Below are 115,343 nucleotides of genomic sequence, written 5' to 3' on the forward strand. Positions count from 1 at the left end.
TGAAGCTTTTGATATTATCTCCATTGAAGATAACTGTTGTTGGCTTGAAGCTGAAATTTCCTCTGAACTTGCTGCCGATTCCTCCGCTAAAGTTGCCAGATCATGTGTATGACTCGAAATCTCTCTGGATGCTTTATCAATTGTAGCTAACATTTCAGATACTTCTTTAGTTTTGTCTGCAATAGCTTCTACTGATATTCTTATTTTATCAAAAGCATGTTTGGTAGTTTCCACAGCAAAGGACTGCTCAGCTTCCAGTTCTTTTGCTCGTTCCATGTTATGTGCTGTCATTGCATTATTAGCTATTATTGCTTGAATTATGGCATTAATCTCTTTTGCAGCAGAGGAGGATTCCTCAGCCAGTTTTCGCACTTCATCTGCGACTACTGCAAAGCCCTTACCTGCTGTTCCCGCTCTGGCAGCTTCTATAGCGGCATTTAATGCCAAAAGATTTGTTTGAGCTGCTAAAGAGTTTATTACATCGGTTATACTACCTACCTTAATAACAGATTTGCTTAAGTCTGACAATGACCTATTTACCTCCTCAGAAACAGAAATATTCTCCTGTACCTTTTCTGATGTTAGAACTACGGCATTATAGCCTTCTGAGACGGCTTCCAATGAAAGTATTACCGCCTTCTCATTTTCTGTTGTGGCATAATTGGCTTTTGATATGTGTCCTGCAATTTCAGTAATATGTTCACTGGTTTTGCTTACGACCTCAGACTGGTTGGCATTTCCCTTTGCAATTTCATCAAGTGATGCGGTTACCTGAGTAATACTCTTTGTACTTTCAGCAGTAGAGGTTGTCAATTCCTCAGAATTTGCAGCCATAGTACCTGAAATATTATGTAGTTTGGTAATAGTATTGTGCAAGGAGTGCCTCATATCTGATACGGAATTAATTATTATTCCGATTTCATCCCTACGCTTTATTAATGAATTATGGGTCTCATCAAAAACCAAATCAAAACCTGCTATTTTTTTGATGATGCCTACAATAGTTGTTATAGGTCTTGTTATTGATCTGGCAATTACAATTCCTACCAGTACGCACACTAGGGAAACGGCTATTATTAAAATAATCAAAAAAAGGGATGCTTGCTTTGCTGATTTAAGACTTTCCTTATAAACATCCGAGGCTTCCTTTATGTTGGCATTTATAAGACCGGTTACATTGGATTCTAGTTTTCGAAATATGGTATCGCCTTTATCACTGTAGAGGGCAGATGCCTCCGGGGTTTTACCTGAAGTGGATAATTCTATAATTTTATTCTTGATTTCTTTCCATGCTGTTAAGTTTCCATTTATGGAAGTATGTATCTTTGCTCCCTCAGAACCTAAATTTTTAGTAGAAATTTTTTTAATGCTATTATCTAGGTTCTTCTCTTTTTCTATAATATCACTTAGAACAGCCATTTGGTAACTTGTATTATCAGATGCAATAAGCCTTAAAATATTAGCAAAATCAGCCATTATAGCAGTTCCGGCATTACTTAGACTTGCAACCTGACTAAGATTATCATTATACATAGTGTCAAGCGCACTTTGTGCCTTTCGGGTCTGAAGCCAGCCTATACTTCCGACAAGAACCATTCCAACAATCATAGCAAATATCAATACTACAAGTTTTACCCTTATTTTGGCATTATCCATTAGCTTAAACATGGTACAAATCTCCCTTATAATTTTTTAAATTAACCAATAGGAAAGTACATTAAAGAAAACTAAAAAGAAAACTAAATGCCAAAAGTAAAACTTTAGAATAACTTAAGTTGATCGTACCATTTGTTTACTGAATGGCCATTAACACTTAAATTACAAGTAAAAAATTTAGATATTTAACTCACGTAAATAGTATACTATTTTATATGGAATAATGTCAAATATTTGACATAATAATTATATTTTACAAATTAAATGTTAAAAACTGACAATAAGCGACGGCGATTCAAGAATAAAAAAATCAGAGGCTATAAGCTTTGAAAGCTTACAGCCTCTGATTAATAATCTGGCGCGCCCGGCAGAGATCGAATCCACAACCTTCTGGTCCGTAGCCAGACGCTCTATCCAATTGAGCTACGGGCGCATTTATTTTGCGTCTAAAACACGACGCACATAATATGATAATACATATCACTATAAAAAGCAACCATTTAAAGAAAAATAATTTTTCTATCTCATGCATAGCCAACGCTGGAAACTTCTATATTTTATTAAGGACCTTAAATTATGTTAAAATATAATTGCTAAAAAATCGCTACCTTTTATGCTGATAATAACCCCATACAGGAGGTATAAATGTGAAACACGTATTTATAATAAATCCCGCTGCCGGGAAGGGAAAGGCATTAGAAATTATACCGGTAATCCGGGATTATTTTAAGGGTAAACCCGATAAATATGTAATAAAAATAACTGAGTACCCGGGACATGCAACAAAAATAGCTCATGAATACGCAGTTAATGAGAAATGCAGGATATACTCAATTGGTGGGGATGGGACTGTAAATGAAATAGTAAACGGCATAGCAGGAACAAAAGCCTCTTTAGGAATTATACCGGCAGGGTCGGGTAATGATTTTATAAGAAGCATACACGGAGAATATCAGGTCAGGGAAATAGTAGCTGATACTATACTGGGACAGGAAAGAAGTATAGATTTGGCCAGGGCAAACGGGAAGTACTTTATAAATATTTCCTCCATAGGGTTTGATGCGGATGTTGTTTATAATGCCAAGAAGTTTAAAAGGCTGCCTTGTATTCCGGGAAATATGGCATACCTTTTTTCATTAATATATACAATTTTTAAAAACAAAATAAATGAGGTAAAAGTTACTGTAGACAATGAAGAGATTAGTTTAAAAATACTTCTTGCCGCAGTTGCAAATGGCAGGTTTTACGGCGGAGGGATGTTGCCTGCCCCCGATGCGGCGTTAGATGACGGCTTGTTGGATATATGTCTGGTGAGAGAGGTCAACAGACTTAAAATATTAACACTTTTTCCAAAGTATATGAAGGGTGAACACGGCGAAATAGAATATGTCAGCTTTAAAAAAGCTAAGAGAATAAAAATTGAGAGCAAAGACACTATTGCACTGAATATAGACGGGGAAATTCATACAGGAAAAGAAATTGAGTTTGAAATACTAAAAGGCGCTATTAATGTTATCTATCCTGCGGGCATTACAACCGAAAGTACAACAGATGAAAGAGCAGTTAATATTTAACCGGGGAGGGGTAAAATGAAAATAATTCACACAGGAGACTGGCATATTGGGAAAGTTGTAAATGAGTTCAGTATGCTGGAGGATCAGGAATATATACTCAATCAACTAATATCTGTTATATCAGTTGAGAAACCCGATGCTTTGGTAATTGCAGGAGACATATTTGACAGGAGTATACCGCCGGTAGATGCAATTGAACTGGTGGACAGGATTTTCAATACAGTTCTTCTTGAGCTTAGAGTTCCCATTCTTGCAATTGCCGGAAACCATGACAGTGCTGAGCGTTTATCTTTTGCCAGCAGAATATTAACAAATAACGGACTGCATATTGCCGGAAGCTTTGACGGCAATGTGCGCAAAGTGGTTTTAGAAGATGGCTTTGGGCCGGTGAGCTTCTATCTTTTACCTTATTCAGACCCACGTAATGTAAAACATATTTTACAGGATGATGAAATATCCACCCATGACGATGCCATGAAAAAGCTTGTTGAAAAAGTGGGACAAGCAATGTATGAAAACGAAAGAAGTGTAATGATTACACATGGCTACATAACTAATCTTGGAGAACAAGCGGAAATCACCAGTGAATCGGAGAGACCCCTTAGTATAGGGGGAACGGATATAGTTAATTCCGGCTACTTTAACTCCTTTAGCTACACTGCACTTGGACATCTACATGCGCCTCAGCGGGCAGGTGCGGATAACATAAGATATTCAGGCTCTTTACTGAAATACTCTTTTTCAGAGGTTAATCAGAAGAAGGGCATTAATATAGTAGAAATTGATGGCGACGGTAATTCAAGTGTAAGGTTAACAGAGCTAAAACCTAAAAGGGATATGCGTATTATAAAAGGCCCCATTGGAGAGCTTTTAAAACCTGAGGTATACACAGCTGCAAGTACTGATGACTATATATATGCAATATTAACAGACAAGGGTGAACTCATTGACCCTATATCAAAGCTAAGAAGCGTTTATCCTAATGTAATGGGACTTACCAAGGAAAGTGTAATGATTAGGGATGATAACAAAACTTCAGCCTCCGAGGGCTATAAATCCAAGGCCAAAATCGAGCTGTTTCAGGAATTTTACAGCTCAATTCAGGGAGAACCTTTGACACAGGAAGAAATGAAAATAGTGGAGAAGGTAATAGGTGAGGTAGAAACAGGAGGGTGTAAATGAAACCGTTAAAGCTTAAAATTAGTGCCTTTGGGCCGTATGCAAAAGAACAGTTTATAGATTTTACTACCCTTAATGAACAGATATTCGTGATATCCGGGCCAACAGGTGCTGGAAAGACTACCGTTTTTGACGCCATCAGTTTTGCCCTTTTTGGTGAAGCTTCAGGAAGCAGCAGAGATAGAGATAGCCTGCGAAGTGACTTTGCAGAAGCCGGAACGGAGACATTTGTTGAGCTGGAATTTGAACTAAGGGGTAAAGTATACAAAATACGTCGAGCCCCACAACAGGAACAAAAGAAGCTAAGGGGAGAGGGATATACTTTAAGAAATGCTGATGCGGAGCTACTGATGCCGGATGGTACGCTGATTACCAAAATAATAAATGTAGATGAGAGTATAAATCAGCTTCTTGGTATTAATAAATCACAATTTAAGCAAATTGTAATGCTTCCTCAGGGAGAGTTCAGAAAACTTCTGGAATCGGACAGCAGTGATAGGGAAGTTATATTCAGAAAAATATTTGGAACCGAGGATTTTGCAGAAATTCAAAAAAGATTGGATGAAGACAGAGCCGGGCTGGAGAAATCGGGGCACGATTTGAAAACGCAGATAGCCACTCATATAAACCATCTTGATGTGGGCGAAGACAAAACACTGTCTGAATTTAGGAATAACCAAAATGTTAATATAGCTCAATTCATCACCTGTACTGAACAGCTGATGCAAAAGGACAGGTCTATAATAGAGAAAATAAAAGCTGAACTGCATGAAATGACAAAGGAACAGGGGCTGCTTCAGAAAGAGATTACGAGATGCACAGAAGTAAACAAAAAGCTATCTGACAAGGAAAAAACGAAACAACAGTGTGAGGCTCTTAAGTCGAGAGAGGATGAGTTCCTTGAAAAGGAGAAAATTCTTGAATATGCAAGAAAAACTTTGCCAATAAGTGAAGTTGACGAGCAGTGCAGAAAAGTTGAAAAGGCACTGAAAATAAAGGCTGGAGAATTGGAACTGGCAAAACAGGAACTGGAGAAAAGGAAATCAGAGTTCAAAAATACACAGGAGAGCTTAAATACACATATAAGTTTTGAGCCTGAAATTAAGAAACATGAAACTGAGCTTGCTTTATTAGAAAAAATGCTTCCAAAGGTTATTCAATATGATAAGGGATTAAAGCAATTGGAGGCTGTCAGGGAGCAATACAATAAATTGTCGGGAGAACAAGAAAAGGCTCTGAAGGAGCTGGAGACAAACAAAGCTTTGGAAGTTATGCATACAGAAAAGCTGAAACTGATTTATTCAACCGAAACTGAATGCATAAGCCTTGAAAGACAAATATCAGAAAACACAAAGCTACTTAAGGAACTGGATGGAATCAGAAAGCTCATAGGGGTATGTCAGGAGGAAATAAGCAGTCTGGAGAATGAGAAGGCGAGATTTACCTCATTTGAAAAGGATTTTTGTGAAATCAGAAACAGACTTGAATTGATGGAGGATAATTATATACGAGGGCAGGCAGGAATACTTGCAAAAACCCTGATAGAAAAATCCCCTTGTCCTGTATGCGGAGCACTTGACCATCCAAAGCCTGCTGAAATGCCATCTTATATTCCCACGGAGGAGCAGATTAGGGACAAAAAATCTGAATTTTCCAAGCTGGCAGAGCTGAGGACAGAAAAGTCCAAAAGTATTTCCCAATTAAATGGAAGTACAGAAAGTAAACGGCAAGAGATACTCAGCAGACTTAATGCTCTTGACGATAGCGCAATAAATTACGATAATATCGAAATAGTTGAAAAGGGACGATTTGAGACCGTATTGGTACATATAAATACTACAGGGAGTAAACTAAAGGAAAAAACTGTTGAATTAAAAGCTCAGTATAAATCAAAAAAAGAATTTACAGACAAAAAAAGTACATTAGAAAAAGAACATACAGAAATCAAGGATAGATTAAAAATACTGGAAGAGTCCGTTCAAAGACTGACTGAACAAAAGTCCGGCTTAGTTGAAGAGATTACAAGACTGCAAACTGAAGCACAAGCTATTGAGAATGAGCTTTCAGAAGATATACGCTCGGCATCAAAGCTAAAAGCCCGCATTGAAGAGCAAAGGGCAAAAACAAATAAATACCGGGAACAATACGAGCAGTTTAAAAAGCTCCATGAAGCCTCCCGAGAAGCCGTAAGTAATGCTGAAAAGGAGGTAGCTGTTAAGGTATCCTCAATAGAGGATGGACGGAAAGAATATGTCACGCTGGAAAAGCTTTTAAAGGAAAAGCTTGAGTATTCCAATTTTTTAGATTATGAGCAATTTTTGAGTATGAAAAAAACTCAGGAGGAAATTGACATACTTCAGCAGGACATAAATACCTACTACCAAAACCTAAAATCAATAAACGATTTGTATAGGCGTATTGATGAGGAGACAAAAGGCCTTGAAGCACAGGATATAGTAATGCTGAATGCACACTATGCAGAACTTGAAAAAAAGCAGCAGGTGCTTCAGGAACAGCATAATATAGTATTTTCCAGATTTGATAATAACACTAAAACAATAAAACAGCTTACTGCTACTATTGAAAAATTAAAACAGCTTGAGGAAAAATATGCAATAATCGGTAAGCTTGCTAAAGTCGCAAAGGGAGATAATCCTCAAAGAATAACCTTTGAGAGGTATGTGCTGGCAGCGTACTTTGATGAAATTATAATTGCAGCAAACCATAGACTGACCAGGATGACCGGTTCGAGATACTATTTAAAGAGAAAAGAGGAAAAGGGAAAGGGACGGGCTCAGCAAGGGTTGGAACTGGAGGTTTTTGATAATTACACAGGAAAGGCACGTCATGTTAAGACTCTTTCAGGGGGAGAGGGTTTTAAAGCTTCTCTAGCTCTCGCTCTGGGTTTAGCGGACGTGGTACAGTCCTATTCCGGAGGAATTAGCTTGGACACCCTGTTTGTCGATGAGGGCTTTGGCTCCCTTGACCCTGAATCACTGGACGGTGCTATCGAATGTCTTACAGAGATTCAAAAAACAGGCCGTTTGGTAGGGGTAATTTCACATGTACCGGAAATAAAAGAAAGAATACAATCAGTGCTTGAAGTAATTCCAAACAAAGAAGGAAGCTATGTTAGCTTCAATATATAATATATTTAAAGAATCCTGAGTTATACTCAGGATTCTTTAAATATCGGCCTGAAAACAAGTACTCCAAACGAAGGTATTGTAAGACATAGCTTAAAAGGTCTTCCGTGCAGAGATTCATTAATCACCGTATATATTTTATTTGAATCATCCGGCTCATATCCGCCATATTTTTCATAGTTACTGTTCATAACAAGCTCATAATCTAGTTCGAAGGGCACACCGATGCAATAATTATAATTAACAGCAGGTGTAAAATTACAAACAAAAATCAGCATATCGTGGTAGTCCCGTCCCTTTCTTATGAAGGAAACTATACTGTGCTCATTATCGTTGCAGTCTATCCACTCAAACCCGTCATAGCTTAAATCTACCTCATATAAAGCCTTGCTTTCTCTATACAAAGTATTCAAATCCCTGACATAGGTTTGCAGCTTTTTATGCATATCATAATCCAAGAGGTGCCAATCCAAGCCTTTTTTATCGTTCCACTCAATGAATTGTCCGTACTCGCCTCCCATAAAAAGAAGCTTTTTGCCCGGGTGTCCATAGGTGTAGCCATAAGTGGCCCGAAGACCTGCAAACTTCTGCCAGTAATCTCCCGGCTGTTTGTTTAACAGGGAGCACTTGCCGTGTACGACTTCGTCGTGAGACAGGACAAGAATATAATTTTCACTGAAAGCGTACATTAACGAAAAAGTTATAAGATTGTGGTGGTATTTCCTGTAGATGGGGTCCATTTTTATATATTTAAGGAAATCATTCATCCAGCCCATATTCCATTTAAAGGTAAAACCAAGACCGCCCATATAAGGAGGTTTGGTAATCATAGGCCATGAGGAGGATTCCTCTGCTGTCATAATTATGCCCTTGAAGTATCCGAATACTGTTGTATTAAGCTGTTTAAGAAAATCAGCGGCTTCAAGGTTGAGATTTCCCCCGTATTTGTTTGGAGTCCACTCACCGGGTTTTTTAACATAGTCCAAATAAATCATAGATGCAACGGCATCCACTCTCAAACCGTCTATATGGTACTTTTCAAACCAGAAGACAGCATTTGATATCAGGAAATTTCGTACTTCATTCCTGCCGTGGTTAAAAACAAGAGTACCCCATTCGGGATGTTCTCCCAGACGTGGATCTGAGTGCTCGTATAAAGCTGTTCCGTCAAACCGGGCCAAACCATGAGCATCTTTAGGGAAATGAGCCGGAACCCAGTCCAGAAAGACACCTATATCATTCTGATGGCACATGTCTACGAAATACATAAAATCTTCAGGTTTTCCATAACGACTTGTAACAGCATAATAACCCGTAACCTGATATCCCCAGGAACCGTCAAAGGGATGCTCGGCAACAGGCAATAGTTCAATGTGTGTATATCCCATATACTTAATATACGGAATCAGTCTCTCGGCAATAACTCTGTAATTGATGTATATGTCCCCGTTTTCATCAGGTTCTGCGTCAGTTGACCAAGTTCCCAGATGAAGTTCATATATTGACATTTGGCTATTGAAAACATCTTTTTCTTCTCTGTCACTCATCCATTGGTCATCACACCAGGAGTAATTATCTATGTCCATTACTATTGAGGCTGTTTCAGGCCTCTTTTCAGCGTAAAAAGCATAAGGATCAGCTTTAAAAATCAAATTGTCATCAGGTGTCTTAATTTCATATTTATACAAATCGCCGCAAGATACTAATGGAATAAATAACTCCCATATACCTGATGAACCCAGTTCACGCATTTGGTGTCTGCGACCGTCCCATTGATTGAAATCGCCAACAACACTAACACGTTTAGCACACGGAGCCCACACCGCAAAAAGGGTTCCTTTTACATTATTATGTGTAATTACATGGGCACCAAGTTTCTCGTAAATCCTGTGGTGATTTCCCTGATTGAAGAGATGTGTATCGAATTCTGAGATAAAAGGCCAGAAGCTATAAGGGTCGTGGGTTGTGAAGCTATTTCCCGAAAGGTCTGTAATCTTGAGCTGATACTCAAAAATATCACTTCTGTCGGGAAATATTATTTCATATATTCCATCAATGCACAGTTTTTTCATTGGAAACGAGGTGCCTGTGGAAATATCCAAAAACTCAACCATTTTAGCTGTTGGCTGATATACTCTGACAACGGTTTGAAGATTTTTACCTTCTACACCCAACAGGTGCATCCCAAGGTATGAATGCGGATCTTTACATTCACCATTTATAATTTTTGTAGCTGCAAGAACCAAATTTTTTCTCATGTAACACCTCTGAATTAAACATATGGGCAAAATTTTATATCTCTATTATAACATAATAAGGAAATTAATAATGCCCAATAAGTTTGCTATAAGTAGTATTTACATAAGTATTATTTTTTGCCGGGCCATTGGTTTTTCGGGATATGCCTGTATACATCTTCAAGACGGTGGAACCCTGAACGTATAACGGTGTCAACAAGAGAATCCTTTGTGACTACCACAGGTTCTACCATTTCATAGGGAATATCATATTCACCATCATTAATAAATTTATTACTGGAATAGTAATCATTTTTTAGAAGACCCATTGCGACATTAATTGCTCTTTGCGCTAATTGGTCTATTGGCTTGTAAACAGTCAATAGCTGAGTACCCTCTGCAACCCGCTGGCAGCCGGATATATCTGCATCGTGTCCTGCCACAAAAACTTTTCCTGCCAGGCGTTTTTTAGAAAGGGCTTCAATTGCGGAACCTGCAAGACCGTCATTTGCCGCAATAACAGCATCAATCTTTTTGCCGGCACGAAGAGCCTTACTCACACACTTAAAGGCATCTTCAGTATTCCAGTCATCTGCCCATACTTCATCGACTATTTTTATAGTGCCTTCGTAAAGATACTTATCCAATATATTTTTAAAACCTTTATTATACATAAAGCTGTTATTATCGGTTTTACTGCCGTTTATTATTATGTAATTGCCTTTGGGTACTTTTGATACCATGAGTGAGGCCATATATTCACCAACTTTTATGTTATCGAAAGACACATAAAAATCAGTATTTCCATCCTTAATTAGTCTGTCATAGCAGATTACTCTTATTCCTTTGCTTCTGGCAAGTTGTACAGCCTGCAATGATTTTTCGTAGTCTTGGGCTACTATTATAAGAATATCTATACCCTGTGACAGGAGATTTTTAACTTGGGTAATTTGAGTGTCTATGTTATTGTTTGCATTACGGAAAAGAATCTCTGCTCCTTGGGCTTGAGCTTTTGCCCGGAGAGCAGCTACGTCTCTTTGCCAACGTTCCTCGTGAAGGGTAGCCATGGATAAGCCAATGGTGATTTTGTCTGAATTCTCGGCTGGGTTTTTGTAAGAGCAACCGGTTGAAAAAACTATAATAATTAGACTTGTAAGTATAAGGAGTATTACTAGTTGCTTAATCCTCATCTAAACTAAACACCGCCTTTGAAAAAGTATGAAAGTTTACTATATATTAAGTAGGAAGCTATCACAGTATTATCTATATATTTTTTTGATTTAAAAGCGCTAATTTTATTGGTTCAGATTATGAATACCATATAAGATTATCAAAAAAAACCAAAAAAGACAATATTTATTTGTGAAAATTAACCAATTTAAATTATAGTGAGATAAGTAAACTTTTCACACATTCTCTGGCTTTGTCGTAGCTGTCAAAAAGAAGGCGTGCATTCTCAGGGTTATGATAAACCTTCCAGTACTTGCATATTATACTGTTTTCCCCGTTGTTTATAATAAATCCGATTACATCTTCAACAGGAATACCTAAAAAAATTCCTATTTCATGAGGACAAATGTATTCAAACCTATTCTTTAATTTTGCTATGCATTCCTCCAAGGTTGTTTCAGAGTCATATCCCATGGAATTCAAAAAATCTCTGCACTCCTTCTTGAAAAGACATTTTTCCATGAGTTCTCTTTTATAAAACAAAACCCTGACGCTGTTGTGTCTTTCCCTAAGCTGTACGTATTCCATATCAAGTCGATTGCATATAAATTCTTTGTGAGTATTCCATAAATCGTATAAGTTTCTTTTATTTTTAGTAAAGGTTACAAGGGTAGAAGGTTTATTTCCTTTTATAGTTGGAGCTGCTGAAAAGTAAATCATTGAAAGCAGGTAGTCCCGGTCGGGAAGAGCATTTATTTTATTTATAAAATCAACAGAATTTATTTTCATTGGGACTACCTCCTTTCATTTGATTTTTATTAAGCCTCAAGCAATTTTTTGCCTAATTCTTTGCACTCTAGAATACCATTATCATCAGGTTCATTATGTATTATTAGTCCTTCCGTAAGAAGAATGGCACCAAGACCTGACATTCTTTCAGACCAGTCCTCCATCCATTGCCCGGTACCCCAGTCATATGAGCCGAAAAGCACCATTTTCTTGCCTTTGAGGTCGGCTTTTTCCAGTGATTCTACAAAGGGCTCCATTTCTGTTTCCTCAAGGACTTCACAGCCCATTGAGGGACATCCTAATGCGACAACATCTGCGTTTATCACATCATTAACAGTTGCATCCGAGACTTGCTTGACAATTACCTCTGCGTCATTGCAGCTAGCGCCTTCTGCTACCGCCATAGCCATCTTCTGGGTATTGCCGGTACCACTCCAGAATATAACACTGATTTTTTTCATAATACACTCTCCTATCTTTTTATTTTCCTCTGATATTTAAGAGGGACAGACTACACCATCTGTACTTTCCATTTTTGCTAAAAGCTCTTCAAGAGAGCTGGCACTACTTGTATGACTTCTAAAAACACTGATTTTCTTTTTCTTTGCCTCCCTAAGGGCAGTAAGAATCATTTTATGGGAAACTGTACCTGTAAATAAGACTATTCCGTCAGGGGTTCCTATTACCTTATCAAATCTTGCAGGCATTTGAGTATAAATCTTTACACGGTGTCCCCGTTTACAACATATTTGTTTATATTCATCATGCATTCTGTCATGGCCGCCTACTAATACTATACTCATAAGTAATTCCTCCAAACATCATTTATGATAATGATAATCATTATCAATAAGCTATATGTTATCAAAATTTAACAAAATAGTCAATAATAAAGTTAATGGATTTTTGAAACATAAAGTTTGTAGAAAATAAGACTTGCTTATTTTAGAACACTGTGATAAAATATAAAATTGTATGTTACAAATAAATTAGATAACATCCTTGCCCTGTACTCATGATACAGGGCCGCTAAAGTCCGAGGGGAGGTGACCAATAATGTTAAAGAAGTATGAAACTATCTTTATTATCAATTCAGAAGTTGGCGAGGAAGCTACAAAGGCTCTCGTAGAAAAGTTCAAAACTTTACTAGAAACTTCAGCTCAGCTGGAAAACATAGATGAATGGGGTAAGAGAAAGTTGGCTTACGAAATCGATGATAAGATTGACGGGTATTATGTGCTTGCGAACTTTTCATCAAGCCCGGATTTCCCTGCTGAATTAGAAAGAATCTACAAAATCACTGAAGGAATTCTCAAGTATATCATAATAAAGAAGGATTAGTAGGTGGGAGTATGAACAAAGTTGTATTAATGGGTAGACTTACAAAAGATCCGGACCTAAGATACACCAGTGGAAACAATACGGCAGTTGCGAGTTTTTCACTTGCCGTAAACAGACGTTTTGCCAGAGAAGGACAGCCACAGGCTGATTTCATCAATATTGTTGCATGGGACAAGAGCGCAGAGTTTTGTGGAAAGTATTTCACAAAGGGATTGCAGGTTGTTGTTGTTGGTAGGATTCAGACCAGAACATGGGACGATAATGAGGGGAAGCGTCATTACGTTACAGAAGTTGTTGCAGAGGAAACTTACTTTGCAGACAGTAAACGTAGTGGTGAAACTGGTAATGGCGGCTCCACGCAGAAAACTTATTCTGAAACACCTGCCGCATCCGGTGATGGATTTTATCCAATGGATGAGGATGACGAACTGCCTTTTTAGCATGGTATTTTGAAAACCGAAATTAACAGAATTTTTTATAAATGATAATAAGCACTGATAAGAGTGCTTGAAAGGAGGAGTTAGACATGCCAGGACCAAAGAGAGATAACAGAAGAAACGACAGAGATTCTTATGATAAGGGCGAAGGTAAGGGCGGCATGAGAATGAGAAGAGTTAAGAAGAAGGTTTGCTCATTCTGTGTTGACAAAGCTACTGATATAGATTACAAGGATGTTGCTAAAATCAGAAAGTATGTTTCTGAAAGAGGTAAGATTCTTCCTAGAAGAATATCAGGAAACTGCGCTAAGCACCAACGTCAGTTAACAGTTGCGGTTAAGAGAGCAAGACATATTGCTTTACTTCCATACACTGCTGAATAAAGATAAAAAAAGAGAGAAAAATATAATTTTCCATAGAAAACCCGCTGGATTTTTGGTTCAGCGGGTTTTGTTAACTTTAGGTATGCTGTATAAGTTCGAATACCGGAATAAATTCCAATGGTGCATTTGCACGAATTATTCGTTTGCCTTCATAAACAACATTATCATTTATATTTCTCCATTTTCCTTCCGGAAGATAAACCTCCCTGCTTGTGATACCCTGATATAAAACTGGTGCCACAAGGTACTTGGCTCCAAACATATACTGATCTTTAATGGTCCAACAATACTCATCCTCAGGGAATTCATAAAACATTGTTCTTAGTATAGGTGAACCTGTCTTATGAGCATCCGTCATTAAATCCTTAATATAGGATTTTAATCCAAGCCTTATATCAAGATATTTTTTCATTATACAATATGCTTTATCTCCAAAACTCCATAATTCATTTGGCTGTCCGGTAAAGCAAAAGCCGCCACCAATGGTATTTTCTTCAAGAGGTTCAATTGTATGAGGTCCACGGTCGCCATGCATACGCAGAACAGGGCAAAATGCCGCGTATTGAAACCATCTTATAAGCAATTCAGTAAAATGCTCGTCTTCAATATTAGAAATAAAACCACCTGTATCAGAAACCCACCAGGGAATTCCTGCAATCCCCATGTTCAAACCTGCAGCAAATTGATCCCGCAATGACTCAAAGGTAGAGTTGATATCTCCGGACCAAACAAGAGCAGCGTACTTCTGACTGCCAACCCAAGCACAGCGAACCAGATTAATAATATCATCCCTGCCTTCAGATGTCATACCATCATAAAATGCTTTTGAATGTAGCTTTGGGTATATATTTCCAACCTTGATATTTGGCCCAAGATAATACCTGTAATGATCAAAGTCATATGCTGTATACTCTGGTTCAGCTTCATCAAGCCAAAATAAATCGATTCCATAGTCATAGTAATTCTGCTTTGCCTTATTCCAGATAAATTCTCTTGCTTCCGGATTGGTTGCATCGTAAATCTGGGTATCTCCCAAAAAGTCAAATGTCTGACGGGAGCCTGCTTCGGTTCTAATCAGCAATCCCTTCTCTCGCATCTCCTGATAATTAACACTGTTTTTGTCTACTGTTGGCCAGATAGATACCATACATCTGGTCCCCATCTTGTGGAGTTCCTCAACCATACCCTTTGGATCTGGCCAATATTTTGGGTCAAAACTCCAATCACCCTGACGGATCCAGTGAAAAAAATCAATAACAATAACATCCAGAGGTATTCCACGTTTGTGATACTCCCTTGCCACATCCAGAACCTCTTGTTGAGTTCGGTAACGAAGTTTGCACTGCCATAGTCCCATTACGTTATCCGGCATAATAGGTGCTCTGCCGGTTACTTCCGTATAGTTTTCAATTATTTTTTTAGGAGTTTCATCTGCAGTTATCCAATAATCCATCTGGTCGGTAACTTCAGCTTTCCACTCGGTATAATTGGCACCGAAGGTAGTATTTCCGATAGCCGGATTATTCCATAAAAATCCGTAACCTAAGCTGGAAAGTGCAAAAGGAATACTTGCTTGAGAATTTCGCTGGGCCAGTTCAAGGATGCATCCTTTAAGATCAAGATTGGGATGTTGATATTGCCCCATTCCGAAGAACTTTTCATGTTCATTGCTTTCAAATCTAAGTGTAAGGCTGTAGTCACCCCCAACAATCGGTTTAAATTCTCTTGCCTTGATTTTCATACAAGGGCTATGTTTACTGGTACTGCCAAAAGCTCTGTAATATTCATTTAGAATCATGCACCCATCTTTGAAAAAAGTAATCTGCCCAAATTTAGTGATTACTGCTTTAATTCTTCCGTTTGTTATCTCAGCTTGATCTTCACCAATGGATATATTTACATTTGTTGGCTCAATGTACGACAATGCCCAATCTTCCGGGTTTAATTTAGGATACATTGTTGATTGAACTCTTAATGCATTGTTACCCCAAGCTTCAACTCTAAGCGTCTCATTTTCATTTCGTCCGATAATCGCATTATCATTTTCATAAAAAATCAATGTTTATTCCTCCTACGTTACGTTATAATATAATTATATTGATATAATTGCTTATTTTCTTTAATAATATTGACATATTATAGAACAATATTGATATATGTAGTATTAATTCTAAACTAAAGAGTAAAGAGTAGGTTAATATATTATGGATAAAGAAATGTTAAAAGAAAAAGTAATGCACGGAGATGATAATTTCCCCATCGGAATTCATAAAACAGACATTGATAAAGGCAGAGATAATATCCTTTACTTGCATTGGCATGAAGGCTTCGAATACTTAACGGTAACTAAAGGAAGGGCTGTTTTTAAGGTTGATGATTTAGAGATAGAAGTTTCTAAAGGAGAGGGTATTTTTATTAATTCAAATGTCTTACATTCTGCTCATTCTATAAATGAAGAGGAATGTTCTTTTTTTGCTGTTGTATGTCATCCAGCCTTCCTTTCCAGCTATATAAATGACTGTATCAACCAAAGATTTATAAATCCGATTTTGAATCATTCGCTTTATTTTCCAATACATTTAAAAAAGGATGTGGACTGGCAAAGAAATATTTTGCTATTGTTGACACAAGTATATGATATCAATAAGGAAAAAGAGTTTGGATATGAACTCCTCCTTAAAAGTAAGATATATGAAATATGGTTTGAATGTATAAAAAATGCTAAAAAATCTATTAATAAGGGTTCCAATACGAGTTACAAAACTGAACGGATGAAAGTAGTGTTAAATTATATACATGAAAATTACTTTAATAAAATAGTTGTATCCGAATTTGCAAGCTTAGTGCATATGAGCGATGAACATTTTTGTAGATTTTTTAAGGCAATGACACACTTTACACTGGTTTCATATGTTAACCGTTATCGGATAGAAAGAAGCTGTGTGTTCCTAAGCCAAACAAATAAGAAAATATCAGAAATTGCTGGTGATGTGGGCTTTGGAGATATAAGTTATTTTAATAAGGTTTTTCGAAAAATAATGGGATGCACTCCGGTTGACTATCGCTTATCTCAATAGTAGAAGTTAGTATTTAAAAGGATTTTATCCATGAAGACAGGGTATTCCTATCTTCACGGATTATACGTGTCGCTCGTGACATATAGCGGTCTGCATGTACGTGCCATGTGGAATAATTAAAATTGAGCCTCAACCATGCATAGAAAATCGTATATCGGCTTTAGCTGGAGAAAGCCTTTCTTTAACACCTCAGGCAATTCTTTTGAAAACGCAAGCTGGAAGTTATCCTGCACACTTTCAAAGAAAATATTTTTTCTGTCCAGCCATAATTTCAGATTATCAGGTTGGTCAGGGAATTTGCTTCGCTTATACAAATCGCCGCCAATAACAAATTCATTTTGAGATTCGTAGCAAGTAAGGGCATTTAAGAACAGAGGATGTTTGCTTACTATCATTTCCCTCATATTAGCCATTGACTTAGTTTCTGCACCGTAATATCCTACCCCGTAACTTGAACCCTTTTGGCTTATTTCAAACCAGAAACATGGGGAGGTTGAAATGGTACTTTTATCCCTGAGAAAAACAAGCCATACATTATCTCTGTAAAGTGTTTTATCTTTGGTAAAGCGAGTATCTCTGCGAACTCTGGAAATTAATTTGGAAGGAATAGTTATAATTTGGCTGTCTATTTCCATTATGGTAGGTACCAACTCTCCGATTAGTTCTACAAAAGGGTTATACACGTATTTCTTATAATCGGGTTTATGGCTGTCGTACCATTCTTTACTGTTGTTCATTCTATTCTCAAAAAGAAATCTTAAGGCTTCACCGGTAAATCCATCAAAACTCATTGTAAGGTCAACTCCTGTTAAATATTCGTTTTTTTAATTCTGACAGATAGAAGAAGTAAAATCAACGGAAGCTTATAGAAAATTTATTAAATGTATGGTCGTAAACTGTTAACAATTCTATATTAATAGTATAATATACTAAAAGGTGGAACGGGAAAACATATATGGGAATATTAAGATAAGTGGATTGGAGGGTATATATGGATAACCAACAGGAGCAATATAACTGGAAGTATCTTAAAACAGCGGATAATGAGTTTGAGTTTAATATAATTAAAGGAAAGCTCGAGGAAAATGGGATTGCATGTGTAGGACAAGGAAAGGATTTGGGCCTTATTGACAGTACTCTGTTAAATGTTATACTGGGGCCTTGTGTTCCTATAGATATAAAAGTACCGGAGGACAGGTACCAAGAAGCACTTGAGATAATTAATACAGAAGTAAGTGATGAAGAACTGGAAAAGCAGGCACTGGATTTCGGCAAAACAGATGACGAAACTGAAAATGAAGATGATAAATAGCCGGTGTTCCACCTTTTTGTATTATTCGGTTGGAAATATGGGTAATAAATGATATTATATATTATTGTCGGAAAAGAATTTAATTATGAAACGGATAGGGAGTATTAATGGTAAAAAGTATTGGTTATCTTGGGCCTTGCGGAACTTTTTCACATGAAGCGGCCGAACTGTATGCGCAGGGGCAGTCCTGTACTCTAATGGAGTTTGTGTCTATTCAGGACGTTCTTTACGCAGTTAAAGACAATGTTATAAGTGAAGCAATAGTTCCAATTGAGAACTCCCTTGAAGGTGCTGTTAATGTTACGCTGGATGTATTAGCTAAAGAAGAAGGCTTATATATAAAAGGAGAACTTATACTGCCCGTTAGTCTCAATCTGGTTGTAAGAAAGGGAACTTTACCCGGGGATATAACTGCAATTATGTCACATCCTCAGCCTTTAGGGCAGGCAAGGGAATACCTGAACAGATGCTATCCTAAGGCCGATCAGATTGAGGAAAACAGTACCTCGAAAGCTGCTCAAAGGGTTTCTGAAGGTGATGGTACTTATGCGGCAATTACAAGCCGTACAGCTGCTAAAATAAACGGGCTTGACGTACTGGCAGCAGATATACAGGATGTTGCCAACAATCATACCAGATTTGTAATAATATCAAAAGAATACTCCAAAAGGACGGGCTGTGATAAGACCTCCATTGTATTTTCAACGGATAACAAGCCCGGGAGCTTGTACAGAGTATTGGATATATTCAGTCTGTGGGATATTAATATGACGAGGATTGAGTCAAGACCATCCAAAAATGCACTTGGACAATATATATTTTTTATTGATATTGATGGTCATATAGAGGATCAGGATGTTTATGATGCTATGACAATGATAAAAAGAAAAACATCATTTTACAGATTTATCGGTTCATATCCCATGATTAAGGGAAAAATATAGAATATACACCGAAAATAACGGGAAATGAAAGGCCATAACCCCATAATAGTGGTATAATTTACATTACAAAAAATGTAAGATTATAAGTGGGGGGAATATATGGCACAGTTTGACAATCAAATTGATATAACAAGAAATGTTAAGATTATTGAATGGCTTAAAAGCGAACTGCTTACTGATGTAGCAAATTTGTTTAAAGCACTTGTAAACGGCTTTAGGGAAGAGGTTTCGGAAACACTTGCTGATACCATTGCAAATATTATTTTAATATGTTACCTTCTTGGAAAGCGGTTTGGTATTAATTATAAGACTATTGAAATGAAAATAGACAGTAAGATTAGGCTCGGTCTTGTGGAGAATCACGATGTTGAGAAATATTACGGAGATTTGTCAGAGCTGGCAAAACACCTTAATGTATCAAGATCCGGAAGGCAGGGGACTTAATTCGGGAGAATTCAGATGGATAGCAGAAAACTATCACGGATATTTATTCCAAAGGCGGGTTTTTACCTTTGGGTAATTTTCTTTCTCATAATAGTAATAACGGTCTTAAACCCTTTGGTTTCTATACCGGGGTATATTTTGCTTGTGTTTCTGGTGATTTATAACTATAAGTCCACTCATATCAGAAACCGGGAAATAACCAAGTACATAGAGACACTTACCTTTAATATAGACTGTGCTACAAAGGACACCCTATTAAACTTTCCCATGCCTTTGGTACTAGCAGAATTAGACGGTACGACCGTGTGGTATAATTCCTCCTTCAAGGGCATATTCCAGAATGATACTATTCAGGAGGAAACAGTAGCAGGACTTGTTTCTGACTTAAAACCTCAGATGACGGAAGGGGACAGTATAAACATATCCTCTGAAATCACTATAAATAACAGACATTATTCGGTGTTGGGCAATTTGGTGAAGCTTGATGACAGTAATAACGAGGAAAGCGTTATTGTTATGCTCTATCTTGTTGACAACACTGAATTGATAGACGAAAAAAAGAAGTTTGAAGACAATAAAAATACCGTAGGACTTGTAGTAATTGATAATTATGATGATTTGATGCAAAGCATGGAGGACGCTGTCAGGCAGCAATTACTTGCGGAAATAGATAAAAAAGTTACCAGTTGGATAAGTCATACCGGAGGAGTTCTGAAGAAATTTGAAAGGGACAAATATCTTTGCATATTTGCATTCAAGTATCTGCAAGAACTGGAAGAAAAACGGTTTGAAATACTTGAAACGGTTAAGGAAATAAATCTCGGGAACAAGATTCCTGTTACGCTCAGTATCGGTTTGGGCATAAATGCTCCCACTATTGTTGAAAACCTGCAAAATGCAAATGCATGTATTGACATAGCACTGGGCAGAGGCGGGGACCATGTTGTAATAAAAGACGGCGATAATTTCCGGTTCTTCGGTGGACGTACCAGAGAACTTGAAAAAAGGACAAGGGTTAAAGCCAGAGTTATTGCATATGCCCTAAGAGGATTGATAGATCAGGCACCCTCTGTTCTTATTATGGGTCATGAAAATGCAGATATTGACTGCCTTGGAGCAGCGCTGGGCATTCATCGGATTGTAAAGAACAGGGACAAAAGAGTAAATATTGTACTGAATCATTCAAATGCAAATATAGATGCAATACTTAACAAGATGTCAAAAGAACCTGAGTATACTAATGTTTTCGTTGGTACAAATGAGGCGTTGGACCTTATAACCAAGAAAACACTTCTTATAGTAGTTGATACACATAAGCCCGGATTTACTGAGGCTCCGGAACTGTTGAAAATGACAGATCAGGTAGTAATCATAGACCATCACAGGAGAGGGGCTGACTTTATTCAAGATGCCGTACTTTCCTATCAGGAGACCTATGCATCATCAACTTGTGAGTTGGTAACAGAGCTTCTGCAATACGTTGAAGACAGGATAAGGCTTACCAACATTGAGACGGAAGCTCTATACGCAGGAATCGTTGTAGATACAAAGAATTTTATATTTAAAACAGGTGTAAGAACCTTTGAAGCAGCGTCATACCTGAGAAGACAGGGAGCAGATACGGTATCGGTTAAACAGTTATTCCAGAATGATTTGAAAACTTACATTACTATCTCAAATATAGTAAAAGACGCAGAAGTAGTGTATGATAATATTGCAATATCCATTTGTCCCAACAATATCAAGGGTGCGCAGCTTATAGCAGCTCAGGCTGCAGATCAGTTGTTGAGTCTTTCGGGACTTGTAGCTGCATTCGTTTTGAGTTACCATAATGGAGAGGTTGTTATAAGCGGAAGATCCCTTGGTGATATAAATGTACAGATGATCTTGGAAAAGCTTGGTGGAGGCGGACATCTGACAGTGGCAGGTGCTCAGATTGAGGATGTAACCATACAGGATGCAAAGAAAATGCTTAAAGATGCTATTTACGAATATATAGACAGCCTTGCAAAGGAATAAATTAAAAACCGCAAACAGGAGGGTCAATCTATGAAGGTTATATTAAAACAGGATGTTAAAGGTTTGGGGAAAAAAGAACAAATGGTTGAAGCAAGTGACGGATATGCAAGAAATTTTCTTCTTCCGAGAGGACTTGCAGTTGAGGCTACTTCATCAAATGTAAACATAATGAAGACAAAGAAAGAAGCAGAAGCTCAGAAGAAAGACCGTGAAGTTGCGCAGGCAAAGGAACTTGCAAAGAAGATAAAGGATATAACAGTTACTTTAAAAGTAAAAGCAGGTGAGAACGGAAAGCTTTTTGGCTCTATAACAAGCAAGGACGTTGCGGAAGCGTTAAAATCTCAGCAGAAGCTTGACATAGACAAAAAGAAATTGGTTATGCCGGATTCACTTAAAGCTGTGGGGACTTTTGAAGTTGAAGTTAAGCTTTACCCCGAAATCAACTCAAAGTTTACAGTAAAGATAGAAAGTCTTTAAGATTTACAGGGAACAACAACTAAAAACAAGGTGGAATATATAATGGATATAGGAACTCTTGGCCGAATTCCTCCTCAAAGCCTGGAAGCGGAACAATCTGTTCTTGGATCTATGCTCATAGACAAGGAAGTTGTTCCTGTTGTTATGGAGATATTGAAACCCGAGGATTTCTACAGGCCGGACCATAAAGAAATATATGACGTAATTATTGAGCTATTTGACAGAGCCCAGCCAATTGACTTGATTACTGTATCCGAACGCCTGAAACTTCACGGGAAGCTTGAGCTTGTAGGCGGACTTGAGTACTTGACTAACATTGCAACTGAAGTACCAACAACGGCAAATGTAAAGCATTATGCAAAGATAGTTGAAGAAAAGGCACTTTTGAGGAAGCTAATAAAGGCTTCAACCGATATAGTTGATTTAGGCTATAATGCATCTGAGGAAGTATCCTATATACTGGACAAGGCAGAGCAAAACATATTTGATATACTTCAAAAGCGTAGCTCACAAGGCTTTGTGCCAATAAAGGATGTTTTGGTAGATACATTTAATAAATTAGAAGAATTGTATAATAATAGTGGAAACATAACCGGTATTCCTACAGGGTTTGCGGACCTTGATTTTAAAACATCAGGGCTGCATAATTCGGATCTTATATTAATAGCTGCCCGTCCTGCAATGGGCAAAACCGCTTTTGCACTGAACCTTGCACAAAATGCAGCTGTTCACAGTAATGTACCCGTTGCAGTATTTAGTCTGGAAATGTCCAGAGAGCAGCTTGTAAACAGAATGCTTTGCAGTGAAGCAATGGTTGACAGTAATAGGATGAAAACAGGAAAACTTGAGGACAACGACTGGCAAAAGGTTGCCAAGGCATTGGGTCCGCTTTCGGAAGCGCCAATATTCATAGATGATACACCGGGTGTATCAATTACTGAAATAAGGGCAAAATGCAGAAGGTTAAAACTTGAACATAATCTTGGACTTGTAATAATAGATTACCTGCAGTTGATGCAGGGAAGCAGGTCAAAAAGTGAGAACAGACAACAGGAAATCTCTGAAATATCCCGTTCTCTCAAGATTCTTGCAAAAGAAATAAATGTTCCGGTAATTACATTGTCACAGCTTAGCCGTGCTCCGGAAGCAAGAACCGACCACAGACCGATACTGAGCGATTTGAGAGAATCCGGAGCAATAGAGCAGGATGCTGATATTGTAATGTTTCTTTACAGAGATGATTATTATAATCCTGAAACAGAAAAGAAGAACATAGCAGAGCTAATACTTGCAAAGCACAGAAACGGTTCTACTGGAACCGTAGAGCTTGTGTGGTTGGGACAATACACAAAGTTTGCAAATCTGGAAAAGTTCAGGCAATAAAAACAGGTAAAGGGAATTGTCATGCTCAAACAACTGGTTTTTGAAACCATTAAAAATAAAGGGCTTATTAATTATGGAGAAGGCGTAATTGTAGGAATATCCGGAGGGTATGACTCGGTGTGCCTCCTCCATGTCTTGTATTCTATTTCAAATGAATTGGGAATAAAAATATATCCTGTACACGTAAATCACATGTTAAGGGGTGAAGAAGCCCTTAGGGATGAGAATTTCGTGAGAAGCTTTTGCGCTTCTTTAGGTCTTGAGGTTTACGTAAAGCATGTTGATGTTTCAAAAAAAGCAAAGATTGAAAAAACATCTCTGGAGGAAGCCGGTAGAAATGCCAGATACGAGGTGTTTAGCACTGTTGCGGAAGAGCAGGGAGCTTCAAAAATTGCTGTTGCTCATTCAAGAAATGATCAGGCAGAAACTATTTTAATGAGAATTTGCAGAGGAACTGGCTTGGAAGGACTAAGGGGAATGGAGTATAAAAGAGATAATATAATACGCCCCCTGTTAGATGTTGACAGATACCAGATAGAGGAGTATGTAAACAAAATTGGGATAGAGGCTGTTACTGACAGTTCCAATCTTCATACCGATTATTTCAGAAATAGAATAAGGCTTAACGTGATTCCGGCAATTAATGAGGCGTCCGGCTCAGATATTACTGAAAATTTACTAAGATTATCTAAAATAGTTGTAGCAGAGGATGATTATTTAAGATATAATTCTGAATTATACTATCAAAAAGCAGTTCTTTCTGAAAAGAGAATGTATACAGAACTGGATTTGAAGGTATTAACGGAAGTACAGCAGGCTGTCAGACTACGTGTGTTGAGGATAGCTGTGGGGAATACCTGCGGAACACTTAACGGGTTTGAGTACATCCATATGGATAAGCTTAACAACCTTATTGAAAACGGTAGAACCGGTGCTCAGATTGATTTACCCCATTCAATGGCAGCGGTGAGGACTTATAATTCTCTGACTTTAAAGGAACAGGGAAAAGTAATTCGGGAACATTTTGAAAAAATTCTTCAAATTCCCGGAGAGACTGAAATACCAAATAAGGGTATAGTTGTTAAAACTGAAATTTTAAAAATTGAATCCGTTAAAAGCTGTCGGGAATTTATAAATTATAACGAAAAAGCTCATACTAAATTTATTGATTTAGATAAATTGACTTCATCGGGGGTAAATATTCTGTTGAGAAACAGAAGAGACGGGGATGTTTTCAAGCCACTAAAATCAAATGGTACTAAGAAGCTAAAGGAATACTTTATTGATAATAAGGTTCCGAGAGAGAGCAGGGATACGATTCCGCTTATAGCTTTGGAAAAAGAAATAGTATGGATAATAGGAAATAAAATAAGTGATAATTATAAAGTAACTGACAATACTAAAACTGTATTGAAGATTTCTTGTATTCGATAAGAAATAATAAAAAGATTTGTTTATATCAAGGGGGATTAGCATTAAATGGACGTAGTAGAGAGAGTATTGGTTTCAAAGGAACAGTTGGACAAGCAGGTTGAAGAACTTGGCGCTAGAATTTCAAAAGACTATCAAGGACAGGAGTTAGTTATTATTGGAGTTCTTAAAGGAGGATTTATATTTCTTGCGGACTTAGCCAGAAAGATAACAATTCCTGTTGACCTGGATTTTATGTCAGTATCAAGTTACGGTAATTCTTCAAAATCATCGGGAGTTGTAAAAATAATAAAAGACGTTGATACAAATATTACCGGTAAGCATGTACTGATAGTTGAGGACATTATAGATACAGGTCTAACACTCAACCACTTGGTAGAACTCCTTAAAACAAGGGGGCCTTTAAGTGTAAAGGTTTGCGCTGCACTTGATAAGCCATCCAGAAGAAAGGTTGATCTGAAGGTTGACTATAAAGGAATTGAAATACCAGATGAGTTTGTAATTGGTTACGGACTTGACTATGCGGGTAAATACAGAAATATAGCTGAAGTGTGCGTATTGAAAAGGGAAGTGTACACAAAAAAATAAAATTTGTTACTGATTATGGTGTTTGTTGTGTTTTATATTTGTATATGCTAATATAATATATACTGTACAAATTGGAATAATAAGCTAATATAATAAAGCAATAGTGTTGTTTCTGCAATATATCCAGGAATGGCAGCCGTGTTTTTTCGGGTGTTTGGATTAAAATTTGAATAATAACTCAGTGCGCATAATGAAGCAAAAAAGCCGGTTGAGTTATATTTGATACCTGGGTCTAATTAAGGAGGGAGATATTTGAAATATTTTAAGGGTATCAGTTTTTATATAATTGTTTTTATACTTATTTTGGTTGTAATAACATTCTTTACACAAAGCGACAATCCGCCAAAAATGAGTTATTCTCAATTGTTAACGGAAATGAAGGCAGGAAATGTAAAGAGCATAGGTTTACAAACAGACACGGCTACGATTGAACTGAAGAAGCCGAAGGAAAATAACAAGACTAAATATGTAGTTATTGTCCCTCCGGATGTAACTTCTGCATCTGATAGATTTACAGCGGCATTGGATAGTAACCTTATTGAAGATTTTCATGTAACACAGCCTCCTCAACCACCATGGTGGGTGTCGATGCTGCCAACTGTAGGTCTTGTAATAATATTAATTCTGATATGGTTCTTTTTCATACAGCAGTCCCAAGGCGGAGGCGGGGGCAACAGGGTTATGTCCTTTGGAAAGAGCCGAGCAAAAATGACTGTTGATGATAAGAAAAAAATTACATTCGAGAATGTAGCAGGAGCAGATGAAGAAAAAGAGGAACTGGCTGAAATAGTTGAGTTCTTGAAAGCACCAAAGAAGTTTGTCGAATTGGGTGCCAGAATACCAAAGGGTGTACTCTTAGTAGGACCTCCCGGAACAGGTAAAACACTCTTGGCTAAAGCTGTATCAGGTGAAGCAGGAGTACCGTTTTTCAGCATCAGTGGTTCTGACTTCGTTGAAATGTTTGTAGGTGTTGGTGCGTCCCGTGTACGTGATCTTTTTGAACAGGCAAAAAAGAATGCACCATGTATTGTATTCATAGATGAAATAGATGCCGTGGGACGTCATAGAGGAGCCGGATTAGGCGGAGGCCATGATGAAAGAGAACAGACCTTAAACCAATTGCTGGTAGAAATGGATGGTTTTGGGATAAATGAAGGAGTAATCATACTTGCCGCAACAAACAGACCTGACATATTAGACCCTGCTTTACTTAGACCGGGTCGTTTTGACAGACGTGTTGTTGTTGGTTTGCCGGATATAAAGGGTAGAGAGCAGATATTAAAGGTTCATTCCAGAGGTAAGCCATTAGCAGATGATGTAAAGCTGGACGATCTTGCAAGAATAACCCCGGGCTTTACCGGAGCAGATATTGAGAACCTTTTGAATGAAGCTGCTTTGCTTACTGCCAGAGCAAATAAGAAAAAAATAGGCAACGAAGAGATAAAAGAAGCCGCATTTAAAGTAATGATGGGACCTGAAAAGAAGAGCCGTGTTATGAGCGAGCATGACAAGAAGGTCACCGCATTCCACGAAGCGGGCCATGCAATTGCAATAAAGCTTGTATCCACAAGCCAGAAGGTAGATAGGGTGTCAATCATACCTGCAGGTATGGCAGGCGGATATACCGCAAGCAGACCTCAGGAAGATAAGAGCTATCATACCAAGTCTCAGCTGATTGAAGAAATAATTATTGCACTTGGAGGAAGAGCTGCTGAGGACATTATAATGGATGAAGTCAGTACAGGAGCATCAAGTGACCTTAAAAAGGTTAATCAGATTGCAAGAAACATGGTTACAAAGTACGGTATGAGTGAGAAACTTGGCAATATGATTTTCGGAAATGAGAATGATGAAGTTTTCATTGGAAGAGATCTAGCTCAGGCCAGAAACTACAGTGATGAAGTTGCAGCAATGATTGACAATGAAGTTAAAAGTATCATTGATAGCGCATATGAAAGAACTGTGACCTTGTTAAGAGAAAATATCGCCAGACTCAATAAGCTTGCTGAAGTACTTCTTGAGAAGGAAAAAGTCGAGGGTACAGAGTTTGAAGAAATTTTTGAAAGTGTGGCATTGGGGGCTTCTTCTCAAACACCACAGTTGGAAGGTTAACTTTAACAGATTTAAATATTTAGGGGGTTGCTTTTACAAGGAGCAAGCCCCTTAATTATACTTAATTTGACGCGGAGGATATTATTCACATGGACTTAAAGGTTGGTATAACAGGAAGCACAGAAGTACTTGTTTCAGAGGCTAATACAGCAAAAACTATGGGGAGCGGCAGTCTTGATGTATTTGCAACACCTGCTATGATTGCATTGATGGAAAAGGCGGCTTCAATGACTGTACAGAATTATATTGATGAAGACAGCTCAACAGTGGGAACTATGATAAATATAAAGCATATTGCTGCAACTCCTATAGGAATGAATGTAACCGCAAAGGCAGAGCTTGTTGAAATTGAGGGTAAAAGACTTGTATTTTCAGTGGAGGCTTTTGACGGGAAGGATAAAATAGGGGAGGGACAGCACGAGAGATTTATTATTAAAGCTGAAAAGTTTATAGCAAAGGCAAATAGTAAATTAAATGAATAATAGTAATTAACTTCTATTGACTAATAGACCAATTTATGGTTAAATAAACATAAAAGTTAATATTGTATCCTTATCAAGAGAGGTGGAGGGAATGGGCCCGATGAAACCCGGCAACCAGCATAATTTTGCATGGTGCCAATTCCTCCGGGTTTAGCCTGGAAGATGAGGGGTGTTATTGAAATAAACATGACAAACCTCGTAAGAGGTTTTTTTATTTTATAAAAAAATCTCTAATTAATTAATTTTTTATTAAATAGGGGAGGTAGTATTTGTATGACAAAAAGGCTTTTTACATCTGAATCAGTAACAGAGGGGCATCCTGATAAAATTTGTGATCAGGTATCTGACGCAGTATTGGATGCAATTTATGAAAAGGACCCACAGGCAAGAGTTGCATGTGAGACAGCAGTTACAACCGGTATGGTAATGGTAATGGGAGAAATCACAACCAACTGTTATGTTGATATCCCTAAAGTAGTAAGAAATACTATAAGAGATATAGGATATGACAGAGCTAAATATGGGTTTGATTGTGATACATGTTCAGTATTAACTTCTATAGATGAACAGTCATCAGATATTGCTATGGGTGTTGATAAGGCGCTCGAAGCAAAAGTAGGTGAAATGAGTGAAGAGCAGATTCAGGCTATCGGAGCCGGAGACCAAGGAATGATGTTTGGTTTCGCATGTGATGAAACACCTGAGTTGATGCCAATGCCTATAATGTTGGCTCACAAGCTTACACTAAAACTAACTGAAGTAAGAAAGAATGGATTAGTAAAGTATTTGAGACCTGATGGTAAATCACAGGTTACTATTGAGTATGATGGGGACAAGCCTGTTAGGGTTGATACTGTAGTTATATCTACTCAACATGGAGCGGACGTCAGCCATGAAACAATAGAACAGGATATAATGGAACATGTAATTCTTCCGGTAATTCCTAAAGAGTTATTGGATGAGGGAACAAAATATTTCATTAATCCTACAGGAAGGTTTGTAGTTGGAGGACCTCAGGGAGACTCCGGACTTACAGGAAGAAAGATTATAGTTGATACTTACGGCGGCTACGCAAGACACGGAGGCGGTGCTTTTTCAGGAAAAGACCCCACAAAGGTTGACCGTTCAGCTGCATATGCTGCCAGATATGTTGCAAAAAATATAGTAGCAGCAGGGATAGCACGCAAATGTGAAGTCCAGCTGGCATATGCCATAGGTGTTGCAAAGCCTGTATCAATACTTGTTGATACTTTTGGAACAGCTGCTATATCTGAGGATAAGATTTCAGAATTGGTGAATAAGCACTTTGACTTAAGGCCGGCTGCTATCATAAGCAAACTGAATTTAAGAAGACCAATTTACAGAAAGACAGCGGCATATGGTCATTTCGGAAGAGAAGATGCAGATTTTTCATGGGAAAAGACAGATGTTGCTGATGCATTGAGAAAAGATGCAGGATTATAAGAACTATATTGTTTAAATAACATAAGAGAGGTACAATTTCACGGCTATAGTAAAAGGGGCTGAGAAATTGTACCTCTTTTTAGGTTGCCTCTTGTAACAAAACATACCTGTGAATCATAAAATATGGTACGAGGAATGTTAAAGGAGGAGTTTTATGACAGATATTAGCTACATAATTTTGGGGTTATTCTCCATATACGGTGTTTTCAGTTTGTTTAGAAGTATATTCAGATTATTAGAAAACAAAAAGTATTATGTTGAAAAAGCAAATCTTGTTCTCTTGGTTAATGACCAGGAAGAAAATATTGAAAAAATAATACGTGAAGCCATGATGAGCAAATTTGTAAGAAATATAGCCATAAATGGAAGTTTTATAGTTATTGATATGAATTCAAAGGATCAAACCTATAAAATACTTAAAAGGCTTGAGAAACAGTACCCTCTGGTTGAGGTTTGCAGTTTTGATGAGAGAGAAAGCATCTTTTATAAATAAATATAAATATACGGCCATGGTATCCTTCTTGTAGCAGTATATAAAATAGGTTAAGATATATATGTTACAAATAAAAGTAATAGGGACAAGCACTTATTACACAGTTTTGGAGGTTACCGTGGCGACAGGACAATTTCAACAGCAAAGATGGTCATTCGACAGTTACCCTGTGGGGACAGCGTTAAGCATTATTGGCCGTTTTGACTATAAAATATATGAAAATGCAGATAATGGATATAAAATCTATACTTTTGAAATAGAAAGAATTATTGATGAGGATGGATTTGAACATGAGGCTCAGGATCTTATAAGTGTAACCGGATATTATGAGGTGAATGACCATTGTGCGGTTTTGCCATGTAAAATTGTCGGTACCGTGGGAGTATACAAAGGTGAAAAGCAACTTAAGGCTGATACTGTAGAATTTATTGAACCTGCTACCGATGAAGGAATAATAACCTTTCTGTCATGCGGAATAATTAAGGGCGTGGGAGAAAAAACAGCAAGAAATATTGTTGTAGGCTACAAAAGTGGTTCGAGCTTTGTTGAGGGCTTTGGTAGCAATACCTTGGAGATTATAAAAAACGAACCCCTGTCTCTGGTAAAGATAAAAGGCATTTCTGCTGATAAGGCTAGGCTTATCCACGATTCTTATATGGAAAACATGGAATACCAGAACGTCATGATTTTCTTTCAAAAATTTGGGGTATCATCAGCTAAGGCCATGAAGATATATAATACTTTTAAAGGAACAGCTATAGCCATTGCCGAGCAGAACCCATATATGTTTACCAATATAAAGGGCTTTGGATTTAGAACCTGTGACGAAATAGCAAAAAAACTGGGAATAGATTCCCATTCCATATTCAGAATGGAAGCCGCCTTGAAAAGTGTACTGGAAACAGCTGAAACAGAAGGGCATTGTTACTTATACAGACAACAGCTTTTACAGGCAACTTCAAAAGCTTTAAGTGATAATGCAGATAAAATCAGCGAGGATGAACTGGACGAAGCCTACAAGAGAATGATAAAAACAGGACTTCTTGTGAATATAACATATACAGAAAATGAAGACAGATATGAGGCTGTTTATACAAGGGATATGCACAAGCTTGAATACGAAACTGCACTTGCCATAAAAAATATAGTGAGGTGCCAGCCTGATATTAGCGTAGCACATGTTGATAAGTTGATAGCTGAATTTGAAGAGTTAAAGGGCTTTGAACTTGAAGACATGCAAAAGGAATCTGTCAGAGCAGTTTTTGAAACAAATATGCTGATTCTCACGGGTTCTGCGGGAAGTGGAAAAACCACTACTGTAGAATGTATGATATATGTGCTGCAAAGAGTTTTTGAAAATCGTCAGGAAATGAGTTTTATGCTGGCAGCACCTACAGGAAAGGCTGCTAAAAGACTTACGGAAATAACTGGTTTTGAAGCAATGACTATACACCGGCTTCTGCAATTTTCCTATGAAAATAAAGGATTTTTTTACAGACAGGGTAACGAACTGCCTTACGACCTTATAGTAATTGATGAAAGCAGTATGCTTAGCATAGATTTGGCTCATGCGTTGTTTACTGCCATTTCACCGGGAACAACAGTAGTTATGATTGGTGATACTCAGCAGCTACCTTCTGTAGGTGCCGGAAATGTACTGGATGATATGATAAAAAGCGGAGTAATACCTACAGTCAAGTTAAATGTTATAAAACGACAGGCAGACGGGTCCGGCATTATTTCAAATGCAAACAGGATTATAAACGGTGAAATGCCTGAAATAATAAATCAAAACAAGGATTTCTTTGTAATTGAAGAAGATGACAAATACAGGGTTGTCAAAAAGACTCAGGAGGCATTAAACAGGCTTATGACAGCCTATAACCATACAATAGATGACATTCAGATAATTTGTCCCCAAAAATCTTCTGAAATCGGGACGTACGAATTAAATAAAGCCATACAGGAGATGGTTAATCCTGCTGCAGAAAATAAACAGGAAATAAAAAGAGGAAATAGTGTTTTCAGAGAAGGAGACAAAGTTATTCACCTAAGCAATAATTACGAGACTCCACATTATCGTAGAGAACCTGATACCGGAAGATATTTTGCGCAAGAGAGTTGTGGAATTTTTAACGGAGATATCGGCAGGATTATTGAAATATCCAATATAAAGGAAGTTGAAGCTGAGGATGAGGATGCAAACACCCCTGAAAAGAAAGTTGCGGTTCAGTATGATGATTTTATTATAATTTATCATATAAATGAACTTGAGGAGATAGATTTGGCATATTGCCTGACCGTTCACAAAATGCAGGGGTCTCAATGCGAAGCTGCTATTATACTATGTCATATGAGAAACTATGTCATGCTTAACAGAAACCTTGGATATACAGCCGTTACGAGAGCAAAAAAAATGGCGTGTATTATAGGGCAAAAGAAGGCAATAAAATTAATGGTTTCAAATGTTAAAATTAATGAAAGAAATTCAATGCTGTGTGACCTTTTAAAGATAGGATAGCCCAATGTGACATAATAAATTGCTTTGTTGCACAAAAATGAAAAATGATGTAATATTAAGATATACTGTAATTTTCTAAGGAAAATAGGAGGAGGAAAGTATTATAGAATTTATCGAATACATCTTTCCTCCCAGGTGTGCACTCTGCAACACGATTTTGAAGGCAGGAGTGCCTATATATATTTGTGAGAAATGTGTCGGGGAGATAGACTATTATGAAAATTCAGTCCTATCATTAAATCTTCCCTTGGGAATACAAAACTATTGTGATGGCTTGCTCTGTGTGGGCAGATATTCCGGTTCTTTGAAAGAGACCTTGAGAAGGTTTAAATTCAGTAATAAGTCATCATATTACCGGGCGTTGGGAAAGTTATTAGCATTAAAAATACAAAACACAAAGCAATTAGACAGTTTTGACGTTATTGTTCCCGTTCCATTACATAAAAGCAGACAGAAACACAGAGGCTACAATCAGGCAGAACTGATGGCAGAGCAGATTGCTAAAATATTAAAGATACCTTGCGAGAAAAATCTATTAATCAAGAGCGTTGCTACAAATAGCCAAAGTATGTTGAAAAGAACCGAACGGTTATTAAATCTCGAAGATGCATTTATGGCTGTCAATGATGGATTAATAGCCGACAAAAACATATTATTAATTGATGATATTGTAACTACAGGAAGTACTGTTAATCAATGTTGTAAGGCACTAAAGCAGGCCGGTGCCGAAAAGGTTATAGCGGGAGTTATTGCAACTACCAGAAATTATTGATACTGGGTTTTTCAGCTTCAATTTGAGTATAATTGTTTGGGGAGGGATAGACATGCCAGATTTAAGGAACTGCAGAAGATGTGGCAGAATGTATAATTATATTGGCGGGGCTCCTATTTGTCAGGACTGTAAGAATGCCGATGAAGAAGTTTTTAAAAGGGTAAAGGATTATTTGTATGATAATCCCGGTGCAACACTATCACAGGTAGCCATAGAGGTTGATGTGAGTGTGGAAAAGATAAAGCTGTTTTTGAAAGAAGGCCGTCTGGAAATTACGGATGCTTCCAACATAATTCTTGAGTGTGAAAGATGCGGAAAATCTATAAAAACAGGTAGATTTTGCAGGGAGTGTCAGAATGAAGTCAGCATTGATCTTGAAAAGACAACCAGAACAATTCAGCCGGATACATCGGAGCAACTGAGGGCCAACGGCATTGGCATGAGATATTTGAACAAAAAGATATAAAACTAACTTACTGCGAGGGTATATTAATACCCTCGTTTTTTAATGCGTGAAATTACTATAAATTTATTTATTATTTAAAATTATATTTACAAATAAAAAGCAATACTAAATAAATTCAATAATCTGTCGATAATATTTATAGGTAGGATTTTATTGTGCACTTTAGAAAGTAGGTGTTTTAGATGAAGATTTCAGGTGACGTTTACAATGTTTCAAAGGTATACAACACTCAGAACCACGTTGGATCTGTTAATCAGGTGAACTCTGTCAAAGCCAAAAAAGATGTTATATCTATTTCGGATAATGCAAAGGATCATCAGGTTGTATTCAGGGCTCTCAAAGACATTCCTGATGTAAGGCAGAAAAAAATAGATGAGTTTAAAGAGGTGTATAGTTCCGGAACATACAATGTAAGCGGACAAGAAATTGTAGAGAAGCTTGGAAAAGCGATGATAGACGAGAAGGCATAAAAGAGAGTCTATCTTATGGGAATGCTAAAGTTCGGAGGTACTGAAAATGGATACAGGATTATTAAAAAAGCTAACGGACATTCTTAACAAGGAAAACGATATATACGATACATTCTTAAAGCTATCAAACAATAAGACGGATTTAATTGTAAGCGGTAATGTAAGTGAGCTTGAAAATATTGTTAAGGTTGAGCAATCACTGATTATTAAGATAGCGAAATTAGAAGACCAAAGAGAAAAAATTGTTGAATCCTTGTCCACAGTCCTTGGTAAAAACCCGGAGGAAATAACAATATCGGAGTTGACTTCGCGTTTAGGACAGAAAGAAGCTGCAGAGCTTAAAGAATGTCAGGAAAAAATACTTAATAGTATCAATGGTTTGAAAGTTAATAATGAGCTTAATTCGAAGCTTATAAAAAATTCTTTAGAGTATATTGATTTTTCTATAAATATGATGACGAGTGTGGGGACTGTTACAAATAGTTACGGCAGTTCAGGAAATGCAGACGAGGTAAAAAAGAGAAACTTGTTTGACGTAAAGCTTTAATCATACAGAACAATGTTTTAGGGGGACAGCAAAATGGCTGTAGGATTTTCCAGTTATGAAATAGCGCGATCCGGATTGAAGGTTAGTGAGAGAGGATTGTTTGTTACGGGGCACAACCTGTCTAACATTCAAACACCCGGCTTTACCCGGCAGCAGGCAATTATCGAGACAAATCCTTATATTACCGAGTACGGTAAAAATGGTAAATTATTTCAATATGGGTTAGGTGCGGATATTCAGGAAACAAGGCAGATTCGCCACACTTTTCTGGATATAGTGTACAGACAGGAAAATACTATTCAGGGGTATTGGGATACCAGAAGCAAAGCATTTCATGATGTAGAAGCTATTCTGAATGACCCTATGGGAGATGGTCTGCAGGGAGTTATGAATAAATTCTGGGACTCTTGGCAGGAACTGAGTAAGGAACCTGAGAGCCTCACTGCCAGAGCTATGGTAAGGCAGAGAGGACAGGAACTGGTATACTATTATAACCATATAGGCAATCAGTTGGATAAACAGCAAAATGACCTTAATTCAGAGATTCAGGTTCGTATTAATGAGGTCAATAGTATAACAAGTCAGATAGCAAAGCTGAATACACAAATAGCATCACAGGAAATAAACGGTGACAAGGCCAACGACTATAGAGACCAAAGGAACCTTTTGCTGGACAGACTCTCAATTCTGTGTGACGCAGAAATAAATGAGATGCAGGACGGTCAGATGGATGTGACTCTGGGGGGGTATTATCTGGTTACCCGCGGACAATCAAAGAATCTGTATGTTCATGCAAATGCGGAGGACGGAGAGTTTTTCTATCCCAAACTTGAAGGAACTGATATAAAGATAAATGTAAAGAGCGGAATTTTGAAGGGCTTAATGGAAGCCAGAGGAGAGGTTCCCGGAATTAAGGGAAGTACTGAAAACGGAACTCCGAATTATAGGGCTGATATAACCTTTGCAATTGATGTGTCAGCAGGGAATGATTTTACAACCCTAAAGAATTCATTATCAAAATATATAGATCAACTGAAAAAGTCCGGTCTTGACTATAATGTAAGATTTATAACCATGGGAGCTACCTCAGATGTTTATAATAAGACATATGACAAAAACAATATTGACAGCATGTTAACAGATTTGACGGCCAGTGCTTTATTAGAAGAAGGGTCAGCAACTGACGGCAGCTTTAAAGATTTAGTTGATAAATTGACTGCTTTGAATAATGCTCCTGCAGGGTTCAGAGAGGATGCTGAAAAGTATACCTACGTATTTACAAATAAGAGTATAAATGGGGACAGCCCAGCAGCGGATGCATTTATCGGGGATGCTGTAAACTATGTGAACAGCTTGAAAGCCATGAATATGAAGGTTAACGTAATAACAAACCCAGCTTATTATACAAATGGAAAACCCGATGCTTCAAGTAATCCTGAGGCCGGATGGTCAATCATTGCCTCGGGAACAGGAGGAAGTCTGGCTAATATAAATGGTAGTTTAGCAGGCTATGAGAGTATGTTTAAAGGATGGAATGATAATTTGGTACAGACAGTAAAAGATGCTCTGGGAAATATCCCTCCATCATTAAATATAGTGTCGGATATAAAAACTAAGCTAAATGCAATGCTGAATAGAATGGTTAATGAAATAAATGCTCTTCAGATGTCAGGTACGACTTTGGATGGTAAAACGGGTGTAGCATTCTTTGAAGTAATAGACAGTAACTATCCATTTGAGATGGGAAACCTGAAGTTAAGCGATGCATTATTAAGCGATAGCGGATTAAATAATATAACAGCATCAAAGACAGGTGCAAAAGGTGATAATACAGTAGCAAAACAGATTTCAAACCTGAGAGATGTTGACATTCTGGTAAACAGCACAGGAAATGTAAGCATTGACGAGTATTATAGAAATCTTATTCTTGAACTTGGAAATGGCGGCATGGAGGCCGACAGGATTGCCACAAGTCAGGCAACAGTTGTAAATGCCGTTGACGCTCAGCGTGATGCAATTTCGGGAGTATCTATGGATGAAGAGATGTCAAATATGATGAAGTATAAGTTTGCATACGATGCTTCTTCCAGAGTTCTTAATGTAATGGATTCAATGATGGAAACTATTATAACCTCTTTAGGTAAGGTCGGAAGATAAGTATACTAAACAAGGAAATGGGTGAAAAGAAATGCAGCAAAGCTTTTTTGGTTTGAATATCGCGTTAAGCGGACTTTACACCGCACAAAGAAATCTGGACACAGTTGGGCATAACCTTTCAAATGCAACAACACCCGGATACTCCAGGCAACAGACCATACAAAGTGCATCCAATCCTTTGGCGGTTTTGGATGGAACTGGTATGGTAGGCACTGGCTCCCAGGCAACCGGCGTACAGAGAATCAGAGATTCGTATCTGGATTTCAAGTATTGGAGCGAAAATGTAGCCAGCGGTGAATGGAGTAAGAAGGCTGAACTTATGGGTGAAATTCAAGTTACTTTTAACGAACCCTCCAAAAGCGGATTTGTTAAAATAATGGAAGGCTTTTTTGATTCGTTACAGGAACTGTCAAAGGACCCTTCAAGTGGAGCTGCACGTGCTTTAGTCGTTCAGAAAGCTACCACATTGACTAAATACTTCAACAATACAGCCACTCATTTTGAGCAGTTTCAAAATGATTTAAATGACCAGGTTAAAACTGATGTCGACCAGATTAATATAATTGCATCCCAAATTCAGCTTTTGAACAAGCAGATTTATAACTATGAGCTTACAAGCGGTACGGCAAATGATTTAAGGGATTCCAGAACCAAGTTGGTTGACCAGCTTTCAAAGCTTGCAAATATACAGGCAAAAGAGATTTCTTATGGCAAACTTCCAAACGGAGAAGATGATGTACATTTTCAGATTACGTTGGGAGGAAAAACACTGGTAGACCACTTCAGTTCAACTAAACTTAATGTAGTCCAGAGAACTACCAAACTCAATGCTGAGGACATTGGAAATCTTTATGATATAAAATGGGAAGACGGCAACAGCGTAAACATTTCAGGAGGAGAACTCCGGGGATTACTGGATGTAAGAGACGGAAAGGATGGCATAGACGGTACTCCCATATACAAAGGAGTTCCTTACTATCAGAAAAAGCTGAATGAATTTGTTCAAACATTTGCTATAGCCTTTAATGAAGGATATACAAAAACAAATTCGGGATATGCCCATACTGATGTAGGACATATTGACGGATATGGTTATGACCCCGACTTAACAGATGCTAATACTGCACCTACAGGTATAAGGTTTTTCACAATGTTAGGAGTAGGGAATACACCTATAAGCAGTGCGGATTTAATAGCGGGGGTTACTGTAGGCAAATCAGACCCTGATTATATAAATCAAGTTGCCCAACAGTATAAACAAATAACTGCAAAGAACTTTAGTGTAAGCAGTGACATAATAGATAATCCCAATAATATTGCTGCATCAGAGACAACTGGTCAAAATGGGAATACAGGTGTTCTGAAAAAATTAATGGGTATCAGAACAAACCAGAGCCTCTTCAAAGAGGGTGCACCGGAAGATTTTATGAAATCACTGGTTGCGGGTATGGGTATAGATGCACAGCAGGCAGAGACCTTTGCCATAACTCAGGATACTTTAGTCAGGCAGGTTGATAACAGAAGAATGTCAGTTTCAGGGGTAAACTTAAACGAAGAAATGACAAATATGATTAAATTCCAGCAGTCATATAATGCAGCTGCCAGAATGATAGTAACTATGGGTCAAATATACGATACACTTATTAACAAGTTAGGGGTGGGCTAAGAATGAGAATAACTAATAATATGTTGATTTCAAATATGTTAACGGCCTTGGGGAATAACGAAAGCCGTATGAGTAAGTATCAAAATCAATTATATACCGGAAAGAAAATCCAGCTACCTTCTGATGACCCTATCGTTGCGGCCAGAGCATTGAAATTGAGAACAGATGTTTCAAAGATAGAGCAGTACCAGAAAAATCTGGGGGATGCGCAATCCTGGGTAGATGCTACGGATGCAGCACTGGCGCAAATCGGAAATATACTAAAACGTGCAAAGGAACTTTCTACTCAAGCTGCAAACGGCACTAATTCCTCATCAGAGACAGGTGATATAGGTCAGGAAATGAAACAATTAAAAGTTCAGTTGGTGCATATTGCCAACTCCACGTATAGCGGAAGATATATGTTTTCAGGATTTCAAACTGATCAAAAATTAATAGAAGATGATGAAACCAGCACTGATTTTGGAAAATTTAAAATTGGTGTTAATATAGTACCGGAAAAAATTCAGTTTGAAATTGGTGAAGGTGATAATATAAATATCAATGTGACCGGAGGAGATGTTTTTAACAGCGGGTCGAATGCTGTTTATGGGAATGAGCCGTCAATGATTGCTCTTTTTACCAATGTTATAGCTGATTTGGACTCAGGTAATAATACAGGTGTAAGAAATCAACTGGACAAGTTTGATGAACAGGTTGATAATCTGCTCAGAGTCAGGGCAGATATTGGTGCAAGGCAGAACAGAATTGATTTGTCAGCAGATAGGATGAGCAATGATTTGGTTAATATGACAGATTTGATGAGCAAGAATGAGGATGCTGACCCTGCAGAGACAATTATGAATCTTAAAATGGAAGAAAATGTTTATCAGGCTTCATTGGCAGGAGGAGCTAGAATTATTCAACAAACATTGGTGGATTTTTTAAGATAATTTAAAAGAGTGTGATATAAGGATGTGAGATGTATGGGACTTTCTATCCAGACAACACCCGCAAAAATCTCTATTGAGACAATTGATTGCAGAATAGAGCGTAAAAGTGAGATGGCAAGATTAGAGTTGAAACAAAAGTCGCCTGTAGTTAATATTAAAACTGAATTGCCAAAAGTTTTAATTGACCAATATGAATGTTTCGCCGAAGAGGGCCTGAAAAATAATTATGATTTGCTTAAAGAACAGGCAGATTTAGCATACCAACATGTTATGGAGTACATTGGTAGAGTGGCAGAGGACGGAGATGCCATGGCCAAAATCGGGAATAAGGCAAATATAATGATTGATATTGCCCAAAGGAACTCCGTTACTACCCATGAATTCGGTATGGCTACAATGCCCATGTCAAGGCCTAAAATTGATGCTGTTGGCGGAACCGTTGAATTTGAGCCGGAGCCAATAAATGATATTGGCATGAGAAACGGGGTAATAGGAACATACATTCCGGCTCAAACGGATTTCAACTACATCCCCGGAAAAGTCAATACAAACGTGGTATCATACGGCTCCATAGAAATTAAATATACAGGCAATAATGTAGATAGTTATATTTAGGCATTATTGCCTTTTTACTTATCCACAAAAGCTCGTCCGAGCGGTATAATAAGCTAAAAAAGAAAAAAATTTTGGAGGAGTAAATATGTTATTAAAAACAACACATTTTGGTGAAATAGATATAAAAGATGAAGATATAATTGAATTTAGTAAAGGTATTGTTGGATTTGAGGATATACACAGGTATGGGATTATCAGAAATGAGGATTCTGACTCGCCTTTTAGCTGGATTCAGGCCATAGAGAAACCTGAGCTTGCATTTGCAGTGATTGATCCTTTTGCCATAAAGAGGGACTACGATTTTATATTGAATGATGAATATGTTAAAGCATTGGAAATAGAAGACCCCTCACAGGTTAATGTATTTGCAATTGTAGTAGTTCCTGAGGACTTAAAAAAAATAAGTATGAACCTTAAAGCTCCTGTGATTATAAATACAAATAACAGAAAAGCAGCGCAGGTGATTTTGGATACAGATGAGTATACGGTAAGACATTATATAATGGATGAACTCCAGAAACAGGAGGTGTAGCATGCTTGTATTATCTAGGAAAAAAGACCAGTCACTAATGATAGGCAATGATATTGAGCTTACAATCATAGATATACAGGGAGATCAGGTTAAAATCGGCCTGAAGGCCCCCAAAAACGTGTCAATATACCGTAAGGAGTTATATCTTGAAATACAGGAAGAAAACAAAAAGGCCGCTGCAACAGATATTATAGAACTTGATTCTATACTAAAAAAATAGTTCAAAGCATAAAAAGTTTAAAGATTTTTTCATTTTAACTATAAAGTATTTTTAAAAAAGTACGATATATTAATTAAGCAGGAAGGTCGTACGCTATATACCGGCCGGATAGGCGGAAGGCAAGCCTGCATACCATTCGGGAAAGGACTCCCGGAAATATTAAAAATCATGGAGGATTTATATTATGAGAATTAATCACAATATTGCTGCAATGAATACTTACCGTCAGTTGACAAACAATACAAGTTCAACCAGTAAGTCATTAGAAAAGTTATCATCAGGTCTTCGCATCAACCGTGCAGGTGATGATGCTGCAGGCTTGGCAATCAGTGAAAAGATGAGAGGCCAGATCAGAGGTTTGGATCAGGCATCAAGAAACTCACAGGATGGTATCTCAATGATACAAACCGGTGAAGGTGCGCTGGCTACAGTTAGTAACATACTTGTTCGTGTTAAGGAGCTTGCTACACAGGCTGCAAATGGAACCTATGATGCAACAAATGACTTAGCTAGAATAACAGAAGAAATAACAGAACTTGGATCGCAGGTAGAAGATATACAGAAAAATACAAAGTTCAATGGCATCGCGTTACTTGATGGCTCAGGTGACAATATTGTTCTTCAGGTTGGACAGGAATCATCACAGACTTTGACAATTAAAAAGACAGATACAAATCTTTCTGATGTTGTTACTGCAGTTAAGGGCTATGCTAGTTGGGCTAAGGCAGATGATGCAAGCCAAAAAATTGATGATGTTGAGACACAAATAAATGCTGTAAGTAAGATGCGTTCATACTTTGGAGCAAATCAGAACAGATTGGAATACAATATAAACAATTTGGATACTTATTCCGAAAATCTTTCTGCTTCTGAATCACGTATTCGTGACGTAGATATGGCCAAGGAAATGATGGAATTCACAAAGCAGAATATTCTGTCACAGGCAGCTCAGTCAATGCTTGCTCAGGCAAATCAACAGCCACAGGGTGTTCTTCAATTACTCAGGTAATAAATTTTTTGAAACTGACGAAGAGCCGGGGGATATATGCCTCTGGCTTTTTATTTTAACAATTATTTGGAATTTCTTTTTCCCTTTACGGAGGTAGCTATGACAGAAAGAAAGAAGGTATTTCTCGCTCCCCAGTATTTCAGAAAATTCAGGTGTATAGGCTCTGACTGCGAGGATTCTTGTTGCGTAGGTTGGACGGTTAATATTGACAAGGAAACCTATAAAAAGTATAGAAGTGCGCAGAATAAAGAGTTAAGACCTCTGTTTGATAAGTATGTAACTCGTGATAGAAGTAATGATGCGGGGCCTGAAAATTATGCAAAAATAAAAATGCTTGATAAAGAAGCTAAGTGTCCGTTCCTAAGTGATAAAATGCTTTGCAGGATACAACTGGAATATGGTGAAGGCTACCTGTCAAAGGTTTGCACAACTTACCCTAGGTCTGCAAATAGAGTGGACAATGCAATTGAAATGGTTACTTCTCTTTCCTGTCCGGCAGCGGCAAAATTGGCTCTTTTAAATACCGAAATCATGGAGTTTGATGAGTATGAAGATATTCAAAATGCTAGTTTAATAGGTTCTTGTGCATTTAATACGCAGGATAAACAGTTTATAAATAAGCCTCAGAGATATTTTTGGGACATAAGAGTATTTACCATAGATATTTTACAGAACAGAAAATATTTTATGTGGGAAAGGCTTATTATTCTAGGCCTATTTATAGAAAAACTAAATAAATGTGTGCATGAGAATAAAATAAGTGACATACCTAATATAATACAATCCTATAATATTATGATAGAAGAAGGGTCATTTAAAGGAGCGCTTGATTCTATTCCGGCTGATTGCACAGTACAATTACAGCTTATTAAGGATATTATTGATATTCGTGTGAACAGAGGAGTTCTTAATAAAATATATATGGAATGTTATGAAGAATTTTTAAAAGGAATCAATTATACTGAAGAAGCAACGAGGGAAGAAATTAGTATTAATTACCATAAGGCCTTTGAAGAATATTACAAACCATACATGGATAACCACGAATATATATTGGAAAATTATCTTGTCAATTATGTATTTGCAAGATTGTTTCCGTTTACCGATGAATCAATTTTTGATGCATATATCATGTTAGTTTTACATTATGCCATTATAAAGGTTCATCTGATTGGAATGGCAGGGTATAATAAGGGACTTAATGAAGATATTGTAATAAAGCTTATATCTACATTTACTAAAGTCGTTGATCATAATATCGTTTTTCTCAAAGATATTGCAAAGCAATTAAAGGAAAAGAACTATAATACTCTGGCATATATGACTATTATGATTAAAAATTAATATTTATATAGAAAAATATAGCTCACACCAAAAACTGCTAAATACATGGCTGAATTTTTCCGATAGAATAAGCAGAAGAGTTTTGGGGGTGCAGGTATGAAAATAGATGGAAATGAATTAATGAGTAATAGTATCAGTTCAAAAAGCAGCAATACTGATATTCAAAAAGCAATAAGTACAATAGGCAAACCTGAGAGGGTGTTGACAACTACAAAGTCAATTTCCCAAATTAACAATTATGATAAAGACAACATGCCTGTCTCTGAGAGAGTAGTTATAGAAGCAATACAAAAAGCAAATAAGGCTATTTCCGGAGGGAACAGAAGGTTTGAATTCTCCATTCATGAAAAGACAAATGAGATAGTTGTAAAGGTATTTGACTCGGAAACGAATGAGCTGATTCGTGAGATTCCTAACGAAAAGGTTTTAGATATGGTGGCAAAAATATGTGAAATGGCCGGCATATTAGTTGATGAAAGAAGGTAGAGATATGAATATTAACTCAAACACAAACGGAGTGCAGGGCAATACAAATTACAAAAGGGTTACCGGAATGGTATCGGGTTTTGATACCGATGCTTTAGTAAAGGCTGCACTGGCAAAGGATCAGGCGAGAATTGATAAGATAAAGCAAAGCAGAGAGCTGAATATGTGGATGATTGATGCTTATAGAGACGTCACATCATCACTGCAGAGCTTTTATAATCAATTTTTTGATAGTGTTTCTTCCACCACCAATTTGAAATTGACATCTACGTTCTCCAGCTATACCGCTGCAATGGCTGCCGGAAGTTCTTCTGACGTTATCAGTGTAGTTGCAGGTGGCGGGGCTAAAGCCGGAGTATATTCGTTATCAGATATTGTTGCAGCAACTTATGCTCGGATATCCATGGGGGCGAATGTAACTAATACTGTTGAGACAGGTGTGATTTCTCAGGCAGCTTTAGATACAATGAAAAGCTCCAGCTATAATAATATATTTAGAATAACCCTGAATGGCAAAACAGTTGATATTACCTTGGACAATGACTCAGGGCAGCTTTCCAGTGTAGATGCATTGGTTTCACAACTCCAAAGTAAATTAAACAATGCATTTGGAGCAGATTCATCAGGCAATGGAAAAATAAAGGTTGAGAATGACGGTGGGAAGCTTAAATTTACTACTCTTAGAAACACGGATACATTCAATATAGGTACCGTCAATAATGAAGGAGCAGGAAAATTGTTCAGTGCAGTACCATCGGCTACTTCCCCTTTTGTGTTAAATGGCGGCAATAATCAATTTGAGCTTACTATAGGAAATACTGCAAAAACTGTTACAGTACAGCCACTAGCCGGAAACTCCACTTTTGAAAAAGCAGAGGATTTAAAAACTGCTATTCAGAATGGAATTGATGCAGCTTTTGGAGCAGGTGCAGGTGTAACAGCAGACATAAAAGATGGGAAGGTTATACTTAAGGCCGATGCAGGTGTGAAGTTTTCTACCGGGTATACAGTTAATAAAGCAACTAATGAAATTCTTCAGATTGACTACTCCAATACATCAAATAAGGTTGATTTAAAAGCGGTGCTTTCAGATATAGGTGCAGGCTTTACAATTGACCCATTTAAAAATTCCGATGGGACATCAATTAAAAACCCGGATGGCACTTTTTCAAAAAACATAGAATTTACAATAACAAGCTCCAAGGGGACTGCGGCATTTTCCTTTGACCCTGCAACAACATCAATAAGTGATATAATGAGAAGAGTCAATATGGATACTACTGCTAATGCAACCATGAGCTATGATGTTACATCAAATAGCTTTACAATACAGGCTAAGGACTCAGGAGCCACCTCTAAGCTTGATATAGTGGATACCTCAGGAGGTCTCATGTCGTCACTGGGAATAGCCGGAACAGGTGCTGTAGGAAGTGATGCAAGTGTTACGGTTACAGGTGCGGACGGAACGTCCATGACTATAGTAAGACCCAATAATTCATTTACTTATGCAGGACTTACCTTTAATATTTCAAAGGATTTGCCTGCCGGTGCAGATCCTGTAAAAGTAACAGTGACAAGTGATACAAGTAAGACCTTCGATACTATTAAAAGTTTTGTTGATCAATATAATGCTTTAATTGATAAGCTGAATTCAAAAATAAGCGAGAAAAAAGATCGTGGTTATACACCTTTAACAGAGTCACAAAAGGCATCCATGACAGCTGATCAGATTCAAAAGTGGGAGACAAAAGCTAAATCGGGATTGCTTCGCGGCAACACTGACATACAGAATACGTTGGACAGATTGAGATCTGCTTTATATGGCTCGGTAGAGGGCGTGGGCTTAAGTTTGTATTCTATAGGCATAACTACATCCACAGATTTTCGTCAAAAGGGTAAACTTGTAATAGATGAATCAAAGCTAAAGGAAGCACTGGCTAATAACCCTGACGAGGTTACTAATCTTTTTACAGCCACTTCGGATAAGTCGTATTATAAGGCATCCGGTGATTCTGAAATCAAAAAGGAAAGATTTAAAGAATCAGGGCTTGCGGACAGATTTTCTGATATTATACAGGATGCAATCAGAACTACCCCTGATGCTAAGAGCAATGTTGGTACCTTGATAATGAAAGCCGGTCAGGTAGGGGATGTATCCGAATATACTAATTCCTTAATTAAGGAGGTCTTGGGCTTTGATAGAACAATAGCTGATTTAAATTCAAAGCTCACTTCCAAGGAAAATACACTATATGCAAAGTATGCAAACATGGAAAAAATGCTGAGCCGTATGAGTTCACAATCAAACTGGCTTTCATCCCAATTCAGTTCCGGACAATAAATAAAGGCTAGAGAACAGCAGGAGGTTGCTAATGATGGTCAACAACGGTTATAATCAATATAAAGAAAATTCAGTATACACGGCTACTCCGGAGGAGCTTACTCTGATGCTGTATAATGGTTTAGTTAAATTTATTATGCTGGCCCAGAGTGCTATTGACCAAAGGAAAATAGAAAGAGCCAATAACTCAATTATTCGTGCACAGGATATAGTGAGAGAATTTCAAGTGACCTTGGATATGAAGTACGAGGTATCCAAACATTTGGATAGTATATATGATTACATGTATAGAAGATTAATTCAGGCAAATATAAAAAAGGATAAAGCTATTCTGGAAGAAATGTTGGAAATGGCAAAAGATTTAAGAGATACATGGACTCAGGCTATGAAGCTTGCAAAACGACAGGTTTCATCTAAAGATCAGATTGCAAGGTAAGTATTGTAATAGCAAAAGGCACCTCGCACACAGTCAAGTAATTTAGTGCGAGGTGTATTTATTAATTAAGAGGCTTTGGAGGGAGAAGTAATGACACCTGAACAATATATTCAAAAGCTTACTGATTTGTCCTTGAAAAAGTCAGATAGTATGAAAAAAATATTAATTCTTACAAAAAAGCAGGCAGAAGTAATAACTGAAGACAGTATAGAGGAACTGCAAAATCTAATTGACATAAAGCAAAAACTAATAGATGATATAAATGAGTTGGATGACGCCTTTGAAGTGTATTTTTCAAGGCTGAAATCTATTCTGGGAATAGAGAGTATGGAAGAAGTACGCATATCGGATTATGGAGAAATGGTGCAATTACAACAGACTATTAAGACAATATTTCAGACCATAAAAGAAATTCAAAACGTTGAAAATCAAAATAACATGAAAGCCAGAGATGTTCTGGAAAGTTTAGGTGGACAAATAAGGCAGGTAAAACAAGGTAAAATAGCAAACAACGGTTATAATATCGGAGGAAAACTGCCTCAACAGTCATACTATTTTGACACAAAAAAATAAGCTATACTTAAAATTAAGTACACCATGATTTTTACATGGTGTACTTTTTACATATTTGGGAATCAACACTTAATTATAGCCTTTGTTAACATAAATTACAAGACTGCACATACTGTGGAGAATGGTGTATAATAATGCAAAAATATACATATGGGTGAAAGGATGATTTTAAAAATGAGATTAAAGAACAAGGTAAAATCTGTTAGCGCAATAATTCTTATGTTAATCATGGTAATTTCAAGCAGTATGGTATTTGCGGCAGACCCCAATACCTGGACAACAAAGGCACCTATGGCGAATGCTAGGTATAGTCATGAAGCGGTAGTTTTCAATGGACAGATATATGTTATTGGTGGGAAAACTACGAAGGCTGCTAACTTAAACTCAGTGGAGCAATATAATCCTGCAACCGATACATGGACAACAAAAGCACCTATGACCTATACAAAATATGCTCATCAAGTGGCTGTAGTAGGTGGTAACATTTACACAATAGGAGGTCTGGGCGACGTTAGCGGATGTATGAAATCATTGGAGGAATACAATCCTGCAACTGATACTTGGGCCACAAAGGCTTCTATGAACACAGCAAGGGGAAATTTTGGAGCAGCTGTAGTAAATGGAAAAATATATGCTATGGGAGGAAATGCAGTTAAATCGTTAGAGGAATATGACCCTGCTAACAATATATGGATAACAAAGGCGCCAATGTTAACAGATAGAATGAGCTTTAAAGTAGCAGTTGTAAACGAAAAAATATATGCAATAGGAGGGTCTAATAGCACCGGGTCTCTCAAATCTGTAGAACAATATGACCCTTCCACTGATACATGGACATCAAAAGCACCTATGAACATCGGAAGAGCAAACTACCAAATGGTTGTATTAAGCGGTAAAATATATGTTTTGGCTGGTGCTAATACTAGTAGCACTGTGGTTTCCGGTTCCGTAGAAGTATATGACCCTGCCATTGACACATGGACAACAAAGGCATCTATGCCGACTCCAATTGCAGGTACAGCAGTGGCATTAAACGGTAAAATATATATGGTTGGTGCTGGAGGTAACCACAATATAGTTGAAGAATATGACCCTGCAACTGATAAATGGACTTACGATGCACCTCTGACTACAGGAAGAGTTTCCGACCTATCTGTTGCAGTAAATGGAAAGATATATCATATAGGAGGTGCTACTACAAACTCCGTAGAAGAATATACACCTACCAGTACAGGCGGCTCCGATAATGGCGGCAATGAGAATCCCCCTGTTATTACAGGAAACAGTGCAATACTTGAAATAACAATGGTTAATGGAGTGATAAAGGAATACGATTTAAATGCTGCTGAACTTGACAGTTTTTTAACTTGGTATGATAAAAGCTCAAATGGCAGTGCTCCGGCGTACTACACAATTACTAAAAAGAACAATATCAAACCCTTCCTAAGCAGAAAGGAATATATTGCATATAGCAAGATAGCAAGCTTTGAAATTAAGGAATATGCGGGATAATTCATAATGTAAGTAAGGTTATGTGATATTAAACAAAAAGTGCAATTGTTAAATCGCCATAAATGGGTTTAACAGTTGCACTTTAACTTTTTCGCTATTTTTTAACTGCCTTGGCAGCTTCCTCAACACATTCATTTGAAAAATTCACTACCTCATCAATATACTTATCCTGAGCTGATAAATAGCTTTCACCATAATTGGCAGCACCTGAGTTCCAATAATGTGCCTGTACGGGACTTTTTCTTTTATACATCTCATAAATCAACCTTGTATTATCATCGGTATGTGGATTATCCTGTGCCCCATCAATCAAAAGTACCGGAGTTGGAATAATAGAAGACATCTTTGATATTACGTCCAGTGAGTTATCAATCTTTGATATCTTTTTAACAGCAAATTTCACAGCCGGTTTAAAGGGGATGTCAGGCAGCCACATTGACGATTCCACTATATAATCAACATAATTATCAATATTTGAGTAAGGACTGTCTGCAATTACTCCAATAATGCTGTCCTTATAGGGAGTCTGTGTCAGTGCGGACAGACATGAAGATGCTCCCGTAGAGAAACCCATAAGAATAATCTGCTCAGTAGTCCGTTGTTTAAGATATTTTACAGCACCTAAAATATCAACAGTCTCATTTTTACCAAAGGTTGAAGTTGAACCCGATGAGTTGCCGGAACCTCTTAAGTCAAAGGTCATTACGTTGAAACCTTCTCTATTCAGCCTTGCAATAAGTGGAAAGGTTTGCTCCTCAAATTGAAGTCTGTTTTTTCCATAGCCGTGAACCATAACAACAGTTTTTTTAGAGCCACTATAGGGGAAAAACCAACCGTTTATTTTTTCTTTGCCTTCACCAACCGTAAAGCTTATATTTTTATAGTCAGGCGCTATATTTGAGGATATCTGAGGAGTAGTAACCTTTGCGGGATGAGTAATTCTCCACGCAGAAAAAAAAGAGATTGCAGCTACAGCGGCTAACACTAAAACCAATATATAAATTACTGCCAAAAAAATATTCTTAGGTAAAACACTTTTGCGCTCGGCATAAGCAACAGGAAAAAGCCGCATATAAACTGTCCTCCATTATAATATATTATATCAAATCCCAAGGGATGCTTGCAGACTTACAGAAATACCATATTGACTTATGAATTCCCAAGCTTTATTATATTTTTATTTACAGGGATTGTAAATACAATATCGATAATTGTTAAAACATGTCTAAAGTGAGGGAATTGTGTTATGAGTGAGATTTGCAGCTGCTGTCCCAGACATTGCGGAATAGACAGAAATAATACTACGGGTTTTTGTGGGGTGCCGCAACTCCCAAAGGTTGCCAAGGCTTTTTTGCATATGTGGGAGGAACCTTGTATTAGTGGCACCAATGGTTCCGGAACAGTATTTTTCAGTGGGTGCAACTTAAAGTGTGTATTTTGTCAGAACTATGAAATCAGTCAGGAAGGGTATGGAAAGGTAATAACCGTAAGCAGACTACAGGAGATTTTTTTGGATTTGATTAAAAAAGGTGCTCATAATATTAATCTTGTAAATCCTTCTCACTATACAAAAGCTATTAAGGAAGCAATTCTGCCGTTGAAACAGCAGGGTAGGATTAATGTTCCCATAGTTTATAATACAAATGGATATGATTCGCCGGAAAATTTACAGGATATGAAGGGAATCACAGATGTGTATCTCCCTGATTTTAAGTACCTTTCAGAGAAAACAGCTGTAAAGTATGCGGCGGCACCGGACTATCCTCAAGTTTGCAGAAATGCAATTATTGAAATGCATAAACAGGTGGGTTCGGCGGTACTGGACTCTTCAGGTATTATACAAAAAGGACTTATTATCAGACATCTGATTTTGCCCGGTCATGTTAAAGAGAGTATAGGTATTCTGAACTGGATATCCGAGAATCTGCCCGGAGATGTTTATGTATCCCTTATGAGCCAGTACACGCCTTATTACAATGCAAAGAATTTTTCTGAGATAAACAGGCCTATTACAAGAAATGAGTACCAAAGGGCCGTTAACCATCTTTACAAACTTGGACTGGAAGAGGGTTATGTTCAGGAAAGGGAATCTTCGGACACACAGTATATTCCCGACTTTAATCAGGACGGGGTTTAAAATTTTGTAAAAAAAGATTGCAATTAGGAAGAATGTGTTTTATAATTTTAATTGTCATTTCTATATTTTTCTATTTTATCTAAAAATATTTCAATTACAATTTACGTTATTGGGCATAGGTGTTTTCAAAATGCAGGATAATTATTTTCATTTTAAGTACAAATATATAAAGTTACTGGGGCGAGGTGGCTGCGGAGATGTGTATCTGGCGGAAAATACCAAGTTGGGGAATCTCTGGGCTGTAAAGGAAATTCCAAAGGGCAGGGCTTCAACCATAAGCGGTTACTTGGAACCCGAGATATTAAAGAGATTAAATCATCCCGCACTTCCAAGAATATGTGATGTTTATGAGGATGAACGATGTATATATATCGTTGAGGACTATATAGAAGGAACCTGCCTTAAAAGGATACTTGATGAAAAAGGAAGTGTTGAAGAGAAAAGGGCAGCAGAATGGGGTATACAGCTGTGCAGCGTGCTGGATTATCTTCACAGTCAGAAGGCTGGCCCTGTCGTATATGGAGATATGAAGCCACATAACATTATTTTGACAAAGGGAGAGACCATCAAACTCATTGATTTTGGAGTATCCTCCAGACTAAACGAATCAAGGGATAAACCTCCCGGTGTCACAGGAACCGCCTTTATAGGTACAAAAGGCTATGCGGCTCCCGAACAGTTTATGGGAGGCAATTTATACCCCGCATCGGATATTTATTCTTTAGGAATTACTTTAATTCATCTTATCACGGGAGTTGACCCCGTAAAGAATTATTCTTTTTATCATAATAATATTTTCTCAGATTATCTTTCACCAATAATGTACCAAATACTTAAAAAATGTATAGACCCAAAGCCTGATTTCAGATACAGGACAGCAGAAGAACTCATGGAAGCCCTTAGACACTATATTTTGGTAAGTTCGGATGTCCTGATTCAAAACTCCCTTCATGGAACATCCCCATCCTACCTGTTTTCAAAAATAACCGCATTAACGGGAGTTGGCGGCACAGGTGTTTCTACTCTCACAGGGGCAATGGCCGAACAAGCTTCGAAATCTGGTAATTCCGTATGTATAGTTGATTTAAGTAAGTCAGGAGATCTAGCTAAAATTTTTGCCCGGGAGGGTGAAAATTTTCCTTCAACTCTTCCACAAAAAATAAAAGCTAACATGTACTATCTGAAACCGTCAATCCTATTGAACGGTGATTCGCAGGAGAATTTGACCTTGAACAAGCTGCTGGGACAACTTCAAGAGAAATACAGATACATATTTATCGATGGGCCACCCACTATTCTTAACTCAATAGCAATATATCTGGACAATATTTTTATCATTTCTGACATGAATCCTTTTAGTATATCCAAAACAATAAACGTTCTTGATTGGGAGGGTTTGGGGGAGAAAATTGTATCCAGAACATCTTTTATAATCAATAAATTTTATAAAGGTGAATTAAGTTCAGCTATCCTTTTAAATAGTGTTATTAATAATTTTGTATCCGAGAATGTAAAAGAACTGTTTACAAAGACAGAATTTTTTGAGGTGACCTATAGCGATAATGTATATCTAAAATGGATGTACGGCTATTTTGAAGAGTTTACCGGATTCAATAGTCTATTATCTGATAATTTCAAAAAATCTATATCAAATATAATTTTACATAAAATCATTCCAAAGAAAAAGAAAAGTTAAAAAGGAGTAAAGTCTATGAGTAAAAGGCTTATTATAAAGACGATTCTTATCTGTTTAGGTTTATTTCTGATTTTGGATTCTGCAATATTTGCATATATCTTTACGAAATATCCCATTAATACGGAAAAGACAGTAGCTGTTGTTGTAGCGACGGAAAATATAAAAGAAGGCACAGTAATAGAAGAAGGTTTTCTTAGGAAAAAGCAGGTATATGCATCGGGGGTGAATTCCGGTGTTGAAACGGAAATTGGCAATGTTGCAGGGAAAAAGGCACTTACAAATATACACAGGGATGATTACATCAGGGCACACGACCTTCTGGAGAGGAAGGATTGGTATAGGGATGATGAAAGAATTATTATACTTCCGGTTAGTATGGAGGAAAGACTGGCTAATCTCATAAGAAAAGGTTCATATGTTGACATAAGACTTCAAAGAGACACTAGTGAGGTTACAGAGGATATTTTGTACAAAATACAGGTGAAGGATGTACTGGACGATGCCGGAATAGCCTTGGATTCCAAGTCAGCAGTAAACTCTAAAACCGCTTACTTAAAGTTGATTTTAGGTAAAACGGACAGAGAAAAGATATATTCAGCATCAAGAAGCGGAAAGCTCATTTATGAGCTGTACTGTGACAGTACACAAAAAGCGAGAGGAGGTTAATTAATGGGTAAAACTGCAGCGGTGATATCAGAGGTCAAGAACTCCGGCAAGTCAGTATTTACGTATATTCTGGCAAACCAAATCAGGGAAATGTCAACACAGGATACTAAAATACTGGTTTGCTGTCTCAATTCTAAATTCAGTCTTCTTTATAAGCTGTTGGGTATAAATGAGACTTCTCCCGGAATTGAGGAATTTATAAATCTACAGGAAGCGGGCTGTGAGAATAAAAGCCCGACGTTAGCAGATTTAATTCCAAAGTCAAATGGCATATATTTTCTGGGAAGCTATAAAACTACAAACTCTTATGTTGACCGTAATGCAGACGGATTTTCAAAACTTGTTGACAGTCTTAAAAAAACCTTTGATTTAATCATATTTGATACTGTGTCCAGCAAAGAAAATACTCTCACTAACATAGTATTGGAAAAATCATCTATGGTCATAAATCTATTTGTTCAGGACGCAGAAAGCGTAGATAAGCTTAATTTGGTGGGAGATAAGGGGGGGCATAAACGAAATGAAATATATGTTATGTCAAAGTATAGGGATATTTATCCCAAAGTAAGTGACATAAAGAGAAGGTTTTCACCGGATAAGCTGTATAAGATGGATTACTGCAAAACTTTACAGGAAATGAAAAACAGGGACAGTCTTCATCTTTATTTACAAAGAGATACAGAATGCAACCAATCCGTCAGAGATATTTCAAAGTATATAACCCAAGTATTTGATATAAAGACTAAAAACAAGAAAAACAAGAGGATGAATTATTTAAAGAGTATATTTGAAATACTTACGTAAACTATTTTTGATTTTAAAGGGGGGCAAAAATGTGAGAACATTACTAAAGTTGTGTTTAAAGGAATTAATGGAGTATGTGGAGGAAGAATTAAGACTAAACGGGCTCAATGGAATAAAAGCATATAAGGAAGATACGGCAGATATTATTCTTGATAATGCAAAACAGGCACAAAAGCTTCTGGCAATGGATGGAAGCCCTAAAGCAAGGGAATTTATGCAAAACAGCATATATTTTTTACTTATAGAAAAGTCTGAAATCATTACTCAGGAAAATATTGATGGAATTTTGGGAGAGTATCACATAAATTATTATGAAAATATATACACCGGCGGTGACGCAAAGATTATATCCAAGCCTGTCGATGCGGAGCTTGCAGAGCATTTAAGCCGCTATTCTATCAGCATAGACGACGATTTTGATATAAAGCTGCAAAAGCTTACCCAAATCATTTATCAGGAGGTATACGGCTATGGTATCCTTGATGAACTGATTTTCGACCCGGTGCTCAATGAAGTTGCCTGTACAAGGAGCGACTATATTTGGCTTCAATACAAGGGTATCAAAAGGCATATCCCCAATAAGGCTTTTTGCTTCAGCAGTGAGGGCAGCTATAGAAAATTAATAGAGAACAGGTTAACTTCAACGGCGAGAGAAGAAATGAATGCAGGAGCACCCCTCGTATATGCAATCTTAAAAAATGGGGCGAGAGTAACTGCGCTAAGACCTCCCTTATCAAAATATTATGTTGTAAATGTGAGATTGTTTGCTCCTAAAACTCAATTAGTAAATTATAGAGATAACTTTATTGAGAACAGAATCGCTCGTATTATTGAACTTCTTGCGGGAAAGGGAAGAAGAAATGTAGCTATTATAGGGGAGCAGGGTTCGGGAAAAACTACTGCGGCTGACGAGCTTATTATTAAGCAGCTTGACTCGAATATAAGCATAGGTCTGGCAGAAAACATACATGAACTGAATATCTCATCAAACTATCCCGGAAAGAATATAGTTGAGCTGCAATACACAAAGGAATTTAAACCCTCGGATATAACAGAGGTCTTTTTCAGACTTAACAGGGATATTGTAATATACGGTGAAGTAAGGAATTCATATGAGGCCTTTGAAATGATAAAAGCTATGCTAAGACAGGCAAGAGGCAGTCTTTTTACCTTTCATTCATCCAGTTCCAGACGAATGATCCATGACCTGAGACAGCTGTTAATGCAGACCGGCTACTATACCGATTTCAGGGAAGCTCAGTTTGATGTGGCAGATGCAGTTGATCTCATAATACACATAAAACTGGACAGAGAAACGGGGCAACGTTATGTATACAAGGTTTCGGAAGTTTTGGCCTGTGAAGAAAACATGACTTTTCAGATTAACGACCTTTTTGTTTTTGACAGGGAAAAAGAGAAATACATATCAAACAAAAATGGTCTGTCAAAGCAGCAACTACTATCCTGTCTTGAGTACGAATTTACCCAATCGGATGCAGAAGAATTGAACAGATTGTTTCATAAAGGTAATTCAGACAGTGATTCCGGGGACGTTTTTTCGGAGGCTGATACCATATGACGGAGATAGGGAGATTACCTAGTACATTTATTAGTATAATTAATAATTACCAACCCTATATTATCATAATTCTATCAGGACTGCTGCTTATTTTAACAGGTATTGGAATTTCTGCATATAAGGGAGTTCTCAAAGAAAGTAAGTACAGGATTAAAAGGGCCAAGGCAGGAAGGTTTATTCAATGTTTGGAAGTAATTACAGAAATATTTCCGTTAAAATATGTTTCAAAGAGACTTGATAAGGCGTTAGGATATCTGATTCTGGACAACATTACCCAAAGAAAGCTTGTGGCAATATTCTCTATACTTATACCCATAGCCGGCCTTTTAATCTATTGTACAATTGAAGCAATTATGAAGCTTTGGTATACAAAGCTTGTCGCACTTGCCTTATGTTTTATGGTACCGTATTATACTTTTACCTTAGCTCTTGATTATCTCAGATACAGTATAAAGCAAAGAATACCCTCCTTTATTGACTCCTTCAGAAGCTCCTTTGTTTCACAGAACAGAATAAAACCTGCGTTGCAGGAATGTTGCTCAAATGCCAATAAACATCTGGCGAGGATAATGTTAAGGGTATCTGACAGCTCTGATATTAATGACAGCCTATGTGCCGTAAGGGGACGAATAAATGACATCTGGTTCAATATATTTGTGACACTTCTTATAAATTACAGAGAGAACGGCGGAGAACTTATAAACCAGCTTTATAAGCTGAATAAGACAATAACCCGCTACAACAACATTGAGAAAAAGAAAAACAGAAGGCTTATATGGTATGAATTTTTTACACTAGGTGCAAGTATATTCAGCCTGCCTGTAATTATGCTCATAAACAGAATGATTCTAGGAGCAAATATGAGGCTGTATTACAATACTGCACAAGCTGCGGGAAAGATAGCAATTTATTCTCTTTCAGCTTTAATAATAGTACGCGTACTAAGAAGACTATAAAAGAGAAAGGAGGATAAAAAGGGGATATGTTATTTATTCTGTTGATTATTGTTGGTGTTTTAGCAGTTTTCTGTGGATTAAGTTTCAAGGTTATTAAAATATCTAAAGATACTAAAAGAAAAAATATCACAGATGTTATTGGAAGTGTTGAAGAAAACATCTTTGTAAAAAAAGTTCTTGATATTCTTACAAAGAATAAGAGCAATTGGCTGAACAGATTTGAAGGCCGTGTACTGGAACTTAGCGAAGTTGGTATTAGTTTGGGGAGACTGTATCTGATTAAGGTAGTATGTTTCTTGTTATGTATTGTTGTTTTCTCCGCTATAAGATATACAAATATGGGCTATGAACAAAGACTTGTCATAGAGACTGCTGAAAAGGAGGATTCACTTTTTTACAGTCCGCAGTCTCAGGATAGCGGGCAATACCAATTCTACAGGACAGTTTTATGGAAAGTGGGAAAGGAAGTACTTGAAAGTTCAGTGGATACAGAGTTGTATCATTTGGTTGGAGAAAAAGTAGCTGAGGTTCTGAACTCATCAGATAAACATGAGATTGATGAAAAGACAGGGTGGTTTATAAATAAATGGAGAGCTGCCCAAAAAATTGGGTTTTTTAAACCTCAATATCTGTGGCTGATATTGATTTCGTTGTTCCTGCCGGACATATTTTTAGCTATTCGGTGGTTAGTAAAGGGTGCATTATATAAAAAAGAAATAATCAAGCTCGAATACATATTTCAGCTCCTCGCCAGAATAGACGGAATAAATACACTTGACATAATCTGTGAACTGGAAAAATCATCAAAAACATATGAAGATTGGCTTAAGCAATTTGCAGCTATTTTCAGATACGATAAAAAGAAGGGTTTTGATTACCTGAAAAACAAAAACGTAAAAAGTTTATCTAAATTCGCTGATATTATGGAAATATACAGTCTCCATGACAAGGAGGTTGCACTGCAAATACTGGACAGAGAAGCTATGGAGAGGGATGAGGCAATAATTATGGTAGCAGATGAAACACTGGATTTAATAGATTTAATAGCTTTTATCAGCATTGTACCATTAGTATATGAGTTGGCGAGACTTATGCTGAATCCTATGCTGGATATGGTTTATAAGGCTTTTGAATTCATTTAAGGGAGAGGCGTATGAAACAGGTAATCATAACTATAATAATGCTGGCTATAGCACTGGCGCTTGTAATAGGAGTGATAATTCCATTATTAAGGCACGGTGCAAAAACTGGAAACCTTGCGGTAACCAAGGGATATGGGGCATTGCCACGTATTGAAAATATATTAAATTAATACAGAAAGGATAGGAAAAATACTATGAAAAAAATTATTATCTCTATAGCAATGTTTGCAATAGCAATTGCACTTCTTGTTGCCGTAATTGTACCTCTTGCCAATCATGGCAGGGAAAACGGCGTTAAGGTTGAAGGGCAGTTGGATACGGTAGATTCTCAGATAAACACCCTTAGCGGCACTATACGTTAATAGGGGGCAAATATGAAAAATATAATAATTGCAATAATTATGTTTGCATTATGTGTGGCTTTAGTGATAGGAACTGTAGTTCCCACATCGGAGCTTATATCGGCTACCGGTGAGAAAGTTTATCAGTCTGTAAAAAAACTTAACGAAAATATTAAAGATGATTGATTGTACTAACCTTGGGAGGTCTGATGAATAAAATATATGCATTTCTTATTATTATTCCGTTAATTGCAGTTCTCTTTTTTAAAACTCTCACATTTTATGAATATGACACCAAGCAAAGGTATGTAAAAAATACTGTGGACAGTGTTGCTCACAAGGTTATGATTACAGGGGTTATGACTGTCAGTGACCGGGAGGAACTTCTTGAAAAGCTGGGCAGACTGGGGACTTTCCGGGCAAATAATATCAGTATCAAATGCGGAACAATAGAGCCGGATGGAACCGTTGGCAGACTTGGCAGCTATGCTTTGGGAAGTGTTCTTGACAGGGGAGAAATATTCAGTATATATGTTGAATCGGAGAATGAGAGCATTTTTTCCAAGACGGAGGTTAATTCTCATAATGAAGAAAACAAATTACACTACAGGGCAAAAGCTACATGCAGAGTTGAAAAAAACAGTAGCGAGGATTAAGAACACAAAAGGCGGAGGTTTGGGTGTACTTTTTATTGGCTTGGCTGTGACTTTTCTTGTATTACTTGTATTTGTGAGCGCAGCAGATTACGCAGTTTACACCTACAAGAGGAATTCTGTTTCCAAGGCAATGGATTATGCCGTAACAGCTGCCGTTCAGAATATTAACAAGGATAAAAGCCTTGAAGGACTGTCAGAGGGATTTGATGAAAACACCGGAACAAGGCTTACAGACGGTATTGAAATAAATATTGATAAGGCTGAAACAACCTTTCTTTCAGTATTTGAAGGAAACTCCAGTCAAAGGCAAACGGATATTAAGGGAAATCTGCTTATTTGTGCCACATCAGTCAGCGGAGGAGATGTAGACTACAGGATAAAAACTTCATCAGGAGAAGTAATAGCAGGTAAGGTTGAAACACCATATCTAATTGAAGACAGAATCAATGCTGCAGCAAAGAGCTGCTGGCCGGATTCATATGAAGGGAGCAGCAGAATATTCATAAACAGCAATCCTAAATCAAATATGATTGAGAAAGGTACCTATTTATTTGCGTATATAAAGGGTATAAAAATTACCGGGATATTTACTCAAAGAAAATTGGCTCTGTCATGCTTCGGGGGGGCAAAGCTTGAAAGAGCCAATGTGAAAACTAAATAAGTTATACCAATTGCTGTAACAGCTTGTGAAGAGATTTTTGAAGCTGCACTATCTCTTCCATAGGCAAGTCAATACAGCTGCCAAGTCTGTTGGGGATATCCACTGCCCTGTCCCTGAGTTTTCTTCCTTCTTCGGTTAAGCTTATATAGACATTTCTTTCGTCATCTGAGCTTCTTTGCCTGACAACCAGCTTCTGAGCTTCCATTTTTTTAAATAAAGGGGTTAATGTACCGGAATCAAGAAACAACTTTTTGCCAAGCTCCTTTACAGTTATATTATCTTCTTCCCAAAGAGCCATAAGAGCTATATATTGAGTATACGTAATCCCTAAAGGGTCAAGATAAGGTTTATATTTTTTAATGATTTCCTTTGAACATGCATACAAAGGAAAGCAGAGCTGATTTTCCAATTTCAGTTTATCGTACGGCATATAAATTCTCCTTAAAAAGTCATCTTTAAATTAGAATATCATACAATTCAATTTTATAAAACCATATCGATTCAACGCTATTAAAATCAGCCATAGACAACAAAACTAGCTCTTTAAAAGCTCCTGTATTCTTGCTTCCATATTTTCAGGCTTATAGGTTGGAGAATATCTGCCAACAACGTTACCATTACGGTCAATCAAAAACTTTGTAAAGTTCCATTTAATGTTTGAGCCTATAATGCTCTGTCCCAAATCTTTAAGAACTTTCATGAAGGATGAAGTCTCCTCGTTCTCTTTATCAGAAGGAGTGGCATTTTTCAAAAATGTATATAAAGGGTCTGCGTTACTTCCGTTAACATCAATCTTTGAAAAGGTTTTAAAAGACACGCCATAATTCAACTGACAAAACTCAACTATTTCTTCATCAGTTCCGGGAGCCTGATTCAAAAACTGGTTGCAGGGGAAATCAAGAATTTCTAAGCCCTCGTCTTTATATTTTTTATACAGGTTTTCCAAAGCTTCATATTGAGGTGTAAATCCGCAGCCTGTTGCCGTGTTAACAATAAGAAGAACCTTACCTCTATAGGAATCCATTGAAATCTCATTCTTTTGAGCATCTTTTACCTTAAAATCATAAATAGTCATGTATATACCTCCTATTGAATAAAATTAAATTGTTTACAATTAGATTATATTAGATTGAATTTAATATGTCAATCTTATTTTTTATTATTTGCTTTTTGACATGTATATATAACATGATTTTTAGTGTAAAATAGCACTATCACCCTATATGGAGTAATCAATGAAAAAATTTAAAAAGGTATATATTGAAATAACTAATGTATGTAATCTGAAATGCAGCTTTTGTCCCGATAGCGGAAGAGAGCCGGCATTTATGGACATAGAGGAATTTACCCACATAATACAACAAGTGGAACCATTTTGTGAGTATATTTATTTACATATTATGGGAGAACCACTATTAAATCCGAAGCTGGAAAGTTTTCTGAAAATATGTTATGACAACTTAATTAAAGTCAATATCACTACAAACGGAACTTTGTTAAACAGATGCGGTGAGCTGTTGCTGGATTCAAAAGCATTACGGAAGGTGAGCATTTCACTTCACAGCTTCGAGGCTAATGAAGGAAATGAATTATTGGACAACTATATAAATAACACTGTAAGCTTTATAAAAAAGGCTGTTGAGAAGGGTATTATCTGCGAACTAAGGCTTTGGAATATGGACAGCGACCAATTAAAAGGTATTAACGACTTGAACGACGAGATTATAAAAAAGCTGGAAGAGTCCTTTCAGCCCGATTTCAATTTATGGCTTGCTGTTAAGAATCAGGCCAATGTGAAACTACAGGACAGACTATTTATAAGCAGAGCTGAAATATTTGAGTGGCCCGACATAAACAGGGATATTACCGAGGAAAAAGTGTTCTGTTATGGGCTTAGAGACCAATTCGGAATTCTCGTGGACGGAACGGTTGTGCCCTGCTGTCTTGACAGTGAGGGGAATATTCCTTTGGGTAATATTTTTAAAGAGCCTCTTAGTGATATACTGTATTCAGAAAGGGCCGGATTAATATATGAGGGTTTTTCGGGAAGAAAGGCAGTAGAAGAGCTTTGTAAAAAATGCGGATATGCAAAACGTTATAAATGATTAGTAAAGGGGTACAAATAAATTACAGCAATTGTACTGCCTAAATGGTATAATAACACATGAGATAAAACAAGTAACGAAGGAGAATCAGGCAGTTGAATATTTTATCCGCTGAAGGTATTTCAAAAAGCTATAGTGAAAAAATATTATTTAATGATATATCGTTGGGTATAGGCGAGGGAGATAAAATCGGGCTTATAGGCGTCAACGGAACAGGTAAAAGCACTCTTTTAAAGGCAATTGCAGGTATTGAGACTGTTGACACAGGAAATATAATTAAGTCCAATAAAGTAAGAGTAGGCTATCTTGAACAAAGTCCTGCTTTTGAGCCGGGAACAACAGTGCTTCAACAGGTATTTAACGGACATTCCCCTGTTATGGTACTGCTGAGGGAATATGAAGATATACTTTTAAAAAGCAGTCAGAAGCCCGCAGATGAAAAACTTGAAAAAAGACTTCTGGATTTAATGCACCAAATGGATACTATGAACGCCTGGACCTTGGAAAGTGAAGCTAAAACAATACTTACAAGACTGGGAATTGATAGTTTTGAGGCAGATGTAGCAACTTTGTCGGGGGGACAGAGAAAGCGAATTGCAATGGCGGGGGCATTAATTAATCCCACTGAGCTGCTTATACTGGACGAGCCTACTAACCATATTGACAATGATACTGTTGACTGGCTTGAAAAGTATCTGAATACCAGAAAAGGTGCTCTTTTGATGGTTACACATGACAGATACTTTCTGGACAGAGTTGCAAACAGAATTATAGAACTGGACAACGGGAAGCTTTACAGTTATCAGGCTAACTACAGCCGATTCCTTGAAATGAAGGCGGAACGTGAAGAGCTGGAACAGGCTTCTGAAAGAAAAAGGCAGAACCTTTTCCGGAATGAATTGGAATGGATAAGAAGAGGCGCACAGGCACGTTCTACCAAGCAAAAAGCCAGAATCGAAAGGTTTGAAAAGCTCAAAGATGCAGATGCACCCAAACAGGATGAAAATATCGAAATTCAGGTGGGAGCTGCGAGACTTGGAAGAAAGATAATTGAACTTGAAAATATAAAAAAATCCTATGATGATAAGACATTAATCAACGATTTCAGTTATGTACTGCTAAGAGATGACAGAATAGGAATCATAGGGCCTAACGGAATCGGGAAATCAACACTTTTAAAGGTACTTTCAGGCCAGATTGCACCTGATTCGGGAAAGGTAGAAATAGGCGAGACGGTAAAGACAGGATTTTTTACTCAGGAAAATACGGATATGGATCAAAACTTAAGGGTTATTGAATATATCAGAACAGTGGCAGAACACATAGAAACTGCAAACGGAAGCCTTAGTGCTTCACAAATGCTGGAGAGATTTTTGTTTCCACCGAGTGTTCAGTGGACGCCTATCTCAAAGCTTTCAGGCGGAGAGAAAAGAAGACTGTATCTTCTTAGCATACTTATGGGTGCTCCAAACATATTATTACTTGACGAACCTACAAATGATTTGGATATTCAGACACTTACAATTTTGGAAGCTTATTTGGACGAATTTCCGGGAGCGGTTATAACCGTGTCCCATGACAGATACTTTCTGGACAGAATGGCCAACAGGATATTTTCCTTTGAAGGTAATGGAGAAATTACCAAGTATGCCGGAAACTACTCGGATTACAGAGAGTATGCAGCAGGACGGGAAAAACAGGATGGTACAGAAAGGGCAGCAGACCCGGATAAAAATAGTAACAGTTCACAAAATAAGACAGAGTGGCAAAAGAATAAGGAAAAACCTCTCAAATTCACTTTTAAAGAGCAAAAGGAATTTGATGAAATAGACGATGTGATAGCTGCTCTGGAGTCCGACATAGAAAATGTAAAAAAGGATATTGATAAATCCGCAACGGATTTTTCAAAGCTTCAGGAGCTTCTTCTAAAACAGCAGGAGCTTGAAAAGGAACTGGACTTGAAAATGGAACGGTGGACTTATCTGAACGAACTGGCTGAAAAGATAGAAAACAGCAAGAAAAAATAAAAAGCAGTGTGTAAAGGAGAATGACATGGAGCAGTTATTTGAGGGCATGGAGCTGGACAAGACCCTTGTGGAGGCATTAAAAAAGGAAAGTATAACAGTACCTACCGATATACAGCAAAAGGCTATACCCGAGGAACTGAAGAACAGAGATGTAATTCTTCATTCTTCTACGGGAACGGGAAAAACACTGGCATATCTGCTGCCTCTTTTCATGAAACTCTCTGTTGACAAAAAGGAAATGCAGGCACTTATACTGGTGCCTACCCACGAACTGGCAATACAAGTTGAAAGGCAGATAGAATTACTTTCACAAAATTCTGAAATTAAGGCCACATCTACTCCTATTATCGGCGATGTAAATATTATGAGGCAGATGGATAAGCTAAAGCTTAAACCCCACATAATAGTAGGAACAGCCGGAAGAATACTGGAATTGATTCAAAAAAAGAAGATTTCAGCACATACCATTAAAACAATTATTATAGATGAGGCAGACCGACTTCTGGATGATTATAATTTAGATTCCATAAAGGCTGTTATTAAGACAACTCTGAAGGAAAGGCAGATAGTAATGTGTTCCGCAACTATCTCTAAAAAGACAGTTGAGCGTGCCATGCCTTTAATGAAGGAACCTCTTATTATAGAGAGTAAATCGGACATGGGTGTTCCGGATGCTATTGAACACCTGTATTTTGTGGCTGAGCAAAGAGAAAAAATTGATGTTTTGAGAAAGCTTGTAAGAATGATAAATCCCAAGAAAGCGATTGCCTTCTTTGCAAACAGCGAGGATATTTTTGTTTCGGAAGAAAAGCTCAGATATCACAAGCTGAAAGCGGGAGGTATTCATGGTTCACACATAAAATCCGACAGGAAGAAAACCATGGACGATTTCAAAAATGGTAAGCTTCAGCTTCTAATTGCCTCTGATATTGCAGCCAGAGGGCTTGATATAGAAGATGTAACCCATATTTTTAATGTTAATATCCCTGAAAGGTCAATGGACTATCTTCACAGAGTAGGCAGAACAGGCAGAAACGGGAAACCGGGTGTGGCAATATCCATTGTAACCGAAAAAGAAATAGAGTTCATGAAAAAGTTTGAAAAGGAACTGAAAATTAAGATAATTCCAAAATCCATGTCCAATGGAAAGATTGTTGAATATAAAAAGGAAAGAAGCAAGAGGCCTGCAGAAAGGTCTAAATACGGAAGTCCGGCAGGTGCAGGAGCCGTAAAAAGTAAAACCGGTAATTTTAAGCAAAATAGGACGGATGACAGAAAAAAGACTTTTGGAGACAAAAAAAAGTCAGACAGTGGATTTAAAGTATTCCGTAGACCAAAAAATTAGAAAAGCCTTGTCCTATATGGTGCGGACTATCTAGGGTTGAAGGGAGTTGGGTAATATGGAAACAACGACGTTTCCCAAAGCGTGGGAAGGTGTGCTGGGCTCGGCAAGCTTTATTCCCGTTACCAGTGTAAAAGCCATTGAACGATACCATGATGCTGAGTGGTCAAAGGGACTAAGTATGCATGAAACCTTTGAAATGGTTTATATAAAATCAGGCAGCGGTGTATTCGAGATTGGAGAACAGAACGTCTCTGTAGGCTCAAATGATATTGTTATAATTAAACCAAACCAGAGGCATAAACTAAGTGTTGCTTCAGAAGACGGGTGCGACTTTATTGTTCTGTATTTCAAATTTATGGATCAAACCGAGCATACTCTCTCAGAGGTTTCTCTTGGAGATTTTATTAACTTCGTAAGCGGCAGGGAATCAGGTTCTTTTATTAAGCTAAAAGTAAGCCAGAAAAATGATATAATCGTTCTTTTAAACAGGATTCTCAAGGAACAGACAAATGACCAGTTAGGCAGTGAGCTGCTTAACTATCTTATGCTGATGGAGCTGTTTGTGCTTATATCAAGGGCTCTGAAGGCTGAATGGGAAAACAGCATAAAGAACAAAAGCCCCAAGATAAAAGAACTTATGCAGTCTGCAATACAGTTTGTTCACAATAATTTTGAACGGGAGATATCAATAACGGATATTGCAAAATATGTTTTTCTTAGTCCAAGCTATTTCACAAGAGCCTTTAAAGAAAACACAGGGCTTAGTCCCATGCAATATTTGTTAAACATAAGAATTAAAAGAGCATGTGAACTGCTTCAGGAAACAGACCAGAAGGTTGGTGAAATAGCGCTGAGCGTGGGCTTTTCCAATCAACAGAGATTTAATGATATGTTTAAGAAACAAACAAATATGACTCCAATGCAATATCGCAATTCGTCAAAAAACATTCATAATTGAAGAAATAACGGTAAATAACAGGAAGAACACTTTTTAAGCTTATTATATAATTGCTTTAATGTTAAAGGCTTGAAAAGAGTTCTTTTATTTTACGAAAAAATGTTTAAATTTATATATTCATGTGACAAAGGGGGATTTAAAAATGGGAATGACAATGACACAGAAGATTCTTGCAAATCATGCGGGAATAGACAAAGTAGTACCCGGGCAGTTGATAAAAGCTAAACTTGATATGGTTCTGGGGAATGATATAACATCTCCCGTAGCTATCAAAGAGTTTAATAAAATTGGTCTGGATAAAGTATTCGATAAGAATAAAATTGCTATAGTACCCGACCATTTTACTCCCAATAAGGATATTAAGTCCGCGGAACAGGTTAAGCTTTGCAGGGAGTTTTCAAAAAAAATGGAGATAGTAAACTTCTTTGAAGTCGGACAAATGGGAGTTGAACATGCACTATTGCCTGAAAGAGGTCTTGTAGTACCGGGAGATGTGATTATAGGGGCTGATTCCCACACATGTACTTACGGAGCACTTGGAGCATTCTCAACAGGAATAGGCAGTACCGATATGGCAGCGGGAATGGCAACGGGAGAAGCTTGGTTCAAGGTTCCCGAAGCAATTAAGTTCGTTCTAAAAGGTAAGCCTCAAAAGTGGGTTGGAGGAAAGGATGTTATCCTTCATATCATTGGAATGATAGGTGTTGACGGTGCACTTTACAAATCAATGGAGTTTACCGGTGACGGCGTGAACGCTCTGTCAATGGACGACAGATTCTCAATGGCAAACATGGCTATTGAGGCAGGTGCAAAAAACGGAATATTTGAAGTAGACGAAAAAACCGTTGAATACGTAAAGGAGCATTCCATCAGATCATATACTGTATACAAGGCTGACGAGGATGCGCAATATTCAGAAGTTTATGAAATAGACCTTGCTGAAATAAAGCCAACAGTTGCATTTCCTCATCTTCCTGAAAATGCACGTACCATTGACAAGGTGGGCGATATTAAAATCGATCAGGTTGTAATCGGTTCATGTACAAACGGACGTATAGAAGACATGAGAATAGCTGCCCAAATTCTAAAAGGACAAAAGGTCAGCGACAATGTAAGGTGTATTATTATTCCTGCTACTCAGAAGATATGGAAGCAGGCTATGAACGAAGGCCTGTTTGACATATTTATAGATGCGGGAGCTGCTGTAAGCACACCTACCTGTGGTCCATGCCTTGGAGGACATATGGGTATACTTGCAAAGGGAGAGAGAGCTGTTGCAACTACAAACAGAAACTTTGTAGGACGTATGGGACATCCTGAAAGTGAAGTTTACCTTGCAAGTCCTGCAGTAGCTGCGGCTTCAGCAATAGCAGGCAGGATAGCAGGCCCTGATGAAATTTAATTTATAAGAGATTGACATAAATGAAAACAGGCACGGATATTTTTATTGGTATTTTGTCCGCTGTCGGAAAAGGAGATAGATATGAATGTTAAGGGTAAGGTTATAAAGTATGGAAACAACGTTGATACAGACGTAATTATACCTGCAAGATATTTGAACACATCAGACCCTGCTGAGCTTGCCAGTCATTGCATGGAGGATCTTGATGATAAATTTACACAGAGAGTCCAAAAAGGAGATGTAATGGTTGCCGGAAAGAATTTTGGCTGCGGTTCCTCAAGAGAACACGCACCCATTTCTATAAAGGCTTCGGGAATATCCTGTGTTATAGCAGAAACTTTTGCAAGAATATTCTATAGAAATTCTATTAATATCGGGCTCCCTATTTTAGAGTGTCCTGAAGCTGCAAAAGATATAAAGGATGACGATCAGGTAGAAATAGACTTTGATAAAGGGTTGATTAAAAACCTTACAACAGGCAAAACATATCAGGGTCAGCCGTTTCCCGGATTTATGCAGGAGATTATTTCTTCCGACGGGTTGATACAGTATATTAATAATTCGCTTTAATAGACTGCTGGAATGGAGATGAATATATGAATTATAAAATTACAGTGCTTCCGGGAGACGGAATTGGTCCGGATATAATAGCGGAAGCCTTGAAGGTTTTAGATTTGATAGGTGAAAAATATGGCCACAGCTTCTTATATACAGAAGCTGATTTAGGCGGTATTGCTTTAGACAGGCATGGAGAGCCGCTGCCACAGGTTACGGTGGATACCTGTAAGGGGAGTGATGCAGTGCTGCTGGGGGCAGTAGGTGGCCCTAAATGGGATACATTGCCCGGAAATAAGAGGCCGGAAGCGGGATTGCTGGGGATAAGAGCGGCTCTCGGATTATATGCCAACCTTAGACCGGCTGTTATATATGGGGCTTTAAAGGATGCATCACCGCTCAAAACAGAAATAATTAGCAATGGTATTGATATTATGGTTATCCGTGAATTGACCGGAGGAATTTATTTCGGCAAGAGAGGCAGACTTGACTCAGAAGGCGGAGAGGCTGCATTTGACACAGAAATGTATAATGTATCTGAAATAAAGAGAATAGCAAAAGTTGGCTTTGAAACGGCTATGAAGAGGGGCAAAAAGCTTATGTCCGTGGATAAGGCCAATGTACTTGAAAGCTCAAGGCTCTGGAGGCAGGTAGTTGAAGAGGTGGCAAAGGAATATCCGGAGGTTGCCTTAAGTCATATGTACGTTGATAATGCGGCAATGCAGTTGGTCAGAAACCCTGCTCAATTTGACGTTATCCTTACAAGTAATATATTTGGAGATATCTTATCGGACGAAGCTTCCATGATAACAGGTTCTATCGGAATGCTGCCATCCGCCAGTGTTGGCTCTTCGAAGCTGGGGCTTTATGAGCCTATACATGGGTCTGCACCTGATATTGCAGGACAGGATAAAGCAAATCCTATTGCGACAATACTTTCAGTGGCTATGATGCTGAGATATTCACTTGATTTGACTGATGAAGCAGATGCTATTGAAAAGGCTGTTCAAGATGTTTTAAATTCGGGCTACAGAACTGCTGACATAGCCTCTCCGGGTACTAAGGTTGTTGGTACCAAGGAGATGGGAAAGCTCCTTAGAGAGCATATGTAGTTAAACATATATACAATTCCTAAAGGGAGTGTCGCAAAACTACTTAGAAAGTAGTCAGTGATGCTCCTTTCTTTTGCTCCAATATATATTATTGCTAAATTGTTGATTATCCTGTAGGATATTCCTGATTTTATTGAATTTGAGCGCACTTTAATAGGCCTATTAGATTTCGTTGGAATTTTAGCAGGCTTTTATTTCATGAAGTTCTTTTCCACATCGGTCATTTTGAATTTTGGAGTGTAGCTTGTTTATGTTATAGCCAAAACACAACAGCATAAATTCCGTTTTGACACTGGTTCTCCCTCTAGTTAAAAATCGTTTAAAATTATAGTCACTTTTTAGAACCCCAAAGGCTCCTTCAACTTGGATGGAACGATTTACTCTTAGAAGAATGCCTTTTTCCGTCAAGATGTTTTCATAAGATTTTTGTCTCTTTTTTACAAATGTTTTAGATACCTGCATTTTGCGATTTCCTTGGGCTTTTGTACACTTAGACTTATAGGGGCAATTACTACAATCTTCACATTCATATATGCTAATCTCGGAACGATATCCTGTTGCAGATTTTCTATGAGTTGTTCCTGACATTTTTAATTGTTTTCCATTATGGCACGTATACTCATCTTTATCTTCATCATATTTCATATTTTCACGTTTGCTGATATCTTTCTTGAAACTTTTCTTCTTCCATATCTTGTATGTTTGAGGTTTTATGTAGCTTTGCTGTTGCTTTTCTTCCAAGTACAGATAGTTTTCTTCGCTCTCATAGCCAGAGTCTGCAATTATATTTTCATAACACCTTCCTAAGTTTGATTCCATACTTTTTAGAAACGGGATCAGTGTAGCAATGTCATTCCTATCCTGAAAGACTCCAACGCCGGTAACATATTCGCTTTCTACACCAATCTGTACATTGTAAGCAGGTTTTAGCTGAGCGTTACGCATGTGATCATCTTTCATGTGCATGAATGTTGCATCAGTATCCGTTTTAGAATAACTGTTTCTCCCCTCGAACAGCCGGTTATGAGCATTGTATTTTTCCTGACGTTCTTTAAATTCCTTAAGCTGCTCTGTGAATTTCTGTACTTGAGTTTTACGTTTACCGATTCCATGAACGAATTCTATATTGTCTTCTTTTTGCTTATCCTTTAAATATTTAAGGACTTGCTCTAAATCCGCCAGTATACTATCTTTTGATACTGAAAAGTTAGTTAAATATGACTGGTTTATATCCACTAAGCAAGCTTTGATTTTCTCAAACATCTTTGCTTCGTTTTTATTGACTACTTTCTTCCATACAAAGGTATAGCGGTTTGCATTTGCTTCAATTTTAGTACCATCCACAAACAGGTTTTCGAATTTGACTTCTCCTATAGAATGCAGGTGCTGAACCATTTGATAGAATAGGTCTTCTATTGCTTCTGGAAGATAATCCTTGCGAAATCTGGCTATAGTTGAGTGGTCAGGCTTTGATTCCCCTTGGAGCAGCCACATGTAATTAATATCTCTTTTACATGCAGTTTCAATTTTTCTGCTTGAGTATATGTTATTTGAGTTTGCATATGTTATTATCTTGAACATAGTCTTTGGGTCAACTGCCGGTTTTCTTCCCGTAGAAGAGTAAGCCTTATACAACTTTGTGTAATTCAATCCCTCCAATATTTGGCTTAGCAGTCTGACAGAATCATCTTCAGGTATTAACATCTCCAAATTTAAAGGCAAAACTAATTGATAGTATCCGTTAAATCCGGTATAATTTTTATGTTGGATAAGTTTTTTCACAAATTAAATTATACAACACTTGCGGGCCCTACGGGACCCGCATTTTACTATTTTAGGTACAAAAAGGGGACTGCTGCACAGCGAATAAAATTTATTCATTGTGCAACAGCCCCTTTTTTTTTGTGGTGCATATTTCTACTGTTTATATCCATTTCAATACCATTAGTATTAGTCTGTAAACCATCCTGTGCCATCTTCTGTATACTGATTCGACAAATAAAGAGCTAAATTCACCTCTACTATCGTTAAATATTGAAGGAAAAATAAAAAAGTTGATAATAGTTACTAAAATGTTTATTTTTGTTAATTATTTTTTGTCAGTATTCAGTTTATTATTAATCATGAAGTACATATACAGAGTATTTCACACACGCAGATATTAATTTGTTAGGAGGTTATGTGATGGCTGTAAGAATTGGAATAAACGGATTTGGCAGGATAGGAAGAAATTCGTTTAAAGTGTTATTGGAAAAGTATTCAGAAGATCTGGAGGTTGTTGCAATTAATGATTTGACAGCGCCGGAAACGTTGGCACATCTGTTAAAGTATGATTCTGTATTTGGAAGGTACAATGGATTGGTTGAAGTTTGTAAAAACGGCTTAAAAGTGAATGGAAGGCCAGTCAAGATTCTATCGGAAAAGGATCCTGCAAGTATCAATTGGGGAGATATGGGAGTTGATATTGTTTTGGAGTCCACAGGATTATTCAGCAAGAGAGAAAAAGCCCAGTTACATATCACAAAGGGTAATGCAAAAAAAGTAATAATATCAGCACCTTCACCTGATGATGATATAACCGTAGTAATGGGAGTTAACCATGATAGGTATGATGCGAAAAAGCATAACATAATTTCAAATGCCTCTTGTACTACCAACTGCTTATCACCATTGGCTAAGGTATTGAATGATAACTTCGGAATAGTCAGAGGATTGATGACCACGGTTCATGCATATACCAATGATCAGAAGATTCTTGACTTACCGCATAAGGATTTAAGGAGGGCAAGGGCTGCAAATGTATCAATAATTCCTACAAAAACAGGGGCTACAAAGGCGGTTGAAAAGGTGCTGCCTGAGCTTGCAGGGAAGTTGAGCGGGCTTGCTTTGAGAGTACCTACATTTGCTGTCTCAGTTGTTGACCTTGTTATCGAAACGGAAATGCTCGTAGTAAAGAATGATGTAAATGCTGCATTGATTGAAGCTTCGGAAGGAAATATGAAGGGTATTCTGGGATACACGCAGGAACCACTAGTATCCATAGATTTCAAGGGTCAGTCTGAATCATCCATTGTAGATGCTCTGTCCACAATTGTTATTAATGATAATATGATTAAGGTTGTTGCCTGGTATGACAACGAGTGGGGTTATTCAAACAGGTATGCCGATTTAGCAGCTTTTGTAGCGAAAAAGGGCTTTAATTAAATTACAGGTATTCGCTGCGTGAATGCTATGTTGGCTGTTAAGGAGGCCTAATATAATGGAAAACTGTGATTTGCTCTTGACCCCTGTTGCAGATAAATTAAGGCAGCTTATCAATAGAGATATAACATCATTCCACGCTCTTCCCATATCAGGGAAGAAGTCCATATCCTCCTCAGCCATATATGATAAATATAAGGACTTGTTTGGGGACGATTACTATAGGTCTGAAATGACTATAACTGGCGAAAATTTTGATACGCCGGTACTTCCGTCCCGATGTATAAAGCAATCTGAGGATTTGACCGCAAAGGCTTTTGGAGCAAGAAAGAGTTTTTATGTAACAATGGGAACAACCACTGCTAACAGGATAGTTATAAATACCATGGCGGATTATGGGGCTCGGGTTTTAGTTGACAGGTCCTGCCACATTTCAATCCATTTCAGTGTCAGGGATAGAAAGTGTGAGCTTACATATATCCCGTATAAGCATTTATGTAAAGCATCAGGACGTTCCTATTTTAACTTCTACAAGGTTGTTTCTCAATATAAACAGGCACTTAAAGATGGTAGACCATACAAACTTGTAATTTTAAACGGGTATTCGTATGAAGGTGTTTTTTATGACTTGAAACCGCTAATCAGGGAGTGTATAAAAGCCAACGATGATGTTAGCTTTTTAATAGATGAGGCATGGTTTGCATATGGATATTTCCACAAGGGTTATAAAAAGTATACGGCTATGCAGATAGCTGCAGATTTACAGGCAGAAATGCCGGATAGGAAAATATGTATTGTATCTACTCAATCGGCTCATAAATCTTTAAGTGCCCTTCGTCAAGGTTCATATATTCATACTTTCGCAGATAAGGCTTTTGTCAGAAAGTTATTGGAGAACAAGTTTTCTGTACATACTACCTCGCCAAGCTACCCGATTATTGCTTCACTGGAGTTGGCAAGAGTACAGGCCGTTAAGGAAGGCAGCCGCATGATAGAGGATTCGCTATTGATTTCTAAGTTCTTTTGTGAACAGGTCAAAGAGAATAAAAGGTTATCCTTATACGCTATAAATAATAAAGATTTTATCGGTAAGGGTGATGGGGGCAGGGTATTTGTGGATCCTCTGAAAATTTCTATTAACCTGTCAAAATTAAAGATAAGGCCAAAAGACTTTATCAGGTACGCTTTTGATAAATTTGGTATTTATATTAACAGATACTGCAATAAATCCATCCTTATAAACATTCATATAGGAATTAAAAAACAGGATATTTTAACACTATTGGACGCAATGGAAGAATTTCAACAGGAGACTCAGGAAAAAATGTTAAATCCCCGTAAGAATAGTATTTCGGCGGAGAATGAGATTGATTATAGAGCCGAGGTAGGGGCAATAAGCGAATGTTTTGTTATTCCTTACCCTCCGGGAGTGCCTTTGCTTTTTAAGGGAGACATAATAAACCGTAAGGAAGCAGAAAAAATAAAGATACTAAAGCAAAACGGAGTGGATTTAATAGTAGTTAAATAATTTATGAAGGAGGTTGAAGGATGATTCCATTATCAAAGCTTAAGAAAATGTCAGATAAATACCCTCAAAAGGCAGCAATTATTGAAGGTAATAAAGTTCTAACCTATAACGATTTATATACGATGACAGGCAATGGTGTAAGCAACATTGTCAGTAAATATAATATTCAGAAACTTAAACGGATTGTCTTTATATCTGAAAACAGATATGAGATGCTTGTGCTTATGTCAATATTCTCTACGCTGAAGGTGACATTTTTGGGATTGGACTTTACAGGGAGTATCCAAAAAAAAATAGAGTGCATAAAAAGCATAGATGCGGAAGGTATCGTATATACAAAGAGGTATGCAGATGAAGTAAAGCTGATAAACAAAGGACTTAATCTGCTGACAATTTGTGTGGATAAAGAGTTTACTGACTTAGTAAGAAAACCCGACGAGACACAGCAGGAGTTCGATGCAAGCGGGATTAGCCGCCCTTTTGAGTCTATATCATTTACCTCTGGTACCAGCGGGATTCCAAAAGTTGTTTATAGAGACAAATCCTTTGATGGAAGGCGGTTTCCCTATCTTATAGACAGATTTGGATTTACTGAGTTAGATTTATTTCTTGTGACAGTACCTTTTTACCATGTTTCAGCAATGGGCTGGGGCAGGCTGTTTTTGAACATTGGAGCTACCATTGTATTGGGAGATATAAATAATCCGGTTAGCATGGCAGCGGACTTGGTAAAATATAAGATTACCACTACACTGATTGTACCGAATATTCTGGAAAAAATGACAAAGGCCTTTGAAGAAAGGGTAGTAGAGGGTAGCATAAGTCTGAATTTTATTATCGTAGGAGGAAAACATTTTCCGGCAGACCTGAAAAGGCGCTCGATTAATGTATTTGGGTCTATTGTACATGAATACTATGGTTCAACGGAAACAGGAGTTAATGTTATTGCTGAGCCTCATGACTTGATAGCAATTGCTGACAGTTCGGGCAAGGAAATGGACGGAAGCAGAGTGAAAATCCTTGATGACAGGAACATTCCTCTTCCCAGAGGTATTAAGGGACACGTAGCTATTTCCAGCTACCAGAATATGAAGGGATATCTGAATGCTGAATCAAACAAGGTAGAAATAGAAGACACAGACTATATTGTTACGCCTGATTACGGTTGGATGGATGACAACGGATATTTGTTCCTGACAAGCCGTTCAACTCCTGATATCAATATCTACAAGCTTGAAAATGAAATAGTCAGGATTAATGGAATAGAGGATTCGTACATATTTACAGGAGACGATGATAGATTATACTGTGTTGTTACAATTAATCATGAGCTAAATAGTAACTTAACCAAAGTCAAGAATATTTTAGAGTCAAACGGTTTTAACGACTTTAAAATAATTAATACAGTTATACCCTACAGCATGTCTGGAAAAGTAAATTTAGAAAAACTTAAAGGCATGGTAATAAGGGTTTCAAATAGATAATGCAACTACCCCTGTGTTTAAAGTATTTCTAACGTACAGCTCATGTTCATTTGAGTACCTCTTACGTTTTTAAATAAATTTTCCTTTTAAATCTTGAACATGAGTTGTACTGAGTACTTTACTCCGGAAGACGATGTTATAAAAAGCAGATAACGTTGGTATTGTAAGGAGGAATGACCTTGGTTGTTTTAAATGAAAATACAGGAATTCTTGAAAAAAGGTGTGAATCGTATACTCTTCAAGATATTGAAAAACCAAACCTTTATAAAGATATATTTAATTATGACGAGATACCAAAATGTGTATTCGATTACAAAAATATACCCATATCACCTGCAAAAAATTTTTGGATAACTGATACAACGTTCAGAGACGGACAGCAATCAAGAGTACCCTACACTGTTGACCAGATATTAAAGTTATATGACTTTCTTCACCTGCTTGGGGGTGAGAAGGGAATAATACGACAGACTGAATTTTTCCTGTATAGTGATAAGGACAAAGAAGCCGCACTTGGCTGTATGGAGAGAGGATACAAGTTTCCTGAAGTTACCGGATGGATACGTCCGCTGAGTAAGGATTTAGAGCTTGTTAAAGATTTTGGACTCAAAGAGGTTGGTTTCCTGGTAAGCAGTTCAGATTATCATATCTTTAAAAAGTTGAACAAGACAAGACAACAGGCAATGGAGGATTATATGTCTATCATTAGGAAAGCTGTTGAATTGGAAATAAAACCAAGATGTCACTTTGAGGATATAACCCGTTCTGACTTTTACGGATTTGTACTACCGTTTGCCAATGAACTCCAAAAGCTAATGGTGGAGAGTGGAACACCAGTAAAAATCAGATTATGCGACACCATGGGATATGGTGTTTCGTATCCCGGAGCTTCATTACCCAGAAGTGTACCTGAAATTATATATAGTTTGAGAACCCTTGCGGGGTTCGATAGTGAATTACTTGAATGGCACGGGCATAATGACTTTTATAGAAGTGTAAGTAATGCTGCCACTGCATGGCTTTACGGATGTTCGGGTGTGAACTGTTCACTTTTAGGGATAGGCGAAAGGACAGGAAATACACCCTTGGAGGCAATGGTAATTGAATACGCACAGTTGAGGGGTACTCTGGATGGTATGGAGGTCTCTGTAATAACAGACATAGCAAGATATTTTGAGAAGGAACTGGATTATATTATACCTCCCATGACACCTTTTGTGGGCAAAAGCTTTAATGTAACACAGGCGGGGATTCATGCTGACGGTCTGTTAAAGAACGAGGAGATATATAACATATTCAATACCGGCAAACTCCTGAAAAGACCCGTTGGTGTTTCTGTAACTCAAACATCCGGCCTTGCAGGAATAACATTATGGATTAATAATAACCTAATGCTTGATAAAAATTCAAAGCTTGACAAAAAAGATCCCAGAGTTAAAAAAATTAAAGATTGGGTTGATGTCCAGTATCAGTCGGGTCGGGTTACACCTATAAGTGACGTGGAAATGATTGAAACTATAAGGGCAATAGCACCTGATATATTTATATTAACAATGTAGAAATAAAATAAGGAGAACGTTTTATATGAAAAAAGATAGTTTAATAAAGGGAATGATATTTTGCTTTCTTGCAGTTGTTGCATGGGGAGGAATGTTTCCAATTGCAGGTGTAATCATGAAAGTAATAAATCCGTTTCATTTTACAGCAATTAGATATTTGGTTGCAGGTATAATATTTCTGATTTTATTATTTATTTTAGAAGGAAAAAAATCTTTCGGCTTTGACGGTAAATTTTGGAAATTATACTTTTTTGGGTCTATGGGGTTTGCCGGATATAGTTTTTTAACATTTGGGGGGCAAAAATTACTTGGGACTTCAGGGGCTGTTGTAGCCTCTATCTTGATGGCCCTGATGCCTATAAATACAGTTATTGTAAATACTATTTTAGGAAAAGCGAAGCCCAAACCCTTTACGCTGGCTACAATTATTTTTGCCCTGGCAGGAGTAATAATGGTTATAACAAAGGGTAACATAAATAACCTCTTGGCGGTAAAAAACAACCTGCTTGGAGATATATTGATATTCCTAGGGACAATCTGCTGGGTTATTTACACAATTGGAGGGACAAGCTTCAGTTCCTGGTCACCCATAAGATATACATCCTTAAGCTGCGCTCTGGGAGTTATAACAGTATGCCTGTTAACCGCTGCTGGAACTGCTATGCACCTTATTAAAACACCATCATTGAACGATGTGTTTTCAAATAGCTGGCAACTGGGGTACATGGCTCTTATAGCAGGGGTAATGGCAGTATTCCTCTGGAACTATGGCAATAAAATAATTACACCCATTAATGGAATACTTTTTATGAACCTGGTTCCTGTAACAACCTTCGTAATTTCTATTTTCCTTGGTACCAGTTTCAAAGGTATTGAGTTATGCGGTGCGGTACTAACAATATCCTCACTTATAGCTAATAATGCATATACAAGATTTAGCATAAACAGTGAGAAAAAAGAAAAGGCCTTAAGTCAGAAGGCCTGATACATATTTTTCAACTATAATAGTCAGAATCTGTGAGCCTGTGCTTTAAAAATATGGCTCATGGCTCACAGATTTTTTATCCACTCATCTGAAGAAAGTACTTTGCTGAATCTTGCCGCTTGTGTAATCAAAATGGCTTTATGAAGATCTTCTGCAGAAATAGTACCTGCACTGTTTGATAATTGGAGTGTCCCGGTTGCATCTGACAGAAATTCAACGGAATAGCCCATATGCATAGCCTGCCTTGCAGTTGTATCACAGCACATCTGGGTCATAAAACCTGCTATGGCAACAGTATCGATTTTCAAATCCTTTAACACAGATTCCAAATTTGTATTTGTAAAGCTGCCGGGCAATTTTTTCTCAACAACCTGGGCATGCTTTTTACTTAAAAGCTCAGGATGAATGTCCCACTCATTACTCCCTTTTTTAAATGTCATTGCATTCTCGGCGGGGGAGGTATGCTGGATTAGAATAACAGGTATATTTTTTTCGTTGGCAGTATTGACTACCTTGAGAATGTTACTAAAGCTGTTTGAGGGATATGAGATAGGTAACTTTCCAGATATATATTCGTTTTGCACATCAATTACCAGTAATGCTCTTTTCATAAAAATATTCACTCCTTTATCTTTATCATAGTTATTTTATAGCAATGTAATTATATACCAAATAAGGCAAAATTGGTATATACTGCAAAAAGTATTATTTAAATTAGATTAGTTGGTATTATGTTGATAAAATTATCAGTTGGGAAACCTTTGTATTTTTTTTGAAAGTATTGAGTCTCAGGAGGGCTGCTTAATGCAAGATAATACAGCTTGGTTTGATCTTGATATTTATAATACGTTATCTACATTTGACACGGTATTCTCCAAGGATAAACTTCATCTTCTGTTCATAAGGAAAGGAGTAATGTATGTAAACATAGATGATAAAAAGCTTATACTTACAGCAATATCTATTTTTTGCTTCAATGGACGTGAAAATTTTGCAATACAGAATAAATGTAATGTAGAGGTAACGAGACTTTCGTTTTCACCAAATGTTATTAACAGCTCGTTTACAGTTGATAATATACACGATATTCCCAGCAATTTTTCAAAGACGGACAGGCTTGATTGCCTTTGTCTTCAGCCATTTATACATCGTACCGGACAATATATCGGGCAAATAGAGGTTGGACTGAAGCAAATTGATAAAATTGATTTTCTGTTAAAACAGATTATGGATATATCTGAAAATGTTTATTTTTTAAATAAGGACTTTATATATAGGTCTGCAATATTGGAACTTTTATTAATTATTAATCAACATTCGAGTAAAGTCTTATTATGTAATAATACTATGCCGAATACAGATAACTCAACGGGAATAGAGGATGTAATCAGCTATCTGCATTCCTTTTATTCTCATAATATAACGATTGCAACTATAACGCGCAACTTCAATACCAATAGAACAACACTTTCAAAGAAGTTCAAAGAGAAGCTTGGTGTTACTCCAATAGATTATTTGAACAGGGTAAGGATTACTAAAGCCGCACTGTTATTGCAGGAATCAAATATGCCTATAAATCAAATAATGATTAAGGTAGGATTTAATAACCGCAATTATTTCAACAAGGTTTTTAAAAAGCAGACGGGGTTAAGGCCGGGGGAATTCAGAAGAAATTACAGAAGCATTGTATGAAATGACTCAGTATTAATCACTGAAATCCTTAACGTCAATATTTAACGGTTAAGAGTAACACATCTTTTTTTACAGGCTCAAGTTCAATAGATGTATTTGTATTGCCGCTCCAATAAACCTTTTGGCGTCCATCAACTTTCATGAACAGAGAATCTTTACCTTCTAGAATATTACCTGAGAAAATTTTCTGATAAAACTCCTCAAGGCAAAGGTTTTCTGAAAACAGATACGTACTAAGAGGAATTTCCGTATATCTAAAATGCCATGGCTCATAGGTTGCTCCCGTAATGTTTGTCTTTTTACTGTCATACCTTAGTATAAAGCCGTATTTATAAGCGTTTGAGTTCAGCCATATTTGTTCTTTGGTTCCCTCAAAATCATTTCTGTGCTGTCCATTAATGCTGAATAAATCCACCGCAAGACCTGTCTCATGCTCGGAAAAACCGGGCATCGCCACCAGTAAACGAGTCTTTTCAAGGGCTTCTTTATAGGTTTTACTTTTTTTCCCAAAAACACTGAGATTGTAGTTGAATATTTCCTTTTGAGAGGCTTCTGACCTATAGGCACTGTTTAAAACAAATCCCTCAACACCTTCCTTTCTTGCGGAGTCAAGCATGGAATATAATGCTTTGGCAGTGGAGGGCTTCAGTTTCAACCCCTGATTTTCAAGGACTATTTTTTTGGAATCAATATTCACAAGGTCATCATTCACTGTGCTTTTTTCCAGAGGAGTGTACTTGTTAACCAGAACTTTTGTGGAAGACGATTCAACACCAACTTTACTGTAGTTTTTTAAATCAAAGTTCTTATTTATATCTGTTATATATAAATTATTACTAAGAACCATTATTTTTAAATAATTTGAGCCCATGGAGGTATATAAAACCGTCGGTGAAAGGTTTGGGTTGTTTTGTCCTGCATTGGAAGACTCTTTTGACCAATCAGTTTTTATTTCTGACAAAGTAATGGGAGTGCAAAAAAGCAAAACCAATACAAAAGCTATAAATATAAGCAACTTTTTCATTGTGGCCTCCTATTTTTTTAACAATTACTATTATATGCCAAAAAAACAGTTTTAAATTATATAAAAATGCCTTATTTTGAATTTATTAGTTAAATGAATAGTAAAGTTACATTTTGCAAATAATAGGCAATGAATTAACTACTATTACATTATTAACGGCTGCGAAAACGGCATATGGAGGCAGTGAAGATTATGAGTGTTCACGAAATATCTCAACATAACGTAGATTTCAAAAAGGGTTTTATTTTATTAGGAGGTTGGATTTCCGCGGTATTATCTCTTTTCATTTACCCGTTTGTTTTCGGTATGGTAGGAGTGATTTCAGGTATTCTTGCCGCTAAAGATGAGAAAAGCAGAGTAGGAGTCATGCTTGTTACAGCCTCAATTCTACTCATGGGGGCCGGACTGGCTTTTAGTAACAGACTTTTGGCTACAACTATGAGTTATTTTGGATTTTAAATTTAATTGATAATATACCTTTAATATATTTGGAGGAAAACATGGAAGACTTGGTGAACGGCAACCTGCTGGTAATAGGAGGGGCCGAAGATAAGTGGGGCCAGAGTAAGGTACTCAAGCATGCCATTGAAATGTGCGGGGGACCGGAATCAAAAATCATGGTTTTGACAACAGCTACGCAAAAACCCGAAGAAGTCGGTAAGGAATATAGGGCTGTTTTTTCAAGACTTGGAGTAAAATCCATAGATGTTTTAAATGTTGACAGCAGAACAGATGCAAACAGCGACTCTGTAGCCCAAAAAATATCCGGTGCTGCAGGGGTTTTTTTTACCGGAGGGGACCAGCTTAGAATTACAAGTATATTAGGCGGTACAAAAACTGCCAAGGTTCTTATGGATATGTATAAAAAGGGTATACCTATCATAGGAACAAGTGCAGGAGCTTCAGTAATGAGCAGTGTTATGATAGTTGACGGTAATGGGAATTCCGCTGCAAGAAAATGCACTCTTGGCATGTCTCCCGGACTTGGATTCATAGATCAGGTTATAATAGATCAGCACTTTGAGCAGAGGGGAAGACTGGGCAGACTTTTGATAGGAGTTGCACAAAACCCTTCCGTTCTGGGAATCGGAATAGATGAAGACACCTCGATAAAGGTATACTCAAATGCTTCTTTTGAGGTAATAGGCACAAACTGTGTTACCGTAATTGATGGGTACACTATTCAGGAGTCAAATGTTTCAGAGTTAAAATCAGAGGAAATAATTGCATTGTCAAATGTAACCATACACATATTACCCAGTGGATACGGATATGATATCAGTCAGAGAAAAATAATAAGGCCTAAAGAAAACAAACACAATTAAATGTTGTAATTCAACTTATCAGGAGGTTTTTCAAGGTGCAGATTCAAAGCATTTATTGCTTTAAAGGAAGGAATATATACAGTCATCAGCCGGTTATCCGTATGGTAGTGGATATAGGAAAGTATGAAGAGGGTCCTACCAAGGATATACCGGGATTCAATAAAAAACTTCTCGAATTTTTCCCTGAAATAGCAGAACACACCTGCGGAGTGGGGTATGCAGGAGGATTCGGTGAAAGGCTTATTGAAGGAACATACATGGGACATGTAGCTGAACATTTGATAATAGCAATTCAAAACAGGTTCGGTTACTTTGTAAAATATGGACAAACAAGACAAATAGGTAATACATCAAAATATTATATAGTCTATGAATACGGTAACGAAGCTTTTGCAGTTGAATGCGGAAGAAGGGCAATTGAAATAGTAGAAGCCTTTGCTGAGGGTAACACCGTTGATTTAGAACAAATCATGAAGGATTTGAAATATATATCCTCAGATACTGACATGGGCCCCAGTACCAAAGCCATTTATACGGCTGCAAAAAGAAGGGGAATACCTGTAAACAGAATCGGTGACGGAAGCATTCTCAGATTAGGCTACGGAAAGTACACAAGAGTAGTTCAGGCATCTCTTACTGATGGCTCAAGCTGTATAGCCGTAGATATTGCATCTGATAAACAAATGACAAAAAAACTTTTAACGGATAATAACATACCTGTTCCATACGGAGTTGTTGTAAGAACCGAGCAGGAAGCCTTTGAGGCTGCTGCAAAGGTAGGGTTTCCGCTGGTAATCAAGCCCATAGATTCAAATCAGGGAAAAGGAGTTACTGTAAATATCTGTTCTGAGGATAAAATTAAGGTAGCTTTTTCGGAAGCACGAAAGTATTCAAAAAAAGTTATAGTTGAAAGATTTGTTTGCGGAAGGGATTATCGTGTGCTCGTAGTAGGAGATAAGGTATGTGCTGTTGCTGAACGCAGGCCCCCCCGTGTTACCGGCGACGGATTGAGTACCATAGCACAGCTTGTAGAGTATGAAAATGCTAATCCTCTAAGAGGCGAAGATCATGAAAAGCCCTTGACCCTCATCAAACTCGACGATATTTCACTAAATTATCTTAAAACTCAAGGGTATTCTCCTAATACTGTTCTAAAGCCGGGGCAGATAGTTAACCTCAGGCAGAACGGAAATATTAGTACAGGAGGCACAGCTAAGAACTGTACAAGAGAAATCCATCCTAAAAACGCACAGTATGCACTGGCTGCTGCAAAAGCCATGGGTCTTGATATTGCAGGGATAGATTTTTCAGCTCAGGATATTTCAATACCTATTGATAATAACCGGGGTGCAATAATAGAAGTAAATGCGGCTCCCGGACTGAGGATGCATCTCCACCCAAGTGAAGGAGCGCCGATAAATGTTGCTGATGCTATACTTGATATGATGTATCCGCCAAATAAGCCCGTTAGCATACCTGTTGCAGCAGTTACAGGTACAAACGGCAAAACTACCACAACAAGACTTATTCGGCACACCCTATCACTTATGGGCTACAATGTAGGTATGACCTCAACAAGCGGCATTTATGTAGGCGATGAATGTGTTCAAAAGGGTGATAATACCGGCCCCGTCAGTGCAGAAGTCATATTGACAAACAAGGAAGTGGACATTGCGGTTCTGGAGACAGCCAGAGGGGGAATAGTACGAAGGGGATTGGGATATGATTTGGCGGATGTGGGAGTTCTTATTAATATAAGTGATGACCATCTTGGAATAGACGGAATAAATACAATTGAGGATCTTGCAAAAACAAAGGCTCTTGTTGTAGAAGCTGTAAAACACGACGGATATGCAGTTTTAAATGCTGATGACGGTATGACTCCTTATATATTGGAAAGGACTCGCAGCAACGTTATAATGTTCAGCAGGGGTATTTCAAACCCTGTATTTAAAAGACATTGCAAAAATCCTAAAAATATAGCTGTATTCGTAAGAGAAAGCTTTGTATGGATTCAAAGAAATAACAAAAAGATTCCTCTGATAAGCTTAGATGATATTCCCATAACCTTTGGAGGAATAGTTGATTGTAATATAGAAAATTCTCTGGCTGCAATATCAGCACTCATAGGACTCAATATACCATTGGATGCAATAGTAAAAGGCATGAATACGTTCCAGCCTGACATGGAACTTAATCCCGGCAGATTTAACATTTTCGACATGGGAACATTCAAAGTAATGATAGATTACAGTCACAACATAGCAGGGTATTCTGCTGTAGTAAAATTTATGCAAAGAATAAAAGCCAAGAGGCTTGTTGGAATAATAGGTATGCCCGGAGACAGACAGGATTCAAATTTAAAAGAGGTTGGAGAGCTTTGTGCTAACTCCTTTCACAAGATTTATATAAAAGAAGATATTGATTTAAGGGGACGAAGACGAGGGGAAGTAGCAGATATATTTGAGCAGAGTATAATTAGTGCCGGAGCAAAAAAAGAAAACGTAGAAATTATATACAGAGAAACAGAGGCGCTGGAAAAAGCCATGCTCGACGCGCAACCCGGGGATTTGATTGCATTGTTCTATGAAGAATTTGAGCCTGCCATTCATGTTATAAACAGGTTTAAAAAAGAGCAGGAACATGCAAATGAACTATTGGAAGGCAGCTTAAATGTATCTGTTAAAAATATAAAGCAATTCAGTACAAAATCATAGTTGTTTTAAATAGGGGCTGCAGCAAATAAAAAGATTTGCTGCAGCCTTCTTTGATAAAATAATACAGGTATTCTTAAACATATCCTTCCCATAACAGAACGTATATGGTAGAATTTAAAAAAATGTAATAATAATGGATTGGTCTTTTCGTTTATTATATGGAGGATAAAATGCCTGAGGTTTATTATTATGTGAGTTCTGATAAAGTATCGGATATACTTGACTGCGGCCTGAAACTGTCTGCTTTCTATGACAAGGAAGTAATGATTGAGGGGTATATTCAGCAGTGCTTTGCAGGTCTTATAAACCCAAAGGATGACATGAGTTCGTATAATTCGGAAGGCCTTACATGTATAAAGATAAATGTTAGAAGTGATAAATGTTACGTGGCAGACAGCTTTGTCTATGAGACTATAAAAGAAAAGCCTGAGAACCTTGAATTGTATAATAAATCAGTAATTCCGTTGGAGAAATATATTTTTGGTACTTACCGTAAACCGGAATGTCTTATTACCTCGACTATACTGGCGGGAGAAGCGGCCAGACTTGACAGGTGCATGGATTTACCTGTTATTTATGAAAATTCCGAAACCCTGTACATAAATAATATTATAAATAATTTCAGAGAACAGTACGATAATTTTGACGACTATCTTTTATACAGTTTTTTCAGCAGGCTTGAAGAAATGGGCAAAGTTAATACAATAAAAAGCAGTGACGGTGGGAAAACTGTATTTACAACCGAGTCCGGGGAGATATATTGCATCAGAAAGCCTGAATTAAACAAAATATTTTAGACAGAGGGTTCATGTGAAAAATCAGATTTTAAAAATACTAAAAGAAGAAGATAAATATATATCGGGCGAAGATATCAGTAAAGCTTTGAACGTCTCCAGAACGGCGGTTTGGAAACATATAAACGAATTGAGGAAAGACGGTTATACTATAGAGTCATCCTCCAAAAAAGGATATAGATTTCTTGAAGCTCCGGATATACCCGACAAAAGAGAAATTAGTATTCCCCAGGGACAGATGATTGGAGCTGATATACAGCACTTCGATGAAATAGACTCAACGAATAATTATGCAAAAAAAATTGCAAATGAGGGCTGCGCCCATGGAACGGTGGTTGTAGCCGAAAAGCAGACAACGGGAAGAGGCAGGATAGGAAGGCAATGGCAGTCTGATACATCGGAAGGAATATGGTTTTCAATAGTCTTAAGACCGGAAATGAAACCGGAAGATTTACAGGTAATAACTCTTGCCGCATCAGTTGCAGTAGTTGAGGCTATAGAGGAAACTCTGGGAATAGTTTGCGGAATAAAATGGCCTAATGATATAATAATAGACGGAAAAAAACTTGGAGGCATTCTCACCGAGTTAAGTGCCGAGCCGGGGCATGTCAATTATGTTGTTGTCGGCATAGGAATAAACGCAAATCAGGATTTGGAACATTTTGATTATGAAATACGGCAAAAGGCGATTTCATTAAAAATGTGTAAAGGTGAAACAGTATCAAGGTCCAATTTGCTGGGGAGTATTCTTACAAATTTTGAAGAAGTATACAAAGGTGTGTTGCTTGGAAAAAACAAAGAGATAATAGACAGATGGACAAAATACTCAGTCACCATAGGTAAAGAAGTAAAGATTGCATACAGGAATATGGAATATATTGGAACCGCTCAATCCGTTGCATCTGACGGAAGACTTATTGTACAATGTAAAGATGGAGTGACGAGAGAAATATCAGCAGGTGAGATTCAGGTCAGGGGCTTGCTGGGATATACATAGTGCTTAGCAAATATGGCAAGGAGGATTTTATCATTGGTTAAGAAGAATGAATACCCGAGAAAAAATTATGTAAGGGATGACGGACAGGCAGGACAGCAGACAACTCAACCTGCACCACAGCAAAAGACTTATCAGAAGGACGGAGAGACACGTCACAAGGAAAGTCATGTCAGAAGTACCAGACCTCCCAGAGACCAGCAAAAAGAAGGTTACCAACCCAGAGAAAATAATCCGCAAAAAAAAGAATTTACTCCAAGGGAAAATAACAATAACCAAAGAGATAATGCAAATAGGGAATCAGCAGCTTCAAGAGATACTCAGCACAGAGAAAATAACCACCAGAGGAATTACCATCGGGAGAATTTTCAAGGCAGAGACAACAGAGAGCCATACAAACAGCATTACCAGAGACCTGCTATAAAACCCCGTGCCGAGGAAACAGTTGAGGATATTGCAAACGATATAGTAAGGATACAAAAGGAAATAGATCTTGAGTTAAAAGAAATAAGGAGCATGAGGCTCGGAGTTTAGGCCTTGTTATCTGGAGGAAATATGGTTTTAGTAGTAGATGTAGGGAATACACACATGGTTTTGGGTGTATTCGAAGGTAAAAAGTTGCTTGCAAACTGGAGACTTGCCACAAATAAGGAGCGGACTTCGGATGAACTGGGTATGCTCATACTTGGATTGTTTAACCATGAGAAGCTATCAGTAGATAAGGTTCAGGCAGTGGTTGTTGCCTCCGTTGTACCACCTATCATGTATACTTTAGAACATGCTATAAAAAAATATATAAATTCTCAGCCCATGATTATAGGGCCCGGAACAAAAACGGGAATAAATATCAGGTACCAGAATCCAAAGGAAGTCGGTGCGGACAGAATAGTAAATGCCGTAGCCGGTTTTGATTTGTACGGAGGCCCGCTGATTATTGTAGATATGGGTACAGCTACTACTTTCTGTGCAATATCGGAAAAAGGAGATTATCTGGGCGGAGTCATTTGTCCGGGTATGAAGATAAGTGCAGAAGCGTTGTACCAAAAAGCTGCAAAGTTACCAAGAATTGATTTGGTAAAGCCTGAAAGTGTTATCGGAAAGAATACTGTGTCAAGCATGCAGTCAGGAGTATTTTTCGGATACGTAGGTCAGGTTGATTATATTGTAAATAGAATCAAAAAAGAGATGAGGGAGGATAACGTACGGGTTATTGCTACAGGAGGACTATCAAGACTTATTGCCGAAGAATCAATGACCATTAATGACGTAAACTCCACTCTTACTTTAGAGGGCCTTAGATTAATATACGAAAGAAATATATAGAAACAATAAGAGACATTTTAGAATGTCTTTTTTTGATAAAATTATTATTTTGTATACATACAGAGTAATTAGGTTTAAAAATACTTGATTTGGCCACAATAAATGAAGTATTCTTAAAAATTCGTTGTTAATTGGAATAGAAATCTAAAAAAAAAGGTAAAATTATGTTTGTATAATAAAACATATTGTGTTACGCTAATAGCAATTGTGAAAAATATGGAGGGATTTTAATGGGTTTTAAAGTTGCGATCATAGGAGCAGGATTTGTTGGAGCATCAGCAGCGTATGCGATGTCTATAAACAACTTGGTTTCTGAATTGGTATTAATTGATGTAAATAAAGAAAAGGCTTATGGCGAAGCTCTTGATATCAGCCATGGCTTATCATTTGCAGGAAATATGACAGTTTATTCCGGAGACTATTCAGATGTTAAGGATTGCGATGTTATAGTTGTAACTGCAGGTGCGGCAAGAAAGCCAGGCGAAACACGTTTGGATCTTGCAAAGAAGAACACTATGATAATGAAGAGCATAGTTACTGAACTTATGAAACACTACAATAAAGGTGTAATAGTAAGTGTATCAAATCCTGTTGACGTATTAGCGTACATGACTCAAAAGTGGTCAGGATTACCGGCAAATAAAGTTATAGGATCAGGTACAGTTCTTGACAGTGCCAGATTAAGAACTCACATAAGTCAAGCATTGGATGTAGACATTGCTAACGTTCACGGTTATATAGTTGGTGAACATGGTGATTCTCAGTTACCATTGTGGAGTGCATCTCATATTGCAGGTGTACCATTTGATGAATATGTTAAAATTAGTGGTTTAAGCATTGATAAGGATGCTCTTTTCAGTGAAGTTAAGGCAGCTGGAGCAACTATCATAAAGAATAAGGGAGCAACTTACTATGGTATAGCTCTCTCAATCAACAGAATAGTTGAATCCATATTAAAGGACTTCAATACTATCATGCCTGTTGGTACTGTTCTTGACGGACAATACGGAATAAAGGATGTTTTAGTGAACGTTCCTACAGTAGTTGGCGGCAACGGAGCTGAAAAAGTTCTCGAATTGAACATTTCAGATGCAGAATTACAACTTCTGAAGCATTCAGCTGAGCAGGTTAGAGCTGTTATTAACGAAGTTAAAGATATTTAAGTTTTAAAAACTAATAAGTATCTTTTACAAAAAGAATCAAAAATAGGTTGTGAAAGATTTCACAATAGTGTAAAATTAAGAGGAACAAATAAACATACTTAATTCTTTCGATAGAAGTATCGTTTATTTGTTTCTTGCATGAAAAACAGACATATTTACTATTAAACGTTTGGAGGAATATCAAATGGGTACTATTTATGAGGATTCACTAAAAGCCCACGAAGAGTGGCAGGGAAAAATAGAAGTTGTATGTAAGGCTCCTTTAAAGGATAAAAGAGATCTTTCATTAGCTTATTCACCAGGAGTAGCTCAACCATGTCTCGAAATTCAGAAGGACGTTGAGAACTCATACAAATATACTAGAAGACACAACCTTGTAGCAGTTATCACTGACGGTACAGCTGTACTTGGTTTAGGAGATATCGGACCAGAAGCAGGTATGCCTGTTATGGAAGGTAAATGCTGTTTGTTCAAGACTTTTGGTGATGTTGATGCGTTCCCTCTTTGCATAAAGTCAAAGGACGTTGACACTATAGTTGAAACCGTTAAATTGCTTTCAGGAAGCTTCGGCGGCGTAAATCTCGAAGATATAGCTGCTCCAAGATGTTTTGAAATAGAAGAAAGATTAAAGAAGGAAACAGATATTCCTATATTCCACGATGACCAGCACGGAACAGCTATTGTTACAGCTGCAGGTCTTATCAATGCATTAAAAGTTGTTGGTAAGAAGATGGAAGATATCTCAATAGTTGTAAACGGAGCAGGTGCTGCGGCTATAGCTATTACAAAGCTTCTCTTCTCAATGGGTTTAAGAAAAGTTGTTCTTTGCGATACTAAGGGTGTTATATATGAAGGCAGAGATAACCTCAACCCAATTAAAGCTGAAATGGCTAAAATCACTAACCTCGAAGGCAAGAGAGGTTCATTAAAGGATGTTATGGTTGGAGCAGACGTATTTATCGGCGTTTCAGCAGCAGGAACTGTAACAAAGGAAATGGTTAAGACTATGGCAAAAGATCCAATAATATTTGCTCAAGCTAACCCAACTCCGGAAATTATGCCTGAAGAAGCTCTTGAAGCAGGCGCTGCTGTTGTTGGAACAGGTCGTTCAGACTATCCAAATCAGGTTAATAACGTTCTTGCATTCCCTGGTATCTTCAGAGGTACTTTTGATGTAGGAGCTCGTGAAATAAATGATGAAATGAAGATAGCTGCTGCATTTGCAATCGCAGGACTTGTTGGCGATGAAGAAAGAAATGCAGAGTATGTAATTCCAGCTCCATTTGACCCAAGAGTAGCAAAAGAAGTTGCTACAGCAGTTGCAGAAGCAGCTAGAAAATCAGGTGTAGCTAGAAAGTAATTTTTGAAAATTGAAATAAAAAGACTGCCTTAGTTAAAAAGGCAGTCTTTTTTACATGGACAACTTGAAATACAGTGCTTTCAGCTATTTGTTTTACTTATTTAATTAAAAATTATATGGTCTGATTAAAAGTGAATATTGATTGAAAAAGGTATATTGCCTATAATGATGACGAAGCTGCTAATAGCATTTTATTATCCCTTACGAATTTTTAGCCAAAGTTCTGTTTGGGATATTTTATTAATGTTTTGCAGCTAATCAACTGCTAAAATGCACCGGAAATATTAAATAACTTTTACACTTTGCGGGGGTGGAAATATAATATGAAATTAAATAAAAATGGAATAAAAGATTACAGTGCATGGGAAGCGAACCAAGTAGAAGTGCCTAAATTTGATTATGACGAAATGCTTAAAAAGACAAATGAAGAACCCAGATGGATTCATTTTGGTGCAGGCAATATATTCAGAGGATTTATAGCAGGATTGCAACAAAATCTTCTTAATTCGGGTAAAGCAGATTCAGGAATAATTGTTGCGGAAACCTTTGATTATGAAATTATTGATAAAGTGTATAAACCTTTTGATAATCTCAGTTTATTGGTTCACCTTAATCCCGACGGAAGTCTTGAAAAGAAGATTATTGCAAGCGTTTCCGAGAGTTTGGCAGGGGATACAGCCAGAACTGAGGATTGGGAGAGGTTGCAGGTAATTTTCCGTAAGCCGTCATTACAGATAGTAAGCTTCACAGTTACAGAAAAGGGTTATTCACTCACAGGAATGACAAATGATTTTCTCCCTGATGTAGTATACGACATGGAGCACGGCTTCAAAGAGCCAAAGAGCCTTATTGCAAAAACAGCATCACTGCTGTACAGCAGATTTTTGGCAGGAGCATTTCCAGTTGCTATGGTAAGTATGGATAATTGCTCCCATAATGGAGATCTCCTTAAAAAATCTATCCAGACACTTATTCAAAAATGGGTTGAGAATGGAATAGTTGATAAAGAGTTTTTTGAATATATCAATGACTCGTCAAAGGTTTCATTTCCATGTTCAATGATTGATAAAATTACTCCCAGACCGTCTGAAACAGTTAATAAGGCTTTAGTGGAAATGGGACTTGAGAACACTGAAATTATTCGTACAAGCAGGAATACATATATTTCACAGTTTGTAAATGCTGAGAAACCGCAGTACCTGGTAATTGAAGACCAGTTTCCCAATGGTAGAATGCCCCTTGAGGATGCCGGAGTGTATTTCACAGACAAAAGTACAGTTGAAAATGTAGAGAGAATGAAGGTTACAACCTGTCTAAATCCTTTGCATACTGCACTTGCAGTGTTCGGATGCCTTTTGGGATACACACTGATAGCCGATGAAATGAAGAATCCACAGCTTAGAAAGCTGGTAGAAAATATAGGCTATAAAGAGGGAATGCCAGTGGTTATTAATCCCGGAATCATTGAGCCACAGGACTTTATTGATGAAGTAATAAATCAGCGTTTCCCAAATCCGTATATCCCGGATACACCACAAAGAATCGCTTGTGATACATCACAAAAAATACCCGTACGATTTGGTGAAACAATAAAGACATATGTCAGCCATCCCACCTATGATGTAAAAAGCTTAACATATATACCTCTTGTAATTGCAGGGTGGTGCAGATACCTGATGGGAATAGACGATAATGGAAATGCTATGGAGCTGAGCCCCGACCCCATGCTGGAGCAGTTAAAAGTCCATCTCCAAGGCATTGAGCTGGGAAAGGCAGAGACCTTTGGAGAACATCTAAAGCCATTACTGTCAAATGATAAAATTTTTGGTGTAAATCTGTATAGTGCAGGCTTGGGCGAAAAAATTGAAGGATATTTTAAGGAACTTATTGCAGGTAAAGATGCAGTTAAAAACGTATTAGAAAAGTATGTAAAATAAAACGGAGTATTAAGGAGATGTTACTTATGAAGATGACCTTTCGATGGTTTGGTGAAAAGGACGACAGCATAGGTTTGGAGCAAATAAGACAAATACCCGGGGTTACAGGAGTTGTAGGAGCTTTATATGATGTACCTGTTGGAGAGGTTTGGCCAATGGACAAAATCACTGCACTCAGGGACTCTGTTGAAAAGGCAGGCTTGAAGCTTGAGGTTATCGAGAGTGTAAATGTACACGAGGATATCAAACTGGGCTTGCCAAGCAGAGATAAATACATAGAAAACTACAGACAGTCCATAATTAACTTGGGAAAAGTAGGGGTGAAGGTTATATGCTATAACTTTATGCCTATATTTGACTGGCTGAGAAATGACCTTGCATATCCTTTGCCTGATGGCTCAAACGCACTTTGCTATAACCATGCTATAGTAAAGGATATAGATCCCGTTAAATTAGTAGAAGATACTGCAAAAAGCTCTAACGGCTTTACATTGCCGGGATGGGAGCCTGAGAGATTAAGTGAATTGAAGGATACCTTTGAAAAATACAAGAACGTAGATGAGGATAAATTATTTGACAACCTTAAATATTTTCTTGAAAATATTTTGTCTGCATGTGAGGAGGCCGATGTAAAAATGGCCATACATCCGGATGATCCGCCGTGGCCTCTTTTTGGCTTGCCAAGGATTGTTACATGCAAAGAAAATCTTGAAAGACTTGTAAAGCTGGTTGATAGTCCATATAACGGTTTGACCCTTTGCAGTGGTTCTTTAGGTGCAAATCCTGAGAACAACATACCTGAATTGATAAGGTATTTCGGCAAAATGGGAAGGATTCATTTTGGACATGTAAGAAATCTGAAGTTCTTTGGGGAAAGGAAATTTCATGAGTCTTCACATCTTTCATCAGACGGTTCCTTTGATATGTATGAAATTATGAAGGCTTACTATGACATAGGCTTTACAGGGTACATACGTCCTGACCACGGAAGAATGATTTGGGGAGAAAAGGCAAGGCCGGGCTATGGTCTTTATGACCGAGCCTTAGGCATAGCATATCTTAACGGATTGTGGGAAGCTATAGATAAGTTGACTAATGGGGGTAAATAGAGTGTCTGATACAACCATAAATACTGAAATATACGATGCAAATGGATATAACTGCTGGCTTGGATATCATTTACTTGAAAACAGTCCCTTAAAGGAAGAGTATTCCAAGTGGGCATCCAATATAGTTGCTTCACAAGAAGATATAGGCACGGCATTAAGTGAGCTTAAAAGGGGATTTAAAGAAATACTCGGAGTCAATGCATCTGTATCATCACGTGGGGCGGAACAAAGCTCTTATATCGCTCTGGGAGTACTTGGAAGAGGAAAAGAAATAGACTCCTATGTAAAATATGATGAGGTAGTTAAAATCGGCAGTGAAGGCTATATAATCAAATCAACCAAAACAAACAATGGCGAGGAAATAGTTGTAGCCGGGACTACCATAAAAGGATTGCTTTACGGGGTTTTTGGACTGTTGAGACTCCTGCAGACTGAGACTGTGATTGAAGGAATATTAAAAATTGAAAACCCTGTAAATATGCTTCGAATTATAAACCATTGGGACAATATAGATGGAAGCATAGAAAGGGGTTACGCAGGTAAATCCATTTTCTTTGAAAATAATAAAATAACTCAAGACCTTGGTAGAATTAGAGACTATGCAAGACTTCTGTGCTCTGTGGGGATAAACAGTATTGTTATAAATAATGTTAACGTCCACAAGTATGAGAGTATGCTTATAACAGACAGATATCTTAAGGACGTTGCAAAGCTGGCTTTAATATTTGGGGAGTATGGAATAAAGCTGTATCTGAGCGTTAATTTTGCAAGTACTATTGAAATAGGAGGACTTACTACTGCGGATCCTTTGGATGCAGAGGTAAGTAAGTGGTGGGAGGAAAAGGCAGAAGAGATATATTCAGTTATACCTGACTTTGGAGGCTTTTTGATTAAAGCTGATTCCGAATTTAGGCCGGGGCCTTTTACCTATGGGCGTACTCATGCTGACGGTGCGAACATGCTTGCCGAAGCCTTAGAACCATATGGCGGTCTGGTTATATGGAGATGCTTTGTTTATAATTGTATGCAGGATTGGCGTGATCTTACGACCGACAGAGCACGGGCTGCCTATGACAACTTTATGCCTCTGGATGGTTTGTTTAAGGATAATGTGTTGCTCCAGATAAAAAATGGGCCTATGGATTTTCAGGTACGTGAGCCTGTATCACCTCTATTCGGTGGATTGCAAAAAACAAATCAGTTGTTGGAGCTTCAGGTAACTCAGGAGTACACAGGACAGCAGAAACATTTATGCTATCTGGTGCCAATGTGGAAGGAGATACTTGATTTTGATACAATGGCACAAGGTAAGGACACAAGTGTAAAAAAAATTATCACAGGGTCAGTATTTAATAATAAATTAGGCGGTATGGCAGCGGTAACCAATATTGGAAGTGACTTGAATTGGACGGGTCATCAGATGGCCCAATCAAATACTTACGGATATGCACGGTTATGCTGGAATCCGGATTTGTCGGCAGAGCAGATTACTGATGAATGGGTACGAATGACTTATTCAAACAATGAAAAGGTTGTAAGTACAGTAAAAGAAATGCTGATGGGTTCATGGAGAACCTATGAAAATTATACCTCACCTCTGGGTATTGGATGGATGGTTAACCCCAATCATCATTACGGACCTAACGTAGACGGGTACGAATACGACAAGTGGGGAACATATCACAGGGCAGACCATAAGGGAATAGGCGTTGACAGGACAGTCAGAAACGGAACGGGATATGCAGGACAGTATCATAAGGATGTAGCCGAGATTTATGAGAATTTGGAGAAGTGTCCTGAAGAACTGCTGCTGTTTTTCCACCACGTACCATATGACTACAGACTAAAGTCAGGTGAAACATTACTTCAGTATATCTACAATACTCATTTTAAAGGTGCTGTAGAGGTAGAAGAATTGATTAGCAAATGGAAGAGCCTGAAAGGCTTGGTGGGCGAAGAAATATTCCGCCACGTATTGGAAAGACTTGAGGGACAACTTGAGCATTCCAAAGAGTGGAGAGATGTTATAAACACCTATTTCTACCGTAAAACAGGAATACCTGACGAAGCAGGCAGGAAAATATATTAAAACATACTACAAAAACAAAAACAGGCGGGTTAACCGCCTGTTTTTGTTTTTATCACTTATATCGCAATTAATTTGCCTTTATACTTCTGTACTCTCCGGGGTTAATACCTACATATTTCTTAAAGAACCTGTTGAAGCTCTGCTTATTGTTATATCCCAGACTAAGTGCAATATCATTAATATTCATGTTTGTTTGCCGCAGTAGCCGCTGTGCTTCTTCAATTCTCATGTTATTAATATAGTTAACAATATTCTCACCTGTCTCATCATTAAATATTTTTCTTACGTGGGAGTAGCTAAGACCCACATGTTCCGCAAGAGTATTAATTGCAATATCTTTTTTGTAATTCTCATGAATATAGTCCAAAATTTTCATAATATGAGTTTTACCTTCAACTTTGAACTTTTCATTATACTCGATGATCTGCAAATAAATATTTGAAAGGAACAAACTCGCTTCGTCCAGAGTTTCAATTTCTGCAAGCTTACTGTATACATTAAAGTCATTTCCAAAAACCTTGCTGACACTGATGTTTAAATCAAGCAAATACTTAATGGTGTTTCCGAGTAACTGGTTCAGTATAAGCATAACATTATCATAGCTGATGTTTTTGTTTTGCTTAATTTCATCAAAGAAACAGGTTAGAGAAATCAAGAGTGAGTCTTTTGAGCCAATATCAATGTTGTTGAATATCTGTTTTTCTATGTTAAAAGGATAGAAATACTTGTTGGCGTCAGAAATCTCTTCCTTTTGGTATACAAAAGCTTCGTGTCCCCGGATAAATCTTTGTTTTATGAGATTCTGCGCTTCATTATACGAATTCCTTATATTCAGAATGTCATGGTAAATACCCCCGAGACAAACGGATATGGTTGTTTCTATTACTTTTGCCGCTTCCTTCTGAACAATGGAGAAAGCATTTTTCAGTACGGAAGTAACCGTTATTAAGTCCTCATCGTGGAAATTTATAATAAGAACTACCTTGTCTCCATCTAAAACAACACCTGAGCACATGTATGTTTCACCTACCTTTTCTTCCGACAGGTTCAGTATTACTGATTTAAGATAATACTGATGCTCATACGAGAAGTTCGATGCGAAATCAGTGTATTTATCAATATATATCACACAGCACAAGATGTTCTTCAAGGGGAAAAGATGCATTTCGTCTTCTGTGATTGAGGGTTTTCCCCTTAAAAGGCTAAGTAAATAATTTTCACGGAGATTTTTATGATCCTTTTCAATGGTGCGGAACAGCTGATCTTCTTGCTTTATCATAGCATCAAAGGTTTTAGACAAAAGAGTAAACTCATTTCCGTTTCCTATAATGTCGATACCTTTTCTGGACTTGATTTCCTGTACCAGTTTCTTTACAGGATTGAACAATCTGCGTGAAATTACATAGGACAGAAGTACAAAAAGCACCAGCAAGAAAATTGTTATATAAATTATTGACATTTTCAGTGAATTTACCTTGGTAGTCAGGGTATTCAGTGAAAAAACACCTACAAATGTCCAGTTTTGAGCTCCGGTTTTAAGATATGTAATAAGAAATCTTTTGCCGTTTATGCTTTCTATAAAATGTCCTCTGTCAACGCTGCTGTTTAGAACCTTTGAAATATATGAAACCTTTGACAAGTTCTTATTAAGAATGGTTTTATCAACAGAGGATATAACTTCACCCTTTGAATTTATAACGCTTATAAAATCTCCAACGTCGTAATTATTACTGTTAATAAGATTGCTTAGCCTGCTTTCGTACACATTTATGGTAATAGACCCCTTAAGATTAGTAGTATAGGTTAAAGGGAATATATACGATATAACCGAGCTGCTGCCATTGGCATCGGATGGTCTTGGGTTTGTCCAGGATAACGGATCTCCCCGCTCTTTGCTTTTTATATAGGATTTAAGCCAGGTATCATCGGGAAAGTTATCCTTGGGATACACGCCACTGTTTGTTGCTATATAGTTTGAATTATCTAAGTACAAGTACACCGAAGAGTAGGCGTTATTGGTTCTGACAATGTCGGATAACTTTGATACAAACTGATACAGCATTAAATTGTTATCGCTGTCCTTAATGGCTTCATTTATATCATCCATGCCATACAATTTGTTAAGAGTTTCATCCAAAGACAGGTGAAGGCTCTCATTATTAATAGTCTGAGTCAGAAGATCGGTAACGCTTCTTGCGGAATCAAGCTTACCAAGACCGGAACGGCCTATTTCATCTTCAGAGTACTTCATTATCCCATAATTGAAAATAAAGGTAATTGTAATAAGAGGTATAATTATAAAAAGAGAAAGCACAATCATTAATTTCACAATTATTGAATAATTTTTCATCATTAATGCACCCCGTCGTGTTTTATGTCTTAAAATATCACAGTCACTATTATATATTAATATTTAATTCATACCTATAAATTAATATAAAAATTTAATGGAAAAATCAAGCTAAAATAGTTATATTCCCGGCAAAAAATTAAATGTTATCCTCTTTAATTAATCCGGTATAGGGCTAATATTTAATATTAATTATATGAATCAAAATTGATTATTGTACAACCAATTCTGGTCCTTTGTAGTCCTTTTGCCCCTAAACGAAGAGAAAATGATTAAAATTGAAATACAATAAAAATTGTCATTCTTGAACTCAAATTTTCTGGTGATAAAATAATGGCATCAGCAGATCGAGCCAAAGCTTTTATCTATCACAATAGATTCCAAAAATATAAACCAGGGGGGTTGCTGTTTGCATGGGGAAAACTAATACTGCTGTTTCAAAAGCATTGCCAAATAAACTTCCTAAAAAGGGGTTTGGCCATTACTTAAAAAGAGATATATATCTTTATTTATTACTGGTGCTTCCGGTAGCGTACTTTATAATATTCAAGTATGTACCGATGTATGGCATCGTTATAGCCTTTAAAGAATACAACATATTTCAGGGTGTGTTTGCCAGCCCTTGGATAGGTTGGGATGCCTTCAGGGAAGTATTTAAATCCGATGATTTTTACAGGGCACTTCAAAATACATTTCTGCTTAATGGATTTGATATGATATTCGGATTCCCGGCGCCAATTATTCTAGCAATTATTATTAATGAAGTCAGATCTGTAAGATATAAAAGAATTTCTCAGACAATGCTCTATCTTCCGCACTTCCTGTCATGGGTTATTATCGGAGGAATAGCACTCCAGATATTCGCACCAAATTTCGGAATGATTGATACAATCATCAAATCAATGGGATTTAAAACAATACCTTTCTTAACTGAAAAGTGGCATTGGCTGGCAACGTACACAGGCATCGGAATATGGCAGAGTGCAGGATGGGGTATGATTATTTACCTGGCAGCTATAACCGGAATACCTGCAGAATTGTACGAAGCAGCAGATGTAGACGGAGCAGGAAGACTCAGAAAAATATGGTGCATAACATTGCCGGCAATTAAGCCTACAATAATTATCCTGTTTATATTGAATATAGGTAAGATTTCAATGATAGGGTTTGACCGTCCATACATTCTCGGAAATCAGCAAGTTAAAGACTTTTCAGATGTTATCAGTACGTATGTATACAGAGTAGGCTTACAGTCCTCCAGATATAACATAGCTACTGCTGTGGGATTATTCCAGTCGATTGTAGGGTTGGTATTCTTGTCGGTAACTAACTGGTTAGCAAATAAGAGTGGCGAGCAGGGCATTTGGTAGAAGAAAGGTGGTATTGAAAATGGTTTATAAAACCAGTGATAAGGTTTTTAATATTTTTATAAATGTAATAACTTTTATTTGTGTAGTACTATGTTTATTTCCTGTATTAAATGTTGTCGCTGTTTCATTGAGTTCTAACTCGGCAATACTGGCATCAAAGGTGTTTGTTTGGCCTGTTAATATAAACTTTGAATCGTATAAGGCTATATTGAAGGATTCAACAATGATTTGGTCACTTGTGTATACCATTATTATTACTGTTGTTTACACTGTAATCGGTATGTTCCTGACAATTTGTGCAGCATATCCTCTCACTAAGCAGAGGCTTAAAGGAAGAAATGCCATAATGCTTATGATTATATTTACCATGTATTTCAGCGGAGGACTTATACCGGACTATATGTTGGTAAAGAATTTGCACATGCTTGACAGCTCATGGAGTTTGATATTGCCCGGAGTATTAAGTGCATTTAACCTTATAGTATTAAAAACATTTTTCACCTCTTTGCCTGAGAGTCTTGAAGAATCGGCAATACTTGACGGCTGCAACGATATAGGTGTTCTTTTCAAAATCGTACTTCCGCTGTCAAAGCCTGTACTTGCTACATTGAGTTTGTTCTATGCAGTTGGAAAGTGGAATAGCTTCATGGACGCTCTCTTTTATATTACAGATTCAAAACTATATCCATTGCAGTTAAAGCTATATCAGATAATTGTTAACAGCCAGACTGTAGATGCATCCATAGGAGACGGAAATATGTCACAGAACCTCCTGCCGGAAAGTCTTAAAGCAGCCTGTGTAGTATTTGCAACCTTACCAATAGTTCTTGTATATCCAAAGCTTCAAAAATACTTTGTCAGCGGTATAATGATAGGTGCTGTCAAGGGCTGATATAAAATCTTCGGATAATCTGGAGATTTATATATAAAATAAAGTAATGGAGGAGATATTAATGAAAAAACTAAGTACCAGAATTGCAAGCTTGGCACTGTTGACATCTATGAGCATTACTCTATTTGCAGGCTGTGGCTCAAATGGCGGAACAGACGCAGATAGTTCAAAGAGTTCTTCATCATCCAATTCAGCAAAATCAGGTCCTGCAGTAGAATTAACAGTAGAAGTTTTTGACAGAGCTACACCTGGATATAAGGCAGATGATAATTTCCAGACAAAATGGATACAAGAGAACTTTGGTAAGCCCAACAACATTAATGTAAAGTTCGTGCCCGTTTTAAGACAGCAGGAAGTAGAAAAGCTGAACGTTCTTATGGCATCAAACCAAGCTCCGGATATCAGCTTTACTTACAATGATGGAATTATATACAATTATGTTAAGAGTGGCGGACTTACAGATATAGGAGATCTTTTAAAGAAGAATGCTCCAAATCTTACATCATACCTTGGAGAAACCCTTCTTAACTATGGTAAATTTGATGGAAAGCAGCTTGCTGTTCCTGCAAAGAGAGTTATAGAAGGTTGTTTTGCATCATATATACGTAAAGATTGGCTGGACGCAGTGGGAATGTCCGTTCCTACTACTACAGATGAGTGGTATAAGGTAATGAAGGCATTTAAGGAAAAGGATCCGGGAAAACTCGGTGACAAGAACTATCCTTTCAGCACATTTGTAGATCCAAACAACATTAACTGGACTACATCAATGTTATTGGAATCCTTTAAGAAACCAATTTCAGAAGAACAAAGAATGACATTGCCAAACTGGGTAATTCCGGGATTCAAGGATGGTATGAAGTTCCTGAACAAATTATACAACGAAGGTATAATTAATCCTCAGTTTGCACTTGATAAAGATGGCAAGCAATATGAAAAAGATGTATCACAGGGAAGAATCGGATTCATGATACATAATTATGACTTCCCGCTTAGAGTTACTCCGGGATTATTATCCGAGCTGAAAAAGCAGGTTCCCGGGGCAGATATGGTTCCATGTGATCCTTTCACAAACTCAGAAGGCAAACATCCAAAAATGAAGTATAACCCTAACGGTTTGTATTTAATAGTTCCTAAGGCAAGTGAACATGCAGAAGCGGCTATTAAGTATCTTGAATGGCAGTCAAAACCTGAAGTAATTAAGTTCCTTCAAAATGGTGTTAAGGGTGACCAATACACAGACGAAGTTGATGGTATCCCAGCTAATTTCATACAGAATGATCAGCTTCCTGATGCCAAGAAAGCAAACTACACTGACTTGTCATTAATAGTTAACGGTAAAGAATTCGGAGATCCTGCAAAGAACATACAAGCTGCTTCTTTCGGATATCCCGGATTTGAAGATACATTCAAAAAGGCATATGAAATTTCACTTACAGATGCGAATTATATTCCTCATTTTGATACTGTTATACAATCACAGGCAAAATATCAGAAGGCTCTTACTGATAAGGAATCAGAAATATTTGTTAAGAGTATTACATGTAAGGTTGCTGATTTCGATAAGACTTACGACAAACTCGTTAGCGAGTACATGAAGTCAGGCGGACAGGAAATCGTTGATGAGAAATTAGCTGCTTTAAAAAAGAAGTAAAAAATTAAATGCAGTTCAGGCTTATCAAAACCCACTTGGACTTGTTCCAAGTGGGTTTTATACTGCCATAAATACTTTAATTATAGTGGTTGCAACAATGAAAACATATGCTATGATAAGAGGGTGCATTGTAATAACACTTGTCGAATAAAACCGATTGGCTTTTTGCCTATTGTGTTGTAAAATGGAAGAAAAGGGCGATTAATGACATGAGATATGAATTTTACTATCCTCAAGGCAAGAAAAAGGCGTTAACATTTAGCTACGATGATTGTCAGATACATGACCGACGACTTGTTGAAATATTCAACAAGTACAATATGAAAGGAACTTTTCATATTAATTCAGGAATCTTGGGAAGTGAAGGCTTTATCACAAAAGAAGAGCTTGGAAGTCTGTATAAAGGGCACGAAGTATCCTGTCACAGTGTAACTCATCCTTATCTCACAAAGTTACCTAAGGAACAGCTTGTGGAAGAGGTAAGGGAAGACAAACGTTGGCTCGAAAAACAAGTAGGTTATCCTGTCAGAGGTATGTCATATCCCTTTGGAGCATATGATTCCAATGTAATAAATGCTCTGGAGGTATTAGGTATTGAATACTCACGTACGGTTAATTCAACCGGCGGTTTTTCCATGCCATCAAATTTTTTGGAATGGAATCCTACATGTCATCATAATAGTGATATAAAGGATAAGCTTGTGGACTTCAAAAATCCTGCACCATGGCAAAAACTTCCGTTATTCTATATATGGGGACACAGCTTTGAGTTCCACAGGGAAAATAACTGGGAGGTTATTGAGGATTTCTGTAAGGCGGCTGCTGATGACCCGGAAGTATGGTATGCCACCAATATAGAAATAAAAGATTATATATGTGCTCTAAAAGGGTTGGTATTCAGTGTTGACCAAACAATAGTATATAACCCCAGCGCTGTTTCGGTATGGTTTTCAAAAGACGGAGAGAGTGCAGTTGAATTAAAAGCAGGACAAAGCCTTATATTCTGCTGAAAAGTTTGAGAGGATAGTGAATTTCCCATTTAAATTGCATAAATAATTATATAAGGAAGGTTGCACTAAATGTTGAAAGTACTTCTTGTAGATGATGAACCATATGTTCTTGAAGGGCTGAAAGTTATGCTGGATTGGGAAGCACATGGCTTTAGAATTTGCGGTGAAGCATCAAATGGTGAGGATGCACTGGAAATTGTGAGAGTATGCAACCCCGATCTTATAATTACTGACATAAGCATGCCCAGAATAGATGGTCTGGAATTAATAAGGCTGTCCACTCAGAAACTCAAATCCACTGCAAAGTTTGTTATACTCAGCGGCTATGATGATTTTTCATATGCAAAACGTGCCATGCTGTACAATGCAAGCAACTACTTGCTCAAACCCTTGGATGATGTTGAACTGGATAGTGTTGTTACAAAACTGGCAGAACAAATCAGACAGGAACGGAAAAAAACAGAGAATATAAATAAACAACTTTCATTCATTGCAAATCAGAGCATTATGAGACTGATAAACGGAGATAATAAGCCGTCTCTCATAGGCAGGGTAGGCATGCTTCTGAATATTGCAGAGGATGAGGAGCTTCGGTGTATTCTTTTTGAAATTGATTCAGCTGAGAGCTGGGCCCACGGAGAAGAAAAAATCGGACTGAATATGAATAGAATACAAGCCGGAAAGGTCATAGAAGATGCACTTGGTCCGGCTTTTCAGTTACATATTTTTGAAGATGGAAAAGGAAGAATCGGCATAATAGCCAGTGAAAAAATGCCGTTTTTCAATTCCCTTGAGGAGTTAGCTCAAGGCTTGCTTATACAATTAAACCAAATATGCGGAGACGTGGTTTACGCCTCAATAAGTGATTCTGAAAAGGGCCTATCCCTAATAAGCAAGGCATATAGACAGGCTCTTTTTGCCATTGGCTTTAAATTTTATTCCCCTGATAAAAGCTTTATAAAATATGAAAATGTTAAGGGTTTAAATATTAATTTCGAAATGTGTACGGAAGATTATAACACATTGTTAGAGTTAATAAGATCAAACCGCGCTGATGAGATTGAACCGGTTGTAGGCAGACTTTTTGAGAATTTTTCTCAAAACCTCAGTGCTCCTCAGATAATCATTGCATATCTTATGAGCTTCCAGATGGAGCTGGTAAAGGTTATAATGGAAATAAACGGTGATTTGCAAGAGTTTTTAACTCTTGCGTTAGAGTTTCAGAAAACGGCAGAGCACATGAATATGCCGGAACTTCGTGGAGAATTCCTGAAGCAGTGCTTGAGTGCGGCATCGCATATAAATGGTTTTAAACAGGGAAATCCTCAGTACATTGTATCTGAGGTGAAAAATTATATAAAACAAAATTACTGTAATGACATTAAGCTCAAAGAGGTAGCACGGCATTTTTACATGAATCCTGTGTATCTGGGGCAGCTATTTAAAAAGTTTTCCGGCATGCAGTTCAACGATTACCTGAATACTATACGTATAGAAGAAGCCAAAAAACTTCTTCAGAGAACGGATATGAAGGTGAGCGAGATTTCGAGTGCTGTGGGATACAATGATCCGAAATATTTTTTAAGCAAATTTAAAGCAATTACCAATCTGCCTCCATCAGCTTTTAAAACAGGTAAAACTACTTAATTCGGAGATGAATCTACCATGAAAACTAAGCCGAGAATTTTAAGTAAAGTTAACGATATTCCGTTAACAATCAAATTTCTTATAATATACGTAGTTTGCATATTAACACCAATAATATTAATTAATGTGGCATTTCTCGAAAAATTCTACACGGTAGTCACTCAAAGAGAAGAAAATAACTATAATATTTCCATGGAGAGAGCAAAAAACGATATCAATACCTTAATAGAGGGTGGTATCGCTGCCAGTCATTCCATATCTACAGATGCAACCATATATGATTTATTGGACGCCGAATATGAAAATGTAGGGGAGTACTACGATATTTATAATAGTACCCTGAGAAACAGACTGTCTATGTACTCTGTAGCATATAATTATATTACAAATATAGGTTTATATGTAGATAACCCCAGCATAAGGCCGGGAGGTACATACTTCTATATAGACAAAAGTATAAAAAACACTCCATGGTACAAAGACCTGTCAGAGTCTAACGAACAGGTTATAATCAGAACATATCTGGGAACTACAAACAGTGCTCCCGTTAGGCCAATACAGTATTTAAGTATACTCAGAAGCTCCAAAAACAACCATTCCTTAGGCAGCCGTGAGAAAATACTCAAGGTTGACATAAGTCTTGACAAGGTATTTACTATTTTCAATCGTGAAAGAGATTTTATGAGTTTATACTTGTTGGATCCCCAAAATACTATAGTATGTTCAACTACAGGAAGAAATGGACAGAGTAATATTGATGTCCTCCAAAAACTTAGCAATCGTTCTCTGGGGCAGGAAAATATGGTTCTCGAAACACATCTGGGGAGTGCATCATATTTTAAAGGGTGGAAGCTTATAGGTGTTACCAACAGAGAGCGTATATCTGACTCTGTAGGGGATACCCTGAGCTTTGTATTGATTTTTGCTTTTATAAGTATACTAATTTCCTCACTTCTTATGTTTATAATTGTGCGGTCGTACAATTATAGATTGAAAAAACTTTCTAAACACATGCTGAAATTCAAAGACGGAAAGTTTGATTTGATTGATATAAACGAAGGAGAAGATGAAATCGGCGGAGTTATCAGAAACTTCAACCTTATGGCAGCAAGAATAAATACACTTATAAACGATGTATATAAGCTGGAACTGCAAAAAAAGAGTCTTGAACTTGAGCGGGTTAGGGCGGAAATAAATTTTCTCCAGAGCCAGATGAATCCTCATTTTCTATTTAATACACTAAATGCCATATTGGTAGTCAGCATAAAAAATAACTACACAGAAATAGTAGACGTCATAAAATACCTTTCAAAGACATTGAGACGTTTATTAAGCTGGAAGGATGATTTGGTAACTATTGAAGAAGAACTGTCCTTTACAGAAATGTATCTGAAAATAGAAAAATTCCGTTTCTGTGACAAATTTCAATATGAGATTAATGTAAATGAAACCTTACTTGACTATAAAATACCTAAAATGAGTCTTCAGCCCTTGGTTGAAAATGCCTGCAAACATGGTATTCAGGCAATAAAAGAGGTAGGCATTATAAATATAAATATTGAAATGTGCGAATCAGGTTTACTGGTAAGAGTGAAAGATAACGGCTCCGGTATGGAGCAGTATACCTTGATGGAACTGATGGAAAACATAAAAAGCGAAGTAGAGCTAAGTGCAAGTATAGGCCTTAGAAATGTTTACCGGCGTCTAAGACTTTATTATGGGGAAGATGTAGCTTTCAATATTGAGAGCCGAATTAATGCGGGTACAACTATTTATTTTACTGTCCCTTTTGAAAAGCTATAGAGTCTGGATTACAATATTTGATATATATTATATAGATTATTATGCATTTTTCATGGAGGAGGCTTTTTAATGTTTAAGGTTTTACTTGTAGATGATGAGCCTATGGCGATGGAAGCATTAAGGATTGTTGCAGATTGGGAAGAGCTTGGGTTCACCATTTGCGGTGAATGTGAAAATGGTGATGAGGCATTAAATGCAATTAAAGAAATTAAGCCTGACTTAGTGGTAACAGACTTAAAAATGCCCGGAATGGATGGTCTGGAATTAATAAGAAATGTAATGGAACATGTAAATCCCGATACAATGTTTATAATTGTAAGCGGCTATGATGAATTTGAATATGCAAAAACAGCAATGCAGTATGGAATCCGCTATTATGTTTTAAAGCCGGTCTTCAAGGATGAATTTTCTGAAGTACTAGAAGAAATAGTAGAGATTCTGGAGAAAAAATATCAATTGGGGAAAATCACTGTTGAAAACATAAATTCTGATATAGGAAGTCTACTCGGAAAATTTCTTTTAGGGAATTTGGATGAAGAGGAACTTAAGAGCAGAATGCCGGGGGATATATCGAAAAGTAATGCCAACTGGTTTTATGTTTGTTTAGGTACACCACAGGTTTGGGAACCAGTGAACTTAAAAAAACATGATACCAGCGAGGACACACAGGGCATATTAAAAGAAATAATGAATACAGGCCTTGAGGGTATATATATATATCCCATATTATCAAATACAGTGCTGGAAGGTATCGTGGTTTGCACAATATGTGGAATGCAGACTGATAAGGTAATAGAAACATTAAAATTAAATGTATCAACAATTTTTGGGGAAGGCTTTTATATAGGAGTCGGAAAGACGGTAACTGAACTTTCTGAACTTTCCCACTCTATGTCTCAGGCTCATAAGGCAATAGACTATAGATTTTTCAGCCCTCCCGGCAGTACAATTTACTATCAAAACATAAAGGATTTTACACTAAACTACAGCTTTGAGGGTATTTATAAAATTGAGGATATGTATAATGCTCTCGACAGTCTGGAGGAAATGAGAATAAAAGAAGCCGTTGAAGCAGTATTTTCTGATTTCCGCCGTGAGTTTACGGCACCTGAAATAATAAAAATGTATATTGTTAACATAATATATAAAAGTATAGCTATAGTATCCAGCTTAGGCGGTAATACAAATCAGATACCTCTGCTCGATTCTATTACGGGAATACTGGCAAGAAGCCTGATAATAGATGAAATGGAGAACATGACATATGAGTATTGTACCAAATTCGTTATATATGCTAAAAGCTTAAAAAACAATACAAAGAATTCAGATATGAAGCTTGTGGAGGAATATATAAAGAATAACTACACAAGAAACCTGACAATCAGGGAGATTTCCAAGAAACTTTACATACACCCAAACTATCTTGGACACCAGATAAACAAGTGGTTTGGATGCAGTTTCAATGAGTATCTCCATGGTCTAAGAATGGAAGAAGCAAAAACCCTGTTACAGAATACCAGTCTGAAAGTTCACGAAATTGCTGAGAGAGTGGGGTATAGTTCATACAGCAATTTCCTTGATCAGTTTGTCAAAAAGTTCTCCATAAAACCAAGTGACTACAAAATTATGTTAAATAACAAGAACTAAAATTTTTAGGTACTAAATCTTTATTTTTACAAATTGAAATGTATAGCTTAAAAACTGATAATAAGGGTGTAGCGTCACTGATTTTTATGTGATTCTGCTTATAAAAATAAGGAGGAGAAAAAATGATCTTAAAAAAGAAAAATTGGCTAGCAGCACTATTAACGGGTTTATTATCAGTTAGCTTCGTATTAACAGGTTGTGGCGGTTCAGATAAGAGCGGCTCTTCTACTTCAACAACTTCCGGCGCAGCAGCAACAGGTTCAACAGCTGAAAAATTGGATCCTGTGGAGATAAGCTTCTTTGTCTCAGACCCTGGTCAGGCACCAACACCTGATAACAAGATTTACAAGAAAATTAAAGAAGAACTTGGCGTTACTTGTAAATTTGAGTACTTAGTAGGTGACAAAAATCAGAAAATAGGTGTTATGATTGCCGGCGGAGAATATCCGGATGTAATAACTCTTGGCTCAGATACAGTTAGTAAGTTTACAGGAGCCGGTGCTTTAGTTGCTTTAGAGGACATAATCGATAAAGATGCTCCAAACCTTAAGAAGCATTTTGAACCTTACAAGAACAAGGTAAAAGATGTTGCAGACGGACATTTCTATGTAATGCCTGACTACGGTGTATTTTATAACGATTTCAGTATAAATGTTAATGAAGGTCCTGCCTTCTTTATGCAAAAAGCAGTATTGAAGGATGCTGGTTTCCCAAAAGTTAAAACTCTTGACCAGTACTTCGAACTTATAGAAAAGTATAAAGCAAAGAATCCTAAAATTGACGGACAGCCAACAATCGGATTTGAAGTTCTTTCAGAAGGTTGGAGAGATTTCTGTCTAAAGAATCCACCTCAACATTTGATTGGTCATCCAAACGATGGCGGTGTTGTAGTTGACGATAAGACTAATACTGCAGAATTCTTCTGGGATAAGGATTATGCGAAGAGATATTACAAGAAACTTAATGAAATAAATTCAAAGGGTTTACTTGACCCGGAATCATTTACTATGAACTATGACCAGTATATAGCTAAACTTTCAAGCGGTAGAGTTCTTGGTATGTTTGACCAGCACTGGAACTTCAGCAATGCTGAATTAACATTGAAGACTCAGAAGAAGTTTGAAAGAACATATGCTCCATTGCCGGTAGTATTCGATGAAGGAACTAAGGATTACTACATGGACAGACCTGTACTTAATGTTAACACAGGTTATGCTATTACAAAGAGCGCAAAAGACCCTGCAAGAATAGTTAAATTCTTTGATGCATTATTAACAGAAAAATGGCAGAAGATCCTCGGTTGGGGAATCGAAGGCGAAGATTATAAAGTTGACGATAAGGGCATGTTCTACATGACTCCTGAACAACGTGTAAACTACAATGACCAGACATGGAGACTTGGAAACATGGCTCATACTCTCTGGTACTATGCTCCTAAAATGGAAGGTACATTCAGCGATGGAAACGCTACCGGCCCAGGCGGACAGCCAAAAGAATACTATGATGCACTTGACCAGTATGACAAAGATTTCTTAAAAGCATACGGATATGACCAACAGTCTGATTTCTTTAGCCCAGCTCCAGAAAACAGAATTTCATATCCAGCATGGCAGGTTGATCTTGTTGACGGTTCACCTGCAGCCATGGCAAACACAAAAGCTGGAGATATTGCAACTAAATATCTGCCAAAGGCAATACTTGCTAGCCCTGATAAGTTTGACAGTGTATGGACTGAATATGTAAATCAACTTCACAAAGAAGACATTAAAGCATATGTTGATAGAATTAATGATCAACTTAAGTGGAGAGCAGAGAACTGGAAATAAGAGATATAAAAGTCCATTGGAGCATATTTTATATGCTCCAATGGATAATTAAAAAATCCAATGACTTGATTTACTGGGAGGCAGTATGGCTAATAATGTAACAGCTTTAGCTGAAAAAAAACTACAAGGCAATAAATTGACGGGACATAAAATAACCTGGAACACGCTTGTAAAGCAAAAGCAGCTTATATTCATGTCCGTACCGATGCTCATTTATGTTTTAGTATTTTCGTATGTACCGATTTGGGGCTGGCTCATGGCTTTCCAGAATTATAAACCGGCAAAGGGCTTCTTTGAGCAAAAGTGGGTGGGTCTCCAAAACTTCAAATATCTCGTTAAAGATGAAAATTTTATAAGAGATTTCAGAAATACAATTTGCATGAGTTTTATTAATCTGGTACTAAGTTATATAACAGCAATAGTACTTGCATTACTTCTAAACGAAATTAAGAATGTGTTCTTCAAGAGAACTGTTCAGACAATATCTTATTTACCTCACTTTTTATCTTGGGTAATTGTAACCGGTATTGTGGCTACTTGCCTTTCTACCGAGGGAGGTATTATAAACATAGTCATGGTGAAGTTAGGTATAATTAATTCTCCAATTAATTGGCTGAGTGAAGGAAAATATTTCTGGGGGATTGTAGGTGCCACTAATGTTTGGAAAGAACTTGGGTGGAATACTATAATTTACCTTGGCGCAATAACTGCCATCGACCCTGCTCTATATGAGGCGGCGGGCTTGGATGGAGCCGGAAGATTTAAAAAGATGTGGCATGTTACACTTCCGGGAATTAAAGCTACCTTTGTAGTACTTCTAATAATGTCTATAGGACACGTGATGGAAGCTGGTTTTGAAATTCAGTACCTGTTAGGTAAGGGACCTGTTCTGGATTGGTCCGAGACTATAGATATTTACGTTATAAAGTATGGTATTAACCAGTTCAACTATTCGCTTGCAACGGCAGCCGGTATTTTTAAGAGTGTAATCGCTATTATTATGCTATTCCTTGCCAACAATGTTGCTAAGAGATTAGGCGAAGAAAGGCTTATCTAAGGAGGTACTATGATTAATCGACGAAAACCCGTAAGGATAGGAGACGTAGTATTTAACACTTTTAATTTTGTCTTCATGGCTACACTTATGATTATAACTCTCTATCCATTTTTAAATACACTTGCAATATCTTTTAATAATGGTGTTGATACTTTAAGAGGCGGAATATACCTTTGGCCCAGAGAATTCTCTCTGCAGAATTACAAAGCTATATTCATAGGAGGCAACGTATTTCATGCGTTTTTAGTATCAGTAGAAAGAACTGTACTCACTACTGTGCTGAATTTATTCCTTACAACAATGCTTTCCTATACGTTAAGCAGAAAGGAATATGTATTCAGAAAGCCTATAACAATAATAGTCGTGTTAACAATGTATTTTAATGCAGGTATAATACCCAATTACTTTTTGATAAAGAACTTGCATTTGCTGAACAGTTTCTGGGTATATGTTCTGCCGGCTATGATAGCAGCATTTAATATGATTGTTATCAGAACCTTTATCTTAGGTATACCTGAAAGCTTTGTTGAATCTGCAAGAATCGACGGAGCAGGAGATTTCAGAATATTCATGCAGGTAATCTTTCCGCTTTGTAAACCGGTACTGGCTACCATTGCATTATTCGTTGCAGTTGGTTCATGGAATACATGGTTTGATACCTTCTTGTACTGCTCATCAAAGCAGAACCTTAGTACACTGCAATATGAGTTGATGAAGCTGCTGAGTTCGACCCAGAATTTTAATGCCAATCCTGCTTTGGCAGCAGGTGTAGGTGCAAACGCACACTCTGCAGAGAATATGGTTACATCCTTATCCATCAGGGCATCTATTACAATAGTTGCAGCTGTTCCGATAATTATTGTATACCCATTCCTGCAAAGATATTTCGTAGTAGGTTTGAATGTTGGTGGTGTTAAAGAATAATCCCATTTCCGTGAAGGAGAAGGAATAATGAGCATAGTCAGTAACAGTAAGTATAATCATCGAGTAGCAACAAAGACCATTAAACTTTCGAGACCGGACGGCAGTGCTTTAGGAAATACAGAGGTTGTTGTTGAGCAGACAAAGCATAAATTCCTCTTTGGTTGTGCACAGTTTGATGCTATTCCATATGTTAATAACATATATAAGGATGAAGAAAAAGAACGTGCAGAACAAAGATTTGAGAAGTTCTTTAGTTTGTTCAACTACACGACCGTACCTTTTTATTGGGGCTTATATGAGCGCATAAAGGGTCAGCCCATGATAAATGAAGCAAAGAAAGCAGCTCAATGGCTGGCTTCAAAGGGACTTTTGTTAAAGGGTCATCCGTTGTGCTGGCACACTGTTACAGCACCTTGGCTGCTGGACATGACAAACGAAGAAATACTCGCGGCTCAAATGAATCGTATTAACCGTGATGTTTCAGAGTTTAAAGGCCTGATAGATATTTGGGATGCAATAAATGAAGTTGTTATTATGCCTGTTTTTGATAAATATGATAACGGAATCACAAGGATTTGCAAGGAGCTTGGACGTATAAAGCTGGTTAGCAAAGTCTTCAATGAAGCAAAGAAAGCAAATCCGGGTGCAACACTGTTGATTAACGATTTTAATACTTCCGAATCCTACGCAATTTTGTTGGAAGGACTTATTGAGGCCGGAGTACCAATTGATGCAATCGGAATACAATCGCATATGCATCAGGGCTACTGGGGTGTGGAAAAGACTTTGGAGGTACTCGAAAGGTTTTCCAGGTTTGGAATTCCACTACATTTTACAGAAAATACTTTAGTTTCGGGACAGTTGATACCACCTGAAATTGAAGATTTGAATGACTTTCAGGTAAAAGAATGGCCTTCAACTGTTGAGGGTGAGGACAGACAAGCCAGAGAGGTTATATCCCATTACACGACTCTTTTGGCAAATCCAAAGGTGGAATCCATTACTTGGTGGGATTTTGCAGATGGAGCTTGGCTAGGTGCACCATCAGGATTCATCACTGTTGATAACAGAGTTAAGCCTGCATATGATGAGCTGTACAAACTTGTAAAAGATGAATTGTGGCTGAAACCAACTAAGTACATAACTGATGAAAACGGAGAAATTAAGGTTTCAGGATTCTTTGGTGATTACGAAGCTTCGTGCCGCGGAATGAAGAATGGCTTTACTCTTGACAGCTCAAATGAGACTGTCAAACTAATAATTTAAGTGTAGTAATGTAGTGTTATAAAAAATATTACCAGACGATTGACCTTCTCAAACTTCGATTTTGTCTGGTAATATTTTTTTATTCTTTTTTTCATTGAGATTCAATACTTAAATCTTTGCACATACTAATTTTGTAAACTTAATTAGACTGGCTGCAGTAATTAGAGCTATAATTTAGTTAAATGCTTAAAGGCTCAGGCTGTAAACCATACCGTAAAGGATTGTGAAAAGAATGATAATTAAAAATTATTTTGAAAACCCTAAAAAACTTCATGTAGGTACGATGGAAAAAAGGGCATATTATATACCGCACCCATCGGGAGATATTAATAAGAGCAGTGACAGAACAAAGTCCGAAAGATTTCATTTATTAAACGGAGAGTGGGACTTCCACTATTTCAAAAGCGTGTACAATATTACTGATGAGTTCTACTTACCGGAATTTGACCGCTCAGGCTTTGACAAGATACCTGTTCCTTCTGTGTGGCAAAACCGTGGTTATGACAAGCATCAATATACAAATATAAAGTATCCTTTTCCATATGACCCTCCGTATGTTCCCGTTGACAACCCGTGCGGTGCATATATCAGAGAATTTTATGCAGACGGCAGTTGGAGTGGAATGAAGAAATGTATTAATTTTGAGGGTGTTGATTCATGCTTCTATCTCTGGATAAATGGTAACTTTGCAGGCTATAGTCAGGTTTCCCATTCCACCAGTGAATTTGATATAACTGACCATGTACAAGAAGGGTTTAATACAATAGCAGTTCTTGTACTTAAATGGTGTGATGGCAGTTACTTTGAAGATCAGGATAAATTCAGAACATCAGGTATATTCAGAGATGTATATATTCTTCTTAGGCCCGAGAACCATATAAGGGATTTCTTTGTAAAAACTTCCCTTACCGATAACTATAAAAGTGCTGAAATACGAGTTGACATGGATTTTATGGGAAGTGTTCCCTGTGTTGAATATAAGCTTGAGGATAGCAGCAACGGGAATATTGAAGCAAGAGGAAAGACTCAGGGAAATAGCCTGAGTATTAAAATAGATGCTCCCAAGTTGTGGAGTGCAGAAATCCCGCAGCTTTATAATTTAGTACTGGAATCTGAGCAAGAAGCTATTTCAGTCCCTATAGGCATACGTGAAATAAAAGTTGAGCAGGGTGTTGTTTACCTGAATGGTCAAAAAATAAAATTCAAGGGTGTAAACCGACATGACTCAGATCCTGTAAAGGGTCCGGCGGTAGATGCTCAGGATATGCTCAGGGATTTAATGCTGATGAAGCAGCATAATATAAATGCTATTCGTACAAGCCATTATCCTAATTCACCTGTGTTTACCGAATTGTGTGACAAGTATGGATTCTATGTCATTGCTGAAGCAGATATTGAAGCCCACGGGACAACTACGGTTTACGGGGGAGGTCAGAACGGAAAAACCTTTCCAATGCTGGCACATGACCCCGAATTTGAAGAGTCTGTTACAGACAGGGTAAAAAATTGTGTTATACGGGATAAGAATCATCCTTGTGTTGTTATATGGTCACTGGGAAATGAGTCCGGCTATGGCAGAAATTTTGAGAGTGCCTTGAAGTGGATAAAAGGCTATGATACCAGCAGACTTACCCATTATGAAAGTGCGTTGTATCCTCCGGAGGGCTATAATGCTGATTTCAGTGACTTGGATTTATACAGTCGTATGTATGCCTCCTGTGAGGATATAAATGAATATTTTCAGGAGAATGCCACAAAACCCTTTATATTGTGCGAGTACTCTCATGCTATGGGCAATGGCCCGGGTGATCTTGAGGACTACCATGAACAGATAGAGAAATATGATGGCTTATGTGGGGGCTTTATATGGGAATGGTGCGACCATGCCGTATATATGGGAAGAACCGAAGATGGCAGAAAAAAATATTTTTATGGAGGAGATTTCGGCGAATTTCCTCATGACGGGAATTTTTGTATGGATGGCTTGGTTTATCCAGACAGAAGAGTTCATACAGGATTGTTGGAATATAAAAATGTTCTTAGACCGCTGCGATTGGTAGATGAGAATTCAAAAGACGGAAAATTTACCTTTAAAAATATGCTTGATTTTGTTAACACAAAAGACTGTGTGTATATTTCCTATGAAGTAACCAAAAACGGAGAGGTTGTGTCAGGGGGTATTATAGATGACCGCAAGCTGCTGGACATACAGCCCCATGAGAAAAAAGTCATAAGCCTAAATCTTTCAGATGAAAAAGAAGGCGACTGCTATATAAAATTTGATTATATACAAAAGACGGATACTCCATTTGTCAGCAGAGGCTATCAGCTTGGTTTTGATCAGGTGAAGCTGGAGGTTGACAGGGTTGGACTTAAAGAGGACAAAATAACTGCTATTTTGGGTGAATCCAGTTCAGAGGACGGGGAGCTGTCCTTGATAGAATCCGACACGAATGCCGTAATAATAGGAAAAAACTTTCGATATACCTTTAATAAAATGACAGGTGTGTTTGATAAAATAGTATACGACAATAACGTAATTCTTGAGAAACCAATGGACTACAATATATGGAGGGCACCTACGGATAATGACAGAAATGTACGGCATAAATGGGAAGAAGCAGGCTATGACAGAACCTTGTCCCGGTCGTACAATACTCACGTCTTCAAGGAAAGCGGTAATATAAGGATAATCACGGAACTATCCCTTTTGGCAGTTCATGTTCAGAGAATA

General features: G+C 37.4%; 101 protein-coding genes, 1 tRNA gene and 1 riboswitch (2 of these 103 cut by a window edge). Of the genes, 86 read left to right on the plus strand and 16 right to left on the minus strand.

Annotated features, from left to right (window positions below; translation table 11 throughout):
• Positions 1 to 1,668, minus strand: partial view of a methyl-accepting chemotaxis protein gene (locus P0092_RS00275; protein ID WP_004619066.1) — the 5' portion only. Its footprint begins 60 nt before the window's first position; the window shows 1,668 of its 1,728 coding nt (coding positions 1-1,668); its start codon is at positions 1,666 to 1,668; the stop codon falls past the left edge of the window.
• A gap of 344 nt (positions 1,669 to 2,012) precedes the next feature.
• Positions 2,013 to 2,089, minus strand: a tRNA-Arg gene (locus P0092_RS00280).
• A gap of 214 nt (positions 2,090 to 2,303) precedes the next feature.
• On the opposite strand from P0092_RS00280, the gene P0092_RS00285 reads away from it, so the two are divergent.
• Genes P0092_RS00285 through P0092_RS00295 form a run of 3 tightly spaced genes read left to right on the plus strand, consistent with a single transcriptional unit; the run spans position 2,304 to position 7,558 of the window.
• Positions 2,304 to 3,230, plus strand: coding sequence for a diacylglycerol/lipid kinase family protein (locus P0092_RS00285; RefSeq protein WP_004619067.1), 927 nt, complete (start codon positions 2,304 to 2,306; stop codon positions 3,228 to 3,230).
• A gap of 15 nt (positions 3,231 to 3,245) precedes the next feature.
• Positions 3,246 to 4,412, plus strand: coding sequence for an exonuclease SbcCD subunit D (locus P0092_RS00290; protein ID WP_004619068.1), 1,167 nt, complete (start codon positions 3,246 to 3,248; stop codon positions 4,410 to 4,412).
• Complete coding sequence (locus tag P0092_RS00295) at positions 4,409 to 7,558, plus strand: AAA family ATPase (protein ID WP_004619069.1); 3,150 nt, start codon at positions 4,409 to 4,411, stop codon at positions 7,556 to 7,558. Before P0092_RS00290 ends, P0092_RS00295 begins: the two co-directional genes overlap by 4 nt.
• A 26-nt stretch (positions 7,559 to 7,584) precedes the next feature.
• Here P0092_RS00295 and glgB read toward each other — a convergent pair whose 3' ends face one another.
• The 5 genes from glgB to P0092_RS00320 form a co-directional block, all read right to left on the minus strand.
• Positions 7,585 to 9,813 (minus strand): 1,4-alpha-glucan branching protein GlgB, encoded by a 2,229-nt coding sequence (glgB, locus tag P0092_RS00300; RefSeq protein ID WP_004619070.1) that lies wholly within the window; start codon positions 9,811 to 9,813, stop codon positions 7,585 to 7,587.
• Between the two features lie 110 nt (positions 9,814 to 9,923).
• Positions 9,924 to 10,982 (minus strand): sugar ABC transporter substrate-binding protein, encoded by a 1,059-nt coding sequence (locus P0092_RS00305; RefSeq protein WP_004619071.1) that lies wholly within the window; start codon positions 10,980 to 10,982, stop codon positions 9,924 to 9,926.
• A gap of 193 nt (positions 10,983 to 11,175) precedes the next feature.
• Positions 11,176 to 11,751 (minus strand): DUF3793 family protein, encoded by a 576-nt coding sequence (locus P0092_RS00310; protein ID WP_004619072.1) that lies wholly within the window; start codon positions 11,749 to 11,751, stop codon positions 11,176 to 11,178.
• 29 nt (positions 11,752 to 11,780) lie between these two features.
• Positions 11,781 to 12,212 carry a flavodoxin gene (locus P0092_RS00315; protein ID WP_004619073.1) on the minus strand — a complete coding sequence of 144 codons (432 nt, stop codon included), beginning with the start codon at positions 12,210 to 12,212 and terminating at the stop codon, positions 11,781 to 11,783.
• A 36-nt stretch (positions 12,213 to 12,248) separates the two neighbouring features.
• Positions 12,249 to 12,554, minus strand: coding sequence for a DUF2325 domain-containing protein (locus tag P0092_RS00320; protein WP_004619074.1), 306 nt, complete (start codon positions 12,552 to 12,554; stop codon positions 12,249 to 12,251).
• Between the two features lie 253 nt (positions 12,555 to 12,807).
• Between P0092_RS00320 and rpsF the strand changes: the two genes are divergently transcribed.
• The 3 genes from rpsF (at position 12,808) to rpsR (ending at position 13,912) form a co-directional block, all read left to right on the plus strand.
• A complete protein-coding gene (gene rpsF, locus P0092_RS00325; protein WP_004619075.1) occupies positions 12,808 to 13,092 on the plus strand; it encodes a 30S ribosomal protein S6 in 285 nt (94 codons plus the stop codon).
• Between the two features lie 11 nt (positions 13,093 to 13,103).
• Complete coding sequence (locus P0092_RS00330) at positions 13,104 to 13,532, plus strand: single-stranded DNA-binding protein (RefSeq protein ID WP_004619076.1); 429 nt, start codon at positions 13,104 to 13,106, stop codon at positions 13,530 to 13,532.
• Between the two features lie 86 nt (positions 13,533 to 13,618).
• Positions 13,619 to 13,912: a 30S ribosomal protein S18 gene (rpsR, locus tag P0092_RS00335; RefSeq protein ID WP_004619077.1), complete on the plus strand. Its 294-nt coding sequence runs from the start codon at positions 13,619 to 13,621 to the stop codon at positions 13,910 to 13,912.
• A gap of 76 nt (positions 13,913 to 13,988) precedes the next feature.
• Here the strand turns inward: rpsR and P0092_RS00340 are convergent, their stop codons facing one another.
• Positions 13,989 to 15,971 carry a glycoside hydrolase family 31 protein gene (locus P0092_RS00340; RefSeq protein WP_004619078.1) on the minus strand — a complete coding sequence of 661 codons (1,983 nt, stop codon included), beginning with the start codon at positions 15,969 to 15,971 and terminating at the stop codon, positions 13,989 to 13,991.
• 145 nt (positions 15,972 to 16,116) lie between these two features.
• On the opposite strand from P0092_RS00340, the gene P0092_RS00345 reads away from it, so the two are divergent.
• Positions 16,117 to 16,989, plus strand: a complete 873-nt coding sequence (locus P0092_RS00345) for an AraC family transcriptional regulator (protein WP_004619079.1) — start codon at positions 16,117 to 16,119, stop codon at positions 16,987 to 16,989.
• 116 nt (positions 16,990 to 17,105) lie between these two features.
• On the opposite strand, the gene P0092_RS00350 is transcribed toward P0092_RS00345, so the two are convergent.
• Complete coding sequence (locus tag P0092_RS00350) at positions 17,106 to 17,780, minus strand: DUF2461 domain-containing protein (RefSeq protein ID WP_004619080.1); 675 nt, start codon at positions 17,778 to 17,780, stop codon at positions 17,106 to 17,108.
• Positions 17,781 to 17,980: 200 nt separating this feature from the next.
• Here P0092_RS00350 and P0092_RS00355 point away from each other — a divergent pair, with 200 nt between their 5' ends.
• From P0092_RS00355 to P0092_RS00500, 30 genes are all read left to right on the plus strand, one after another.
• Positions 17,981 to 18,301, plus strand: coding sequence for a putative signal transducing protein (locus P0092_RS00355; RefSeq protein WP_004619081.1), 321 nt, complete (start codon positions 17,981 to 17,983; stop codon positions 18,299 to 18,301).
• A 107-nt stretch (positions 18,302 to 18,408) separates the two neighbouring features.
• Positions 18,409 to 19,245: a prephenate dehydratase gene (gene pheA, locus P0092_RS00360; RefSeq protein ID WP_004619082.1), complete on the plus strand. Its 837-nt coding sequence runs from the start codon at positions 18,409 to 18,411 to the stop codon at positions 19,243 to 19,245.
• A 99-nt stretch (positions 19,246 to 19,344) separates the two neighbouring features.
• Positions 19,345 to 19,689 carry a MazG-like family protein gene (locus P0092_RS00365; protein WP_004619083.1) on the plus strand — a complete coding sequence of 115 codons (345 nt, stop codon included), beginning with the start codon at positions 19,345 to 19,347 and terminating at the stop codon, positions 19,687 to 19,689.
• Positions 19,690 to 19,704: 15 nt separating this feature from the next.
• Positions 19,705 to 21,708, plus strand: a complete 2,004-nt coding sequence (locus tag P0092_RS00370; RefSeq protein ID WP_004619084.1) for a DHH family phosphoesterase — start codon at positions 19,705 to 19,707, stop codon at positions 21,706 to 21,708.
• 30 nt (positions 21,709 to 21,738) lie between these two features.
• Positions 21,739 to 22,185 (plus strand): 50S ribosomal protein L9, encoded by a 447-nt coding sequence (gene rplI / locus P0092_RS00375; protein WP_004619085.1) that lies wholly within the window; start codon positions 21,739 to 21,741, stop codon positions 22,183 to 22,185.
• A gap of 42 nt (positions 22,186 to 22,227) precedes the next feature.
• A complete protein-coding gene (dnaB, locus tag P0092_RS00380; RefSeq protein ID WP_004619086.1) occupies positions 22,228 to 23,568 on the plus strand; it encodes a replicative DNA helicase in 1,341 nt (446 codons plus the stop codon).
• 21 nt (positions 23,569 to 23,589) lie between these two features.
• Positions 23,590 to 25,002, plus strand: a complete 1,413-nt coding sequence (tilS, locus tag P0092_RS00385; protein WP_004619087.1) for a tRNA lysidine(34) synthetase TilS — start codon at positions 23,590 to 23,592, stop codon at positions 25,000 to 25,002.
• 45 nt (positions 25,003 to 25,047) lie between these two features.
• The gene (hpt, locus tag P0092_RS00390; RefSeq protein WP_004619088.1) at positions 25,048 to 25,587 is read left to right on the plus strand and encodes a hypoxanthine phosphoribosyltransferase; all 540 of its coding nucleotides are present in this window, start codon (positions 25,048 to 25,050) and stop codon (positions 25,585 to 25,587) included.
• 252 nt (positions 25,588 to 25,839) lie between these two features.
• Complete coding sequence (gene ftsH, locus P0092_RS00395; RefSeq protein ID WP_004619089.1) at positions 25,840 to 27,699, plus strand: ATP-dependent zinc metalloprotease FtsH; 1,860 nt, start codon at positions 25,840 to 25,842, stop codon at positions 27,697 to 27,699.
• 89 nt (positions 27,700 to 27,788) lie between these two features.
• Entirely contained in the window at positions 27,789 to 28,181 is a 393-nt protein-coding gene (locus P0092_RS00400) for a thioesterase family protein (protein WP_004619090.1), read from the plus strand.
• Between the two features lie 67 nt (positions 28,182 to 28,248).
• Positions 28,249 to 28,350: riboswitch (SAM riboswitch) on the plus strand.
• A gap of 104 nt (positions 28,351 to 28,454) precedes the next feature.
• Positions 28,455 to 29,645 carry a methionine adenosyltransferase gene (metK, locus tag P0092_RS00405; RefSeq protein WP_004619091.1) on the plus strand — a complete coding sequence of 397 codons (1,191 nt, stop codon included), beginning with the start codon at positions 28,455 to 28,457 and terminating at the stop codon, positions 29,643 to 29,645.
• A gap of 154 nt (positions 29,646 to 29,799) precedes the next feature.
• Positions 29,800 to 30,138 carry a glycosyltransferase family protein gene (locus P0092_RS00410; RefSeq protein ID WP_004619092.1) on the plus strand — a complete coding sequence of 113 codons (339 nt, stop codon included), beginning with the start codon at positions 29,800 to 29,802 and terminating at the stop codon, positions 30,136 to 30,138.
• A 118-nt stretch (positions 30,139 to 30,256) separates the two neighbouring features.
• Positions 30,257 to 32,659 (plus strand): SF1B family DNA helicase RecD2, encoded by a 2,403-nt coding sequence (gene recD2 / locus P0092_RS00415; RefSeq protein WP_040758750.1) that lies wholly within the window; start codon positions 30,257 to 30,259, stop codon positions 32,657 to 32,659.
• Between the two features lie 169 nt (positions 32,660 to 32,828).
• Positions 32,829 to 33,431 carry a ComF family protein gene (locus P0092_RS00420; protein ID WP_242831760.1) on the plus strand — a complete coding sequence of 201 codons (603 nt, stop codon included), beginning with the start codon at positions 32,829 to 32,831 and terminating at the stop codon, positions 33,429 to 33,431.
• Between the two features lie 52 nt (positions 33,432 to 33,483).
• Positions 33,484 to 33,897 (plus strand): hypothetical protein, encoded by a 414-nt coding sequence (locus P0092_RS00425; protein WP_004619095.1) that lies wholly within the window; start codon positions 33,484 to 33,486, stop codon positions 33,895 to 33,897.
• Between the two features lie 182 nt (positions 33,898 to 34,079).
• On the plus strand, positions 34,080 to 34,367 hold the full coding sequence (locus P0092_RS00430) for a flagellar biosynthesis anti-sigma factor FlgM (RefSeq protein ID WP_004619096.1): 288 nt from the start codon (positions 34,080 to 34,082) through the stop codon (positions 34,365 to 34,367).
• Between the two features lie 46 nt (positions 34,368 to 34,413).
• Positions 34,414 to 34,914 (plus strand): flagellar protein FlgN, encoded by a 501-nt coding sequence (locus tag P0092_RS00435; protein WP_004619097.1) that lies wholly within the window; start codon positions 34,414 to 34,416, stop codon positions 34,912 to 34,914.
• A gap of 33 nt (positions 34,915 to 34,947) precedes the next feature.
• The gene (gene flgK / locus P0092_RS00440; RefSeq protein WP_004619098.1) at positions 34,948 to 37,071 is read left to right on the plus strand and encodes a flagellar hook-associated protein FlgK; all 2,124 of its coding nucleotides are present in this window, start codon (positions 34,948 to 34,950) and stop codon (positions 37,069 to 37,071) included.
• Positions 37,072 to 37,102: 31 nt separating this feature from the next.
• Positions 37,103 to 38,737 carry a flagellar hook-associated protein FlgK gene (gene flgK, locus P0092_RS00445; RefSeq protein ID WP_004619099.1) on the plus strand — a complete coding sequence of 545 codons (1,635 nt, stop codon included), beginning with the start codon at positions 37,103 to 37,105 and terminating at the stop codon, positions 38,735 to 38,737.
• Between the two features lie 2 nt (positions 38,738 to 38,739).
• Positions 38,740 to 39,669: a flagellar hook-associated protein FlgL gene (gene flgL, locus P0092_RS00450; RefSeq protein WP_004619100.1), complete on the plus strand. Its 930-nt coding sequence runs from the start codon at positions 38,740 to 38,742 to the stop codon at positions 39,667 to 39,669.
• A 33-nt stretch (positions 39,670 to 39,702) separates the two neighbouring features.
• Positions 39,703 to 40,284, plus strand: coding sequence for a DUF6470 family protein (locus P0092_RS00455; protein ID WP_004619101.1), 582 nt, complete (start codon positions 39,703 to 39,705; stop codon positions 40,282 to 40,284).
• 85 nt (positions 40,285 to 40,369) lie between these two features.
• On the plus strand, positions 40,370 to 40,816 hold the full coding sequence (gene fliW / locus P0092_RS00460; RefSeq protein WP_004619102.1) for a flagellar assembly protein FliW: 447 nt from the start codon (positions 40,370 to 40,372) through the stop codon (positions 40,814 to 40,816).
• Position 40,817: 1 nt separating this feature from the next.
• The gene (csrA, locus tag P0092_RS00465; RefSeq protein WP_004619103.1) at positions 40,818 to 41,036 is read left to right on the plus strand and encodes a carbon storage regulator CsrA; all 219 of its coding nucleotides are present in this window, start codon (positions 40,818 to 40,820) and stop codon (positions 41,034 to 41,036) included.
• Between the two features lie 184 nt (positions 41,037 to 41,220).
• Positions 41,221 to 42,045 (plus strand): flagellin N-terminal helical domain-containing protein, encoded by an 825-nt coding sequence (locus P0092_RS00470; RefSeq protein WP_004619104.1) that lies wholly within the window; start codon positions 41,221 to 41,223, stop codon positions 42,043 to 42,045.
• A 99-nt stretch (positions 42,046 to 42,144) separates the two neighbouring features.
• Positions 42,145 to 43,389 (plus strand): flagellin lysine-N-methylase, encoded by a 1,245-nt coding sequence (gene fliB, locus P0092_RS00475; RefSeq protein ID WP_004619105.1) that lies wholly within the window; start codon positions 42,145 to 42,147, stop codon positions 43,387 to 43,389.
• A 96-nt stretch (positions 43,390 to 43,485) separates the two neighbouring features.
• Positions 43,486 to 43,875, plus strand: coding sequence for a flagellar protein FlaG (locus P0092_RS00480; protein ID WP_004619106.1), 390 nt, complete (start codon positions 43,486 to 43,488; stop codon positions 43,873 to 43,875).
• A gap of 4 nt (positions 43,876 to 43,879) precedes the next feature.
• Positions 43,880 to 46,216 carry a flagellar filament capping protein FliD gene (gene fliD, locus P0092_RS00485; RefSeq protein WP_004619107.1) on the plus strand — a complete coding sequence of 779 codons (2,337 nt, stop codon included), beginning with the start codon at positions 43,880 to 43,882 and terminating at the stop codon, positions 46,214 to 46,216.
• Between the two features lie 31 nt (positions 46,217 to 46,247).
• Complete coding sequence (gene fliS, locus P0092_RS00490) at positions 46,248 to 46,652, plus strand: flagellar export chaperone FliS (RefSeq protein WP_004619108.1); 405 nt, start codon at positions 46,248 to 46,250, stop codon at positions 46,650 to 46,652.
• Between the two features lie 90 nt (positions 46,653 to 46,742).
• Positions 46,743 to 47,225 (plus strand): flagellar protein FlgN, encoded by a 483-nt coding sequence (locus P0092_RS00495; RefSeq protein ID WP_004619109.1) that lies wholly within the window; start codon positions 46,743 to 46,745, stop codon positions 47,223 to 47,225.
• Positions 47,226 to 47,399: 174 nt separating this feature from the next.
• Positions 47,400 to 48,737, plus strand: a complete 1,338-nt coding sequence (locus tag P0092_RS00500) for a Kelch repeat-containing protein (protein ID WP_004619110.1) — start codon at positions 47,400 to 47,402, stop codon at positions 48,735 to 48,737.
• Between the two features lie 94 nt (positions 48,738 to 48,831).
• Here the strand turns inward: P0092_RS00500 and P0092_RS00505 are convergent, their stop codons facing one another.
• Positions 48,832 to 49,749: an alpha/beta hydrolase gene (locus P0092_RS00505; RefSeq protein ID WP_276187027.1), complete on the minus strand. Its 918-nt coding sequence runs from the start codon at positions 49,747 to 49,749 to the stop codon at positions 48,832 to 48,834.
• Positions 49,750 to 49,983: 234 nt separating this feature from the next.
• Here P0092_RS00505 and P0092_RS00510 point away from each other — a divergent pair, with 234 nt between their 5' ends.
• The 12 genes from P0092_RS00510 (at position 49,984) to P0092_RS00565 (ending at position 59,375) form a co-directional block, all read left to right on the plus strand.
• Positions 49,984 to 50,874 carry a radical SAM protein gene (locus P0092_RS00510; protein ID WP_004619112.1) on the plus strand — a complete coding sequence of 297 codons (891 nt, stop codon included), beginning with the start codon at positions 49,984 to 49,986 and terminating at the stop codon, positions 50,872 to 50,874.
• 130 nt (positions 50,875 to 51,004) lie between these two features.
• Positions 51,005 to 52,570 carry a serine/threonine-protein kinase gene (locus P0092_RS00515; RefSeq protein ID WP_040758755.1) on the plus strand — a complete coding sequence of 522 codons (1,566 nt, stop codon included), beginning with the start codon at positions 51,005 to 51,007 and terminating at the stop codon, positions 52,568 to 52,570.
• 15 nt (positions 52,571 to 52,585) lie between these two features.
• Complete coding sequence (locus P0092_RS00520; RefSeq protein WP_004619114.1) at positions 52,586 to 53,236, plus strand: SAF domain-containing protein; 651 nt, start codon at positions 52,586 to 52,588, stop codon at positions 53,234 to 53,236.
• A gap of 3 nt (positions 53,237 to 53,239) precedes the next feature.
• On the plus strand, positions 53,240 to 54,040 hold the full coding sequence (locus P0092_RS00525; protein ID WP_004619115.1) for a P-loop NTPase family protein: 801 nt from the start codon (positions 53,240 to 53,242) through the stop codon (positions 54,038 to 54,040).
• A gap of 31 nt (positions 54,041 to 54,071) precedes the next feature.
• Positions 54,072 to 55,619, plus strand: a complete 1,548-nt coding sequence (locus P0092_RS00530) for an ATPase, T2SS/T4P/T4SS family (RefSeq protein ID WP_004619116.1) — start codon at positions 54,072 to 54,074, stop codon at positions 55,617 to 55,619.
• Complete coding sequence (locus P0092_RS00535) at positions 55,616 to 56,575, plus strand: hypothetical protein (RefSeq protein ID WP_004619117.1); 960 nt, start codon at positions 55,616 to 55,618, stop codon at positions 56,573 to 56,575. The genes P0092_RS00530 and P0092_RS00535 overlap by 4 nt, the downstream gene beginning before the upstream one ends.
• Before the next feature lie 26 nt (positions 56,576 to 56,601).
• Positions 56,602 to 57,717 (plus strand): hypothetical protein, encoded by a 1,116-nt coding sequence (locus P0092_RS00540; protein ID WP_004619118.1) that lies wholly within the window; start codon positions 56,602 to 56,604, stop codon positions 57,715 to 57,717.
• Between the two features lie 11 nt (positions 57,718 to 57,728).
• Complete coding sequence (locus tag P0092_RS00545; protein ID WP_004619119.1) at positions 57,729 to 57,887, plus strand: hypothetical protein; 159 nt, start codon at positions 57,729 to 57,731, stop codon at positions 57,885 to 57,887.
• A gap of 24 nt (positions 57,888 to 57,911) precedes the next feature.
• Positions 57,912 to 58,079 carry a hypothetical protein gene (locus P0092_RS00550; protein ID WP_004619120.1) on the plus strand — a complete coding sequence of 56 codons (168 nt, stop codon included), beginning with the start codon at positions 57,912 to 57,914 and terminating at the stop codon, positions 58,077 to 58,079.
• A 12-nt stretch (positions 58,080 to 58,091) separates the two neighbouring features.
• Positions 58,092 to 58,244, plus strand: coding sequence for a hypothetical protein (locus tag P0092_RS00555; RefSeq protein ID WP_004619121.1), 153 nt, complete (start codon positions 58,092 to 58,094; stop codon positions 58,242 to 58,244).
• Between the two features lie 23 nt (positions 58,245 to 58,267).
• Positions 58,268 to 58,714, plus strand: a complete 447-nt coding sequence (locus P0092_RS00560) for a hypothetical protein (protein ID WP_004619122.1) — start codon at positions 58,268 to 58,270, stop codon at positions 58,712 to 58,714.
• The gene (locus tag P0092_RS00565) at positions 58,644 to 59,375 is read left to right on the plus strand and encodes a hypothetical protein (RefSeq protein WP_242831761.1); all 732 of its coding nucleotides are present in this window, start codon (positions 58,644 to 58,646) and stop codon (positions 59,373 to 59,375) included. Before P0092_RS00560 ends, P0092_RS00565 begins: the two co-directional genes overlap by 71 nt.
• A gap of 1 nt (position 59,376) precedes the next feature.
• Here the strand turns inward: P0092_RS00565 and P0092_RS00570 are convergent, their stop codons facing one another.
• On the minus strand, positions 59,377 to 59,805 hold the full coding sequence (locus P0092_RS00570) for a MarR family winged helix-turn-helix transcriptional regulator (RefSeq protein WP_004619124.1): 429 nt from the start codon (positions 59,803 to 59,805) through the stop codon (positions 59,377 to 59,379).
• Between the two features lie 105 nt (positions 59,806 to 59,910).
• Complete coding sequence (locus tag P0092_RS00575; protein WP_004619125.1) at positions 59,911 to 60,450, minus strand: glutathione peroxidase; 540 nt, start codon at positions 60,448 to 60,450, stop codon at positions 59,911 to 59,913.
• Between the two features lie 160 nt (positions 60,451 to 60,610).
• Between P0092_RS00575 and P0092_RS00580 the strand changes: the two genes are divergently transcribed.
• The 7 genes from P0092_RS00580 (at position 60,611) to leuB (ending at position 68,879) form a co-directional block, all read left to right on the plus strand.
• Entirely contained in the window at positions 60,611 to 61,480 is an 870-nt protein-coding gene (locus P0092_RS00580; RefSeq protein WP_004619126.1) for a radical SAM/SPASM domain-containing protein, read from the plus strand.
• Between the two features lie 95 nt (positions 61,481 to 61,575).
• Entirely contained in the window at positions 61,576 to 63,507 is a 1,932-nt protein-coding gene (locus tag P0092_RS00585) for an ABC-F family ATP-binding cassette domain-containing protein (RefSeq protein ID WP_004619127.1), read from the plus strand.
• A 25-nt stretch (positions 63,508 to 63,532) separates the two neighbouring features.
• The gene (locus P0092_RS00590) at positions 63,533 to 64,852 is read left to right on the plus strand and encodes a DEAD/DEAH box helicase (RefSeq protein WP_004619128.1); all 1,320 of its coding nucleotides are present in this window, start codon (positions 63,533 to 63,535) and stop codon (positions 64,850 to 64,852) included.
• A 55-nt stretch (positions 64,853 to 64,907) separates the two neighbouring features.
• Entirely contained in the window at positions 64,908 to 65,810 is a 903-nt protein-coding gene (locus P0092_RS00595) for an AraC family transcriptional regulator (protein WP_004619129.1), read from the plus strand.
• 142 nt (positions 65,811 to 65,952) lie between these two features.
• On the plus strand, positions 65,953 to 67,212 hold the full coding sequence (gene leuC / locus P0092_RS00600; RefSeq protein WP_004619130.1) for a 3-isopropylmalate dehydratase large subunit: 1,260 nt from the start codon (positions 65,953 to 65,955) through the stop codon (positions 67,210 to 67,212).
• 81 nt (positions 67,213 to 67,293) lie between these two features.
• Positions 67,294 to 67,782, plus strand: coding sequence for a 3-isopropylmalate dehydratase small subunit (gene leuD / locus P0092_RS00605; protein ID WP_004619131.1), 489 nt, complete (start codon positions 67,294 to 67,296; stop codon positions 67,780 to 67,782).
• A 26-nt stretch (positions 67,783 to 67,808) separates the two neighbouring features.
• Positions 67,809 to 68,879, plus strand: coding sequence for a 3-isopropylmalate dehydrogenase (gene leuB, locus P0092_RS00610; RefSeq protein ID WP_004619132.1), 1,071 nt, complete (start codon positions 67,809 to 67,811; stop codon positions 68,877 to 68,879).
• A 180-nt stretch (positions 68,880 to 69,059) separates the two neighbouring features.
• Here the strand turns inward: leuB and P0092_RS00615 are convergent, their stop codons facing one another.
• On the minus strand, positions 69,060 to 70,649 hold the full coding sequence (locus P0092_RS00615) for an IS1182 family transposase (RefSeq protein WP_117407395.1): 1,590 nt from the start codon (positions 70,647 to 70,649) through the stop codon (positions 69,060 to 69,062).
• 414 nt (positions 70,650 to 71,063) lie between these two features.
• Between P0092_RS00615 and gap the strand changes: the two genes are divergently transcribed.
• The 5 genes from gap to P0092_RS00640 all read left to right on the plus strand — a co-directional run bounded on the left by gap (position 71,064) and on the right by P0092_RS00640 (position 77,636).
• Positions 71,064 to 72,083 carry a type I glyceraldehyde-3-phosphate dehydrogenase gene (gene gap / locus P0092_RS00620; RefSeq protein WP_004619134.1) on the plus strand — a complete coding sequence of 340 codons (1,020 nt, stop codon included), beginning with the start codon at positions 71,064 to 71,066 and terminating at the stop codon, positions 72,081 to 72,083.
• A 55-nt stretch (positions 72,084 to 72,138) separates the two neighbouring features.
• Positions 72,139 to 73,608: an aminotransferase class I/II-fold pyridoxal phosphate-dependent enzyme gene (locus P0092_RS00625; RefSeq protein WP_040758760.1), complete on the plus strand. Its 1,470-nt coding sequence runs from the start codon at positions 72,139 to 72,141 to the stop codon at positions 73,606 to 73,608.
• A gap of 20 nt (positions 73,609 to 73,628) precedes the next feature.
• The gene (locus P0092_RS00630) at positions 73,629 to 75,092 is read left to right on the plus strand and encodes an ANL family adenylate-forming protein (protein WP_276187032.1); all 1,464 of its coding nucleotides are present in this window, start codon (positions 73,629 to 73,631) and stop codon (positions 75,090 to 75,092) included.
• A 173-nt stretch (positions 75,093 to 75,265) separates the two neighbouring features.
• Positions 75,266 to 76,651: a beta/alpha barrel domain-containing protein gene (locus P0092_RS00635; protein WP_086024848.1), complete on the plus strand. Its 1,386-nt coding sequence runs from the start codon at positions 75,266 to 75,268 to the stop codon at positions 76,649 to 76,651.
• A 25-nt stretch (positions 76,652 to 76,676) separates the two neighbouring features.
• The gene (locus P0092_RS00640; RefSeq protein ID WP_004619138.1) at positions 76,677 to 77,636 is read left to right on the plus strand and encodes a DMT family transporter; all 960 of its coding nucleotides are present in this window, start codon (positions 76,677 to 76,679) and stop codon (positions 77,634 to 77,636) included.
• A gap of 65 nt (positions 77,637 to 77,701) precedes the next feature.
• On the opposite strand, the gene P0092_RS00645 is transcribed toward P0092_RS00640, so the two are convergent.
• Complete coding sequence (locus tag P0092_RS00645; protein WP_004619139.1) at positions 77,702 to 78,247, minus strand: cysteine hydrolase family protein; 546 nt, start codon at positions 78,245 to 78,247, stop codon at positions 77,702 to 77,704.
• Between the two features lie 193 nt (positions 78,248 to 78,440).
• Here P0092_RS00645 and P0092_RS00650 point away from each other — a divergent pair, with 193 nt between their 5' ends.
• On the plus strand, positions 78,441 to 79,328 hold the full coding sequence (locus P0092_RS00650; RefSeq protein ID WP_004619140.1) for an AraC family transcriptional regulator: 888 nt from the start codon (positions 78,441 to 78,443) through the stop codon (positions 79,326 to 79,328).
• A 34-nt stretch (positions 79,329 to 79,362) separates the two neighbouring features.
• Here P0092_RS00650 and P0092_RS00655 read toward each other — a convergent pair whose 3' ends face one another.
• Positions 79,363 to 80,352, minus strand: coding sequence for a M15 family metallopeptidase (locus tag P0092_RS00655; protein ID WP_004619141.1), 990 nt, complete (start codon positions 80,350 to 80,352; stop codon positions 79,363 to 79,365).
• A 192-nt stretch (positions 80,353 to 80,544) separates the two neighbouring features.
• Between P0092_RS00655 and P0092_RS00660 the strand changes: the two genes are divergently transcribed.
• The 12 genes from P0092_RS00660 to P0092_RS00715 all read left to right on the plus strand — a co-directional run bounded on the left by P0092_RS00660 (position 80,545) and on the right by P0092_RS00715 (position 95,163).
• Positions 80,545 to 80,811, plus strand: a complete 267-nt coding sequence (locus P0092_RS00660) for a hypothetical protein (protein WP_004619142.1) — start codon at positions 80,545 to 80,547, stop codon at positions 80,809 to 80,811.
• 41 nt (positions 80,812 to 80,852) lie between these two features.
• The gene (locus P0092_RS00665; RefSeq protein WP_004619143.1) at positions 80,853 to 81,677 is read left to right on the plus strand and encodes a cyanophycinase; all 825 of its coding nucleotides are present in this window, start codon (positions 80,853 to 80,855) and stop codon (positions 81,675 to 81,677) included.
• A gap of 35 nt (positions 81,678 to 81,712) precedes the next feature.
• Positions 81,713 to 84,394 carry a cyanophycin synthetase gene (cphA, locus tag P0092_RS00670; protein ID WP_004619144.1) on the plus strand — a complete coding sequence of 894 codons (2,682 nt, stop codon included), beginning with the start codon at positions 81,713 to 81,715 and terminating at the stop codon, positions 84,392 to 84,394.
• Positions 84,395 to 84,564: 170 nt separating this feature from the next.
• Positions 84,565 to 85,191, plus strand: coding sequence for a hypothetical protein (locus P0092_RS00675; protein WP_004619145.1), 627 nt, complete (start codon positions 84,565 to 84,567; stop codon positions 85,189 to 85,191).
• A gap of 13 nt (positions 85,192 to 85,204) precedes the next feature.
• Positions 85,205 to 86,185, plus strand: a complete 981-nt coding sequence (locus tag P0092_RS00680) for a biotin--[acetyl-CoA-carboxylase] ligase (protein ID WP_004619146.1) — start codon at positions 85,205 to 85,207, stop codon at positions 86,183 to 86,185.
• Between the two features lie 33 nt (positions 86,186 to 86,218).
• Complete coding sequence (locus P0092_RS00685; RefSeq protein WP_004619147.1) at positions 86,219 to 86,716, plus strand: hypothetical protein; 498 nt, start codon at positions 86,219 to 86,221, stop codon at positions 86,714 to 86,716.
• Positions 86,717 to 86,737: 21 nt separating this feature from the next.
• Positions 86,738 to 87,505 carry a type III pantothenate kinase gene (locus tag P0092_RS00690; RefSeq protein ID WP_004619148.1) on the plus strand — a complete coding sequence of 256 codons (768 nt, stop codon included), beginning with the start codon at positions 86,738 to 86,740 and terminating at the stop codon, positions 87,503 to 87,505.
• A 230-nt stretch (positions 87,506 to 87,735) separates the two neighbouring features.
• Positions 87,736 to 88,668 carry an L-lactate dehydrogenase gene (locus tag P0092_RS00695; protein ID WP_004619149.1) on the plus strand — a complete coding sequence of 311 codons (933 nt, stop codon included), beginning with the start codon at positions 87,736 to 87,738 and terminating at the stop codon, positions 88,666 to 88,668.
• 184 nt (positions 88,669 to 88,852) lie between these two features.
• Entirely contained in the window at positions 88,853 to 90,028 is a 1,176-nt protein-coding gene (locus P0092_RS00700) for an NAD(P)-dependent malic enzyme (protein WP_004619150.1), read from the plus strand.
• Between the two features lie 323 nt (positions 90,029 to 90,351).
• Positions 90,352 to 91,965 carry a mannitol dehydrogenase family protein gene (locus tag P0092_RS00705; protein WP_004619151.1) on the plus strand — a complete coding sequence of 538 codons (1,614 nt, stop codon included), beginning with the start codon at positions 90,352 to 90,354 and terminating at the stop codon, positions 91,963 to 91,965.
• A gap of 26 nt (positions 91,966 to 91,991) precedes the next feature.
• Complete coding sequence (gene uxuA / locus P0092_RS00710) at positions 91,992 to 93,074, plus strand: mannonate dehydratase (RefSeq protein WP_004619152.1); 1,083 nt, start codon at positions 91,992 to 91,994, stop codon at positions 93,072 to 93,074.
• Between the two features lies 1 nt (position 93,075).
• A complete protein-coding gene (locus P0092_RS00715; RefSeq protein ID WP_004619153.1) occupies positions 93,076 to 95,163 on the plus strand; it encodes an alpha-glucuronidase family glycosyl hydrolase in 2,088 nt (695 codons plus the stop codon).
• 67 nt (positions 95,164 to 95,230) lie between these two features.
• Here the strand turns inward: P0092_RS00715 and P0092_RS00720 are convergent, their stop codons facing one another.
• Complete coding sequence (locus tag P0092_RS00720) at positions 95,231 to 97,516, minus strand: helix-turn-helix domain-containing protein (protein ID WP_004619154.1); 2,286 nt, start codon at positions 97,514 to 97,516, stop codon at positions 95,231 to 95,233.
• Between the two features lie 410 nt (positions 97,517 to 97,926).
• On the opposite strand from P0092_RS00720, the gene P0092_RS00725 reads away from it, so the two are divergent.
• From P0092_RS00725 to P0092_RS00780, 12 genes are all read left to right on the plus strand, one after another.
• Positions 97,927 to 98,883: an ABC transporter permease gene (locus tag P0092_RS00725; RefSeq protein WP_004619155.1), complete on the plus strand. Its 957-nt coding sequence runs from the start codon at positions 97,927 to 97,929 to the stop codon at positions 98,881 to 98,883.
• A 19-nt stretch (positions 98,884 to 98,902) separates the two neighbouring features.
• Positions 98,903 to 99,775, plus strand: coding sequence for a carbohydrate ABC transporter permease (locus P0092_RS00730; protein WP_004619156.1), 873 nt, complete (start codon positions 98,903 to 98,905; stop codon positions 99,773 to 99,775).
• A gap of 61 nt (positions 99,776 to 99,836) precedes the next feature.
• Positions 99,837 to 101,429, plus strand: a complete 1,593-nt coding sequence (locus tag P0092_RS00735) for an extracellular solute-binding protein (RefSeq protein WP_004619158.1) — start codon at positions 99,837 to 99,839, stop codon at positions 101,427 to 101,429.
• Positions 101,430 to 101,638: 209 nt separating this feature from the next.
• Positions 101,639 to 102,439 carry a polysaccharide deacetylase family protein gene (locus P0092_RS00740; RefSeq protein WP_004619159.1) on the plus strand — a complete coding sequence of 267 codons (801 nt, stop codon included), beginning with the start codon at positions 101,639 to 101,641 and terminating at the stop codon, positions 102,437 to 102,439.
• A 69-nt stretch (positions 102,440 to 102,508) separates the two neighbouring features.
• Positions 102,509 to 104,086 carry a response regulator transcription factor gene (locus P0092_RS00745; protein ID WP_004619161.1) on the plus strand — a complete coding sequence of 526 codons (1,578 nt, stop codon included), beginning with the start codon at positions 102,509 to 102,511 and terminating at the stop codon, positions 104,084 to 104,086.
• 18 nt (positions 104,087 to 104,104) lie between these two features.
• A complete protein-coding gene (locus tag P0092_RS00750; protein WP_004619163.1) occupies positions 104,105 to 105,889 on the plus strand; it encodes a sensor histidine kinase in 1,785 nt (594 codons plus the stop codon).
• Positions 105,890 to 105,958: 69 nt separating this feature from the next.
• Positions 105,959 to 107,536, plus strand: coding sequence for a response regulator transcription factor (locus P0092_RS00755; RefSeq protein ID WP_004619166.1), 1,578 nt, complete (start codon positions 105,959 to 105,961; stop codon positions 107,534 to 107,536).
• Positions 107,537 to 107,658: 122 nt separating this feature from the next.
• Positions 107,659 to 109,362, plus strand: coding sequence for an ABC transporter substrate-binding protein (locus P0092_RS00760; RefSeq protein ID WP_004619168.1), 1,704 nt, complete (start codon positions 107,659 to 107,661; stop codon positions 109,360 to 109,362).
• Positions 109,363 to 109,447: 85 nt separating this feature from the next.
• Positions 109,448 to 110,419: an ABC transporter permease gene (locus tag P0092_RS00765; RefSeq protein WP_004619169.1), complete on the plus strand. Its 972-nt coding sequence runs from the start codon at positions 109,448 to 109,450 to the stop codon at positions 110,417 to 110,419.
• 9 nt (positions 110,420 to 110,428) lie between these two features.
• A complete protein-coding gene (locus tag P0092_RS00770; RefSeq protein ID WP_004619172.1) occupies positions 110,429 to 111,343 on the plus strand; it encodes a carbohydrate ABC transporter permease in 915 nt (304 codons plus the stop codon).
• Positions 111,344 to 111,370: 27 nt separating this feature from the next.
• Entirely contained in the window at positions 111,371 to 112,609 is a 1,239-nt protein-coding gene (locus tag P0092_RS00775; protein ID WP_004619174.1) for an endo-1,4-beta-xylanase, read from the plus strand.
• Between the two features lie 232 nt (positions 112,610 to 112,841).
• A protein-coding gene (locus tag P0092_RS00780) for a glycoside hydrolase family 2 TIM barrel-domain containing protein (protein ID WP_004619176.1) crosses the window boundary here: on the plus strand, positions 112,842 to 115,343 show its 5' portion. 555 nt of this gene lie beyond the right edge of the window; only the first 2,502 of its 3,057 coding nucleotides appear in the window; its start codon is at positions 112,842 to 112,844; its stop codon lies off the right edge, out of view.

The sequence above is a fragment of the Ruminiclostridium papyrosolvens DSM 2782 genome, from assembly GCF_029318685.1.
GTDB classification, from domain to species: domain Bacteria; phylum Bacillota; class Clostridia; order Acetivibrionales; family DSM-1351; genus Ruminiclostridium; species Ruminiclostridium papyrosolvens.

Coding starts and splice junctions, on each gene's coding strand:
- P0092_RS00290 (WP_004619068.1), top strand. CDS start 3,246: ATGAAAATAATTCACACAGGAGACTGGCATATTGGGAAAGTTGTAAAT.
- P0092_RS00295 (WP_004619069.1), top strand. CDS start 4,409: ATGAAACCGTTAAAGCTTAAAATTAGTGCCTTTGGGCCGTATGCAAAA.
- glgB (WP_004619070.1), bottom strand. CDS start 9,813: ATGAGAAAAAATTTGGTTCTTGCAGCTACAAAAATTATAAATGGTGAA.
- P0092_RS00305 (WP_004619071.1), bottom strand. CDS start 10,982: ATGAGGATTAAGCAACTAGTAATACTCCTTATACTTACAAGTCTAATT.
- P0092_RS00310 (WP_004619072.1), bottom strand. CDS start 11,751: ATGAAAATAAATTCTGTTGATTTTATAAATAAAATAAATGCTCTTCCC.
- P0092_RS00315 (WP_004619073.1), bottom strand. CDS start 12,212: ATGAAAAAAATCAGTGTTATATTCTGGAGTGGTACCGGCAATACCCAG.
- P0092_RS00320 (WP_004619074.1), bottom strand. CDS start 12,554: ATGAGTATAGTATTAGTAGGCGGCCATGACAGAATGCATGATGAATAT.
- rpsF (WP_004619075.1), top strand. CDS start 12,808: ATGTTAAAGAAGTATGAAACTATCTTTATTATCAATTCAGAAGTTGGC.
- P0092_RS00330 (WP_004619076.1), top strand. CDS start 13,104: ATGAACAAAGTTGTATTAATGGGTAGACTTACAAAAGATCCGGACCTA.
- rpsR (WP_004619077.1), top strand. CDS start 13,619: ATGCCAGGACCAAAGAGAGATAACAGAAGAAACGACAGAGATTCTTAT.
- P0092_RS00345 (WP_004619079.1), top strand. CDS start 16,117: ATGGATAAAGAAATGTTAAAAGAAAAAGTAATGCACGGAGATGATAAT.
- P0092_RS00350 (WP_004619080.1), bottom strand. CDS start 17,780: ATGAGTTTTGATGGATTTACCGGTGAAGCCTTAAGATTTCTTTTTGAG.
- P0092_RS00355 (WP_004619081.1), top strand. CDS start 17,981: ATGGATAACCAACAGGAGCAATATAACTGGAAGTATCTTAAAACAGCG.
- pheA (WP_004619082.1), top strand. CDS start 18,409: ATGGTAAAAAGTATTGGTTATCTTGGGCCTTGCGGAACTTTTTCACAT.
- P0092_RS00365 (WP_004619083.1), top strand. CDS start 19,345: ATGGCACAGTTTGACAATCAAATTGATATAACAAGAAATGTTAAGATT.
- P0092_RS00370 (WP_004619084.1), top strand. CDS start 19,705: ATGGATAGCAGAAAACTATCACGGATATTTATTCCAAAGGCGGGTTTT.
- rplI (WP_004619085.1), top strand. CDS start 21,739: ATGAAGGTTATATTAAAACAGGATGTTAAAGGTTTGGGGAAAAAAGAA.
- dnaB (WP_004619086.1), top strand. CDS start 22,228: ATGGATATAGGAACTCTTGGCCGAATTCCTCCTCAAAGCCTGGAAGCG.
- tilS (WP_004619087.1), top strand. CDS start 23,590: ATGCTCAAACAACTGGTTTTTGAAACCATTAAAAATAAAGGGCTTATT.
- hpt (WP_004619088.1), top strand. CDS start 25,048: ATGGACGTAGTAGAGAGAGTATTGGTTTCAAAGGAACAGTTGGACAAG.
- P0092_RS00400 (WP_004619090.1), top strand. CDS start 27,789: ATGGACTTAAAGGTTGGTATAACAGGAAGCACAGAAGTACTTGTTTCA.
- metK (WP_004619091.1), top strand. CDS start 28,455: ATGACAAAAAGGCTTTTTACATCTGAATCAGTAACAGAGGGGCATCCT.
- P0092_RS00410 (WP_004619092.1), top strand. CDS start 29,800: ATGACAGATATTAGCTACATAATTTTGGGGTTATTCTCCATATACGGT.
- P0092_RS00425 (WP_004619095.1), top strand. CDS start 33,484: ATGCCAGATTTAAGGAACTGCAGAAGATGTGGCAGAATGTATAATTAT.
- P0092_RS00430 (WP_004619096.1), top strand. CDS start 34,080: ATGAAGATTTCAGGTGACGTTTACAATGTTTCAAAGGTATACAACACT.
- P0092_RS00435 (WP_004619097.1), top strand. CDS start 34,414: ATGGATACAGGATTATTAAAAAAGCTAACGGACATTCTTAACAAGGAA.
- flgK (WP_004619098.1), top strand. CDS start 34,948: ATGGCTGTAGGATTTTCCAGTTATGAAATAGCGCGATCCGGATTGAAG.
- flgK (WP_004619099.1), top strand. CDS start 37,103: ATGCAGCAAAGCTTTTTTGGTTTGAATATCGCGTTAAGCGGACTTTAC.
- flgL (WP_004619100.1), top strand. CDS start 38,740: ATGAGAATAACTAATAATATGTTGATTTCAAATATGTTAACGGCCTTG.
- P0092_RS00455 (WP_004619101.1), top strand. CDS start 39,703: ATGGGACTTTCTATCCAGACAACACCCGCAAAAATCTCTATTGAGACA.
- fliW (WP_004619102.1), top strand. CDS start 40,370: ATGTTATTAAAAACAACACATTTTGGTGAAATAGATATAAAAGATGAA.
- csrA (WP_004619103.1), top strand. CDS start 40,818: ATGCTTGTATTATCTAGGAAAAAAGACCAGTCACTAATGATAGGCAAT.
- P0092_RS00470 (WP_004619104.1), top strand. CDS start 41,221: ATGAGAATTAATCACAATATTGCTGCAATGAATACTTACCGTCAGTTG.
- fliB (WP_004619105.1), top strand. CDS start 42,145: ATGACAGAAAGAAAGAAGGTATTTCTCGCTCCCCAGTATTTCAGAAAA.
- P0092_RS00480 (WP_004619106.1), top strand. CDS start 43,486: ATGAAAATAGATGGAAATGAATTAATGAGTAATAGTATCAGTTCAAAA.
- fliD (WP_004619107.1), top strand. CDS start 43,880: ATGAATATTAACTCAAACACAAACGGAGTGCAGGGCAATACAAATTAC.
- fliS (WP_004619108.1), top strand. CDS start 46,248: ATGATGGTCAACAACGGTTATAATCAATATAAAGAAAATTCAGTATAC.
- P0092_RS00495 (WP_004619109.1), top strand. CDS start 46,743: ATGACACCTGAACAATATATTCAAAAGCTTACTGATTTGTCCTTGAAA.
- P0092_RS00500 (WP_004619110.1), top strand. CDS start 47,400: ATGAGATTAAAGAACAAGGTAAAATCTGTTAGCGCAATAATTCTTATG.
- P0092_RS00510 (WP_004619112.1), top strand. CDS start 49,984: ATGAGTGAGATTTGCAGCTGCTGTCCCAGACATTGCGGAATAGACAGA.
- P0092_RS00515 (WP_040758755.1), top strand. CDS start 51,005: ATGCAGGATAATTATTTTCATTTTAAGTACAAATATATAAAGTTACTG.
- P0092_RS00520 (WP_004619114.1), top strand. CDS start 52,586: ATGAGTAAAAGGCTTATTATAAAGACGATTCTTATCTGTTTAGGTTTA.
- P0092_RS00525 (WP_004619115.1), top strand. CDS start 53,240: ATGGGTAAAACTGCAGCGGTGATATCAGAGGTCAAGAACTCCGGCAAG.
- P0092_RS00535 (WP_004619117.1), top strand. CDS start 55,616: ATGACGGAGATAGGGAGATTACCTAGTACATTTATTAGTATAATTAAT.
- P0092_RS00540 (WP_004619118.1), top strand. CDS start 56,602: ATGTTATTTATTCTGTTGATTATTGTTGGTGTTTTAGCAGTTTTCTGT.
- P0092_RS00545 (WP_004619119.1), top strand. CDS start 57,729: ATGAAACAGGTAATCATAACTATAATAATGCTGGCTATAGCACTGGCG.
- P0092_RS00550 (WP_004619120.1), top strand. CDS start 57,912: ATGAAAAAAATTATTATCTCTATAGCAATGTTTGCAATAGCAATTGCA.
- P0092_RS00555 (WP_004619121.1), top strand. CDS start 58,092: ATGAAAAATATAATAATTGCAATAATTATGTTTGCATTATGTGTGGCT.
- P0092_RS00560 (WP_004619122.1), top strand. CDS start 58,268: ATGAATAAAATATATGCATTTCTTATTATTATTCCGTTAATTGCAGTT.
- P0092_RS00565 (WP_242831761.1), top strand. CDS start 58,644: ATGAAGAAAACAAATTACACTACAGGGCAAAAGCTACATGCAGAGTTG.
- P0092_RS00570 (WP_004619124.1), bottom strand. CDS start 59,805: ATGCCGTACGATAAACTGAAATTGGAAAATCAGCTCTGCTTTCCTTTG.
- P0092_RS00575 (WP_004619125.1), bottom strand. CDS start 60,450: ATGACTATTTATGATTTTAAGGTAAAAGATGCTCAAAAGAATGAGATT.
- P0092_RS00580 (WP_004619126.1), top strand. CDS start 60,611: ATGAAAAAATTTAAAAAGGTATATATTGAAATAACTAATGTATGTAAT.
- P0092_RS00590 (WP_004619128.1), top strand. CDS start 63,533: ATGGAGCAGTTATTTGAGGGCATGGAGCTGGACAAGACCCTTGTGGAG.
- P0092_RS00595 (WP_004619129.1), top strand. CDS start 64,908: ATGGAAACAACGACGTTTCCCAAAGCGTGGGAAGGTGTGCTGGGCTCG.
- leuC (WP_004619130.1), top strand. CDS start 65,953: ATGGGAATGACAATGACACAGAAGATTCTTGCAAATCATGCGGGAATA.
- leuD (WP_004619131.1), top strand. CDS start 67,294: ATGAATGTTAAGGGTAAGGTTATAAAGTATGGAAACAACGTTGATACA.
- leuB (WP_004619132.1), top strand. CDS start 67,809: ATGAATTATAAAATTACAGTGCTTCCGGGAGACGGAATTGGTCCGGAT.
- gap (WP_004619134.1), top strand. CDS start 71,064: ATGGCTGTAAGAATTGGAATAAACGGATTTGGCAGGATAGGAAGAAAT.
- P0092_RS00625 (WP_040758760.1), top strand. CDS start 72,139: ATGGAAAACTGTGATTTGCTCTTGACCCCTGTTGCAGATAAATTAAGG.
- P0092_RS00630 (WP_276187032.1), top strand. CDS start 73,629: ATGATTCCATTATCAAAGCTTAAGAAAATGTCAGATAAATACCCTCAA.
- P0092_RS00635 (WP_086024848.1), top strand. CDS start 75,266: ATGACCTTGGTTGTTTTAAATGAAAATACAGGAATTCTTGAAAAAAGG.
- P0092_RS00640 (WP_004619138.1), top strand. CDS start 76,677: ATGAAAAAAGATAGTTTAATAAAGGGAATGATATTTTGCTTTCTTGCA.
- P0092_RS00645 (WP_004619139.1), bottom strand. CDS start 78,247: ATGAAAAGAGCATTACTGGTAATTGATGTGCAAAACGAATATATATCT.
- P0092_RS00650 (WP_004619140.1), top strand. CDS start 78,441: ATGCAAGATAATACAGCTTGGTTTGATCTTGATATTTATAATACGTTA.
- P0092_RS00655 (WP_004619141.1), bottom strand. CDS start 80,352: ATGAAAAAGTTGCTTATATTTATAGCTTTTGTATTGGTTTTGCTTTTT.
- P0092_RS00660 (WP_004619142.1), top strand. CDS start 80,545: ATGAGTGTTCACGAAATATCTCAACATAACGTAGATTTCAAAAAGGGT.
- P0092_RS00665 (WP_004619143.1), top strand. CDS start 80,853: ATGGAAGACTTGGTGAACGGCAACCTGCTGGTAATAGGAGGGGCCGAA.
- P0092_RS00675 (WP_004619145.1), top strand. CDS start 84,565: ATGCCTGAGGTTTATTATTATGTGAGTTCTGATAAAGTATCGGATATA.
- P0092_RS00690 (WP_004619148.1), top strand. CDS start 86,738: ATGGTTTTAGTAGTAGATGTAGGGAATACACACATGGTTTTGGGTGTA.
- P0092_RS00695 (WP_004619149.1), top strand. CDS start 87,736: ATGGGTTTTAAAGTTGCGATCATAGGAGCAGGATTTGTTGGAGCATCA.
- P0092_RS00700 (WP_004619150.1), top strand. CDS start 88,853: ATGGGTACTATTTATGAGGATTCACTAAAAGCCCACGAAGAGTGGCAG.
- P0092_RS00705 (WP_004619151.1), top strand. CDS start 90,352: ATGAAATTAAATAAAAATGGAATAAAAGATTACAGTGCATGGGAAGCG.
- uxuA (WP_004619152.1), top strand. CDS start 91,992: ATGAAGATGACCTTTCGATGGTTTGGTGAAAAGGACGACAGCATAGGT.
- P0092_RS00720 (WP_004619154.1), bottom strand. CDS start 97,516: ATGATGAAAAATTATTCAATAATTGTGAAATTAATGATTGTGCTTTCT.
- P0092_RS00725 (WP_004619155.1), top strand. CDS start 97,927: ATGGGGAAAACTAATACTGCTGTTTCAAAAGCATTGCCAAATAAACTT.
- P0092_RS00730 (WP_004619156.1), top strand. CDS start 98,903: ATGGTTTATAAAACCAGTGATAAGGTTTTTAATATTTTTATAAATGTA.
- P0092_RS00735 (WP_004619158.1), top strand. CDS start 99,837: ATGAAAAAACTAAGTACCAGAATTGCAAGCTTGGCACTGTTGACATCT.
- P0092_RS00740 (WP_004619159.1), top strand. CDS start 101,639: ATGAGATATGAATTTTACTATCCTCAAGGCAAGAAAAAGGCGTTAACA.
- P0092_RS00745 (WP_004619161.1), top strand. CDS start 102,509: ATGTTGAAAGTACTTCTTGTAGATGATGAACCATATGTTCTTGAAGGG.
- P0092_RS00750 (WP_004619163.1), top strand. CDS start 104,105: ATGAAAACTAAGCCGAGAATTTTAAGTAAAGTTAACGATATTCCGTTA.
- P0092_RS00755 (WP_004619166.1), top strand. CDS start 105,959: ATGTTTAAGGTTTTACTTGTAGATGATGAGCCTATGGCGATGGAAGCA.
- P0092_RS00760 (WP_004619168.1), top strand. CDS start 107,659: ATGATCTTAAAAAAGAAAAATTGGCTAGCAGCACTATTAACGGGTTTA.
- P0092_RS00765 (WP_004619169.1), top strand. CDS start 109,448: ATGGCTAATAATGTAACAGCTTTAGCTGAAAAAAAACTACAAGGCAAT.
- P0092_RS00770 (WP_004619172.1), top strand. CDS start 110,429: ATGATTAATCGACGAAAACCCGTAAGGATAGGAGACGTAGTATTTAAC.
- P0092_RS00775 (WP_004619174.1), top strand. CDS start 111,371: ATGAGCATAGTCAGTAACAGTAAGTATAATCATCGAGTAGCAACAAAG.